This window comes from Roseateles saccharophilus (assembly GCF_004342485.1).
In the GTDB taxonomy this organism is placed as follows: Bacteria; Pseudomonadota; Gammaproteobacteria; order Burkholderiales; family Burkholderiaceae_C; genus Pelomonas; species Pelomonas saccharophila.
In genome coordinates, this window is record NZ_SMBU01000010.1 from 1 (window position 1) to 108,970 (window position 108,970).

Sequence of the window (108,970 nt, forward strand, 5' to 3'; positions counted from 1 at the left end):
CGTCACTCAGGCACCTCACTCAGGGTGTCCGCGATCGCCTGGAACACTGTCCGCGATCAGCCTGGAATGGGTGTCCGCGATCAGTGGAATACGCATGCGCGCCATTGCGCGGAAGCCGTGAGGCGTCATCTCGCCGTTGCCGTAGCCCAGGCGGCGCAGCGCCGTGCGGACGGTGTTCTCGCTCATGCAGCGCTCGCCGGTCAGCAGCGACGGGAAGACGTAGCGGCCATGCCCGGTCAGCGGCTGCAGGTCCTTGAGCGCTTCCACCGCCTGCGTTGCCAGCGGAACGAGGTGCGGCCGGCCGTTGACCTTGCCGTGGACGGTACGCTTCATCTTGGCCGCGGGGATGGTCCACAAGCCGGCCTCCAGGTCGACCTCTGCCCACTCCATCGCGCGGATGTTCCCGGGGCGCTGGAACAACAACGCCGACAGCATTAGCGCCGCCCGGGTCGCCGGCTGGCCCTTGTAGGTGTCCAGGGCCCGCATCAGCTCACCCACCTGGGCTGGCTCCAGGATGGCCGCCATGTGCTTGACGTTGTGGGCGCCGAGGGCGCCACGCAGATCGGCGGCGGGGTTGCCAGCGCAGCGGCCGGTGGCGATGCCGAACTTGAAGACCTGGCCGGCGTAGCCGCGCAGGTCGTGAGCGATCTGTGTCGCGCCGCGGGCCTCGACCCGGCGGATAACCTCCAGCAGCAGCGGTGCCGTCAGTTCCCCCAGGGGAACAGCGCCGATCCGGGGGAACAGGTCCTTCTCGACATTGCGCAGCCAGTGCTTCGCGTGGTTCTCGCTCCAGCCCTTGGCTTGGCTGGCGTGGAACTCCCGGGCGACAGCCTCGAACGTCTGGGCGCCGCTGGCCTGCGCGGCCACACGCTCCACTCGACGGGCCTGGACCGGGTCGGTGCCCGCCTCACGCGTCTTGCGGGCCTTGTCGCGGCCTTCCCGGGCCTCCTTGAGGCTCACGCCGGGGTAGTTCCCCAGGGCCAGGCGCTTCTCCTTGCCGCCGAAGCGGTACTTCACGAACCAGCGCTTCGAGCCCGTCGCCGCCACCTCCAGGTATAGGCCACCGGCATCGGCCAATCGGGCTCGGGCTTTGTCAGGCGGGCAACTCGCGTTGCGGCAGGCGGCGTCAGTGAGCATGGGGGAACACCTTGGGGGAACGATTTACCCCCAGGCGGGGGAATTTCGATTCGTTCCCCCGAATTTTCCCCCTGTTCCCCCGCTCTGTAAAGAGCCCTTGTGAGCGGACGTGACATGAAAAACGCGCCTAAGTCGTTGATCAACCTAGGCGCGTGAGCGGACGTGAGCGGTCCTGATCTTCTAATTTGGTGCCCGGGACGGGACTTGAACCCGTACGCCCCTTTCGAGGCGGCGGATTTTAAGTCCGCTGCGTTTACCGATTTCGCCACCCGGGCGGCGGGCGGATTATCCAGGGCCGCGCAAAAGAAAACGGGAGATCCGATGACTCGAATCTCCCGTGAATTTGGAGCGGGTAACGAGGCTCGAACTCGTGACCTCAACCTTGGCAAGGTTGCGCTCTACCAACTGAGCTACACCCGCGCATTTCGTTTCGCCTTGCGGCCAAACATCGGTGCGACCGATTTTTACTGGAGCGGGTAACGAGGCTCGAACTCGTGACCTCAACCTTGGCAAGGTTGCGCTCTACCAACTGAGCTACACCCGCATGGTGTCTATTTCTGGAGGCGCGATCCGGAGTCGAACCGGACTAACCGGATTTGCAATCCGGGGCATAACCGCTTTGCTATCGCGCCGCCGTAAACCCAATCAAGGCCGTTGGTGCGACCTTGATGAAAAAGGGAAGCCGGGGCTTCCCTTCTCTAAAAACTGGAGCGGGTAACGAGGCTCGAACTCGTGACCTCAACCTTGGCAAGGTTGCGCTCTACCAACTGAGCTACACCCGCATTGCTTTCGCAATTATCACCAGATCGTTTTAGCGATCTAGCGAAGCTGGCATTGTAATCCATTTTTTGCCCGGATGACAAGCCAGCGGCACTTCATCAGTGAGGCACCGCCGCGCTCTTGGCCGCGCCCTCTTCCGGCTTGGCCGCTGCGACGGGGACTTCCTCGTCGGGCAGCGGCGTCGGCACGGCTTCCAGCGCCACTTCGAGCACACGCTCGATCCAGCGCACCGGCACGATCTCGAGCTGGTTCTTCACGTTCTCCGGAATGTCCTGCAGGTCCTTGACGTTCTCTTCCGGGATCATCACGGTCTTGATGCCGCCGCGATGGGCCGCGAGCAGTTTCTCCTTCAGGCCGCCGATGGCCGTGACCTCGCCGCGCAGCGTGATCTCGCCGGTCATCGCGACGTCCGCGCGCACCGGGATGCCGGTCAGCGCCGACACGAAGGCCGTCGTCATCGCCGCACCCGCGCTCGGGCCGTCCTTGGGCGTCGCGCCATCGGGCACGTGAACGTGCACGTCGCGCTTCTCGAACACCTCGTCCTTGATGCCCAGGCGGCGGGCGCGCGAGCGCACCACGGTGCGCGCGGCCTCGACGGACTCCTTCATCACATCGCCCAGCGAGCCGGTGCGGATGATGTTGCCCTTGCCCGGCATCGCGGTGGCCTCGATGGTCAGCAGGTCGCCGCCCACCTCGGTCCATGCCAGGCCGACGACCTGACCGACCTGGTTCTTCTTCTCGGCGCGGCCGAAGTCGTACTTGCGCACGCCGAGGAAGTCGTTGAGGTTGTCTTCGGTGACGACGACCTTGCCCTCGTAGGTCTTGAGCTGGATGCCCTTGACCACCTTGCGGCAGATCTTGGACATCTCGCGCTCGAGCGAACGCACACCGGCCTCACGCGTGTAGTAGCGGATGACGCCGCGGATGGCCGACTCGGTGACTTCCAGTTCCTCGTCTGCCACGCCGTTGTTCTTGCGCTGCTTGGGCAACAGATAGGTCTGGGCGATGTTGACCTTCTCGTCCTCGGTGTAGCCCGACAGGCGGATGACTTCCATGCGGTCCAGCAGGGCCGGCGGAATGTTCATCGAGTTGGACGTGGCGACGAACATCACGTCGGACAGGTCGAAGTCGACCTCGATGTAGTGGTCGCCGAAGGTGTGGTTCTGCTCGGGGTCCAGCACCTCCAGCAGGGCCGAGGACGGGTCGCCGCGGAAGTCCATGCCCAGCTTGTCGATCTCGTCGAGCAGGAACAGTGGGTTGCGCGTACCGACCTTGGTCAGCGACTGCAACACCTTGCCCGGCATGGAGCCGATATAGGTGCGGCGGTGGCCGCGGATCTCGGCCTCGTCGCGCACGCCGCCCAGCGCCATGCGGACGAACTTGCGGCCGGTGGCGCGGGCCACGCTCTGGCCGAGCGAGGTCTTGCCGACGCCCGGAGGGCCGACCAGGCACAGGATGGGCGCCTTGAGCTTGTCGACGCGTTGCTGCACCGCGAGATATTCGAGGATGCGGTCCTTGACCTTCTCGAGGCCGTAGTGGTCTTCGTTCAGCACGTCCTCGGCGTTCTTGAGGTCGTGCTTGATCTTGGTCTTCTTGCTCCAGGGCAGGTTGACCAGGGTGTCGATGTAGTTGCGCACCACCGTCGCCTCGGCGGACATCGGCGACATCAGCTTGAGCTTCTTCAACTCGGCGTCGGCCTTCTTGCGGGCCTCCTTGGGCATCTTGGCGGCGAGGATCTTCTTCTCGAGCTCCTCCATGTCGGCGCCGTCCTCGCCGTCGCCCAGTTCCTTCTGGATGGCCTTGACCTGCTCGTTCAGGTAGTACTCGCGCTGGCTCTTCTCCATCTGACGCTTGACGCGGCCACGGATGCGCTTTTCCACCTGCAGGATGTCGACCTCGTGCTCGAGCAGGTCGAGCAGCTTCTCCAGGCGCTTGGCCACGTCGGCCAGGTCCAGCACGGCCTGCTTGGCGTCGAGCTTGAGCGGCAGGTGGGCGGCGATGGTGTCGGCGAGGCGGCCCGGGTCGTCGATGCCGCCGATGGACGTGAGGATCTCGGGCGGGATCTTCTTGTTGAGCTTGACGTACTGGTCGAACTGCTGCGTGACGGCGCGGCGCAGGGCTTCGACCTCGGGCGCATGCTCGGTCTCGGGCGGGATGGGCGAGACCTCGGCGACGAAGTGCTCGCCGGGCTCGGTGATGGAACTCGTCGTGGCGCGCTGCAGGCCCTCGACGAGCACCTTCACCGTGCCGTCGGGCAGCTTCAGCATCTGCAGGATGCTGGAGACGCAGCCGACCTCGAACATGTCTTCGGGCTTGGGCTCGTCCTTGCCGGCGGCCTTCTGGGCGACCAGCATGATCTGGCGGCCGGCTTCCATCGCCGCTTCCAGAGCCTTGATGGACTTGGGGCGCCCGACGAACAGCGGGATGACCATGTGCGGGAAGACGACGACGTCACGCAGCGGCAGCAGCGGCAGCGTGATCGGATCGGCGGGGAGGATGGGATGTCCGGACATGAAGACCTCTCTTTCTCAGGCCGATATCGGGCCTGAGGGGGCGATTGCAAGTTGAGGGCTCAGAGAGTGCTCAGGCACTCGCCTTGGCTTGCTCGCGGTAGACCAGCAAGGGGCGTGCCGATGCGTCCTCGATGTTGTGCTCGTCCAGCACGACCTTCTCGACGCCGTCCAGCGCGGGCAGGTCGAACATGGTGTCGATCAGCGACTGCTCCATGATGGATCGCAGGCCGCGGGCACCGGTCTTGCGGGCCAGGGCCTTGCGGGCGATGGCGGCCAGAGCCGGCTTGCGGATCTCGAGCTCGACGCCGTCCATCTCGAACAGCTGCTGGTATTGCTTGACCAGCGCGTTCTTGGGCTCGGTCAGGATCTGCACCAGCGCGTCCTCGGTCAGCTCGCCCAGCGTCGCGACGACGGGCAGTCGGCCCACCAGTTCGGGAATGAGGCCGAACTTGATGATGTCCTCGGGTTCGCACTCGCGGAAGACTTCGGAGACGCGCTTCTCGCTCTTGCTCTTCACGGTGGCGCCGAAGCCGATGCCGGACTTCTCGCTGCGGTTCTGGATGACCTTCTCGAGGCCGTCGAAGGCGCCGCCGCAGATGAACAGGATGTTGGTCGTGTCGATCTGCAGGAAGTCCTGGTTGGGGTGCTTGCGCCCCCCCTGCGGCGGCACCGAGGCCATCGTGCCTTCGACCAGTTTCAGCAGGGCCTGCTGCACACCCTCGCCCGACACGTCGCGCGTGATGGACGGGTTGTCGGCCTTGCGCGAGATCTTGTCGATCTCGTCGATGTAGACGATGCCGCGCTGCGCCCGCTCGACGTCGTAATTGCAGTTCTGCAGCAGTTTCTGGATGATGTTCTCGACGTCCTCGCCGACATAGCCGGCCTCGGTCAGCGTGGTCGCGTCGGCGATCACGAAGGGCACGTTCAGCAGGCGCGCCAGCGTCTGCGCCAGCAACGTCTTGCCGGACCCGGTGGGGCCGATCAAGAGGATGTTGCTCTTGGACAGCTCGACCGAGTCCTTGCTCGTCGACATGTGGCGCAGGCGCTTGTAGTGGTTGTAGACCGCCACGGCCAGCGTGCGCTTGGCCACGTCCTGGCCGATGACGTACTGGTCGAGGCTGGCCTTGATCTCGCTGGGCGCGGGCAGGTCGGACTTGGCCGAACGCGCGGCCGGCGCCGGCGCCGGGATCTCGTCACGGACGATGTCGTTGCAAAGCTCGATGCATTCATCGCAGATGAAGACGGACGGGCCGGCGATCAGCTTCTTGACCTCGTGCTGGCTTTTGCCGCAGAAGGAGCAGTACAGAACTTTCTCGCTGGAGGTGCCTTTTTTCTCGGCCATGAAACTGCTCTGTGAGAGGCGGGATGCCTCGAATGATGATAGTTCAAACGATCTCGGGGCCCCCGTGGGGATAAGGGCCCCGATTCCGCTGCGAATCCGGGGCCGCCAGCGGCCCCACGCACCTTACGGCCGGTGTTCCAGCACCTGGTCGACCAGGCCGTAGCCCTGGGCCTCGGCGGCAGACATGAAGTAATCACGCTCGGTGTCGGCCTGGATTTTCTCCAGGCTCTGGCCGGTGCGCTCGGCCAGGATGCGGTTCAAGGCGTCGCGCGTCTTCAGGATTTCACGCGCATGGATCTCGATATCGGTCGCCTGGCCCTGGGCGCCGCCCAGCGGCTGGTGGATCATGACCTTGGCGTTGGGCAGCGAGAAGCGCTTGCCCTTGGCGCCCGCCGCCAGCAGGAAGGCGCCCATGCTGGCCGCCATGCCCATGCACAGCGTGGAAACGTCCGGCTTGATGAACTGCATGGTGTCGTAGATGGACATGCCGGCCGACACGCTGCCCCCGGGGCTGTTGATGTAGAGCGAGATCTCCTTGTCGGGGTTCTCGCTCTCCAGGAAGAGCAGCTGGGCGACGACGAGGTTGGCCACCGCGTCATTGACCGGCCCGACCAGGAAGACGATGCGCTCGCGCAGCAGGCGCGAGTAGATGTCGTAGGCGCGCTCACCGCGACCGGAGGTTTCGATGACCATCGGCACGAGGCCGAGATTGCTGGTGTCGAGGGCGCTCATTCAGATCCTTGAAGACAAAGCGGTAGCAGCTGTTATGGGGGCGGATTATGGCCACGCAAGTAAAAAGGCGCCGGGCCTCACGGCGCGGCGCCTTCGTCAGGCGAAGGGCTCTCAGTTACCCGCGGCCATCAGCTCGTCGAACGGCAGGGCCTTGTCGGTCACCTTGGCCGTGGCCAGCACGAATTCCGTGACGTTGTTCTCGACGACGACGGCCTCGACCTCGGCCATGCGCTCACGGTCGCTCAGGTACCAGCGCATCACTTCGGCAGGCTTCTCGTAGCTCTGCGACAGCTCTTCGATGTGGGCCTGCAGCTGGGCGGGCTTGGCCTGCAGGTTGTTGGCGCGCACCAGTTCGGCGACGACCAGGCCCAGGCGCACGCGGCGCTCGGCCTGCGGCTTGAAGATGTCGGCGGGGATCTCGGCCTTGTCGGCATCCTTGACGCCGCGCTTCTTCAGGTCCTCGCGGGCTCCGGCGACCATGCGCTCGGCCTCGCCCTGCACCAGCGCGTTGGGCACATCCAGCTCGGAGGCGGCGACCAGCGCGTCCATCACGGCACCCTTGTTGCGGGCCAGCACGCGGAACTTCACCTCGCGCTCGAGGTTCTTCTTGATGTCGGCGCGCAGGGCGTCGACGGTGGCGTCCTTGATGCCGAGGGACTTGGCGAAGGCCTCGTTCACTTCGGGCAGGTGCTGGGCCTCGATCTTCTTGACGGTGACCAGGAAGTCGGCTTCCTTGCCGGCCACGTCCTTGCCGTGGTAGTCCTCGGGGAACTGCAGCGGGAAGGTCTTGCTCTCACCGGCCTTCATGCCGCGCACGGCGGCATCGAACTGCTCCAGCATCTGGCCTTCGCCGATCAGGAACTGGAAGCCCTCGGCCTTGCCGCCCTGGAAGGGCTCGCCGTCGATCTTGCCTTCGAAGTCGATGCTGACGCGGTCGCCGGCGGCGGCCACGTCGGCGGCGGCGCGCTGGGCGAAGCTGCGGCGCTGCTTGCGCAGGATCTCGACGGTCTTGTCGATGGCTTCCTCGGTCACGTCGCTGGTGACGCGCTCGACTTCACGGGCGGCCAGGTCGCCGATCTTGACTTCGGGGTAGACCTCGAAGGTGGCGTCGAAGGCCATCTGGCCCTCGGGAGCCTGGTCCTTCTGCTCGATGCGGGGCATGCCGGCCACGCGCAGTTGGGCTTCGTTGGCGGCGTTGTTGAAGGCGGCGCCGAGCTTGTCGTTGACGACCTCGTACTGCACCGAATAGCCGTAGCGCTGGGCGACGACGTTCATCGGCACCTTGCCGGGGCGGAAGCCGTCGGCCTTGACGGTGCGGGCCAGCTTCTTCAGACGGGCTTCGACTTCGCTGTTGATGTCAGCGGCCGCCACGTGCAGGGTGATGCGGCGTTCCAGCTTTTCAAGGGTTTCGACGGTGACGGCCATGATGGACTCGGGAACAGTTGAAGGACAGTGGTGCGCGGGGCCGGACTCGAACCGGCACGCCCGTGAAGGCGTCAGGACCTAAACCTGGTGCGTCTACCAATTTCGCCACCCGCGCAACGGGTTGGTTCTGATGGGGCTGCCTTGCAGGCAGGCCCTTAGAGACGATTCAGGCGATTCGGCAAACCGGCGATTGTAGCGACCCCGCGCGACCTGCCCGCCGCCCCCAGGGCGGGGGCGGCAAAAACCCTGAACGCAGGCTCAGGCCGGGTCGCCGATTTCCGTCGGCAGCTGGCTGTGCAGGCGGCTTTGCTCTTCTTCCTCGGGCCGCTCGACGCGGAACCAGGCCGCATACATGGCGGGCAGGGCCAGCAGCGTCAGCACCGTCGCGACGATGAGGCCGCCCATGATGGCCACGGCCATCGGCCCCCAGAACACGCTGCGCGACAGCGGGATCATGGCCAGCACGGCCGCCGCCGCCGTCAGCACGATGGGGCGGAAGCGCCGCACGGCGGACTCGACGATGGCCGACCAGTCCGGCACGCCGCGGGCCCGGTCCTGCTCGATCTGGTCGATCAGGATGACGGAGTTGCGCATGATCATGCCCATCAACGCGATGACACCCAGCAGCGCGACGAAGCCGAAGGGCCGGTTCAGCACCAGCAGGGCGATCGCGACGCCTGCAATACCCAGCGGACCGGTCAGGAAAACCAGCATCGCGCGGCTGAAGCTCTGCAACTGCAGCATCAGCAGCGTGAAGGTGATGAAGAGCATGACCGGCATGCCGGCGGCGATGGAGCCCTGCCCCTTGCTGCTCTCCTCCACGGCACCGGCAATCTCTATGTGGTAGCCGGTCGGCATCTGCTTCTGCAGTTCATCGAGCCTGGGCCAGACCTCCTGCGTGACCGTCGCGCCTTGCAGGCCTTCGACGACGTCGCCTTGCACCGTGACCGCGTAATTGCGGCCCTCGCGCCACATGACGCCGGGCTCCCAGTCGAAATCGACCTTGGCGACCTGCGCCAGCGGAATGGCACGGCCGGTGCTGGTAGGCACATAGGCACTGCCGAGGTCGGTGATCACGTTGCGCTCGTCGAGCGGCTGGCGCAGCACGATGTCGATGAGCTTGTCGGCTTCCCGGTACTGGCCGATGACGCTGCCCGACAGCAGCGTGTGTGCCGCCTGCGCCAGGCTCTGGCTCGTGACGCCCAACGCCCGGGCCTTGTCCTGGTCGACGTTCAGCCGCAAGACCTTGACGTTCTCGTTCCAGTTGTCGTTGACGCCGCGCATATTGGGGCTGGCGCGCAGGATGTCCTTGGCCTTGTCGGCCCAGTCGCGCACGACCTTGGGGTCGGCGCCCATCACGCGGAACTGCACGGGATACGGGACCGGGGGGCCGTTGGGCAGCAGCTTCACGCGGCCGCGCGCCTCCGGGAATTCCGCGGCCAGCACGGCCGGCAGCCGCTTGCGCAACGCCTCGCGCTCGACCAGGCCCTTGGACAGCAGGATGGACTGCATGACGTTGGTCTGCGGGAATATCTGGTCGAGCGGCAGGTAGAAACGCGGCACACCCGCACCCACCCAGGTCGTCACCGTGGCGACGCCCTGCTCCTTCAGCAGGCGCGCCTCGAAACGCTTGGCCAGGGCCTCGGTTTCCTGGATGGTCGAGCCTTCCGGCAGCCACAGGTCCACCAGCACCTCGGGACGGCTGGAGTCGGGGAAGAACTGCTGCTGCACCCGCGTCATGCCAAGCAACCCAAGCACGAACACCAGCAACGTGATGCCGATGGTCTTCCAGCGGTTCTCCACGCACCAGCGCACCAGGGCGCGGAAACGGTTGTAGAACGGCGTGTCGAAGAGTTCATGCACCTCGCCGCCTGCCGCATGCTTGCTCTTCAGCAGCAGCGCGCCGAGATAGGGCACGAAATAGACCGAGACGCACCAGGAGATGAGCAGGGAAGCCGCCGTCACGGCAAAGATGGCGAAGGTGTATTCGCCCACCGTCGACTTGGCCAGGCCGATGGGCAGGAAGCCCACCGCCGTGATCAACGTGCCGGTCAGCATGGGCATGGCCGTCACGTCGTAGGCGAAGGTGGCGGCGTGCATCTTGTCGTAGCCCTCTTCGAGCTTGCGCACCATCATCTCGACGGCAATGATGGCGTCGTCCACCAGCAGGCCCAGCGCGATGATCAGCGAGCCCAGCGAGATCTTGTGCAGGCCCACGCCCCAATAGAACATCGCGACGAAGGTGATCGCCAGCACCAGCGGGATCGTGATCGCGACGACCAGGCCGGGCCAGATGTCGATGCTGAACTTGTAGCCGGGCCGGATGTGCAGGCCCAGCGAGATGAAGCTGACCGCCAGCACGATGACGACGGCCTCGATCAGCACGTGCACGAACTCACCCACCGAGGTCGCCACGGCCTTGGGCTGGTCCTGGATCTGCTCGAGTTCGATGCCGCGTGGCAGGTCGCGCTCGATGGCCTTGGTCGCCACGCCCAGGGCCTTGCCCATCGCGATGATGTCGCCCCCCTTGGCCATCGACACGCCCAGCGCAAGCACCTCCTTGCCGTTGTGGCGCACCATCGTCGTCGGCGGGTCGACATACTCGCGCTTGATGTCGGCAATGTCTCCCAGACGCAGCTGGCTGGCCACGCCGGTGGCCGGGTTGACCGCGCGGATGGGCACATCGGCCAAGGCCTGCGGCGTCGTGAACTGGCCCTGCACGCGCATCTGGAAATTGGCGCTGCCAGCATTGAGCACCCCCGCGCCCTCGACGGCGTTCTGCGCGCCGATCTGGCCGATGACCTGGTTGAAATCCAGGCCCAGCTGGGCAAGGCGCTTCTGCGAGACCTCGATGAAGAGCTTCTCGGGCTGAATGCCGAAGATCTCGACCTTGGCCACGTCCTTGACCTGCAGCAGCGCCTGGCGCACGCGGTCGGCGTGCTCGCGCAACTCCTCGCGGCTGAAGCCGTCCGCCGACAGCGCATAGATCGAGCCGTAGACGTCGCCGAAGTCGTCGTTGAAGACCGGCCCGAGCACGCCCTGGGGCAGCGTCGAGCGCATGTCGTTGACCTTCTTGCGCACCTGGTAGAACGCGTCGGGCACGTCCTTGGGCGGCGTGTTGTCCTTGAGCTGGAAGAGCGTCAGCGACTCGCCGGGCTTGGTGTAGGAGCGGATCTTGTCCGCGTGGTTGACCTCCTGCAGCGTCTTCTCGATCTTGTCGGTCACCTGGTCGGCCATCTGCTGCGCCGTGGCGCCGGGCCAGAAGGCCTGGACCACCATGATGCGGAAGGTGAACGGCGGGTCCTCGTCCTGGCCGAGCTGGAAATAGGCCGCAAAGCCCATCAGCATCAGCACCACCATCAGATAGCGCGTCAGCGCTGGATGCTCCAGCGCCCAGCGCGAGACATTGAAGCCTTCGGCCACGGCGGCCTTGTTCGGAGGGATGTTCATGCGCGCCCCGACTCAGCGAGAGGCTGCGGGAGCCGCAGGCGCTGCGACGGCGGTCGTGCGCGGCGGCACGTAGCGCTTGACCTTCTGGCCTGGGTTCAGCACATGCACGCCGGCCACGACGACCTCCTGGCCGGCATTCAGGCCGCCGGCGATGACGACCTCGTTGCCATCGGCGCCACCCACCCGCACGGCCACCGGCTTCACCGTCATCGACGCCCCGTCCAGCACCCAGACCGAGGTCTTGCCGGCCTGCTGCATCACGGCCGCCAGCGGCAGCTTGATGATGCCGGCCATTTGCGGCAGGTCCAGCACCACAGTGGCGGACTGGCCCAGCTTCACGTCCAGCTTGCCGGCATCGGCCTTGATGAGAAAGGTGCGCGTGACCGGGTCCGCCGCGGCGGCCACCTCGCGCAGGGTCAGCGGCGCGGTCTTGTCGCTGCCCCACAGGCGCACCTTCAGCGCGCCCGGCTGGCTGGCCGCGGCCCTGACCCGGTTGATCTGGTCCTCGGGCACCGAGAAGACGATGTCGCGCGGGCCGTCCAGCGCCACACGCACGACCGGCGTGCCGGCGGCCAGCACCTGGCCCGGCTCGGCATCGATGCCGGTGACGACGCCGGCGCCATCGGCCAGCAGCTGGGCATAGCCGGCCTGGTTGCCTTGCACGTCGGCCTGGGCCTTGGCCTGTTCGAACTGGGCCTGGGCAGCCTTGAAGGCCGAGTCGCGTCGCTCCAGTTCGGCCACGCTGATGAAGCCCTGACGCTGCAGGTCGATGAAGCGCTTGTAGTCCTGCCCGGCCTGGTCGCGGTTGGTGCGCGCGGCGGCGACGGCGGCGGCGGCGGCGGCCTCGGCCAGCTTCAGGTCCTGGCCGTCGATGCGGGCCAGCAGTTGGCCGGCCTTGACGGTGTCGCCCAGGTTCACCGCGCGGCTCAGCAGCTTGCCGCCGACGCGGAAGGACAGACGCGACTCGATGCGCGGCTTCACCTCGGCCGCATACTCATGGCTGGCGCCGGCCGTGCTGGCGCTGACGAGTTGGGTGCGCACCGCACGCTCCGGCTCGGGGGCGGCAGCCTGCTTGCCGCAGCCCGACATCAGGGCCGAAAGCAGGACCACCGACAACAGGGGCGGCGCGAGACGCAGAAGATGGGGCATGCAGACCTCAACAGGGTAAAACCGCGGGCCCCAAAATTAGTGACCGGCGGGTCAGTAATGTATTCAGACCCCGGGACAGCTGTCAAACCTCGCGGAATTTCGCTGGAATATCACGGCTTTGCAAGCGAAACTTGAGAACGGACTTGAGCGTCGACCACTACGAGAACTTCCCCGTCGCGTCCCTGCTGTGCCCGCCGGCACTGCGGCCGGCGGTCGTCGCGATCTACCACTTCGCCCGCACGGCCGACGACCTGGCCGACGAGGGCGACGCGACCCCGGCGGAGCGCGTGCAGGCCCTGCGCGACTACCGCGCCGACCTGGCCGCCGTCGTCGCGGGCAGCCCCGCCTCTGCGCGCTGGGCGCGCGTCTACACGCCGCTGGCGCGCGAGCTGCACCGGCTGCAGCCCCCGCTGCTGCACGACCTCCTCGACGCCTTCGAGCAGGACCTGGACCCGCCGCGCTACCGCGACCGCGCCCAACTGCTGGACTATTGCCGCCGCTCGGCCAATCCGGTCGGCCGCCTGCTGCTGGGCCTGTACGGCGTGGGCGACGCGGCCTCGCTGGGTCGCTCGGACGCGATCTGCTCGGCGCTGCAGTTGATCAACTTCTGGCAGGACTTCAGCCGCGACGGCCCGAATGGCCGGCTCTACGTGCCGCAGGACGACCTGGAAGGCCACGGCATCAGCGCCGAGGACGTGCTCGCCTGCCGCGACAGCCTTGCGGCACGGGCGCTGATCGCCGACCTCTGCGGCTGGGCGCGCGGGCTGATGCTGGAAGGCGCACCGCTGGCGCACACGCTGCCCGGCCGTGCCGGCTGGGAGCTGCGCTTGGTCGTGCAAGGCGGCCTGGCCATCCTCGACAAGATCGAGACCCGCGGCCACGACAGCCTGCTGCACCGCCCGGCGCTGTCGGCATGGGACTTTCCGCGCCTGCTGTGGCGTGCCCTGACAATGCGCCGCACATCATGAGCCCCGAGCAATACGTCCAGGACAAGGCCGCCGCCAGCGGTTCGAGCTTCTATTACGCCTTCCTCTTCCTGCCGCCGCCCCGGCGCGCGGCCATCACGGCCTTCTACGCCTTCTGCCGCGAGGTGGACGACGTGGTCGACGAGACCCAGGACGCCGGCGTCGCCGCGACCAAGCTGGCCTGGTGGCGCAAGGAAGCCGCCAGCGCCTTCGCCGGCCAGCCCACGCACCCGGTCATGAAGGCGCTGATGCCGCACACGGCCACCTACGGCATCCGGCTGGAGCACCTGAACGCCGTCATCGAAGGCTGCGAGATGGACCTGCAGCAAACGCGCTATCTCGACTTCGCCGGCCTGCAGCGCTATTGCCATCTGGTGGCCGGCATCGTCGGCGAAGTGGCCAGCAGCATCTTCGGCCGCACGCAGCCGCAGACGGTCGAATACGCCCACAAGCTGGGCCTGGCCATGCAGCTGACCAACATCATCCGCGACGTCGGCGACGACGCGCGGCGTGGGCGCATCTACCTGCCGGTGAACGAGCTGCAGCAGTTCGGCGTCAAGGCCAACGAGATCCTGCTGCGCAGCCAGCCCTGGGGTTACAGCGAGCGCTTCACGGCGCTGATGAAGTTCCAGGCCCAGCGCGCGCACAGTCTCTACGACGAGGCCCTGGCCCTGCTACCCGAGGCCGACCGCGCCGCGCAGAAGCCTGGCCTGATGATGGCCAACATCTACCGCGCCCTGCTCGTCGAGATCGAACGCGAGGGCTTCCAGGTGCTGCACCAGCGCATCGCGCTGACGCCGCTGCGCAAGCTGTGGATCGCGATGAAGACCAACTGGCGAGGCCGGTGAAGGTTGCCGTTGTCGGCGGCGGCTGGGCCGGCATCGCGGCAGCCGTTGCGCTGGCGGACGCCGGCCACGACATCGCCGTCCTCGAGATGGCGCCACACATCGGCGGCCGCGCACGCAGCGTCGCGGGGGAGCCGCCCTACGACAACGGCCAGCACATCCTCATCGGCGCCTACCGCGACAGCCTCGCGCTGATGCGGCGCCTGGGCGTCGATCCCGGCACCGTGCTGAAGCGCCTGCCGCTGGCCCTGCCCTACCCCGGCGAGCCTGGCCTGTGCCTGCCGCCCGGCCCGCCGTTGGTCAGCTTCACGCGCGGCGTGCTCGCGCATCACGGCTGGCCGCTCTCCGCGCGCCTGGGCCTGCTCGCCGCGGCCGGTGGTTGGCTGGCACGCGGCTTTCGTTGCGATGAGGCGCTCAGCGTCGCCGAGCTCTGCGCCGGGCTGCCCGCGGCCGCCAGGCGCGACCTCGTCGAGCCCTTGTGCGTCGCCGCGCTGAACACACCCGCCCCGCAGGCCAGCGCCCGGGTCTTCCTGCGCGTGCTGAAGGATGCCCTGTTCAGCGGCGCCGACAGCGCCGACCTGCTGCTGCCGCGGCGGCCGCTGTCCGAACTGCTGGCCGGGCCGGCGACGGCCTGGCTCGGTGAACGCCTGCGTCTGGGCCGGCGCGTCCAGTCCATCACGCCCGGCTGGCGCGTCGATGGCGAGGCCTTCGATGCCGTCGTGCTGGCCTGCAGCAGCGTCGAGGCCGCGCGGCTGGCGGGGCCGCTGGCCCCCGCCTGGGCGGCGACGGCCCAGGCCCTGCGCTTCGAGCCCATCGTCACCGTCTACCTGCACAGCCCCGGCAGCGCCCTGCCCGCGCCGATGCTGGCGCTGCGCGAGGGGCCGCAAGCGCCGGCCCAGTTCGTGTTCGACCATGGCCAGCTCGGCGGTGCGCCGGGTCGCTTTGCCTTCGTCGTCAGTGGCGCGGCGCCCTGGGTCGAGCGGGGCGGCTGCGCCGAGGCCGTGCTGGCCCAGGCGCTGCGCGAGTTGAGCTGGGCCACTCCGCCCGTCATCGACCGGCTGCTCACCGAGAAGCGCGCCACCTTTGCCTGCACGCCGGGCCTGGCTCGGCCGCCGGCCCGCATCGCACCCGGGCTGTACGCGGCCGGCGACTACATCGCCGGGCCCTACCCCGCCACGCTGGAAGGCGCCGTGCGGGCCGGCCTCGCCGCGGCTCAGGGTGCGGCCGCAGACGCCGCCGGTGGCGGCACGGGCGCGAAGGGCGCCGCCAGCGGCTCGCCGACGAAGACGCCCTGAGCCGGCCAGGCGACGCTGTGCCAGTAGGCCTCCAGCGCGCTGACACCCTGGGCATAGGCCTGGATCAGCACCTGCGGATGCGGGAACTTCTGCAGATGGTTGCAGGGCTCGCTGACGGTGCCGTAGCTGGCCGTCGCGCCGGCGTCTATCCAGTCCAGGATGTTCATCTGCCCCTCGCCGGTCGGCCGCTCCAGCTGGCCGCCGAAGGAGGTCAGGTGGTCGGCCAGCGCGCCCGGCAGCCACTCGTGGGCCAGCGGGGCCGGCACGCGCGCCAGGCCGGTCTCGTAGACCAGGGTGCGGCGCAACTGGGGCAATGCATCGCTCTTCACGCGCCCCACATCGAAGCCGGTCACACCCGGCACGGCGCCGGCGGGCGGGAAGAGGCGTTCGCGCACATTGCGGTTGGCGTCCGGCGTCGCGGCCAGCCAGGCCATCGCGGGCTCGGCCGCGCCGGCCGCCAGCGTATGGTCGGACGCGATGCCGCGCTCGATCATCGCCATGGCCGCCGGCACCGAACGCGCCGCCAGCTGCATCGCCGGCCGCAGCCCGAGCACGATCCAGGGCCTGGCACCGAAGTAGCTGGCATAGGGGCTGGCCCGGGTCGGCGCGCAGCTCTGGGCGCAGACATCGGGCTGCAGGCCCATGCCGAGCGCGCTGGTCAGCGAATTGCACTCCACCGCATAGGGCTGGACCCAGGCCAGTGCCAGGCCGTTGACGCTCTCGGGCATCTGGCTGCGGATGGCCTGGTCCAGCGCCGCGAACTCCTCGCGCGTGAGGCTGGCCCGCTGCGGCAGCTGCACGCGCACGACCTGGGCCGGCGCTATGCCGCGGCGCCTGACGTAGTACTCGCCGATGGCGACCGAATAGGGATCGGCCGTATTGATGACGACGCCGAGTTCATTGGCCGTGATGCGCCCATACAGGCGAGGCATGCGGCCCCAGTGCGCGTCGCCGGGCGCTGGTTCGGCGGCCTGGCACACGGCGGCCCAGGCCAGGCAAAGGGCAGCTAGAGCTTGCCACTTAATGAACCCCGCTTTCGCCATACAAAACACCAGCAATCTCCCCCACAATGTCGGCATGAAATCCAAAGAGGCACGGCAGACCCCGGCGATCCAGGTGCTGGAGCGCATGTTCGCCCTGCTGGACGTGCTCGCCAGCCACCAGGACCCGGTGTCGCTGAAGGCCCTGTCCGAGGCGACCGGCCTGCACCCCTCGACGGCCCACCGCATTCTCAATGACCTGACCCTGGGCCGCTTCGTCGACCGCCCCGAGGCCGGCAGTTATCGCCTGGGCATGCGCATGCTGGAGCTGGGCAATCTCGTGAAGGCCCGGCTGGACGTGCGCGACGCGGCCCTGCCGGCCATGCGCGAGCTGCACAAGTTCACCCATCAGCCGGTCAACCTGTCGGTGCGCCAGGGCGACGAGATCGTCTACATCGAGCGCACCTACTCCGAGCGCTCCGGCATGCAGGTCGTGCGTGCCGTCGGTGGCCGCGCGCCGCTGCACCTCACCTCGGTCGGCAAGCTCTTCCTGTCCGGCGACGACAGCTCGCGCGTGCGCGCCTACGCGACGCGCACCGGCCTGTCGGGCCACACGCGCAACAGCCTCACCGACATCGGTGCCCTGGAGCGCGAGCTGGCCACGGTGCGCCAGCGCGGCATCGCCCGTGACGACGAGGAACTGGAGCTGGGCGTGCGCTGCATGGCGGCCGGCATCTACGACGACCAGTCCAAGCTGGTGGCCGGCCTGTCGATCTCGGCGCCAGCCGACCGGCTCGAGGAAAGCTGGGTCGTGCGGCTGAAGGAAACTGCCGCGCAGATCTCGGCGGCCCTGGGCTACCGGGCCTGAAACGCAAACGCGGCGCCGAGGCGCCGCGTTTTGTTTTGAGGCCGGCCGGTCAGAGCTTGGCCGACGGCGCCGCGGCCTCGCCGGGCAGCGTCGATGCGAGCCATTTGCGCATGCGCTCGGCATCGGCAATCCGCGAAGCCCTGCCGCTGGAGTCCAGGAACTCCATGATCAGCTGGCGACCGGCCATGCGGGCCTGCATGACCAGGCACTTGCCGGCCTCGTTGATGAAGCCGGTCTTCTGCAGACCGATGTCCCACAGCGGGTTGGACAGCAGGCCGTTGGTGGAGCGGAACTGCACCAGGCGCCTGCCCAGGGCCACACGGGCCTCGCGCGAGGTGGACAGGTCGCGCAACAGCGGCACCTGGCTGGTCACGTTGACGAGCTTGGCCAGGTCGGACGCGCTGCTCTGGTTGCGGCTGGACAGGCCGGTCGGCTCAACGTAGTGCGTGTCCGCCATGCCCAGGCTCTGCGCCTTGGCGTTCATGGCCGTGACGAAAGCATCCAGACCGCCTGGATAGTTGCGGCCCAGCGCATGGGAGGCGCGGTTCTCGCTGGACATCAGCGCCAGGTGCAGCATGTCGCCGCGCGTCAGCGTCGTGCCGAAGGCCAGGCGCGAGCCGGTACTCTTCTCGGTGTCCCTGTCCTCTTCCGTCACCGTCAGCTTCTCGTCCATCGGCAGGCCGGCCTCAACGACGACGAGGGCCGTCATCAGCTTGGTGATGGAGGCGATGGGCAGCACGGCCTGGGGGTTCTTGGAGAACAGCACCTCGTTGGTGTTCTGGTCCAGCACATAGGCCACGCTGGACTTCAGCGCCAGCGGGTCGTCCACCTCATGCAGGCCGGCGGTCTGCCCGAAGGTGGGCACGGCGGGCACGACGGCCTGCTTGCGCAGCACGACGGACTTGACCTTGCGGGTCGACGAGGCCTTGGCCTTGGACTTGGTGTCGGCGGTGCCTGCCGTGGCCACGCCGGGCAGCGCGGTCAACAGGCTGAGGCTCAAAAGGACGGCGGCAAAAGTCTTCAACGGGATCCCCAACAGCTGGACGGCAGTGTAAGTGACGCCAAAAACACTGACAAGATAAGAACTTAAGTGGAATACCTCAAGTGAACTCTTGCCCTGCTTCAACACGCTGGGCGCCCCGGGGTCTGCCACCGACTCTTTCGCTTTGCAGCAGGCTTCAAACGCCGGCAAGTAGGCCTGAGCTGACAGGACCCTGCCATCGGGTCGGCCCCGAATGCCAAGGATTCCCGCGCCGCGGAGTCCGCACGCTGCCTGCGATTCACCGCTGGGTGCAATTCTGAGGGCGCAGGCTCCCATCCGAGGCCGGAGCAGCCGGCGTTTTCCGCGCCAGATTCCACGGCGCAGGCCGGCCGATGCGGCACCGCCGCATCGGCCGGTCGCCGTCAGCCCTGGGCCGCCACCCGCTCGGTCTTGCTCTGCAGCTTGTTCAAGGCGCTGAGATAGGCCTTGGCCGACGCGACGATGATGTCCGGATCGGCGCCCACGCCGTTGACGATGCGGCCGGCATGCTGCAGCCGCACGGTCACCTCGCCCTGCGACTCCGTGCTGCCGCCGGTGATCGCGTTGACCGAGTACAGCACCATCTCGGCGCCGGACTGCACGACGGATTCAATGGCCTGCAGCGTCGCATCCACCGGGCCGTTGCCGTCGCTCTCGGCGCGATGCTCCTGGTGGCCCACTGCGAAGACGATGGCCGCATGCGGGCGCTCGCCGGTCTCGCTGCGCTGGGCCAGCGACAGTAGGCGGTAGTGCTCGGCGTCGTTGACGACCGATTCGTCCATGACGAGGGCGACGATGTCCTCGTCGAAGATCTCGTTCTTGCGGTCGGCCAGGTCCTTGAAGCGCACGAAGGCGGCGTTGATCTCGGCCTCGCTTTCCAGCTCGATGCCCAGTTCCTGCAGGCGCTGCTTGAAGGCATTGCGACCCGAGAGCTTGCCCAGCACGATCTTGTTGGCGGCCCAGCCCACATCCTCGGCGCGCATGATCTCGTAGGTGTCGCGCGCCTTCAGCACGCCGTCCTGGTGGATGCCGGACGCGTGCGCGAAGGCATTCGCGCCGACGACGGCCTTGTTGGGCTGCACGACGAAGCCGGTCGTCTGCGACACCAGCTTGGAGGCCGGCACGATCTGCGAGGTGTCGATGCCGACATCCAGGCCGAAATAGTCGCGCCGCGTCCTGACGGCCATGACCACCTCCTCGAGCGAGCAGTTGCCGGCGCGTTCGCCCAGGCCGTTGATCGTGCACTCGATCTGGCGCGCGCCGCCGATCTTCACGCCGGCCAGGGAGTTGGCGACAGCCATGCCCAGGTCGTTGTGGCAGTGCACGCTCCAGATGGCCTGGTCGGAGTTGGGCACCTTCTCGCGCAAACGGCGGATGAAGTCGCCGTAGAGCTCGGGAATGGCATAGCCGACCGTGTCGGGGATGTTGATGGTGCTGGCACCCTCCCTGATGACGGCCTCGCAGACGCGGGCCAGGAAGTCGATGTCGGAGCGATAACCGTCCTCGGGCGAGAACTCGATGTCGCCGCAGAGGTTGCGCGCGAAGCGCACGGCCAGCGTCGCCTGCTCCAGCACCTGCTCGCGCGTCATGCGCAGCTTCTTCTCCATGTGGAGTTCACTGGTCGCGATGAAGGTGTGGATGCGCGCGCGGCTGGCGCCGGCCAGAGCCTCGGCGGCGCGGGAGATGTCGCGGTCGTTGGCACGGGCCAGCGAGCAGACCGTGCTGTCCTTCACCGCCGCGGCGATCGCCTTCACCGCCTCGAAGTCGCCGTTGCTGGAAGCCGCGAAGCCGGCCTCGATGACGTCCACGCGCATGCGCTCCAGCTGGCGTGCGATGCGCAGTTTTTCCTCGCGCGTCATCGACGCCCCGGGCGACTGCTCGCCGTCGCGCAGCGTCGTGTCGAAGATGATGAGTCGGTCGGTCATGTCGTTTGCTCCTGGGATGTCGGCATCGCGAAGGCGGGCGTGCGGCTCAGGCCCGACAGGATGGCCTGCATGGACGCGCGCACGATGCTGCCATCGATGCCCACGCCGTAACGCGTCTCGTCGCCGACGCGCAGTTCAAGATAGGCCACCGCGCGCGCATCGGCGCCGCTGCCGATGGCGTGCTCGTGGTAGTCCAGCACCCGCACGGGCAGGCCGGCGCGCGCGCCGAGCGCGTTGACGAAGGCGTCGATGGGGCCGTTGCCCTCGCCCTGCACGCGGCCCATCCAGCCACCCAGCATGACCTCGGCCGAGATGCGCATCGCGCCGCCGCCGACCTCGTTCATCTGCGGCTGCAGCACCGCGGTGCCGGCATCGCCGATCGCGTACTCGCGCTCGAAGATGGCGTAGATGTCGGCCGCGCTGAGCTCCTTGCCCATGTCGTCCATCACGCGCTGCACGACCTGGCTGAACTCGATCTGCAGGCGGCGCGGCAGCTCCAGGCCGTACTCGTTCTCGAGCAGGTAGGCGATGCCGCCCTTGCCGGACTGGCTGTTCACGCGGATGACCGCGTCATAGCTGCGGCCCAGGTCCTTGGGGTCGATGGGGAGGTAGGGCATGTCCCAAATCTCCCCCTCCTGGCGGGCCGCGAAGGCCTTCTTGATCGCGTCCTGGTGCGAGCCGGAGAAGGACGTGTAGACCAGGTCGCCGACATAGGGGTGGCGCGGATGCACAGCGATCTGCGTGCAGTGCTCGACGCAGCGGCGCACCTCGTCGATGTCGGAGAAGTCGAGCTGCGGGTCCACGCCCTGGGTGTAGAGGTTGAGTGCGATGTTGACGAGGTCGACATTGCCGGTGCGCTCGCCGTTGCCGAACAGGCAGCCCTCGACGCGGTCGGCGCCGGCCATCAGCGCGAACTCGCCGGCAGCCGTGCCGGTGCCGCGGTCGTTGTGCGGGTGCACGGACAGCACGATGCTGTCGCGGCGCTCGAGATGGCGGTGCATCCACTCGATCATGTCGGCAAAGATGTTGGGCGTGCTGTGCTCGACGGTGGACGGCAGGTTGATGATGCACTTGCGCTCGGGCGTGGGCTCCCACACGGCCGTCACCGCGTCGACGACGCGCTTGCTGAAGGCCAGCTCGGTGCCGGAGAACATCTCGGGCGAGTACTCGAAGCGCCAGTCCGTGCCCGGGCGTGCGGCGGCCAGTGCCTTGATCTGGCGGGCGTGCGAGCTGGCCAGCTCGACGATGCCGTCCTCGTCCTGGCCCAGCACGACGCGGCGCATGATGGGCGCGACGGCGTTGTAGACATGCACGATGACGCGCCGGGCGCCGTCCAGCGACTCGAACGTGCGCTCGATCAGATGGGCGCGCGCCTGCGTCAGCACCTGGATGCTGACGTCGTCGGGGATGTGACCGCCCTCGATCAGCAGGCGCACGAAGTCGAACTCGGTCTGCGACGCGGACGGGAAGCCGACCTCGATCTCCTTGAAGCCGATCTTCACCAACTGCTGGAACATGCGCAGCTTGCGCTCGATGTCCATCGGCTCGATCAGCGCCTGGTTGCCATCGCGCAGGTCGGTGCTCAGCCAGATCGGTGCGCAGGTCAGCACGGCGTCGGGCCAGCGACGGTCGGGCAAGGCGACGGGAGCGAAGGGGCGGTACTTTTGCTGCGGTTGCTTCAACATGGTTTCCATCCGGGATGGGTGGGTGGCACAACCGACAGCCTTTGAAAACACGAACGGCCCGCTGCGGTTGCAAACGGGCCGTTGGGGTCAGGATGAGCGTATAGGCGTGACTGACTAGCGAACCCGTGGTTCCTCTAGGGCTAGTAGCAGGCTAATTCGCGTGGCGCGGCTCATGGGTCGGGAATCTAGCACGAAAGCCTATTGATGCAAGCCGCGTTCATCGGGCTCGTCGGTGCTCGTGGAGATGACGCTGACCGGCCTGCCCTTGGCCTTGCGCCAGCCGTAGATCGCATAGCCCGAAAGGCCGTAAACGCAGAAGGCACCGAAGAGAACACGGGCCGGGTCGAGGGCCGCGAGGCCAATGCCAAGCATGATGATGACGAGCACGATGAAGGGCACCGAGCGCCGCCGGTCGAAGACTTTGAAGCTGTAGAAGGGCGCATTCGTGACCATCGAAAGCCCGGCGAACAGCGTGATGCCGTAGGCGGCCCAGGCCTCCCAGCTGCCGGGCTTGACGCCCGCATAGTCCGGGCGGTCCACGGCGGCCCAGATCAGCCCGATGACCAGGGCCGCGGCGGCCGGGCTGGGCAGGCCCTGGAAGTAGCGCTTGTCGACGACGCCGATGTTGACGTTGAAGCGTGCCAGGCGCAGCGCGGCGCCGGCGATGTAGACGAAGGCCGGGATCCAGCCCGGCTTGCCCATGTCCTTCAGCGCCCACATGTAGACGATCAGCGCCGGCGCGGCGCCGAAGGCGACCATGTCGGAGAGGCTGTCCATCTGCTCGCCGAAGGCGGACTGGGTGTTGGTCATGCGCGCGACGCGACCGTCCAGGCTGTCGAGGATGGCGGCGGCAAAGATGGCCACGCAGGCCACCTCGAAGCGGCCGTTCATGGCCATGACGATGGCGTAGAAGGCGCTGAAGAGCGCGCCCAGCGTGATCGCGTTGGGCAGCGCGTAAATGCCTTTGCGGCGCGGACGGACGGCCGTGCTCGGCTCGTCGTCTTCGATGGGGTCGGGAGTCATAGTCCGTCAGGATAGCTGACAGATCCCGGCAAATGGCGCTCCTAGCATCGCGGCCAACGACAGGAGACCGCCGTGAAGCTCATCGAAGTTCGCACCTACCGGCTCAAGCCGGACTGCGCGGAGCGCTTCGTCGCCGCCGTGCGCGAGGCCCTGCCGCTGGTGCGCGCCAGCGGCATGGATGTCGTCGCCTTTGGCCGCTCCGACCACGAGGAGGAGAGCTTCTTCCTGGTCCGTGCCTACGCCGACCGCGCGCAGCTCGTCGCCCAGCAGGACGCCTTCTACGGCTCGGCCATCTGGCGCGAAGGCCCGAGGCAGGCCCTGGTCGACTGCCTGGACAGCTATCTGAACACGCTGCTGTGGCTGCCCGACGAGGCCGTCGAAGCGCTGCGCGCCAACCACCAGCCCTGACCCACAGGCCGCACAATGACAGAGGCCGGCGCCTTGCGGCACCGGCCTTTGCGATCACGCCGCAGCGGCGATCAGTTCTTGGCCTTGTCGACCAGCTTGTTGGCCTTGATCCAGGGCATCATTTCGCGCAGCTTCTCGCCGACCTGCTCGATGGGATGCTCGGCGGTCAGGCGGCGGCGGCTGATCAGCGTCGGGGCGCCGGCCTTGTTCTCGAGGATGAAGGACTTGGCGTATTCGCCGGTCTGGATGTCCTTCAGGCACTGGCGCATCGCGTTCTTCGTCGCCTCGGTGACGACGCGCGGGCCGGTCACGTACTCGCCGTACTCGGCGTTGTTCGAGATCGAGTAGTTCATGTTCGCGATGCCGCCTTCGTAGATCAGGTCCACGATGAGCTTGAGCTCGTGCAGGCACTCGAAGTAGGCCATCTCGGGCGCGTAACCGGCTTCCGTCAGCGTCTCGAAGCCGGCCTTGATCAGCTCGACGGCGCCGCCGCACAGCACGGCCTGCTCGCCGAACAGGTCGGTCTCGGTCTCCTCGCGGAACGAGGTCTGGATGATGCCGGCCTTGCCGCCGCCGTTGGCCGCGGCGTAGGACAGCGCCAGGTCACGCGCCTTGCCGGTCTTGTCGGCGTAGACGGCGATCAGGTGGGGCACGCCGCCACCCTGCTTGTAGGTGTTGCGCACCGTGTGGCCGGGGGCCTTGGGGGCGACCATCCAGACGTCCAGGTCCTGGCGCGGCTGCACCTGGCCGTAGTGCACGTTGAAGCCGTGCGCGAAGGCCAGCGAGGCGCCCTGCTTGATGTTGGGCTCGACTTCCTTCTTGTAGACGTCGGCGATCTGCTCGTCGGGCAGCAGGATCATGACGACGTCGGCCGACTTCACGGCTTCGGCGATCTCGGCGACCTTCAGGCCCGCGCCCTCGGCCTTGCTCCAGGAGGCGCCACCGCGGCGCAGCGCGACGGTGACCTTGCAGCCGCTGTCGTTCAGGTTCTGCGCGTGGGCGTGGCCTTGTGAGCCGTAGCCGATGATGGTGACGTTCTTGCCCTTGATGAGGCTCAGATCGGCGTCTTTGTCGTAGTAAACGTTCATGGTTCGCTCCAGGGGAAGAAGGTCCGGTCAGACCCGAAGAATGCGTTCGCCGCGGCCGATGCCCGAGGCACCGGTGCGGACGGTTTCAAGGATGGACGCGCGGTCGATCGCGTCGATGAAGGCGTCGAGCTTGCTCGCGTCGCCGGTCAGCTCGATGGTGTAGGTCTTCTCGGTCACGTCGATGATGCGGCCGCGGAAGATGTCGGCGGTGCGCTTGATCTCCTCGCGCTCCTTGCCGACTGCGCGCACCTTGATGAGCATCAGCTCGCGCTCGGTGTAGTTGCCCTCGGTGAGGTCGACGACCTTGACGACCTCGATGAGGCGGTTGAGGTGCTTGGTGATCTGCTCGATGACCTCGTCGCTGCCGGTGGTCACGATGGTCATGCGCGACAGCGAGGCATCCTCGGTCGGCGCGACGGTGAGGCTCTCGATGTTGTAGCCACGGGCCGAGAACAGCGCCACGACGCGCGACAGCGCACCCGGCTCGTTCTCGATGAGCAAAGCAATGATGTGTTTCATGAGGGATGTCGTCCTTCGCGCTCTTCAGTGCCGGCGGCGGTAACCGCCGAACCTTGGCCGCGGGTTCGAATCGTTAAAGGGACTGCCTCGTCGGCTGTTCGCGTCATCCGCCACCGGCCTCAGCACGCGCGGTAACGCGCGCCAGGACCCGCGGCTTCAGCCGTTCACAGGTCTTCCGAGCCCAGCAGCATCTCCGAAATGCCCTTGCCCGCCTTGACCATGGGCCAGACGTTCTCGGTCGGATCGGTGCGGATGTCGAGGAAGACCGTGCGGTCCTTCAGGCGCATCGCTTCCTTCAGCGCGCCTTCGACGTCGCTCGGCTTCTCGACCAGGATGCCGACGTGGCCATAGGCCTCGGCCAGCTTCACGAAGTCGGGCAGCGCGTCCATGTAGCTGTGCGAGTAGCGGCCCTCGTAGTCGAGCTGCTGCCACTGGCGCACCATGCCCAGGTAGCGGTTGTTCAGCGAGACGATCTTGACCGGCGTCTTGTACTGGAAGCAGGTCGACAGCTCCTGGATGCACATCTGGATGCTGCCTTCGCCGGTGATGCAGAACACATCCGACTCGGGCCGGGCCAGCTTGATGCCCATCGCATAGGGCAGGCCGACGCCCATCGTGCCCAGGCCACCGGAGTTGATCCAGCGGCGCGGCTGGTCGAACTTGTAGAACTGCGCGGCCCACATCTGGTGCTGGCCGACGTCCGAGGTGATGTAGGTGTCGCGGTCGCGGGTCAGCTTCCACAGCGTGTCGACGACGAACTGCGGCTTGATGACCTCGTCCGAACCCTTGTAGGCCAGGCAGTCGCGGCGGCGCCAGTCGTTGATCTGGCTCCACCAGGCGTTGACGGCGTTCGCGTCCGGCTTGGCCTGGGCCTCCTTGATCTGCGCGATCAGCTCCTGCAGCACGTCCTTGACGTCACCCACGATGGGGATGTCGACGCGCACGCGCTTGGAGATCGACGAAGGGTCGATGTCCACATGGATGATCTTGCGCTCGACCGAACCGAAGTGCTTGGGGTTGCCGATCACGCGGTCGTCGAAGCGCGCGCCCACGGCCAGCAGCACGTCGCAGTGCTGCATGGTCATGTTGGCCTCGTAGGTGCCGTGCATGCCCAGCATGCCCAGGAAGCGCGGGTCGGTACCGGGCATGGCGCCCAGGCCCATCAGCGTGTTCGTGCAGGGGAAGCCCAGCAGGTCGACCAACTGGCGCAACTCGGCCGTGGCTTCGCCGAGGATGACGCCGCCACCGGTGTAGATATAAGGTCGCTTGGCCTGCAGCAGCAGCTGCACGGCCTTGCGGATCTGGCCGCTGTGGCCCTTCTTGACCGGGTTGTAGGACCGCATCTCGACGCGGTCCGGGTAGTGGAAGCTGGTCTTGGCCAGCGACACATCCTTGGGGATGTCCACCACCACCGGGCCAGGACGGCCGGTGCGCGCGATGTGGAAGGCCTTCTTCAGCGTCAGCGCCAGGTCGCGCACGTCCTTCACGAGGAAGTTGTGCTTGACGATGGGGCGCGTGATGCCGACGGTGTCGCACTCCTGGAAGGCATCCAGGCCGATCGCCGGCGTGGGGACCTGGCCCGTGATGATGACCATCGGGATCGAGTCCATATAGGCCGTGGCGATGCCGGTGACGGCATTCGTCACGCCCGGACCCGAGGTCACCAGGGCCACGCCCACCTCGCCGGTCGCACGGGCGAAGCCGTCGGCGGCATGGACGGCGGCCTGCTCGTGGCGCACCAGCACATGCTGGATGCTGTCCTGCTTGTAGAGGGCGTCGTAGATGTAGAGCACCGCGCCACCGGGGTAACCCCAGAGATGGCGCACCCCTTCGGCCTGCAGGCAGCGAACGAGGATCTCGGAGCCGTTGAGCTCCGCGGTGGAGGAATTGGGGGAGGAGGAAGTCGGCTGCGCCAGGGCGGCGCGCTTCAGTTCCGCGGCAGACATATCCATTTTTAGAACCTCTGTGATTTTCTCTAACGAAAAACCATTGGTGCCCCTCCTCTCGTCCTCGTGAGACGGACTCGGAACCTGCGCGTCAACAGATGGGGCCCCAGTCGGGCGACCACTGAGAGACCATGACTCTTTGTGCGAAGCAACATTATGCCGAGCAAAAACGTTTGAGCCTTCGTATGAAACGAATGCAGTAGCCAATGCGATAATTCGCTTTGCTGCCCGGATAGCCTCCAAGCCTTGGCCACCGACAAAGAACTCAACGATTTCCTGCGTAACGTGGATCGCCGCGCCTTCAAGCGCACGGCCTACCTCGTCCGCGACGACGATGCCGCCCTCGACATCGTGCAGGACGCCATGATCAAGCTGGCCGAGAACTATTTCGACCGCCCCGCGGCCGAACTGCCTCTGCTGTTCCAGCGCATCCTGTCGAACGCGACGATGGACTACTTCCGTCGCCAGAAGGTGCGCAACGCGGTCATGACGAATATGTCCGACTTCGAGGGCGGCGATGCCGACGGCGACTTCGACCTGCTGGAGATCCTGGAAACCCGGGATGGCGCCATGGGCGCCCAGAGCGCGGCGGACGAGGTCAGCCGGGCGCAGATCTTGCAATCCATCGAGGCGGAAGTGGAACAGCTGCCGGCGCGTCAACGCGAAGCCTTCCTGCTGCGTTACTGGGAGGAACTGGATGTTGCAGAGACCGCCTCTGTGATGGGTTGCTCGGAAGGCAGTGTCAAGACGCACTGCTCACGCGCGGTCCACGCGCTGGCCAAGTCCCTCAAGGCCAAGGGGATCACGCTATGAAGTCGCCAAATCTTTCCACCCGCACTGCCGATCTGGACGCCCGCCTTGACGCGAGCGTCAAGCGCTTCGGGCTGCGCGTCGCCGCCAGCCTGAACGAGCGCAATGCCGAGCTGCCGCACGACGTGACCGAGCGCCTGCGCTTTGCCCGCGAGCAGGCCCTGGCCCGTGCCGCCCAAGCGCGCGCAGCCAGCACCGCGGTGAGCGCAGCCAGCCCCGCCGTGGTGCAGATGGGCGCCACGCTGGCCCTGGGCGGCGGCCCGCGCCGTGCGGGCAGCGACAACGGCCTCTGGGCCAAGCTCGTCTCGGCCCTGCCGCTGCTGGCGTTGGTGGCCGGCCTGCTGCTGATGCATCGTGGCCAGATCCACCAGCAGATCGTCGCCGCAGCCGAGGTCGATACCGCCTTGCTCAGCGACAACCTGCCGCCGGCAGCCTTCAGCGACCCCGGCTTCGCGGAATTCCTGAGAGATGGTCAAGAATGACCGGATGCGCATGACCCGAGCTGCGACGCCGCCGCCCGCCCAGCTACCCCGCCTGCTGATAGCCCTGCTGCTCGGCGCGGCGGGGCTTTCTGCTTTTGCGCAGGCGCCCGAGGCCGCGTCAGCCCCCGAGGCGGCGAGCGCCGTGCCCCCTGCTGCTGCCGCATCGGTCGCGCGCGCTGTCGCCCCGACCACGCCGGTTGCGCCGGCCGTCTCCGCCCTTGCCGCCGCGCCCAACTGGCAGTCCCTGACGCCCGCGCAGCAAGCCCTCCTGGCACCGCTTGAGCATGACTGGGCCAAGCTCGGCGCCACGCAGCGCAGCAAATGGGTGAACGCCACGCCCATGCTGGCCTCGCTGCCAGCGCCCGAACTGGCCCGCCTGCACGAGCGCATGCGCGACTGGGCCCACCTGACGCCGGCCGAGCGCCGTGACGCGCGGGTCGGCTTCCAGGTCGCCAAGCAGATCGACGCCGAGCAGCGCCAGGCCAAATGGGAGGCCTACCAGGCCCTGCCGCCCGAGAAGCGCCGGGAGCTGGCCGAGAAGGCCGCGGCGCGCCGCAAGGCCCAGGCGGCGGCGCCCGGCCACACGGCCAAGCCGTTGGCCGCCACGCCCAAGTCCAACATCGTGCCGGCTGCGCCCAAGCTGGTGACGCCGACGCCGGTTACCGGCAGCCTGATCCAGGCCAAGCCGGGCGCCACCACGGTACTGATCACCCATGCACGTGTGATGCCCAGCCACCATGCCGTGGGCGAGGCCAAGGTCGTCGCAGACCCGGCCCTGGTCGACCCCAAGACCCTGCTGCCCAAGTCGCTGCAGGCACCCTCGGCGGCCGCTTCGCGCCCATGACGGCAACGGCCGACCTGGGCGCCCCGCCCCCGGGCCTGGCGCGCCGGCTCGCTGCCTTCCTCTACGAAGGCGTGCTGCTGTTCGGCGTGACCTTCTTCGCCGGCTTCCTCTACTCGGTGCTGACGCGCCAGCAGCATGCGATGCAGGGGCGCACCGGCCTCGGCGTCTTCCTCTTCTTCGTGCTGGGCCTGTATTTCGTCGGCTTCTGGACCCGCTCGGGCCAGACGCTGGCGATGAAGACCTGGCATCTGCGGGTGGTCGACACCGCGGGCCGCCCGCTGGGCTGGGGCCGCGCCCTGCTGCGCTACTGCCTCGGCTGGCTGTGGTTCCTGCCTGCGCTGCTCAGCGTCTGGGCGCTGGGCCTGCATGGCGGCGTCGCCATCTTCGGCAGCCTTGCCGCGGGTGTGCTGGCCTATCTGCTGATCGCCAGGCTGCACCCGCAGCGGCAATTCCTGCACGATACGATCTGCGGCTCGCGCGTCGTCACCCAGCTTCCGCAGCGCCGATGAGCAGCCCGCAAGACAACCCCCACAAGGGCCGCACCGGCCTGGACCGCATCATCCACGCCGCCGGCTACTCCTGGGCCGGGCTCAAGGCCGCCTACTCCGGCGAAAGCGCCTTCCGCCAGGAGACCTGGCTGTGCATCCTGGCTGCGCCGCTGGCCTTCTGGCTGGCCAAGACCTGGGAGCAGGCCGCACTGCTGCTGGGCTCGCTGCTGGTCGTCATCATCGTGGAACTGCTGAACTCCGCCATCGAGGCCGTCGTCGACCGCGTGTCCTTCGAGCGGCACGAGCTGTCCAAGCGCGCCAAGGACATCGCCAGTGCCGCCGTGCTGATGGCGCTGCTGCTGGCCGCCGGCGTCTGGGGCGCCGCCATCTGGCAGCACCTGCGCTGAGGATGCAACACTGCGGGCCATGCGCAGGGCCCGAAGCTTCCAACTGCTGCACTCCGGCATGGCCGGCGTGCAGGCCGTCGCTGCCGACTCCGCGCATGCCTTCGGCCGCCACACGCATGAGGAATTCGGCATCGGCCTGATCGAGCGCGGCGCACAGAAGTCGGCCAGCGGGCGCGGCGTCGTCGAGGCCGGCGCGGGCGACCTGATCACCGTCAACCCGGGTGAGGTGCACGACGGCAAGCCCTTCGACGCCTCGGGGCGACGCTGGCGCATGCTCTATGTCGAGCCGGCCCGCCTGATGGAAGCCGCGGCCGACGTCATGCCGGGCGGCCAATTCGAGTTCAGCGCACCGGTCATCCGCGACGCAACACTGGTCGCGCGCTTTGCCACGTTGTTCCAGGCGGCCACGGCGGCGCAAGGCGAGGGCTTGCACGCGGAGACCGCCCTGCTGGCCTTCATCGCCGGCCTGCTGCAGCATGCGCCGCGCGAGCGCCCTGCCCTCGTCGCCGGCGTCCACGCGGCCCGCGAGCGCATGGATGACGACCCCATGGCCACGTCGACGCTCGCCACCATGGCCGCTACGGCCGGCCTGAGCCGCCACCAGTTCCTGCGGGCCTTCACCCGCCTGACCGGCCTGCCTCCGCATGCCTATCTGCTGCAGCGTCGCGTGCAACAGGCGCGCCGGCTCATCCTTTCCGGCCTGCCGCTGGCCGAGGCCGCCGGGGCCAGCGGCTTCGCCGACCAGAGCCATATGACGCGCTGCTTCGTGCGCAGCTTCGGCCTCACGCCGGGCGCGCTGGCGCCGGCCTGAAATTTCGTTCAAGACGGCGCCCTCGCGGCGCCGCAGCATGGCCCTCCCCTGAAGGAGCGCCTGCATGAACATCGAATTCCTGACCGTCTCGCTGCTCGTCGTCGCCTCGCCCGGCACGGGCGCGGCGGTGACCATCGCCACCGGCCTGTCGCGCGGCACGCGCACGGCACTGGTGGCGGCCCTCGGCTGCACGCTGGGCATCGTGCCGCACATGCTGGCGGCCGTGACCGGCCTGGCGGCGCTGCTGCACGCCAGCGCGCCGGCCTTCGAGGCGGTCAAGTTCGCCGGCGCGGCCTATCTGCTCCTTCTCGCATGGATGACCTGGCGGGAGCGGGGCGTGCTGGAGCTGAAGGCCGACGACGCCGAACGCTCGGACTGGCAGGTCGTCCGGCACGCCGTGATGGTGAACCTGCTCAACCCCAAGCTGTCGATGTTCTTCGTGGCCTTCCTGCCGCAGTTCATCGCCCGGGACGAGGCTGCGCCGACGCTGGCGATGCTGGAACTCTCGGCCATCTTCATGGCGATGACCTTTGCGGTCTTCGCCGTCTACGGCACCTTCGCGGCGCGCATGCGCGAACGGGTGCTGGGCAGCCCGGCCGTGATGGCCTGGCTCAGGCGCAGCTTTGCGGCGACCTTCGTGGCGCTGGGCGCCAAGCTGGCCCTGACACAGCGATAGTGCGTATTTGGGGCCGAGCGCCGGGCCGCCCCAAGCCGGCCCGTCGGGCGATGTGCGAGCGGCTCGAAGCCGCGAGCGTCGCCGTCCCCTCGGGGGCTGAGGCCGGACACAAGGCGCCCTGTGGGCGGCTTGTGCCTGCCGAAGAGCTGCGGCGCAAGTCGCAGCGCGGTCTGCAAGACCGATTGGGCTCGCACGCGTTCAGCGGCGAGACCAGGCGAGGGGCTCGTTCAGACCGCCGCTTCGTCCGTCTCGCCGGTGCGGATGCGCACGACCTGCTCGACGGGCAGCACGAAGATCTTGCCGTCGCCGATCTTGCCGGTCTTGGCGGCCTTCAGGATGGCGTCGATGCAGCGCTCGACCTCGTCGTCCTTCACGACGACCTCGACCTTGACCTTGGGCAGGAAGTCGACGACGTATTCGGCGCCGCGGTAGAGCTCGGTGTGGCCCTTCTGGCGCCCGAAGCCCTTGACCTCGGTGACCGTCAGGCCCGAGGCACCCACCTCGGCCAGCGCCTCGCGGACCTCGTCGAGCTTGAAGGGTTTGATGATGGCGGTGATCTGCTTCATTGCATGCGCTCCAGGTTGGCGAGGTTCACCCAAGTTTACGCACGGAAGCGCGAGGTGATGGGATATCGCCAATCGCGGCCGAAGCCGCGGTGGGTGATGCGTATGCCCACCGGGGCCTGGCGGCGCTTGTATTCGTTGATCTTGATCAGCCTTGTCACGCGCTCCACGTCCTCGGGCCTGAAGCCGGCGGCAACGATGTCGGCGATGGACTGGTCCTGTTCCATGTAGCGCGCCAGGATGGCGTCCAGCACCGCATAGGGCGGCAGGCTGTCCTCGTCCTTCTGGTCGGGGCGCAGCTCGGCCGAGGGCGGGCGGGTGAGGATGCGGTCCGGGATGATCTCGGCCCCCTGCGCATTGCGCCAGCGCGCGAGCCGGAAGACCAGGGTCTTGGCCACGTCCTTGATGACGGCGAAACCGCCGGCCATGTCGCCGTAGAGCGTGCAATAGCCGGTGGCCATCTCGCTCTTGTTGCCGGTCGTCAGCACGATGCTGCCGAACTTGTTGGACAGGGCCATCAGCAGCGTGCCGCGGATGCGGGCCTGGATGTTCTCCTCGGTCGCATCCGCGGCCAAGCCCTTGAACTCGCCGGCCAACGTCGCGTTGAAGGCATCGAACATCGGCACGATGCTCATCTCGTCGTAGCGCACGCCCAGGCGCTCGGCCATGTCGCGCGCGTCGATCCAGGAGATGTCGGCCGTGTAGGGCGAGGGCATCATGACCGCCCTCACCTTGTCGGCGCCCAGCGCGTCCACGGCGATGGCCAGCACCAGGGCCGAGTCGATGCCGCCCGACAGGCCGATGAGCGCGCCGGGGAAGCCGTTCTTGCCGAGGTAGTCGCGCACGCCCACCACCAGCGCCTGCCAGACCTGAGCCTCGAATTCGGGCACCGGCACGACGGCGCCGCCGAGCCGGCCGGCAGCGAAGTCGACGACGGCCAGCGCCTCCTCGAACATGGCCGCGCGCATCGCCAACTGGCCATCGGCCTGCACGGCGAACGACGCGCCGTCGAAGACCATTTCGTCCTGGCCGCCAACGAGGTGGGCGTAGAGCAAAGGCAACCCGGTCGCGCGGGCGCGCTCGGCCATGCGCTGCTCGCGCTCCTCGACCTTGCCGACATGGAAGGGCGAGGCATTGATGACGCAGAGCAGCTCCGCGCCGGCGGCCTTCGCGGCGGCGGCGGGCTCGTCGAACCAGGCGTCTTCGCAGATCAGCAGGCCGAGCTTCGTGCCCTTCACGTCGACGACGACGGCGCCCAGGCCGGCGTCGCGGCCCGAGCAGAAATAGCGGCGCTCGTCGAAGACCTGGTAGTTGGGCAGCTCGCGCTTGGCATAGGTCGCGACGATGCGACCGCCGGCCAGCACCGAGGCCGCATTCAGGCAGGGCGGCAGCGACCAACTGCGCCCGCGCGCCGCGCCGCCTTCGCGCTCCCGCGGATGGCCGACGACGACATGCAGGCCCGGCAGGCCCGACAGCTCGGCGGCGACACGCCGCAACTGCTCGTCGCAGCCGGCCAGGAAGGCCGGGCGCAGCAGCAGATCCTCGGGCGGGTAGCCGCACAGCGCCAGTTCGGGCGTGACCAGCAGATCAACCCCAGCCGCGTGCGCCGCGCGCGCCTGGGCAATGATGCGGTCCGCATTGCCTGCCAGGTCGCCGACGACGACATTGATCTGGGCCAGGGCGATCTTCAAGGGCGAGGACATGGGGAACAGCAAATCAGCGAACGAGACCGGCATTGTCATTCGGGTCGACGAATCGCCCGAGGCCTTGCCGCAAGACCGTTGGGACGCCCTGCTTTCCACCCAGGCGCGGCCGACGCCCTTCATGCGCCTGGCCTATCTGCGCGCGCTGCATGCCAGCGGCAGCGCCGTGAGCAAGACCGGCTGGCGGCCGCAGTTCGTGTCGCTGTGGCGCGGAGATGAGCTGATCGCCGCCTGCCCGGCCTGGCTGAAGACCCACAGCTACGGCGAATACGTGTTCGACTGGGCCTGGGCCGACGCCTACCATCGCCATGGCCTGAGCTACTACCCCAAGCTGCTGGTGGCCGTGCCCTTCACGCCCGTGCCGGGCAGCCGGCTGCTGGCCGTAGACGACGCGGCCCGCACGCTGCTGGCCCAGGCGCTGCGCGCGCTGGCCAAGGAAACCGAGGCCTCGTCGCTGCATGTGCTGTTCGGCGACGAGGCCGACCAGGCCGCGCTGGCCGCCGCCGGCTGCACCGCGCGGGCCGGCGTGCAGTTTCACTGGACCACCCAGGGTGACGCCGACTTCGCCGCCTTCCTCGCGAGCCTGCAGCGCGACAAGCGCAAGAAGATCCAGCAGGAGCAGCGCCGCGTGCGCGAGGCCGGCGTCACGTTCGAGGCCCGCGAGGGCGCGGCCATCACGCCCGAGGACTGGGACTACTTCTACCGCTGCTACCAGCTCACCTACCAGGCCCACCACAGCAAGCCCTATCTGAGCCGCGACTTCTTCGCCCGCATGGCGGCCGACATGCCCGAGCACTGGCTGCTGTTCACGGCCCGCCGTGCGGGCGAGCGCGTGGCGGCCTCGCTGATCGCGCTGGACCCCGCGCGCCGCGCCGCCTTCGGCCGCTACTGGGGCGCGACCGAGCACGTCCCCTGCCTGCACTTCGACGCCTGCTACTACCAGCCGCTGGCCTGGTGCATCGCCCAGGGCTACGAGCGCTTCGAGGGTGGCGCCCAGGGCGAACACAAGATGGCGCGCGGCCTGCTGCCCACGCCGACCGCCTCCAGCCACTGGCTGGCCCACCCGGCCTTCGCCGACGCGGTCAACGACTTCCTGGCCCGCGAGGGCGCGGCCATGGCCGGCTACATCGACGAGCTGAACGAACACGCGCCCTACAAGACCGCGTAAGCGGGCTCGTCAAAGCAAAAGGCGCCGCAGATGCGGCGCCTTGAGCGGGGCGGCAAGGCCGATCAGGCCTTGTTGTAGTTCACCATGCCTTCGGTGATCTCGCGCTTGGCGGAGTCCGGGCCTTCCCAGCCCTTGACCTTGACCCACTTGCCCTTCTCCAGATCCTTGTAGTGCTCGAAAAAGTGCTGGATGGCCTGCAGGCGCATCGGGTTCACGTCCTCGATCTTTTCCCAGTGGCTGTACATCGGCAGGATCTTGTTGGTCGGCACGGCCAGCAGCTTGGCGTCGCCACCAGCCTCGTCGTCCATCATCAGCACGCCGAGCGGCCGGCAGGTCACCACGACGCCGGGCGACAGCGCGAACGGGGTGATGACCAGCACGTCCACCGGGTCGCCGTCGTCCGCCAGCGTCTTGGGGATGTAGCCGTAGTTGCACGGGTAATACATCGGCGTGGTCAGGAAGCGGTCGACGAACAGAGCGCCGGTTTCCTTGTCGACCTCGTACTTGATCGGGTCGGCATTCATCGGGATTTCGATGATGACGTTGAACTCGTCGGGCGCCTTGGCGCCGGGGGACACGTTGTGCAGGCTCATGGTCGTCGTTGTAGTGCTAAGGAAAACCCGGATTCTAGTTTTATGGGTAAACGCTCCCCTTACACGCCCGACCCGGCCCTTAAGCTCCGCCGCGCAAGCCCCTGCAGACCGCTTGGGGCCATAGATCACACGCACCTGAGGAGACTTGTTCATGTCGACGGAGATGGCGCTGTATTTCGCGCTGGCCTGCGGCCTCGCGGCCGTTCTTTATGGTTTCATTCAACGCAGCTGGATCCTGAGCCAGGACGCCGGCAATGCCCGCATGCAGGAGATCGCCACGGCGATCCAGCAGGGTGCCGCCGCCTACCTGGGACGGCAGTACCGCACCATCGGCATGGTGGGCGTCGTGCTCGCCATCGCGATCGCGGTGTCGGGCCTGGGCAAGACGACGGCCATCGGCTTCGTCATCGGCGCGGTGCTGTCGGGCATCTGCGGCTTCATCGGCATGAACATCTCGGTGCGCGCCAACGTGCGCACCGCGCAGGCCGCCTCCAAGGGCATAGGCGCTGCGCTTGACGTCGCCTTCAAGGGCGGCGCCATCACCGGCATGCTGGTCGTGGGCCTGGGCCTGCTGGGCGTGGGCGGCTTCTACATGGCCATCGGCGGCGGGCATGACAGCCAGGCGCTCAAGCCCATGCTGGGCCTGGCCTTCGGCTCGTCCCTCATCTCCATCTTCGCCCGACTGGGCGGCGGCATCTTCACCAAGGGCGCCGACGTGGGTGCCGACCTGGTCGGCAAGGTCGAGGCCGGCATCCCCGAGGACGACCCGCGCAACCCGGCCGTCATCGCCGACAACGTGGGCGACAACGTCGGCGACTGCGCCGGCATGGCCGCCGACCTGTTCGAGACCTACGCCGTCACGCTGATCGCCGCGATGGCGCTGGGTGCGCTGATGGTGACGGGCTCGAGCGCCCTGGCCGGCGTGGTCTACCCGCTGGCCCTGGGCGGCGTGTCCATCATCGCCTCCATCATCGGCTGCTACTTCGTCAAGGCCAGCGACGGCATGAAGAACGTGATGCCGGCGCTGTACAAGGGCCTGATCGTGGCCGGTGTGCTGAGCCTGATCGCCTTCTTCTTCGTCACCAAGGCGATGTTCCCCGGCAGCATCGAGCTGACCGGCGGTGGCACGACCAACGCGATGGCCCTGTTCGGCGCCTGCGCCGTGGGCCTGGTGCTGACGGCCGCGATGGTCTGGATCACCGAGTACTACACCGGCACGCAATACCACCCGGTGCAGCACGTCGCCCAGGCCTCCACCACCGGCCACGGCACCAACGTCATCGCCGGCCTGGGCGTGTCGATGAAGTCCACCGCCTTCCCGGTGCTCTTCGTCTGCGCCGCCATCTACTCGGCCTATATGCTGGCCGGCCTCTACGGCATCGCCGTGGCCGCCACCTCCATGCTGAGCATGGCCGGCATCATCGTCGCGCTGGACGCCTACGGCCCCATCACCGACAACGCCGGCGGCATCGCCGAGATGGCCGAACTGCCCGCCGCTGTGCGCGACATCACCGACCCGCTGGACGCCGTGGGCAACACCACCAAGGCCGTCACCAAGGGCTATGCCATCGGCTCGGCCGGCCTCGCAGCCCTGGTGCTGTTCGCCGACTACACGCATGCGCTGGAAGCACGCGGCATGCATGTCAGCTTCGACCTGAGCGACCACAAGGTCATCCTCGGCCTCTTCATCGGCGGCCTGATCCCCTATCTGTTCGGCGCGATGGCGATGGAAGCGGTGGGCCGTGCGGCCGGTGCGGTCGTCGTCGAGGTGCGCAAGCAGTTCGCCGACGGCGCCATCATGGCCGGCCAGCGCAAGCCCGAGTACGGCGCCGCGGTCGACATGCTGACCACGGCGGCGATCAAGGAAATGATCGTGCCCTCGCTGCTGCCGGTGGCCGCACCCATCATCGTCGGCCTCGTCCTCGGCCCGGCGGCCCTCGGCGGCCTGCTGATGGGCACCATCGTGACGGGCCTGTTCGTCGGCATCTCCATGTGCACCGGCGGCGGCGCCTGGGACAACGCCAAGAAGCTGATCGAGGAAGGCTTCACCGACGACAAGGGCGTGCTGCACAAGAAGGGCAGTGAGGCGCACAAGGCCGCCGTCACCGGCGACACCGTGGGCGACCCCTACAAGGACACCGCCGGCCCGGCCGTGAACCCGCTGATCAAGATCATCAACATCGTCGCCCTGCTCATCGTGCCGCTGCTGCCGATGACGGCCGGCAGCAAGGCGCCCGAGCCCATGCCGGTGCCGGTGCCGGTCGCCGCCGTGGCGGCCAGCGAGCCTGCTCCCGCGGCCAGCATGGCCGAGCTGCCCGCCTCGGCGGCCTCGCAGTGAAGCCCAGGTAAGTCCCGACTCAACGGCCCCTTCGCGGGCCGTTTTTCATGGTGGCCCCAGGGCAGAATCGCAGTTCATGGCGAGCACGGCGATCACGAGGCACGAACTGACGCGGCGACGCGAGCAATTGCAGGATCTGCGGCGCTACCTCGCCGTGCTGGAAGCCGACCACGACGGCGCCCGCGCCAAGCTGCTGGGCTTTCAGCTGCGCTACCTGGAGGCCCTGGGCCCGCTGATGCGCGAGCTCGACGAACTCGAGGCCCAGCTCCACCAGGCCACCGCCCTGCTGTCGGATGCGCTGAAGCGCCAGGGCGTGGACGCCCCCGTGCCGGCCACGCAGCGTGCCAAGGCCTGGCCCGACATCCCCGCCCTGCCCGAGGCCGTGCCCCTGCCGCCCGAGCCCACCGGCCCGCTGACCGACCTGCCGCCGCCCAGCCTGAAGACGCTGTACCGGCGCGCGGCCATGCGCTTCCACCCCGACCTGGCGCCCTCGGGCCCCGAGCGTGAGGTCTGCGAGCAGCGCATGATGGTCGTCAACGAGGCCTATGCCAGCGGCGACCGCAGCCGGCTCGAAACCCTGCTGCTGGCCGCCGGCGAGCTGCCCGAGAAGGTCATCGGCGGCCCGGCCGACGCGGTGCGTGCCTGGCTGGGCCTGTGCGAGCACATGGTGCAGGGCCGCATCCGCATCGTGCAGGCGCAGACCCTGGTGCTGCAGAACCTGCAGATGCACCAGCTGCGCATCGCCATAGAGCGCGCCGAAACCGGCGGCATGCGCCCGCTGGACATCATGGCCGCGCGGCTGCGCGCGCAGATCACGGAGCGCCGCCAGGAGCTCTACATCGGCGAACGCCTGGGCGGCGATGCGAGACTGGCGGCGGATTTTTTGCGCAAGCGCTATCAGCGATTGACGGGCTTGGGGCTGGGCTGAGCGCTTCGGCCTGCCCAGCCACCGAGGTCGGCCTCCGGCTTGTTCGATCAGCCGTCGTTCTCGGTCGTCGGGTCCGGTGTAGGCACCAGCTTGACGACATTACCAGCCGCGTCCAGCTGCACGAAGATGAGCACCGTACCGCGCCAGGTTCCCAAGTTCACCGTGATCGCCACGGAACCGCCCAATGCCAGCAGCAGATTGTCACCCTGCGGAACGGGTGAGCTGTTGTCGAGGGTGTGGGTGACCGCAGCCCAGAGGCGCAGTTGCGTGGCGTCGCCGGTCTGGGTGAAGCGGATGCTGTCATACGACGGCTTGGCAGCGGGAATGACCAGCGGCGAGCTCATAGGCTTGCCCTGCGGGTCGAAGTAGAGAAAGTAGGGCTGGTTGTTACCGTCAAAACCGGCAGTCAGGGTGACCGGGTAGGGGTTCTTGGTGGTCCCGAGCGATGTGTCAGTAGACATCGGCGATCCTTTGAGAAAGCACAGCGGCGCATTAGTGGCAGTCCCTGAGCTGGCGCCACAGCTCAGGAACGGGGCTTGCGATACCCGCACGGACCACGGGCTCCCAATAGGCGATGGCCTTGCGGCAGGCTCCGGCCTGGATGGGCAGTTCATGCAAGTGCACCAGGTGCCAACGCTCAAGTTCCAGAGCTGCACGCGTGCGCAGTTCGCTGTAACGCGGGCGCTGGCTGGCTGGGTTCCAGGTGGGCGGCAAGGCCAGGGCCTCGTCGATGCGAGCTATCGCGAGACCCGGAGCTAGTTGGCGCGACTCCCAAAGGGCCAGCACGTTCTTGCTGATCACGGAGGAGGTCTTCATGGAGGCCAGTACACCCTGCAGCGCCCGAGCCTTCGCCTGCAGAACCGGGATCGATGCCACGTTCGCCTGCAGTGAAGACAGCAGCACCAACGCCTCCCGGTCCAGCAGCAACCGGCGCCAGCGCTGGTTGCTCGGGTCGCCGGCAACGGCATCTCCCAAAGCGGCCTGAGCACGCGCATCGGCGGCCTCAGCCTCCTGGGATTTGCCCAGCTCTGCGAGCGCCCGTGCCCGCCAACCCAGGGCGATCGCCAGGTCCACTTTGGGCAGGAGATCCTGCGGACGGGCCGCCATCCGCCGGCCAAGCAGGGCAAGCACCTCGTCACTGAATCCGAGCGCTTCGGAGGGCCGACCGCCAGCCACGGCAGTTTCCAGCGCCCAGACAAGATCGTTGTGGAGCTTCTTCTGATACTCCTCCACGTCGGGATGCTTTGCTTGCAGGCTCCGGGAGAATTCCAGCGCCAGATTGAATTGCCGCCTCGCTTCGTCCAAGGACAGCGACCTCAGGGCCAGGGTTCCCAAATTGCTTCGAGCATGGGACAACTCCAGCAGCGGTTCGTCAGCGTTCGGCGCCTTGCCGACCCACTGCAGGGCGATATCTTGGTAACGCGTCCAATGCTGCAATGCCTGGCCGACCTGCCCCTGCCGCGAAGCCAGCTCCCCCAGCCAGAACTCCAGTTGCGTCCCCTGACGCAGCACGGTCTCATCCTCAGGCGACTGCCTCTGGGCCTGCTGGAACCACCGCTCGGCCGCAGCCAGCGCATCCGACGCCACGTCGAAGCGTTCCTTCTGCAGATTGACCTCAGCCAGCATCAGCAGCGCCTTCACACGCTTGAGCAGGTCTTCGGTCGACACCGCCTCGGAAGGGTCCGGGCTGCCCAACACCTGTAAGGCCTGCTGGCCGATGCCCTCCAGCAGCGACAGCCGCCCCACCGGCCGCAGCTGGCTGGCCACCTCTCCGAGCAGATAGGACAGCAGGTGTTCGGCCTGCTGTCGCCGCGCCTGGGCCTGGCGCTCGGCCATCTCGGCACGTCGCGCCTGCAGCAGGCTCACCGTCGTCAGCGCCAGCAGCGCGCAGACGGCCAGGCCGCCCGCCGCCACCGCCACGCGATGCCGCCGCACGAAGCGACCCAGCACATAGAGGCGGCTGTCCGGCCGCGCGCTGATGGGCTCGTGGGCCAGCCAGCGGCCCAGGTCATCGGCGAGCGCCTGAGCGTTGGCATAACGCTCGGCCGGCTTCTTCTTCAGCGCCTTGGCGACGATGGTGTCCAGGTCGCCCTTGAGCAGCCGTGCCTGGCGCGCCAGCGCGGGGTCGGCGGCCTCGGCCGCGGCGCTGGAGAGGCGCCGCGGCCGCGTCTCGACGACGGCCTTCAAGTGGTCGAGCTGTGTCTGCGTCGCCCCGGCCGTCGGGTGGCGGCCGCCGAGCAGCAGATAGAGCAGCACGCCCAGCGCATAGACGTCGGTGGCCGTCGTCACGTCGGCCTGCTGCACCTGCTCGGGCGCGGCGAACTGCGGCGTGTAGGCGCTGCCGGCGCGCTGGGTGATCTCGGTGGCGGCGGCGCCGTCCTGGCCCTGGGCCGCATCGTCCAGCAGCTTGGCGATGCCGAAGTCCAGCAGCTTGACCTGGCCGTCTGCGCTCACCAGGATGTTGCTGGGCTTGAGGTCGCGGTGCAGGATGAGGCGCGAATGCGCATGGGCCACGGCCGCCAGCACGTCGAGGAAGAGGCGGATGCGGGCCGTGACGTCCAGCGCCTTTTGCTGGCAGTGCTGGTCGATGGGCAGGCCCTCGACATACTCCAGCACGAGATAGGGCTGGCTGCCGTCGTGCATGCCGGCATCCAGCAACCGCGCGATATGCGGGTGCGAAAGCCGGCCGAGGATCTGGCCCTCGCGGGCGAAGCGGGCCGCGCCACCGCTGCCGAACACGCCGGCGCTGAGGAACTTGATCGCAACGTCGCCCTCGAAGCGGCCGTCGGCCCGGCGCGCCAGCCAAACCGTGCCCATGCCGCCCCGGCCCAGTTCGCGCTGCAGCACATAGGGCCCGATGTGCAGGCCGGTCAGGTCGGGCGGCTCATCGGGTGCCGCCAGCGTGTCGATGACGGCGCGTGCCGCCGGCGTGTCCAGGAAGCCCTGCATGTCCAGCGCCGCATCGTGGGCCAGCAGGGCCTGGAGCCGGTCGGCCAGCGCGCCATCCTGCGCGCGCAGGGCCGCCAGGCGCTCGCCGCGCTCGGGCTCGGCCAGGTCCAGCAGCTCGTCGAGCAGGGGGCTCAGCACGGCCCACTGTTGCTTGTCGATGGCGGTCATCGCTGCGTGCCGCCTCAACCGCGCAGGCTTGTGGCCAGGAAGAGCCGCGCCTTCTGCCAGTCGCGCTGCACCGTGCGCTCGGTGACGCCCAGTGCATCGGCGATGTCGCGCTCGGGCAGGCCGGCGAAATAGCGCATCTCGACGACCTGGGCCAGGCGCGGCTCGGCCTGGGCCAGCTCGCCCAGCGCCTCGTGGACCTTCAGCACGTCGTCCTCGGTCTGCGGGGTCTGCTCGGCCACGGCGGTGTTCAGCGTCAGCAGCGCCTGGCCGCCGCCGCGCCGCTCGGCCTGACGGGCGCGGACGAGGTCGACGACGACGCTGCGCATCGCGCAGGCTGCATAGGCCAGGAAATGCCGGCGGTCCGGGTAGTCGCGGCCCTGCAGGTCGGCCAGGCGCAGCCAGACCTCGTGCACCAGGGCCGTCGCGTCCAGCAGCGTCACGCCGCCGGACTGGCGCAGATGGCGCCGCGCCTGCCGGCGCAGGTCGTCGTACAGCGCCGCCACCACCTGGTCGCCCGCGGCCCGGTCGCCCTGCGACGCGGCCTTCAGCATCTGGGTGATGTCTTGCATGGCGCGGACTCTAGCCGCTGATCGCGCCTGCCTAACCCGCCAGGCCCAGGGAAACCCCTGAAACGCCAGCCGCTCGCCAACATTTTTTTGCGGCGCGTGTCGGGTTTTGCGTCGCCGCCGCGTTTTTCAACTGTGAGGGTCCAGTCCGCTGCGCGCCAGGGAGGCCGGCAAGGATCGGAGGCAACTGGCGGATGCGGCCCTCACCCCGTCACAACCCCTGCCCGCCATGTCCCTGGTCAGCCCCTCCGACAGCCCCCTGCCAGCCCCCCGGACGGCGCCCACGCCGCCCCGGCGCGTCGAAACCACGGTCGAACTCGAGATCGAGCTCATCCGCCATCTGGCCCGCAGCCGCCGCCAGGGCGACCAGATGGCCTTGCTGTGGATCGAGGTCGAGCTGCTGAGCCTCGTCGGGCAGGCCTCGGCCGACGGCCTTCGCGAAACCGTGGCCCAGGCCCTGGGCGCGCGGCTGCTTTATCGCGTGCGCCGCACCGACTTCGTCTTCCAGGTGGGCGACACCGGTTTTGCCGTGCTGCTGGACACCGACAAGGCCGGCGCAGAACTGGTGGAGCGCCGCCTGTTCGAGCAGCTGCGCGGCCCCTATGGCCTGGAGAAGAACCTGGCCCAGGTCCAGATCAGCGTCGGCCTGGCCGTTTCCTCCGAGGCCCACCGGCATGGCAGCGGCCTGCTGCAATGCGCGATCGACGACATCTACGCCCGCCCGCAGCCTGCCGCGGCAGCACTGCCGGCTTCGAGCGTGGCCAACAGCATCTAGACCTCCAGCCACTCCTTGCGGATGTAGGCATTGCCGCGCAGCTCGGCGGGGCTGCCCTCGAAGACGATGCGGCCGTGGCCCATCACATAGCAGCGCTCGGAGATCTCCAGCGCGATGGCGAGCTTCTGCTCCACGAGCAGCACGCCCAGGCCGCGCTTCTTGAGCTCCTTCAGGTACTCGGCCACCAGCTCGACGATCTTGGGCGCCAGGCCCTCGGTGGGCTCGTCGATCATGATGAGGTCGGGGTCGCCCATCAGCGTGCGGCACAGCGTCAGCATCTGTTGCTCGCCGCCCGAGAGCACGCCGGCCTCGGTGTGCTGGCGCTCCCGCAGCCGCGGGAACATGCGGTACATGTCGTCGAAGTTCCAGCGCGCATTCTTGGCGCCGGACTTCTGGCCGAGCAGCAGGTTCTGGTGCACCGTGAGCTTGGGAAAGATGTCGCGGTTCTCGGGCACATAGCCCAGGCCCAGGTGGGCGATCTCGTAGGCCTTGCGGCCGATGAGCTCGGCGCCGCCGAACTGCACCGATCCCTTGGCATCGACCTGGCCCATGATGGTCTTGACCGTCGTCGAGCGCCCGGCGCCGTTGCGGCCCAGCAGGCTGACGATCTCGCCCGGACGCACCTCCATGCTGACGCCGTGCAGCACATGGCTCTTGCCGTAGAAGGCGTGGACATTGTCGAGTTTGAGGGTGCGCGCTTCGCTCATGCCGCCGCCTGTGTTTCTGCCAGCACCGAGCCCAGATAGGCCTCCTGCACCCGCGCATTCGCGCGCACCGCGTCCGGCGTGTCGAAGGCGATGACCTCGCCGTAGACCAGCACGGCGATCTTGTCGGCCAGGCCGAAGACGACACCCATGTCGTGCTCCACGGTCAGCAGGGTCTTGCCCTCCGTCACCTCGCGGATCAGCTGGATGAAACGCTTGGTCTCGCTCTTGCTCATGCCGGCCGTGGGCTCGTCAAGCAGGATGACGCTGGAGCCGCCCGCGATGGTGATGCCGATCTCCAGCGCCCGCGCCTCGGCGTAGGTGAGGTTCATGGCCAGCACGTCGCGTTTCTTGTCGAGCTTGATCATCTCGAGGATCTGCTCGGTGCGATCGTTGGCGTCGTCCAGGTCGGCGAGGAACTTCCAGAACGCGTAGCGGTGGCTCAGGCTCCACAGCACGGCGCAGCGGATGTTCTCGAACACCGACAGCCGCGTGAACAGGTTGGAGACCTGGAAGCTGCGGGACAGGCCCTGGCGGTTGATCTCATAGGGCTTGCGGCCGTCGATGCGGCGGCCGTGCAGCTGGATCTCGCCAGAAGTGGGCGCAAAGCGCCCGCTGATCAGGTTGAAAAGCGTGCTCTTGCCCGCGCCGTTGGGGCCGATGATGGCGACGCGTTCGCCGGCCTGCACGGCCAGGTTGGCGCCGCGGATGATCTCGCTCTTGCCGAAGCTCTTGCGCACGTCGCGCAGTTCGAGGGCGTAAGTCAAAGCGCCTCCCTGCGTTTGATTTCCTTCTCGATGTCTTCCTGGATCTCGCCCCATTCGTGCACATAGTGGCGCCGCACCAGCTCGAACAGAGCCGCGCCGACGACGAGCAGCAAGCCCGCGCCGAACCAGGCATCGACACCCGCGCTGTTCAGCGTCGCGCCCATGAAGCGCAGCTCCGGGCCCAGGGCCTCGTTGAGCTGGCGGTGGTAGACCATCTCGATCATTGCTGCCGCGCCCACCAGGGCCGCCAGTGCGGTGCCGGCAAGCGCCAGGTAGGACGTCCACAGCTTCTTCAACTTGCCGAAGGCCGCGACGCGCAGGTTCATCAGGATCAGGCTGGCGAAGCCGCCCGGCGCATACATGACCATGAACAGGAAGATCAGGCCCAGGTAGAGCAGCCAGGCCTTCGTCAGCTCCGACAGCAGCACGCCGCAGATGACCATCAGCACCGCGCCGATGATGGGCCCGAAGAAGACCGTCGCGCCGCCCAGGAAGGTGAACAGCAGGTAGGCGCCGGAGCGCGTCGCATGCAGCACCTCGCCGTTGACGATCTCGGTGTTGATGGCGCCCAGCCCCCCGGCGATGCCGGCGAAGAAGCCCGAGATCGTGAAGGCCATGAAGCGCACCCAGTGCGTGTCGTAGCCGACGAACTCGACGCGCTCGGGGTTGTCGCGCACCGCGTTGAGCATGCGGCCGAGCGGCGTGCGCGTCAGCGCGAACATCGCTGCCGTGCAGACGAAGCAATAGACGGCCACGAGGTAATAGACCTGGATCTGCGGGCCGAACGTGATGCCCAGCACCGCGTTGCCGATGACGCGGTTGCTGGAGATGCCGCCCTCGCCGCCCGAGAACTCCGGCAGCATCAGCGCCAGCGCGAAGACCAGCTCGCCCACGCCCAGCGTGATCATCGCGAAGGGCGTGCCGGCCTTTTTCGTCGACACATAGCCCAGCAGGGCCGCGCAGACCAGGCCGGCCAGGCCGCCGACGAGCGGGATCAGGCTGACCGGCAGGCCCAGCGTGCCGGCGCCGGCCATGTTCAGCGCATGGATGGCCAGGAAGGCGCCCATGCCGCTGTAGACCGCATGGCCGAAGCTCAGCATGCCGCCCTGGCCGAGCAGCATGTTGTAGGCCAGGCAGGCGATGACGCCGATGCCCATCTGCGTGAGCATGGTCTGCGCGAGGCCGCTGGTCCAGATGCGCGGCGCGACGAAGAGCGCCAGCGCGAACAGGCTCCAGATGACCCAGCGCCCGACGTTATAGGGCTTGAAGTGGAATTCGCGGCGCTTGGCCATCAATCCTCCCGCGTGCCGAGCAGGCCCTTGGGCCGGAAGATCAGGATCAGCACCATCAGCAGATAGGGCAGGATCTGGGCCACGTCCTTCAGCGCCAGGCGCAGCACGGGATAGGCGGGCGTGTCGGGCGTGATCGTCAGGCCCAGCGATGTCAGCGCCGAGGCCAGCGACGCGTCCACCGTCAGCGGCAGCGTCTGCAGCAGGCCGATGACGAGCGAGCCGACGAAGGCCCCCGCCAGCGAGCCGATGCCGCCCACGACGACGACGACGAAGATGATGGAGCCGACGATGACCGCCATATTGGGCTCGGTCACGAAGGTGATGCCGCCGATGACGCCGGCCAGCGCCGCCAGCGCGCAGCCGCTGCCGAACACCAGCATCAGCACGCGCGGCACGTTGTGGCCCAGGGCCTCGACCATCTCGGGGTGGGTCAGCGAGGCCTGGATGACGAGGCCGACGCGGGTGCGCGTCAGCAGCAGCCACAGGCCCAGCAGCATCAGCAGCGCCACCAGCATCATGAAGGCGCGCGTCAGCGGGAAGGTGGAGCACAGCGCCGCGGTGCAGAGCTCGGGCGCGGCCTTGCCGAGCGCGAAGGACATGCCCTGGCCCGGCGCGGAGATGAGGGTGAAGGCCGAGCCCTGCAGCTCGGGCGGCGGCGTGAAGGGCACGGCAGTGCGCCCCCAGACCAGCTGCACCAGCTCCAGGATGACGTAGGACAGGCCAAAGGTGATCAGCAGCTCGGGCACATGGCCGAACTTGTGCACCCGCCGCAGCGCCAGCCGCTCGAAGGCCGCGCCCATCGCGCCGACGATGAGGGGCGCCAGCAGCAGGGCCGGCCAGAAACCGATGACGCCGACCAGCGAGTAGGCGACATAGGCGCCCACCATGTAGAAGCTGGCGTGCGCGAAGTTCAGCACGCCCATCATGCTGAAGATCAGCGTGAGGCCCGAGCTGAGCATGAACAGCAGCAGGCCGGACGACAGGCCGTTCAGCAGGTTGATGAAGACTTGATCCAAGGCGGAGGCCGGCAAGGTCAGGGGATCGCGCCGCCGCTCGGCGGCGGCGCGGCCGGGTCAGGCAACCAGGCGGTCAGCCGGGCCTTTTCATCTGGCAGGAAGTGGGCGTCGAGGACACATAGCTCTCGAACTGCTTCACCGGCGCCAGTGTCATGCCCGTGTTCTCGGGGCTGTACGGGTACTTCGCATCGGCCTTTTGCCAGACCGAGATGTAGAGGGCCTGCTGCAGCTGGTGATCGGCCTTGCGCATCGTCACGTCGCCGTTGAAGCTCTTGACCGTCAGGCCTTCCAGCGTCTTCGCAACCTTGACCGGGTCGGTCGACTTGGCGGCAGCCATGGCCTGGCTCAGCATCAGGAAGATGTGGTCCACACTGAGCGTGTACATGTCGTCGTTGAACTTGGCCTTGAACTCGTTGGCCAGCTTCTGCGTCTCGCCGCCCATGTTGTAGTGGCTGTAGGCGACCTGGTAGACACGGCCGGCGCCGCCCTGGCCCAGGGCCGTCGGCGTGCCGGTGACGCCGGTGTAGTAGGTGAAGAACTTGCCGTTGTAGCCGGCCTCGTTGGCGGCCTTCACGAGCAGGGCCAGGTCGGAGCCCCAGTTGCCGGTGATGACGGTGTCGGCGCCGCTGGCCTTGATCTTGGCGACATAGGGCGCGAAGTCGCGCACCTGGGCCAGCGGGTGCAGGTCCTCGCCGACGATCTGGATGTCGGGGCGCTTGCGCGCCAGCATCTCCTTGGCGTACTTGGCGACCTGGTGGCCATGGGCGTAATTCTGGTTCAGCAGGAAGACCTTCTTGACGTCGGGCTGGTCCTTCATGAAGGTGGTCAGCGCCTCCATCTTCATCGAGGTGTCGGCGTCGAAGCGGAAGTGCCAGTAGCTGCACTTGCTGTTGGTCAGGTCGGGGTCCACCGCCGAGTAGTTCAGGTAGACGACTTCCTTGCCCGGGTTGCGCTCGTTGTACTTGCTGACCGCGTCGCTCAGCGCCAGCGCGACGCTGGAGCCGTTGCCCTGCATCACGTAGCGGATGCCCTGGTCGGTGGCGGCCTTCAGCAGGTTCAGCGTCTCGGCGGGGCTGAGCTTGTTGTCGAAGGTGACGATCTCGAACTTCACGCCGGCCGGGTTGCTCTTGTTGAACTTCTCGGCGAGGAACTGGAAGGTCTTGACCTGGTTCTGGCCGACCGGGCCCATCAGGCCGGACAGCGCGTCGATGTAGGCCAGCTTGACCGTCTCGCCCTTCTGCGCCTGCGCGGCGCCGGCGCTCAGCGCGAGGGCCGCGGCGGCCGTCAGCATGCGCAAGGGAAAGCGGGTCGAAGTGATGTCGAACATGCCTGTCTCCTGTTATGGCTCTGGATGTGAACGAAAGTTAATCCCGCCGGGCTGCGGCGCAGTCCCGGGCTTACCCGACGCGGCGCTCAGGCGGTCGGCAGCCTGTGATCCTTGAACTGGTCGCGCAGCTTGAGCTTCTGCAGCTTGCCGGTGGCCGTGTGCGGCAACTCGGCGACGAAGACGACGTCGTCGGGGATCTGCCACTTGGCGATGCGGCCGTCGTAGAAGGCCAGCAGCTCTTCGCGCGTGAGCTCGGCGCCCGGCTTCTTCACGACGACCAGCAGCGGGCGCTCATCCCATTTGGGATGCCTGGCCGCGATGACCGCCGCCTCGTGCACGGCCGGGTGGGCCATCGCGATGTTCTCGAGGTCGATGGAGCTGATCCACTCGCCGCCGGACTTGATGACGTCCTTGCTGCGATCGGTGATCTGCATGAAGCCGTCGGCATCGATGGTGGCCACGTCGCCGGTCGGGAACCAGCCGGGCTCGCCGTCGACACTGACCAGCGGAGAGGCATCGTTCTTGAAATAGTGCGAGATGACCCAGTGGCCGCGCACGACGAGGTTGCCCGAGCTCTGCCCGTCCCAGGGCAGGGAACGGCCCTCGTCGTCGATGACGGCCATGTCCACGCCATAGATGGCCCGGCCCTGCTTCTCCAGCAGGCGCTGCTGGGCCTCGGCCGGCAGCGACAGCTGGCGCGTCGTCAGCTTGGACAGCGTGCCCAGCGGCGACATCTCCGTCATGCCCCAGGCGTGGATGACCTCGATGCCGTAGTCCTGCTGCAGCGACTTCATCATCGCCGGCGGGCAGGCCGAGCCGCCGATGACGGTGCGCTTGAAGCTGGAGAACTTCAGCCCATTGGCCTTGACGTAGTTCAGCAGGCCCAGCCAGACGGTGGGCACGCCGGCGCTGAAGTTGACCTGCTCGGCCTCGAAGAGTTCGTACAGGCTCTTGCCGTCCAGGTGCGGCCCGGGCATGACCAGCTTGCAGCCCACGATGGCCGCGCTGTAGGGCAGGCCCCAGGCGTTGACGTGGAACATCGGCACGACGGGCAGGATGACGTCGCGGCTGGAGCAGTCCATCGCATCCGGCAGTGCGGCGCCGTAGGCGTGCAGCACGGTGGACCGGTGGCTGTAGACGGCGCCCTTGGGGTTGCCCGTGGTGCCCGAGGTGTAGCAGATGCTGGAGGCGGTGTTCTCGTCGAAGCGGGGCCAGGCGTAGTCGCCGGTTTCGGCCTCCAGCAGTTCGTCGAAGCACAGCAGATCGGGGATGGCCGTGCTCGCCGGCATGTGGGCGCGCGAGGTCATCATCACGAAGTGCTGCACCGTCTTCAGCAGCGGCGCGATCTTCTCGACCAGGGGCAGGAAGGTCGCGTCGAAACAGAGGAAGCGGTCCTCGGCGTCGCTGGCGATCCAGACGATCTGCTCGGGGAAGAGGCGCGGGTTGATCGTGTGGCAGACCAGGCCCGAGCCCGAGCTGCCGTAGTAGATCTCGACATGGCGGTGGCCGTTCCAGGCCAGCGTACCGACGCGGTCGCCGGGCTGGCAGCCCAGCCGCGCAAAGGCCTGCGCAGCCTGGCGCGAACGCCGCGCGACCTCGCGCCAGTTGCTCCGGTGCAGGTCGCCCTCGACCCGCTTGCTGACGATCTCGGTGTCCCCCGAATGCCGCTCCGCGTGCTTCAGCAGCGACGAGATCAGCAAGGGCTCCGACATCATCCGGCCCATCAATGTCATGCTTGTCTCCTGCCGGTCTTATCGATCCAGTCTAGCCCGCGTGCCCGTGGCTGGCGCGTCACAACCGCGACCCTTCGCCCCCGGGGAAACACCCAGGCGAGCAGGGTGCAAGACCCCGTCACTAAACTGGTGCGATGAATGCGCTCGACGGCCTCGCCTGGACCAACCGCTTCGCGTCGCTGGGGCCGGACTTCTTCACCGAACTGCCCGCCCAGGGCCTGCCCGACCCGTACTGGGTCGCGCACAGCCCCGCCTGTGCCGAGGTGCTGGGCTGGCCGGCCGACTGGACGCAGCGGCCAGGCGCCCTGGCCGCCTTTGCCGGCAACACCAGCTGGCCCGGCATGCGGCCGCTGGCCTCGGTCTACAGCGGCCACCAGTTCGGCGTCTGGGCCGGCCAGCTCGGCGACGGCCGCGCGCTGTGGCTGGGCGAAGTGGACACGCCGGCCGGCCCGCAGGAACTGCAGCTCAAGGGCGGCGGCCTGACGCCCTACTCCCGCCGCGGCGACGGCCGCGCGGTGCTGCGCTCGTCCATCCGCGAGTTCCTGTGCTCGGAGGCGATGGCGGCACTCGGCGTGCCGACGACGCGGGCGCTTTGCATCACCGGCTCGCGCCTGCCCGTCATCCGCGAAAGCGTCGAGACGGCCGCCATCGTCACGCGCGTCGCGCCCAGCTTCGTGCGCTTCGGCCACTTCGAGCATTTCGCCCACCACCAGCAGCTGGACGCGCTGCGCCGCCTGGCCGACTGGTTCATCGCCCACCACGCGCCGGAATGCGCCGACGCACCCGAGCCGGCCGTGGCGCTGCTGCGCAAGGTGGCGCTGCAGACGGCCGACCTGATGGCCCACTGGCAGTCCATCGGCTTCTGCCACGGCGTCATGAACACCGACAACATGTCCATGCTCGGCCTGACGCTGGACTATGGCCCCTTCGGCTTCATGGACGGTTTCGACCCCGGCCATGTCTGCAACCACAGTGACGACCGCGGCCGCTATGCCTACGCCCGCCAGCCGGCCGTCGCCTTCTGGAACCTGCATGCGCTGGCTCAGGGCCTGCTGCCGCTGCTGCCCATCGACCGCGAGAAAGACGCGGAGGCCTCGACCGAGAGGCTGCTGGAGGCCGTCGAGGGCTATCGCGAGCGCTTCGCGAGCCAGATGCTGGCCCGCATGCGCGCCAAGCTCGGCCTCGCCGGCGAGCAGGACGGCGACCAGGCCCTGGCGGACGACTTCCTGAAGCTGATGGCCGCCTCGCGCGCCGACTTCACGATCAGCTTCCGCCGTCTGTCGCGAGCGCTGTCGACACCTGAGCCGCTGCGCGACCTCTTCATCGACCGCGAGGCGCTGGACGCCTGGCTGGCCCGCTGGCGTGCGCGCACGGCGGCCGACGCCGAGGCGCGCATGCTGGCCGTCAACCCGGCCGTCGTGCTGCGCAACCACCTCGCCGAGGGCGCCATCCGTGCCGCCCAGCAGAACGATTTCACGGAGATCGAACGGCTGCTGAAAGTTCTGGGCCGCCCGTTCGACGAACCGGCTCTCCCCAGCGACGCGGCCCTGCCGCCCGACTGGGCCCAAGGCCTCGAAGTGTCCTGTTCATCATGAGCCACGATTCCAGCAAGACCTACCCCGTCCAGAAGACCGACGCCGAATGGCGCGAGCAGCTCGACGCCATGCAATACCAGGTCGCCCGCCACGCGGCGACCGAACGCGCCTTCACCGGCAAATACTGGGACCATTTCAAGGACGGCCACTACAACTGCGTCGGCTGCGGCACGCCGCTGTTCGAGTCCGGCACCAAGTTCGACGCCGGCTGCGGCTGGCCGAGCTACTGGGCGCCGGTCAACAGCGAAGTCATCGAGCGCATCGTCGACCGCAGCCATGGCATGGTGCGCATCGAGGTGCGCTGCAACCACTGCGGCTCGCATCTGGGCCATGTCTTCCCCGACGGCCCCGAGCCGACTGGCGACCGCTACTGCATCAACTCGGCCGCCATCGATTTCGTGAAAGACAATCCTTGAACTCGGGGACAGACCGCCCGAGCGGAGCGCGTCGCTCCGTCTTCGACTGATTTCACATGAAGTTCCTGCTCGATTTCCTGCCGCTGATCCTCTTCTTCATCGTCTTCAAGGGCGCCGAAGGCCATGCCGATGCCGCTGCGGCCTTCGCGACCGAGCACTTCGGCTTCATGGTCTCGGGCGGCGTCGTCGGCGCCCAGGAGGCACCGGTGCTGCTGGCGACCCTGGTCGTCATGGTCGCCACGCTCGCCCAGGCCGCCCTGCTGAAACTGCGCGGCCGCAAGATCGACCTGATGCTGTGGATCAGCCTCGTGCTCGTCGTCACGCTGGGCGCGGCCACGGTCTGGTTCCACAACGAGACCTTCATCAAGTGGAAGCCCACCGGCCTGTACTGGGCGATGGCGCTGGCGCTGTGGATCTCGCAGGCCGGCTTCGGCAAGAACCTGATCCAGTCCATGCTGGGCGCCGAGCTGCAGCTGCCCGATGCCGTCTGGCTGCGCCTGAACCGCGCCTGGGTGCTGTTCTTCGCGGCCATGGGCGTGCTCAACCTTTATGTGGCCTATCACTTCTCCACCTCGGCCTGGGCCAACTTCAAGGTCTTCGGCGTGACCGGCCTCATCGTGCTGTTCACGCTGGCGCAGGGGCTCTACCTGAGCAAGCATCTGCCCGAGTCCGACGAGAGCGGCAAGCAGCAGCCATGATCGCCACCGAAATCGAGGCACGGCTGCGCGCCGAACTGGCGCCGCTGGCCTTCAGCCTGCGCGACGACAGCGCCCAGCACGCCGGCCACGCCGGGGCCCGCGAGGGCGGCCACTTTCATGTGACCGTCGTGTCAGAACGCTTTACGGGACTGCAACGCCTGGCGCGTCACCGCCTCGTTTATCATTGTCTGTCCGACCTGATGCAGCGCGGCATTCATGCGCTGACGATCGACGCCCGAGCCCCGGGCGATCCCTGAAGGTCGAGCGTGATCGAACCGCGCGCCCAATCCGGGCGCGATTTTTTTAGCCAGATTCACACCCCTCCATCCATGAAGAAGTTTGCGCTCGCCGCCGTCGTCGCGGCCACCATCACGGCCCTGCTGCCGGCTGCCGCAACTGCGCAGAACATCGCCACCGTCAACGGCAAGCCCGTGCCCAAGGCGCGCGTCGAGACGCTGATCCAGCAGGTCACCAAGAGCGGCCAGCAGGTGCGCTCGCCCGAACTGGAAGCCCAGGTCAAGGACGAAGTCGTCCGCCGCGAGATCTTCATGCAGGCCGCCGAACAGCGCGGCGTGCCCCAGACCGCCGACTTCAAGGCCCAGATGGACCTGGCCCGCCAGATGCTGCTGATCCGCGGCCTGATGGAAGACTTCCGCACCAAGAACCCCGTCTCCGACGCCGACGCCCAGGCCGAGTACGACAAGTTCAAGGCCACCAATAGCGGCCAGGAATACCGTGCCCGCCACATCCTGGTCGAGAAGGAAGAAGACGCCAAGGCCCTGATCGCCCAGATCAAGGCCGGCGCCAGCTTCGAGGAACTGGCCAAGAAGAACTCCAAGGACACCGGCTCTGCGCAGAACGGCGGCGACCTGGACTTCGCCAACCCGAACAACTTCGTGCCCGAGTTCAGCAAGGCCATGACCGCGCTGCAAAAGGGCGAGATGACCCAGGAGCCGGTGAAGAGCCAGTTCGGCTACCACATCATCAAGCTCGAAGACGTCCGCCCGGCCACCTTCCCGGCCTTCGACGACGTCAAGGCCCAGATCAAGCAGCGCATCGAGCAGCAGAAGATGGCCGAGTTCCAGGACAGCCTGATCAAGAAGGCCAAGACCGACTACACCTTCACTAAATAAGCCCACCCCCGAGGCGCGTAGCGCCTCCCCCTCAAGGGGGCGCCGTCAGTGGCCCGGCAAAGCCGGTTCCACGACGGCCGCTGGAAGGGCGGCGGCTGCCTGCGGCAGCGCCTATCAAAAGCCCGCTGATTCTCGTCGGCGGGCTTTTTGCTTTTTCATGCAGCCAGGTGGCCCGCCTCGATGCGCAGCTGCCGCTCGCAGCGCGCCGCGATCTCGCGATCGTGAGTGACCAGCACCAGCGTCGTGCCGGCCTCGCGGTTGAGCTCGAACATCAGCTCCATCACCGCGGCGCCGGTCGCGAAGTCCAGGCTGCCGGTGGGCTCGTCGGCCAGCAGCAGGGCCGGGCGCAGCACGAAGGCGCGGGCCAGGGCCACGCGCTGCTGCTCGCCGCCGGACAGCACGCGCGGGTAATGGCCCAGGCGCTCGCCCAGGCCCACGCGGACCAGCATGGCCGTGGCCTGCTCGCGCGCATCGCGGGTGCCGCGCAGCTCCAGCGGCAGCATCACGTTCTCCAGCGCCGTCAAGTTGGGCAGCAACTGGAAGCTCTGGAACACGAAGCCCAGCTCGCGCGCCCGTACCGCCGCGCGCTCGTCCTCGTCGAGCGCGAACAGGTCCTGGCCGCGCAGCCTGACCGTGCCTTCGCTCGGCGTGTCCAGGCCGGCCAGGATGGCCAGCAGCGTGCTCTTGCCCGAACCCGAGGCGCCGACGACGGCGACCGACTCGCGTGCGGTCAGCTCGAAGCTGATGTCATGCAGAATCGTCAGCTCCCCGGTGGCGTCGCGGACGCGCTTGGTGATCTGATCAACTTGGACAAGGGCTTCGGGCATGTGGGGACTGCGGCGGCGGGCGTGGGTGGCGCACTTTAGCCTGGGGGTGCTGGCCGGCTGGACGTCAGGGATTGCGGCCGCGGCGGCCGAGGCGCCCGTCATCCTCGTCGTCGGCGACAGCCTGTCGGCCGAATACGGGCTGAAGCCCGGGGACGGCTGGGTGGCCCTGCTGCAGAAGCGCCTGGCCGAGCAGAAGAAGCCGCAGCGCGTCGTCAACGCCAGCATCAGCGGCGACACGACGGCCGGTGGCCGCAGCCGGCTGCCCGCGGCGCTACGCACGCACAAGCCGGCCATCGTCGTCATCGAGCTCGGCGGCAACGACGCGCTGCGCGGCCTGCCGCTGTCCAGCACGCGCGACAACCTGACGGCGATGACCAAGGCCGCCCGCGAGGCCGGCGCAAAGCTCATCGTCGTCGGCATGCAGGTGCCGCCCAACTATGGCGCGGCCTACGGCAAGGAGTTCGCCGGCCTGTTCGAGCAGGTGGCCCGGGAGGCTCACGCCGGCCTGGTGCCCTTCCTGCTGAAGGGCGTGGCTGAGCGCCCTGACGTGGCGGACTGGTTTCAGCCCGACCGCATCCACCCGCTGGCCAAGGCGCATCCGCTGATGCTGGACAACGTCTGGCAGGCGCTCAAGCCGCTGCTCTAGGTTCAGCGCTCGTTCTGCTTCGGCGGTTCGCTGCCGCGCCGATCCTCACGCTTGTCCTCGCGCCGGCCGTCAGGGCGGCCACGCTGCGGGCCGTCGTCGCGCGGCTGGATGCGCTGCTGCGGGACGAATTGCGGCTGGGGCTGGGGCTGGGGTTGCGGCATGGGCTGCGCACGCGGCGGCTCGGGCATGCGCTGGGGCTCGGCCTGCGGCACGCGGCGCTGCATTTCGTCCCGGCGCATCTGCTCCTCGCGGCGTTGCTGCAACTGCTGGGCCTCGTCGCGACGCTGCTGTTCCTCGCGCTGCTGCTGGGCGCGCCAGGGCTGGTTGTCGCCGCGCTGAGGCTGCTCAATGGCCTGGTGGGGCTGCGGGATGGGCTGCTGAGGCTGGGCGACGGCGGGCATCGCCGGCTGGGGCGCCGGCACGGCCGGCCTGGCATCGCGGCGCGGCAGCTGGGCCTCGCCACGCCAGCCCGCGCCGACGTCGCGCCCGCCACGATCCCGCGGGCGCTCGACCTCGGCCGGGCGGGTCGGCGCCGCCGGCAGCACGGCGGCCAGCTCGCCGCGGCCGGGAGCCGAGGGCAGCGGGCGGGCCCAGCCGGGCTCGGCGTTGCGGTCGGGGCCGCGCACGGGCATGGGCTGGATGGCCGCGCCCGGCGCCGGCAGCATGCTGACGGCCGCCGGCACGTCGCGGTAGCGGTTGGGGCGCTGCACGGTGACGGGGTCGCGCAGGTCGCGCGGATCGTTGATGCGGTTCACATAGCGCGGGCTGTGGTGGTAGCCCGGCATATAGACCTCGCGCGGCGCCAGCGGATACCAGCCATAGCTCGGCGGCGCCGCTCGGCTGCCGATGCTGATGCCGACGCTGACGCTCGGCCCGCCCACCCAGCCGACCAGGGCCGGTGCGTAGACGGGGCGGTGCACATAGGGCCCGGGGGCCCAGCACCAGCGCCCGCCCCAGCTGACCCAGCGGCCGTAGTGGAAGGGCGCGAAGCCCCAGGGCGCGTCGTCCACCCAGGTCCAGCCCCAGTGGCGTGACCAGGCCCAATGGCCGTAGCGGTAGGGCGCCCAGTCGGCCACGACGATGGCGGTCGGGATCCAGACGCTGCCGTAATCGGGCGAGCTCTCCCAGCGGCCGTAGCGGTCCAGGTCTTCGGCGCCGGTCATCTCGGGCGAGACATAACGCGCCACAGGGCGGTCGCCCTCCTCGCGGTTCTCGGCCAGCACCCAGTCGCCGAAGGCGTCGCTGTACAAAGGCCCGCGCTCCGCGCGCGGACCGTCGGGCCACCAGAACTCGATCTGCTCGCCGGTGCCCACCCAGACCGGCTCGGCACCGCGCGCCCAGTCGAAGCGCAGGCGCCCCTGCCACACGTAGACCTTGCTGCCGCTGTCGAGCTGCTCCACGCGGTACAAGCCCTCGCGCTCGGGCTGCACCGTGCCCTCGCGGGTACGCAGCCGCGTCTCCATCGCGTTCTCGACGCTGCGCAGCCGCACGGCGACGTCGCCGCGGTCGATGTCCAGCAGGGTCTGGCCCTCGTCGAGCTGGCTCAGCTCCAGGTCGCTGCGCTCGTCGACCCAGATCGTCGTCGAGCCGACGCGCAGGCTGACGCGGCCCCGGTCGTCGGTGCGCACCCGGTCGCCCTCGCCCACCGTCTGGTTGCGGCTCAGCCGCATCCACTCGCGGTTCTCGTGGTCGAACAGCCAGGCATCGCCGACGACGTCGACGACACGGGCGGCCCGCGTGGGCGGGTCCCGGTCGGCGTCCTGGGCCTCGGCGGCCGGCGCGATGGCGAACAGCAGGGCCAGCGCCAGCACGCGCCAGTGGCGGCGGGTCAGCACGAGCTTGGATTCGATGGGCGTGTTCATGAGCCGATGCTCCTTTACCGCACGCTAACGCGTGGTGCGTCCGCCTGGTGGACGGCGCTTACAAAGTTTCAACCTAGATCCGGCAGTTGGGCGCGTCCGAGGGGCTGGCGAGGCGGCCGGCTGGCAAGGCGCGCCGACGAAGTGGGTTCCTGCCCACGAGGACAAGCAACGTCGCCAGCGGGCCGAAGCGCCAGCCCAGCGGGCGTGCAGCGCTGCTCATCGAAGTGGTGATCGTCGCCGCAGCGCCAAGACCTTAATCGGCCGAGCCTTTCGATGAGTAGCAAGCGGTCAACTGCCGGATCTAGGTTCAGTCATCGGCGGCCGGGTCGAGCTCGGGGAAGAGCACCGAGGTGAAACCGAACCGCCTGAAGTCCCTGACCCGCATCGGATAGAGGATGCCGTCGAGGTGGTCGCACTCGTGCTGCACGACGCGGGCGTGGAAGCCCTCGGCGACGCGGTCGATGGAAGCGCCGTCGGCATCGAAGCCGGTGTAGCGGATGCGCTCGTCGCGCTCGACGACGCCGCGCAGCCCCGGCACGGACAGGCAGCCCTCCCAGCCCTCGCTGCGGCCGCCGTCCAGCACCTCGATGACCGGATTGATCAGCACGGTCGGCGGCACCGGCGGCGCATCCGGATAGCGCGGGTTCTTCGTGTAGCCGAAGATGACCAGGCGCAGGTCCACGCCGATCTGTGGCGCCGCCAGGCCCGCGCCGCTGGCGGCAGCCATGGTCTCGAACATGTCGGCGATCAGGGCCTTCAGCTCGGGCGTGCCGAACTCGGCGACCGGCCGGGCGACGCGCAGCAGGCGTGGGTCGCCCATCTTCAGAATCTCGTGAACGGCCAAGCGGGCCTCCTTCGGCTATCGTGCCGGGCGATTCTAGAAACCCGCCCCATGCTGCCCGAATTCATCGACGACCTTGGCCACGGCATCTACGCCATCGACACCGGCTTCCAGCGCCCCCGCTTCGACGCCGCCTTCCTGATCGTCGAAAACTGCCGCGCGGCCTTCATCGACACCGGCACCAACCATGCCGTGCCGCGCCTGCTGGCCGCGCTGACCGCGCTGGGCCTCACGCCCGAGGCGGTGGACTGGGTCATCCCCACCCATGTGCACCTGGACCATGCCGGCGGCGTCGGGCTGCTGATGCAGTCCCTGCCCAATGCCCGCGCCCTGGTGCACCCGCGCGGCCTGCGCCATATGGTGGACCCCAAGGCGCTGTGGCTGGGCGCGCTGGCAGTCTACGGCGACGCGGAGATGCAGCGCAGCTACGGCCGGCTGGTGCCGGTGCCGGCCGAGCGCGCCGAGGCCAGCCACGACGGCCAGGTCATCACGCTGGCCGGCCGGCCGCTGCTGCTCATCGACGCGCCCGGCCACGCCCGGCACCACCACGTCATCTGGGACCCCCTCAGCCGCGGCTGGTTCACCGGCGACAGCTTCGGCCTGTCCTACCGCGAGTTCGACGTCGACGGCCGGCCCTGGGTGCTGCCGACGACGACGCCGGTGCAGTTCGAGCCCGAGGCGCTGAAGGCCACCGTCATGCGCATGCTGGGCTACGAGCCGCTGCGCATGTATCTCACGCACTACGCCGCCATTGGCGGCTCCGAGGACGAGGTGCGCCGCCACGCCGGCGAGCTGCTGCTGCAGGTCGAAGAGGTGACGGCTCTCGCCACCTCGCTGCGCGACGCGCCCGACCGCCACGAGCGGCTCAAGGCCGGGCTGATGGCGAGCTATCTCGCCGGCCTGGCGCGGCGCGGCTGGGCCGGCGACCCGGCCCAGGCGCGCGAATGGCTGGCCACGGACGCCGAACTGAACGCCCAGGGCCTGGAAGTCTGGCTGGACCGCCCGGCCCGCTGACGGGGCGGCGCGCCCCGCCCCGGTGCGTCCGATCGCACCGCAGCAGTGCTGAACGACACCCATGCCCCGGTCCGCACCGGGGCATGGCGCTGGCACGCCTCTTGCGCTGACCTGGACGGGCGACGAGCGTGAGCCGCCGCCCATCGGACTCCATCGCCAACGACGGCGACCCAGCGCAACGGCGCGACTCCTCTCAGGCCCCGGTCGAGCAGACAGCTGCTGACGGGGCCTTCCTACTGGTGGCTGCGGCCACGGCCTGCTTGCGAAGAACAGACCATGCACATCGTCCTCATCGGCCACGGAATGGTGGGCCAGAAATTTCTCGAATCCCTCGCGGAAGGCAGCGCCTCCCGCGACGTGCAGGTGACCGTGCTGTGCGAGGAGCCGCGCGCGGCCTATGACCGCGTGCACCTGTCCGAGTTCTTCGCGGGCAAGTCGGCCGAGGACCTGTCGCTGGTGGCGCCGGGCTTCTTCGAGAAGACCGGCTTCAAGCTGCGGCTCGCGACGAAGGCCATCGCCATCGAGCGCCGCGAGAACACCGTGACGACGGCCGACGGCGAGGTCATCCAATACGACAAGCTGGTGCTGGCCACCGGCTCCTACCCCTTCGTGCCGGCCGTGCCGGGGCGCGAGCGCCCGCACTGCCATGTCTACCGCACCATCGAGGATCTGGAGGGCATGAAGGCCAGCGGCGCCGTGTCCAAGAGCGGCGTCGTCATCGGCGGCGGCCTGCTCGGCCTGGAATGCGCCAAGGCGCTGCGCGACATGGGCCTGCAGACGCATGTCGTCGAGTTCGCGCCGCGGCTGATGGCGGTGCAGATCGACGAGACCGGCGGGCGCGTGCTGCGCGAGAAGATCGAGGCCCTGGGCGTCACGGTGCACACCAACCGCAACACGGTCGAGATCACCGACGGCGCCGCGGCCCGCCACCGCCTCGTCTTCACCGACGGCAGCTGGCTGGAGACCGACATGCTGGTCTTCTCCGCCGGCATCCGACCGCGCGACGAGATCGCCCGCCAATGCGTGCTGGCCATAGGCCCACGCGGCGGCGCCGTCATCGACGACCACTGCCGCACCAGCGACCGCAACGTCTACGCCATCGGCGAATGCGCGTCCTGGAACGAGCAGACCTATGGCCTGGTCGCGCCCGGCTACGAGATGGCCCGCGTGGCCGCGCGCCACATCGCCGGCGACGCCGAAGCCGCCTTCCCTGGCGCCGACCTCAGCACCAAGCTCAAGCTGATGGGCGTGGACGTGGCCAGCATCGGCGACGCCCATGGCAAGACGGCCAAGTGCCGCAGCTACCAGTACGTGGACGAGCGCAAGCAGGTCTACAAGAAGATCGTCGTCAGCGAGGACGGCCAGTTCCTGCTCGGCGCCGTGCTGGTGGGCGATGCGGCCGAGTACGGCACGCTGCAGCAGATGGCGCTGAACGGCATCAAGCTGCCGGTCGACCCCGAGTTCCTGATCCTGCCCAGCAGCGACGGCAAGGCCAAGGCCGGCCTCGGCGCGGACGCCCTGCCCGACAGCGCCCAGCTCTGCTCCTGCAACAGCGTCAGCAAGGGCCAGATCTGCGCGGCCGTGGGCGAAGGCGCAACCAGCATCGGCGAGATCAAGGCCTGCACGAAGGCCGGCGCCACCTGCGGCGGCTGCGTGCCCCTGGTCACCCAGGTCATGAAGTTCGAGATGGCCCGGCGCGGCATGGCCGTCAACAACCACCTCTGCGAGCATTTCCCGCATTCGCGCCAGGAGCTGTACCACCTGGTGCGCGTCGGCGGCATCAAGACCTTCAGCGACCTGTTGGCCAAGCACGGCAAAGGCCTGGGCTGCGACATTTGCAAGCCCGCGGCGGCGAGCATCTTCGCGTCCTGCTGGAACGCCTTCGTGCTGGAGCCCGAACTGGCCAGCCTGCAGGACAGCAACGACTACTACCTCGGCAACATCCAGAAGGACGGCAGCTACTCCGTCGTGCCGCGCATGCCCGGCGGCGAGGTCACGCCCGAGGGCCTGATCGCGGTCGGCCTGGTGGCGAAGAAATACGGCCTCTACACCAAGATCACCGGCGGCCAGCGCGTGGACCTGTTCGGCGCGCGCGTCGAGCAGCTGCCGCTGATCTGGGAGGAGCTGATCGCGGCCGGCTTCGAGAGCGGCCATGCCTACGGCAAGTCGCTGCGCACCGTGAAGAGCTGCGTGGGCAGCACCTGGTGCCGCTATGGCGTTGACGACTCGGTGGGCCTGGCCGTGGAGCTGGAGAACCGCTACAAGGGCCTGCGCGCGCCTCACAAGATCAAGTTCGGCGTCTCCGGCTGCACGCGGGAATGCGCCGAGGCCCAGGGCAAGGACGTGGGCATCATCGCCACCGACAAGGGCTGGAACCTCTACGTCTGCGGCAACGGCGGCATGAAGCCGCGCCACGCCGAGCTGATCGCCAGCGACCTGACCAAGCCGCAGCTCATCCAGTACATCGACCGCTTCCTGATGTTCTATGTGCGCACGGCCGACCGCCTGCAGCGCACCAGCACCTGGCGCGACAACCTCGAAGGCGGGCTCGACTACCTGAAGGACGTGCTCATCAACGACAGCCTGGGCCTGGGCGCCGAGCTGGAGGCGCAGATGCAGGCCGTCGTCGACAGCTACCAGTGCGAGTGGAAGACGGCCGTCACGACGCCCGAAGTGCGCCAGCGCTTCCGCTCCTTCGTCAACAGCGAGCAGCCCGACGAACAGATCGTCTTCGTGCAGGAGCGCGGCCAGATCCGGCCCGCGCGTGCCGAGGAACGCGACGAAGCGACCGCCTGATCAACGCCGAGGAAACGACATGACCTACACCCCCATCTGCCGCATCGACGACATCCTGCCCGACACCGGCGTCGCCGCCCGCGTGGGCGACCGCCATGTGGCCGTGTTCCGCATCGGCGCCGAGCGCTTCCATGCCATCGACAACATCGACCCGCGCTCCGGCGCCAGCGTGCTGGCCCGCGGCCTGGTGGGCAACATCGGCGAGCGCGTCGTCGTCGCGTCGCCGCTCTACAAGAACCATTTCGACCTGAGCACCGGCGAGTGCCTGGAGGCGCCCGAGCAGTCGGTGCGCGCCCATGCCGTGTGCGTGCAGGACGGCCGCGTGCTGGTGGCACTGAACTGAAGCAAGAGGAGCAAACCATGGCCTACGTCGTCCCCACCGAATTCGTCACCAAGATGGTGGACGCGGGTGAATCCAAGCTGCTGATGTCGACCCGCGACACGCTGATCCGCGCCTACATGGCCGGCGCCATCCTGGCCCTGGCCGCCGCCTTCGCGGTGTCGGTCAACGTCAACTCCGGCAACCCGCTGCTCGGCGCCCTGCTCTTCCCGGTCGGCTTCATCCTGCTCTACCTGATGGGCTTCGACCTGCTGACCGGCGTGTTCACGCTGGTGCCGCTGGCCGTGCTGGACAAGCGCCCCGGCGCCACCTGGGCCGGCGTGCTGCGCAACTGGGGGTTGGTGTTCTGCGGCAACTTCGCCGGCGCGCTGACCGTGGCGGTCTTCATGGCCGTCATCTTCACCTTCGGCTTCAGCGAGGCGCCCAACGCCATCGGCCTGAAGATCGGCACCATCGGCGAGAGCCGCACGGTGGGCTATGCGGCCCACGGCGCCGCCGGCATGCTGACCCTCTTCATCCGCGGCGTGATGTGCAACTGGATGGTCTCGACCGGTGTCGTCGCGGCCATGATGTCGACCTCGGTGTCGGGCAAGGCCATCGGCATGTGGATGCCGGTGATGGTGTTCTTCTACATGGGCTTCGAGCACAGCATCGTCAACATGTTCCTGTTCCCGTCGGGCCTGATGCTGGGCGGCAAGTTCACGATCGCGGACTACATGATCTGGAACGAGATCCCCACCGTGCTCGGCAACCTCGTCGGCGGCATCACCTTCGTCGGGCTGACGCTGTACTCGACGCACTACAAGACAGCCCCGAAGCGAGTCCTCGGCTGATGACGTTGCGCCTGTCGGTCGGCCAGCATTCGGAGGCCGGCCGCAAGCCGCTGAATCAGGACTTCCACGGCGTCGCGCAGCCCACCGATGCGCAGCGCCGCTCCCGCGGCATCGCGCTGGCCATCGCCGACGGCATCAGCAGCAGCGCGGTCAGCCAGGTGGCCAGCGCGGCGGCCGTGCGCGGCTTCCTGGAGGACTACTACGGCACCTCGGAGGCCTGGACCGTGGGCCGCGCGGCCCAGTGCGTGCTGGCCGCCACCAATGCCTGGCTGCATGCCCAGACCCAGCGCGGCGACGGCCGCTTCGACAAGGACCGCGGCCACGTCTGCAGCTTCAGCGCCCTCGTCTTCAAGGGCCGTGAGGTGCATCTGCTGCATGTCGGCGATACGCGCGCCTACCGCCTGCACCCCGGCGCGCTGGAGCAACTGAGCCAGGACCACCGCGTGCGCGTGGACGGCCAGACCTATCTCGGCCGCGCCTTGGGCGTGAGCCCGCATCTGGAGATCGACCACGCCTGCTGGCCCGCCGAGGTCGGCGAGACCTTTGTGCTCGCCACCGACGGCGCCTACGAGCATCTGGACGCGGCCCGGGTGCACGAGGTGCTGGCCGGCAGCGGCGCGGACCTGCAGGCCGCCTCCGAGGCCCTCGTCGCCGCGGCCCTGGCGGCCGGCAGCCCGGACAACGCGACGGTGATGCTGGCTCGCGTCGAGGCCCTGCCCGCCGCGCTGGCACCCGCCGTCAACCGCGACGGCCTGCGCCTGCCACCGCGCCTGGCCCCGCGCCAGGACTTCGAGGGCTATCGCGTCGTGCGCGAGCTGCACACCAGCGCGCGCAGCCAGGTCGTGCTGGCCGTGGACGCGGGCGGGCGCGAATGGGCGCTCAAGCTGCCTTCGGCCGAGCTCGCCACCAGCACGCGCGAGCTGGACCGCTTCGCCATCGAGGAATGGGTGGCCCGGCGCATCGACAGCCCCCACGTCATCAAGGCCGCGCCGGCCGACGCCAGGCGCGAGCACCTGTTCAGCGCGATGGAGTTCGTGCAGGGCCAGACGTTGGCCCAGTGGATGACCGACCACCCCGCGCCCGGCCTGGACGAGGTGCGCGAGATCATCGGCCAGATCGCCCGCGGCCTGCAGGCCCTGCATCGCAAGGAGATGCTGCACCAGGACCTGCGGCCCGAGAACCTCATCATCGACCGCCAGAGCACCGTCGTCCTCATCGACCTGGCCTCGGCCCATGTGGCCGGCCTGAGCGAAGGCATGGGCGGGGGCCTGGGCGATGCCAAGCCGCGCGACATCGCCGGCACGCTGCAGTACACCGCTCCCGAATACTTCAGCGGCGACGGCGGCACGCCGCTGTCCGAGCTGTTCTCGCTGGCCGTGCTGGCCTACCAGATGCTGACCGGCGCCCTGCCCTACGGCCTGGAGGTGACGCAGGTGCGCGGCCCGCGCGACCTGCACAAGCTTCACTATGTGCCGCTGCGCACGCGCCGGCCGGATCTGCCGGAATGGCTGGACCGCGTGCTGCGCAAGGCGCTGCAGCCGCAGCCCGTGCGGCGTCAGCAGGCGCTGTCGGAGTTCGTACACGACCTGCATGCACCGGGGCCGGAGTTCACGACACGTGACCGCACACCGCTGCAGCAGCGGCATCCGCTGTTGTTCTGGCGCGGGTTGACGTTGGTGTTCGGGTTGGCGACGGTGGTGCTGCTGGGGTTGCGGGCTAGCGGGCGTTGAAGGGTTCTGCGCCTGGCGAGTAGTGCCCCGCTCGGCCGTCGACCAAGACCACGATAGGCTCGTTCATCATGAACGACTTCGACGCACTGCCGTACGACCTGCACAGCGGCCGGGAGCTGGAACTCATGCTCCTCGGCGTCAAGCCGCTGGCATCGTTCACGGATGAATATCCTGCAGATCCGTGTGAAGAGATCATCCCGGAGGCGGCCTTCAGACCGCACGTTCAGAGCGGAAAGCTGGAGCAGCGGGAGTACGTGGAACTTCTTGTCGGTACACCGCCGCAGAGTCGCCCCGATCTGAAGGGATTCCGCTGCATGCTCTATTCGCTACCGGGCGAAAGCTGGCGGATGGACGCCTACATCGAAATGAAGGCGCGAGCGAGAGTTTCCGGGTGGAGCGAAGAGCTCGAACGCCTTGAAGGGAGTCTGCTCGGATACGAGGACTGGCAAACGGACGCGTGGATCGACATGCTGCTCGCCAGGCCGCAAGCTAAACATGTGCCCTGGCTTGCGCGGTTAGCCCGTAGGTTGGGGTGAACAGCGTGAACCCCAACGCCTCCAGTGAATCGGATGCATCACCCGCTTCATTGTCCCGCCGCGATGTTGGGGTTCGCTGCGCTCACCCCAACTTACGGCATGCAGCCCGGCTCGAACCTCAGACGTCCAACCCCAGCTCCTGAATCTTCCGCGTGATCGTGTTGCGCCCGATGCCGAGCTTCTGCGCGGCCTCGATGCGGCGGCCGCGGGTGATGTCCAGCGCGGTCAGGATCAATTGGGCCTCGAAGCGCTTGGTCAGCGCGTCCCACACGTCGGGCTCGCCGGCGGCCAGGCGGGCGCGGGCGTCGGCGGCCATGTCGGCCAGCCAGCCTTCGCCGCTGCTGGTGCTGGCCGGCGCCGCCGGCGCCGCGGCCGGCGCGGCGACCGGGCCGGGCTGAGGCAGTTGGGCCTGGGCCGTAACCAGCGGCGCGGCGACATAGCCGGGCTGCAGTTCGTCCGGCAGGTCCTTGGGCTCGACGACCTGGCTGGGCGCCATCACGCTGAGCCAGTGGCAGATGTTCTCGAGCTGCCGGACGTTGCCGGGGAAGTCGAAGTGGGTCAGCACCGTCAGCGCCGCGTCGCTCAGGCGCTTGGGCTCCACGCCCAGCTCGGTGGCGCTGCGCTGCAGGAAGTGGCGGGCCAGGGCCGGGATGTCCTCGCGGCGCTCGCGCAGCGGCGGCAGGCGCAGGCGGATGACGTTGAGGCGGTGAAACAAGTCCTCGCGGAACACGCCCTGGCGCACGCGCTCTTCCAGGTTCTGGTGGGTGGCGGCGATGACGCGCACATTGCTGCGCATCGGGCTGTGGCCGCCGACGCGGTAGAACTGGCCGTCGGACAGCACGCGCAAGAGGCGCGTCTGCAGCTCGAAGGGCATGTCGCCGATTTCGTCGAGGAAGAGGGTGCCGCCGTCGGCCTGCTCGAAGCGGCCGCGCCTTGAGGCCTGGGCGCCGGTGAAGGCGCCGCGCTCGTGGCCGAAGAGCTCGCTCTCCAGCAGGTCCTTCGGAATCGCCGCGGTGTTGATGGCCACGAAGGGGCCTTCGCCGCGCGGGCTGTGCTTGTGCAGAGCGCGGGCCACCAGCTCCTTGCCGGAGCCGCTCTCGCCCGTGATCATCACGGTGACATTGCTCTGAGATAACCGACCGATCGCACGAAACACGTCCTGCATGGCCGGCGCCTGGCCGAGCATCTCGGGCACCTGGGCGGCGGCCTCTTGCTCGCCGGCCTCGCGCTGGCTTTCCTCCTGCGCGCGGCGGATGAGCTCGACGGCACGCGGCAGGTCGAAGGGCTTGGGCAGGTACTCGAAGGCGCCGCCCTGGAAGGCGGACACGGCGCTGTCGAGGTCGGAGTAGGCCGTCATGATGATGACGGGCAGGGCCGGCAGGCGGGCCTTGACCTTGGCCAGCAGTTCCAGGCCCGAGCCACCCGGCATGCGGATATCGGAGACCAGCACCTGCGGCGCGTCGTCGTCCAGCGCGGCGAGCATGTCGCGCGCATTGCTGAAACTGCGCACCGGCAGGCCCTCGCGGGCCAGGGCCTTCTCGAGCACGAAGCGGATCGAGTGGTCGTCGTCAACAACCCAGATGGATTTCATTCGGTTCCTCAACCGCGCCGGCGGGCTCGTGACCTCAGGGCAGCGGAATCGTGATTCGGAAGTTCGTCAGGCCCGGCTCGCTCTCGCAATCGATCATGCCCTGGTGCTGTTGGGCGATCGTCTGCGCGAGCGTGAGTCCGAGGCCCGAGCCGCCCTCCCGCCCCGAGACCAGGGGGAAGAAGATGCGATCCCGGATCTCGGCGGGGACGCCGGGACCGTTGTCCTCAATATGCAATTCCAATGCCAAGCGCCAGCGCTGCTTACCAATGGTCACCTGCCGGGCGACGCGGGTGCGCAGCGTGATCCGGGCGTCGCCGGCCGCGATGCGCGAACCGAGCGCCTGAGCGGCGTTCTGCACGATGTTGAGCACCATCTGGATCAACTGCTCGCGGTCGCCGCGGAAGTCGGGCAGCGAGGTGTCGTAATCGCGCTGGATGCGCAGGCCCCCGTTCGAGTTCTGATGCTCGATGAGCACGAGCGAGCGCACGCGCTCGCAGATCTCGTGGATGTTGACGTCGCCGACGACCTGGGCCTTGCGGTGCGGCGCGAGCAGCCGGTCCACCAGGCTCTGCAGGCGGTCCACCTCGTGGACGATGACCTGGGTGTATTCGTTCAGCTCGGGGTTGCCGTCCTGCAGTTCCAGCGCCAGCAACTGGGCCGCGCCACGGATGCCGCCGAGCGGGTTCTTGATCTCGTGGGCGAGGTTGCGCGTGAGCTCCTTGGTGGCCTGGACCTGGTCGAGGCTGCGCTCGTCGCGGTCCTGGCGGGCCTGCTGGGCGATCTCGATGAGCTCGACGAGCACGCGCGGCTCGCCGTCCTCGCCCGCGTCCATCTGCGACACGATGACATGCACCGGCAGGCCGTCCTCGTGCGCCCAGGCGCCGCGGCGCAGCAACGCATCGAAGCGGCTGCTGGAGTAGTGGTTGGCGGCCACGCCGGCCAGGGTCTCGGTGAGGCGCTGGGCGTCGTCGAACCAGTCGGGCAGTTGGGCCTTCTGCACCGTGCGGCGCGACAGCCGCATGCCGTTCTCGAAGGCCGCGTTGGCAAACAGGCATTCGCCGTCGGCACGGGCGACGACGACCATCGTCGCCAGCAGGTCCAGGCCGGCGAACTCGGCCGGCAACAGATGCGCATCAGACATCGCTGCACTCGCAATGGGTAGTGCCCTGCCGAGTGGCCAGCGCGGTGCCGGCTCTGCCAGGCCGCTGCTGGCACCCCCTCGAGGGGGCCGGGTCAGGAGGGCAGTTTGGCGATTTCGCGCTTGAGGGCCTGCACGTCGGCCTCGTAGCGGGAGATGTTGTCCTTGAGCTCGGCCATGCGGTCGAGGTACTTCTGATAGTTGCGCTCGTCGCCGCGGCGCTCGCCCTGGCCGTTGTTGAATTCCTTCTGCGCAGTGGCCAGGCGCTCCTCGGCCGAACGCAGCTCGGTCTGCAGCACGCGGCGGCGCTCGTCGTCGCGCGTGCGCTGCTGCTGGGCATCGACGCGGCCCTCAGCACCACGGCCCTCCGCGGACGGCGCCGGCGCGCTGCCGGCACGTGGCTTGGCCATCTGCATGACCGTGATGGGCGTGCCCTCGATGGTGCGGCAGCCCCTCTCGCTGGCTTCCTTGGCGCTCAGGGCGTCGGTGTAGAGCACCGGCGGGCCGGGGCAACGGTAGACCGTGCCCTCGGCTTGCGCGCCCAGAGCCACCAGTACGAGCAGGGCGGCAGGAAGTCGGTTCGGCATGCCGGCATTGTGTACGAAGGGCCGCAACAAAAAAGGGGCCGCGTGTGCGGCCCCCTTGCGTGGGGATGGCAACGGCAGCGAAGTTGCTGCCCATGGCCATCACAGCGCGTAGTACATGTCGAACTCGACCGGGTGGGTCGCCATGCGGAAGCGGGTCACTTCCTGCATCTTCAGCTCGATGTAGGCATCGATGTAGCTGTCGGTGAACACGCCGCCCTTGGTCAGGAAGGCACGGTCCTTGTCCAGGTAGTCCAGCGCTTGGTCGAGGCTGTGGCAGACGGTCGGGATCTTCGCGTCTTCCTCGGGCGGCAGGTGGTACAGGTCCTTGGTGGCGGCTTCGCCCGGGTGGATCTTGTTCTCCACGCCGTCCAGGCCGGCCATCAGCAGCGCGGCAAAGGCCAGGTAGGGGTTGGCGGAGGGGTCCGGGAAGCGGGCTTCGATACGGCGGCCCTTGGGGTTGCCGACGTAGGGGATGCGGATCGAGGCCGAGCGGTTCTTGGCCGAGTAGGCCAGCTTCACCGGGGCTTCGAAGCCGGGCACCAGGCGCTTGTACGAGTTCGTGCCGGGGTTGGTGATGGCGTTCAGCGCACGGGCGTGCTTGATGATGCCGCCGATGTAGTACAGCGCGAAGTCGGACAGGCCTGCATAGCCGTCACCGGCGAACAGGTTCTTGCCATCCTTCCACACGGACTGGTGCACGTGCATGCCGGAGCCGTTGTCGCCAACGAGGGGCTTGGGCATGAAGGTCGCGGTCTTGCCATAGGCGTGGGCGACGTTGGTGATGATGTACTTCTGCAGTTGCAGCCAGTCGGCGCGCTCGACGAGGGAGCTGAACTTGGTGCCGATTTCCATCTGGCCGGCGTTCGCCACTTCGTGGTGGTGCACTTCGACCGGGATGCCCATCTGCTCGAGGATCAGGCACATTTCCGAGCGCATGTCCTGGCCGCTGTCGACCGGGGGCACGGGGAAGTAGCCGCCCTTGACCGTGGGACGGTAGCCGCTGTTGCCGTGCTCGTACTCCTTGGCGGAGTTCCAGGCGCCTTCCTCGGACTCGATCTTGAAGAACGAGCCGGACATCTCATTGCCCCAGCGCACGCTGTCGAAGATGAAGAACTCGGGCTCAGGGCCGAAGAAGGCGGTGTCGCCCAGGCCGGAAGCCTTCAGATAGGCCTCGGCGCGCTTGGCCAGCGAACGCGGGTCGCGCTCGTAGGCCTTGCCGTCGGCGGGGTCGACCACGTCACAGGTCAGGATCAGCGTCGGCTCTTCGAAGAAGGGGTCGACGTTGGCCGTGTTGGGATCGGGCATGAGCAGCATGTCCGAGGCCTCGATGCCCTTCCAGCCGGCGATCGAGGAGCCGTCGAAGGCGTGGCCCGACGTGAACTTGTCTTCATCGAAATGGGAGACCGGCACGGTGACGTGCTGCTCCTTGCCACGGGTGTCGGTGAAGCGGAAGTCGACGAACTTGACTTCGTTCTCCTTCACCATGTTCATCACATCGGCGACGGTCTTGGCCATCAAAAGCTCCTAGCGGGATCGAGAGGGGTGGGTTGCTGCCGCTGGCGCACACGCGCCAACGGCCACGGAGGAAATCAAAGCAGGTTGCATGCCAGAGTGCACCGACATGGGTTGTCGCCAGGCTGCGCGGGGCATTATGTGACTCCGCCGGTTACAGCGCGAGGACTATCGCACCAGCTCGGTGCCGATGAGCGCACCAAACTGGATCACGCCCTGTTTGAGGGCATCGTAGGCCGGCAAGAGGCGTTGGGCATCACCCTTGACGCCGAGCTCGATGCAGCGGCCCCATTGCGGGTGGTCGACGCTGGGCAGGCTGAAAACCTTGATGCCGTCGAAGCCGGCCTCGATGGCCTCCATCAACGGCGTCAAGCTGGCCTCCATGGCGCCCTGCACGATCAGCGAGCGCTCGGTGACGCCAACCTCGCGATGCAGTTGCGGATAGCGGTCCAGCACCCAGGCCATCATCGGGTGGGCCATCACCGGGAAGCCGGGCACGAAGTGCAGGTTGCCGACGAAGAAGCCGGGGATCTTGTTGAAGGGGTTGGGGATGATGCCGGCGCCTTCGGGGAAGACGCCCATCTCGAAGCGGCGCAGGCTGTCTGGTTCGTCGGCCCTGACGGTCTTGCCCTGCTCCTCGGCCATCTTCCGGATGCGCTGCCAGATCAGCTCGCGCGCCTCGGGATGCAGGGCCAGCGGGCGGCCGAGCGCGGCGGCGGCGGCCTGGCGGGTGTGGTCGTCGGGCGTGGCGCCGATGCCGCCGCAGCTGACCACCAGATCGCCGCTCGCGAAGACTTCGCGCAGTCGCGCCGTCAGTAGCTCGCGGTCGTCGCCCAGGTATTGCGCCCAGGACAGCTGCATGCCGCGCTGGGCCAGCAGCTCGATGAACTTGGCCAGATGCGCGTCCTGGCGCTTGCCGGACAGGATCTCGTCGCCAATGATGAGCAGGCCGATCTGCATGTTTTCAGGCTTCCAGAAGGATGGCGGATTCGGCCACCGGCTCCGCCGCGCGCCGCGCCTGCAGGGCCGCGAGCGCGTAGTGCGCGAACCAGGCCGTGGAGAAGGCGAACACCAGCGTGTAGAGCCAGATCGCCAGCAGCACGAGGAAGGGCGCGAAGACGATAGCCATCGCGCCAAAGGCCCAGATCAGCGACGGCGCCGCCCCGAGATAGCCGCAGACGACGCCCATGACCAGCATCGGGATGCGGTGCTCGCGCAGCAGCGCACGGCGCTCCTCGACCGAGGCATGCTCGGCCAGCACGTCGAAGCCGAACACGCGGTAGGTCAGCCAGCCCCAGATCAGCGGCGGCAGCACCATGACCAGGGGCGGGATCAGCCACAGCGGAATGGACAGCACGATCAGCACGAGGGCCACCAGCGTGGCGCCCAGCGAGGCGGCCACGCTCTGCAGCAGCGTGCCGCCGCGCTTCTTCTCGAGCAGCGGGAAGCGCCGCTCGGCCACCAGGCGCACGATGGCCGGCGTCATGCACAGCGCGACGAGCAGCAGACTCAGCAGCAGCACGACGGGCACCACGCCCGCCAGCACGACGACGGCGGCCAGCGCACTGCGCAGCGACTGCAGGCCCCAGGCGTCCAGCCACTGCAGCAGGCTTTCGACGAGGCGCCAGCTCTCCAGCGTCGCGCGCACGCCGGCGATGGCGTCTTCCCAGAAGAAATACATGAAACCGAACACCAGCACGCCGGAGATGAACAGCGGCAGCAGCGACAGCGCGATGACCCGCGGATGCAGGCAATAGGCCGCGGCGCGCCAGAAGGAATCGGCGAGGCCTTGCATCAGGCGGTCTTTCCGAACGTGGCGAAGAGCCGGGTCAGGCCCAGCCACTGCTGGCGCCAGAAGCCGCGGCCGTAGTCGCGGCCGCCCTCTTCCGGCAGCTGGTCGCGCACGCCGGTGGCGTCGAAGCGGCGCTCGAAGTCCGCGGTGCGGAAGAGCATGTCCCACCAGGGCAGCAGCACGCCGAAGTTGTGGCCGCCCAGCGTGCCGCGGCCGGAACCCTCGTGGCCGATGCCGATGCTGTGATGGCGGCGGTGAAAGCGCGGGCTGATCAGCAGCCGCTCGCCCAGGGCACCGAAGCTGATGCGCGCGTTGGCATGCTGCAGGCTCTGCAGCAGCTGGGTCACGACGGTGATGGCGACGAACTGCCCCGGCTCGACGCCGATCAGGCGGGCCAGCAGCGCGAAGGCGGTGGCGACGAGGACGTCGTCGAGCAGGTGGTTGCGGTCGTCGCACCACATCGTCATCTGGCGCTGGCTGTGGTGCAGGCTGTGCAAGGCCCACCACCAATGGAACTGGTGCTGCCAGCGGTGCAGCCAGTAGCCGACGAAGTCGAAGACGACGAGGTAGAGCGCGAGGCTGACCCAGGCGATGTCGGTCACGCCCGGCCACAGCGCGTCGAGCTGCCAGGTGGGCAGGCCGGCCAGGCGGAGCTGGCCGGCCAGGCGGAGCTGGCCGGCGACCGCGTCCCAGGCCGGCTGCACGGCGAAGAACAACGCCAGGCGCACGAGGCCGAGACGGTGGATCAGCGTGTAGACGACGTCGGTGCGCACGCTGGCGCGGTCCGTCACCGGCTCGACCGGCCAGAACCGCTCCAGCAGGCCGATGCCGAGCAACAGCACGGCCACCTGGATCAGGCCCCAGAGCAGCCAGCCGGTGGCGTCGAAGGCGTCCTCCAGCAGGTTGCCGAAACCCAGCCCGAAGACGATGGGTTGCACGACGGACTCGTACAGCGCGAGCTGCACGGCATCGAAGGCGTTGCTGATCCAGTCGATCACGGTTTCTTGGGTTCGGCGGTCTTGAAGAGGGCGGCGTAGCGCGGATGCTCGTGCAGCGGCGCGAAGCATAGGCCCCGCTGCTCCAGGCCGGTCATCAGCGGCTCCAGCACCGCAGGCGCCCAGGGGTCTTGGCGCTGCCAGATGCCGAGATGGGCGATCAGGATGTCGCCGGGCCTGATGTCGCGCAGCGCCTTCTCCAGCAGCTGGGCGTTGGGAGAAGTCTGGCTCGGCAGCTCGTCGCCGAGAAAGCCCGCGCGGCTCCAGCCCACATGGGTGAAGCCGCAGGCCCTGGCCGCGTTCAGCAACGCCGGGGAGGTGCGCCCGGCCGGCGCGCGAAAGATGGGGCTGAGCTTCTGTCCCGTCATCGCGGCGAAGCGCTCGCCGACCTTCTTCAGGCTCTCGCAGTACTGCTCGGGCGTCAGCTCGCGCACGACCGGCGGGCTGATGCCGGCCTGGGTGCGCACCTTGAAGCGCACCACCTTGCCGTCGGCGTCGGGCACGTCCTCCAGGAAGACGTCATGGTCCCAGGTGTGGGAGCCGAAGTCATGGCCCTCGGCCACACGCTCGCGCCACCAGGGCGCCCAGATCTCGTCCAGCGTCGTGCCGCCGGTCAGCGTGGGCTCGCTGGCGAGGAAGAAGGTCGCCTTCGCGTTGTGCTTCTTCAGCGTCTCGGCGATCAGCGGCGCGACACCCATGTGGCCGGTGTCGAAGGTGAGATAGACCGGCTTGTCGCAGGCCGGCTGCGCCGCGGCCGTGCCGACCGCGAGCGCCAGGAGCAGAGCCTTCATTGCCGGGGCTGATGATCCAGCGTCCAGATGCCGTGCGGCGACTTGCCGACCTTGACCTGGCGCACGACCCGGTGCGTCGTCGTGTCGATCTCGGTCAGCTTGCCGGCCCAGCGCGAGGTGACGAGCAGGGTCTTGCCGTCGCCCAGCACCTCCATGTCGTCCGGGCCCGCCGGGCCGGGGAACTGGTCGACGACGGTGAAGTTCGTGTAGTCGATCTTGCTGATGGTGTTGCCGGCGCGGTTGCTGAGGAGGACGTGGCGCTTGTCGCCCCAGCCGCGGAAGGAGTGGGCGCCGTCGCCGGTGGGGATGCGCTTGACGAGCTGGGGGGCCTTGCCCGACACGTCCCAGACCTCGACGAAGCGGTCGCCGGTCAGCGCGACGAGCAGGAACTTGTCGTCCGGCGTCAGGAAGATGTCGGCCGGCAGCTTGCCCACCGGCTGCTTCCAGCGCACGGTCTGCGTGGCCAGGTCGATGGCCAGCAACTCACTGCTGTCCTGCAGGCTGGCGTAGAGCACGGTGCTCTTGCTGTCGATGTTCAGGTGGCTGGGCGTCTTGGGCGCCGGGATCTGCTTGACCAGCTGCAGCGGCTCCTTGGCCTCGCTGCCCTGCCAGCGGTAGAGGCTGACGTAGTCCAGCCGGTTGGACGCGGTGACGAACCACTTCATGTCCGGCGAGAAGCGCAGGTGGTAGGGGTCGGAGACGCCGCGCACGATGCGCTGCACCTCGGCCGTGCGCGGATTCAGGAAGGTCAGCGAGTCGCCCAGCGCGTTGGCGACGATGAGGCTCTTCTCGTCGGGCGACAGGTAGAGATGGTGGGGTTCCTTGCCCGTCGGGATGCGCTTGATGACCTGGAAGCTCGCCGGGTCGACGACGGAGATGTCGGCGTCCAGCGAGTTCAGCACGAAGACCGGCGGGCGCCCCGGCTGGGCCTGGGCCCCGAACGCCACCACCAAACCCAAGGCCAATGCCCAGCTGCGCAACATCCCGATCACTCCAAAGCAAAGGGCGGCACGCCGCCGCCCTGTACATCGAGTTTACCCGGGGGTGTTCCCTGGGCTCTGACCTGCATCAAGCCAGTTCACTCGCTCCCCTTGCAGGGCGCGCCGTCGCGGAGCTCCGGCCACTCGTGAGGCGTCACCGAGTCCGCAGGGACTCGGCTCGGCCCTCACTCCTCATCGCCCCCAAGGATGCCGCCGAGCAGCCCGCCGGCGCCGAAGCCGCCCAGCACCGAGCCCTCCTCCTTGTGGCCGCCGTTCTGCGGCGCCGCCGCGAAGATGCGCGAGGCCAGGCGCGAGAAAGGCAGGCTTTGCAGCCAGACCTCGCCGGGACCGGTCAGCTTGGCCAGGAACAGGCCTTCGCCGCCGAACAGCGCCGTCTTGATCTTGCCGACGTACTGGATCTCGAAGTTCACGCTCGGCGTGTAGGCCACCACGCAGCCCGTGTCGACCAGCAGCGTCTGCCCCGGCTGCAGGCTGCGCTTGACGATGGTGCCGCCCGCATGCACGAAGGCCAGGCCATCGCCGTCCAGGCGCTCCATGATGAAGCCCTCGCCGCCGAAGAAGCCGGTGGACAGCTTCTGCTGGAAGGCGATGCCGAGAGACACGCCGCGCGCCGCGCACAGGAAGGCATCCTTCTGGCAGATCAGTGTGCCGCCGAGCTTTGCCAGGTCCATCGCGACGATCTTGCCCGGATAGGGCGCCGCGAAGGCCACGCGCTGCTTGCCCGTGCCGTGGTTGGTGTAGATGGTCGTGAACAGCGACTCACCCGTCAGCAGCCGCTTGCCGGCACCCAGCAGCTTGCCGAAGAAGCCGCCCTGGCCCGCCGAGCCATCGCCGAAGACGGCATCCATGCCGATGGCCGAGTCCATGAAGAACATCGAGCCGGCCTCGCCGATGGCCGCCTCGCCGGGGTCGAGTTCGATCTCGACGAACTGCATCTCGGCGCCCTTGATCTCGTAGTCCACCACATCCATGGCCATGTGGCTCTCCTGCTCAAAAAAGGGGTCGCATGATAGCCACAGCCGTTGGCATGGGAAGTTATTTCTCTGTTGACAGAAATTTCAGACGGCGTACGCTCGCGGCCATGGAACTCACCGACATCGCCCGCCGCTTCGTCGTCCACTGGGGCGAAATGGGCTCGAACTGGGGCGTCAACCGCAGCGTCGCCCAGATCCACGCGCTGCTCTTCGTGCATGGCCGGCCGCTGCATGCCGAGGACATCGCCGACACCCTCGCGCTGGCCCGCTCCAATGTCAGCAACAGCCTGAAGGAGTTGCAGAACTGGCGGCTGATCCGCGTGACCCATGAACTCGGCGACCGGCGCGATTACTACGAGACCTCGGGCGACGTCTGGGAGCTGTTCCGCACCATCGTGCGCGAGCGCAAGGAGCGCGAGTTCGACCCCACGGTGCGCCTGCTGCGCGAGCTGTCGGCCGACCCGGCGCTGGCCCAGGAGTCACCGGCGCTGCAAGACCGGCTGCGCAGCACGATGGAGTTCATGCAGACCCTGGGCAGCTGGAGCGACGAGATGCTGCGGCTGAGCCCGGCAACGCTGGAGAAGATCCTGCGCCTGGGTGCCCAAGTGCAGCGCTTCGTGCGGCCGGCCGAGTCCAACCCGCCCTCCGCAGGCCCCGCCACCGCCGATGTCGCTCCCGCCTTCCCGGCCGTCCCGCCCTTCCCTCCCATGGCTTGAGCCTTCGGAGACCTAGGTCTCTTTTTTTGATCACAAATTTCTCTTTCAACAGAAATAACCGCCATGACTGCAAACAACCACAGCCACACGGTCTACTACGACGGCGCCTGTCCGCTGTGCCGCAGCGAGATGGGCGTGCTGATGCGCGACAACTGCGCCGGCCGGCTGAGCTTCGTCGACATCTCGCAGCCAGACTTCGACGCCGCGGCACTCGGTGTGACCCGGGCCGCACTGATGGCGCGGCTGCACCTGCAAGCCCGTGACGGCAGCTGGCTGATCGGCGTCCCAGCCGTGCAGGCGGCCTACGCCGCGACCGGCCACGACCGTGTCGCCCGCGCGCTGACCCATCCCGCCGTGACGCGGCTGGCGCGGCCAGCCTACGACTGGCTGGCGGCCCATCGCTACCGCCTGCCGCGCTGGCTGCTGAAGCTCGTGCACCTGCACGCCGGCCGCTGCGCGCCCGAAGGCGCCTGCCGCGCCCACTGATTTCAACCCAAGGAGAGCACCATGTCCGAGCTGAACTTTTTCGTGACCCTCTTCATCGCCGTCCTCGGCCCCGTCCTCGCCATCCGCTATCTGCAGCCCATCCTGCTCGTAGTGCTGGATGCACTGTGCGTGGAGCCGCTACCCGGCAAGGTCGGCGCGCATTTCTGGGTGCGCAGCGCCTATGTGCTGGCCATCGCCGGCACACTGGTGCTGGCGCTGAGCTTCGGCGAGTTCCACGCCAGCCTGCTGGACGCCGTGCACCGCGCACTGTGGCTGGCCTCGACGGGCAGCTTCGTCAGCATCGCCATCATCACGCGCCGTGTCTGGGCGCCGGTGCAGGGTCGATTGGCGAATCGTGTCGCACTGTCGGCCGCCCACGGCCATGCGGCGGCAGTCGTGACGGATCGCTGAGCCATGAATATCCTCGTCATCGGCGCCGGCGGCTTCATCGGCCGCCACCTCTGCGCCGCGCTCGCCGCCGCCGGCCACCAGGCCCGGCGCGCCGAGCTGCGGCCTGCCACCACCTGGGACCGCCCCGAAGCCTGGCAGCCCCTGCTGCAGGGCATGGACGGCGTCATCTATGCCGCCGGCTGCCTGCGCGATCAGGCCGGCGGCGTAGACGACCTGCTCGACCTGCTACACCACCGCGCGCCAGCCGCTCTGGCCGACGCCTGCGAGGCGGCGGGCGTCGGCCGCCTCGTGCATGTATCTGCGCTGTGTGGCGGCGTCAGCACCTACACGCGCAGCAAGCACGCTGGCGAGGTCGCGCTGGCCGGCCGGGCCTGCATCGTGCGGCCCAGCCTTGTCGTCGGGGTGGGCGGCGTCAGCAGCCGCATGCTGGACCTGCTGGCCCGCCTGCCCTGGCTGCCACTACCGGCCGAAGTCGCGCGCTGCCGCGTGCAGCCGATCCGCGTCGAGGACCTGGCCGCAGGCATCGTCGCAGCGCTGGCCGCACCACAGCCGGCAGCGTCGTGGACCGCCGTCGGCCCGGAAGCAGCGACGGTGGCCGAGTGGATCGCCCGGCGCCGCGCCGCCCGCGGCCAGGCGCCGGCCCGGCACATCGTGCTGCCGCAGGCGCTGACGCGCGCCTCGGCCCGCCTGGGCGATCTGATCGCGTTGGGTCCCTGGTGCAGCACGGCGCTCGAGCTGCTGGCCCATGACAGCGCCGAGCCACCATCGGCCTCGCCGCTGGCGCGGCCGCTGCGCAGCGCGATGGAAGGCGCCTGGGCATGACGCCGCGTCAACACCTGCTCGCACGCGGCTCGTTGGTGCTGCTGTGGTGGGGCACGGTCGCGGCCAGCCTGCACGACGGCGGCGCTGCTGGCATCGCGCTGCTGCGCAACGCCACGGGCATGAGTGCCGGCCCGGCGCTCGGCCTGGTGCTGCTCGGCTGCATCTGGGATGCAGTCACAGGTTTGTGGCTGCTGCTGCGCCCCGGCGCCCTCGCCTGCCGCGTCGCCGCCGCCGGCGTCGTCGGCATGACGGGGCTGGCCAGCCTGCTCGTCCCCGCACTCTGGCTGGACCCCTTCGGCGCCTTGCTGAAGAACCTGCCGGTGTTGGTGCTCCTCGCTCTTCTGGCCCGGGAGGCCCGCCCCGAATGAACACCTACCTGCTCGTCAAATGCCTGCACATCGTCAGCAGCGTGCTGCTCGTGGGCACAGGCTTCGGCTCGGCCTTCTACCTCTTCTTTGCCAACCGCAGTGCCAGCCTGGAGGCCCGCACCGTCGTCGCCCGGCTGGTCGTCAGGGCCGACCTGTGGTTCACGACACCGGCCGTCATCGTGCAGCCCCTCAGCGGCCTCTGGCTGGCCCATGGCGGCGGCTGGCCGCTGGCGACGCCGTGGCTGCTGGCTTCGATCACTCTGTACGCACTGGCCGGCGCCTGCTGGCTGCCGGTGCTGTGGCTGCAGCTGAAGATGGCGCGGGAGGTGCAAGCGGCGCTGGAGCAGCGCCGGCCGCTGACGCCGTCCTACCGGCGCTGGCAACTTGCCTGGGAGTGGCTGGGCTACCCCGCCTTCGCGGCCATGATGGCCGTCTTCTTCCTGATGGTGAACAAGCCTGCGCTGTGGGGCTGATCAGATCGGCAGCTCGCGCCGGGCCATCGCGACGGCCCGAGCGCGGCCCTCGGCGCCTAGCCTGGCCAGCGTAGCCGGCACATGGTGCTCCACGGTGCGATGGCCCAGCTGCGATAGGCAGCGCCGGAGCCGCCGACACGATGTCGCGGCCGCTTCTTCAGCGCTCCGTCTTCAGCGCGGCCAGCAGCGGCGAGCTGGCGTCCAGGGCCACGGGCTGGGGCTGGCCTTCGCCCTCGGGCAGCACGCGGATGACGAAGGCGATGCTGGTTGGCCTGTCCATCATCGCGGCCGCTAACCTGCCACATCGCACGCCGGATCGTCCGCTGCCGGTCGTAGGGCGTCTGGCGAAAGGCGACCCGCGTGATGGCACCGTCGTGCAGTCGGAAATGCACCAGCAGATCAATGGGCGAATCCACCGCCGGCAGGCTGAGGTTGTCGCGCAGCGTGTCGCCGTAGCCCGCGCAGACCTGCGACACGTCGACGCGCGGCGCCCGGCGTGGCGACAAGGCCGGTGGCGAGCAGCTTGAGCTTGAGTTGCTGGAACATGGTGACCTCCTTAGGTTGCATCCTTGGAGCGCAGCCATCGCGCTCGGAGCAAACTTGGTGGTCACCGCCGCAACGGCCCATGGCGATGATGAAAAAGCTAGTCAGCACTGCCTAGCCAAAGCTGCGGTGCCGACACGCCGCCCAATGGAAACGGCCGCCTCGCGGCGGCCGTTCAAGCGCGGGCGAGGCGCTCGCTCAGCCCATGTGCAGGCCGCCGTTGCAGGAGAAGTCCGCACCGGTCGTGAAGCCGCTGTCCTCACCGGCCAGCCAGGTCACGACGGAGCCGATTTCCTCGGGCGTGCCCAGGCGCTTGACGGGAATGGTCGCGACGATCTTCTCCAGCACCTCGGGCTTGATCGCCTTGACCATGTCGGTGCCGATATAGCCGGGGCTGACGGTGTTGACCGTCACGCCCTTGGCCGCCAGTTCCTGGGCCAGGGCCATCGTGAAGCCGTGCATGCCGGCCTTGGCGGCCGAGTAGTTGGTCTGGCCGGCCTGGCCCTTCTCGCCGTTGACCGACGAGATCTGGATGATGCGGCCCCAGCCCTTCTCGACCATGCCCGGCACGACCTGCTTGGTCACGTTGAACATGGAGTTCAGGTTGGTGTCGATGACGGCCTTCCAGTCTTCGGGCGTCATCTTCAGGAACATGCGGTCGCGCGTGATGCCGGCGTTGTTGACGAGGACGTCGATGGCGCCGTGTTCGCTGATGGCTTTGGTGAAGGCCTCGACCGTCGAGTCCCAGTCGGCCACGTTGCCGACCGAGGCATGGAAGGCGAAGCCCAGGGCCTTCTGCTCGTCCAGCCACTTCTGATAGTCGCGGCTGGGGCCGCAACCGGCGATGACCTTGAAGCCCGCCTTGGCCAGCTTCTGGCAGATGGCGGTGCCGATGCCGCCCATGCCGCCGGTGACGTAGGCAATCTTTTGGCTCATTGGATGTCTCCTAGTGGTTGGAGTGGGGGAAAGAAAATTTTCAGCGCTCGACGGTCAGGGCCACGCCCATGCCGCCGCCGATGCACAGCGATGCGATGCCCTTCTTCGCGTCGCGCCGCTGCATCTCGTGCAGCAGCGTCACGAGGATGCGGCAGCCGCTGGCGCCGATGGGGTGGCCCAGCGCGATCGCGCCGCCGTTGACGTTGACCTTGCTGGTGTCCCAGCCCATCTCGTTGTGCACGGCACAGGCCTGGGCCGCGAAGGCCTCGTTGATCTCGAGCAGGTCCAGGTCGGCCGGCTTCCAGCCGGCCCGCTCCAGGGCCCTGCGGGCGGCAGGCACCGGGCCCATGCCCATGTAGGCGGGGTCCAGGCCGGCCGAGGCATAGGAGGCGATGCGGGCCAGCGGCTTCAGGCCCAGGGCCGCGGCCTTGGCGGCGGTCATGACGACCACGCCGGCCGCGCCGTCGTTCAGGCCCGAGGCATTGCCGGCCGTCACGCTGCCGGCCTTGTCGAAGGCGGGCCGCAGGCCGGCCAGAACGTCGGCACTGGACTTGCGGTTGATGAACTCGTCGGCGGCGAAGACGACGGGGTCGCCCTTCTTCTGCGCGATGCTGAAGGGCACGATCTCGTCCTTGAAGCGGCCGGCGTCCTGGGCCGCGGCGGCCTTCTGCTGCGAGGCCAGCGCCAGCGCGTCCTGCTGTTCGCGGCTGATGCCGTACTTCTTCGCGACGTTCTCGGCGGTGATGCCCATGTGGTACTGGTTGTACACGTCCCACAGGCCGTCGTTGATCATGGTGTCCACCATCTTCCAGTCGCCCATGCGCTGGCCGTCGCGCGAGCCGTTGAGCACGTGGGGGCTCAGGCTCATGCTCTCCTGGCCGCCGGCGATGACGATGTCGCTGTCGCCGTCGCGGATGGCTTGGGCGGCCAGCATCACGGCCTTCAGGCCCGAGCCGCAGACCTTGTTGATGGTCATGGCCGGCACGGCTTGGGGCAGGCCGGACTTGATGACGGACTGGCGCGCCGGGTTCTGGCCAACGCCGGCCGTCAGCACCTGGCCGAGGATGACCTCGTTGATCTGGTCGCCGGCCAGGCCGGTGCGGCGCAGCAGGTCCTGGATGACGGCGGCGCCAAGCTCGCTGGCGGGGGTCTTGGCGAGCGTGCCGCCGAACTTGCCGATGGCGGTGCGCGCGGCAGCGACGATGACGATGTCTTCCTTGCTCATGGTTCAGCTTCCTTATCAGTGATCAGTGACAGCGCGCCTGCAGCGCGCACGAGGGATTCTTCGGACCGAGCGCCGGGCCGCTCCCAAGCCGGTCCGGCGGGCGATGTGCTTGCGGCTCAATGCCGCAAGCATCGCCGCCCCCTCGGGGGGCGGACCGGCGTACTCGCTGGGCCAGGGGTTTCATCTCAGGCTTTGACCTTGACGTACCGGCCCGGCGCCGGCTCGATGGATTTGTATTTGCGGTTGCCCGGCGCCTTGGGCGCGGGCTTGGGCGCGCCGGCATGCGAGGCCAGCCAGGCGGACCAGTCCGGCCACCAGCTGCCGGCATGCTCGGTGGCACCCTTGAACCAGGCCTCGGGGTCGGCCGGCAACGTGGCCCCCTTGGCGATCCAGTGGCTGCGCCTGGGCGGCTTGCCGGGCTTGGGCGGCGGATTGATGACGCCGGCGATATGGCCCGAGGCGCCCATCACGAAGCGCTTCTTGCCGGCCAGGATCTGTGTGCTGCGGTAGGCGCTGGTCCAGGGCACGATGTGGTCCTCGCGCGAGCCGTAGATGTAGACCGGAGCCTCGATGGCGCCGAGGTCCAGCTTCTCGCCGCAGACGGTCAGCTTGCCCGGCTGCTTCAGCTCGTTCTGCAGATAGGTGTGGCGCAGATACCAGCAGTACATCGGGCCCGGCAGGTTGGTCGAGTCGCCGTTCCAGTACAGCAGGTCGAAGGGCGGCGGCGCCTCGCCCTTCAGGTAGTTGCCGACGACATAGTTCCAGACCAGGTCGTTGGGGCGCAGGAAGCTGAAGGTCGTCGCCAGTTCCTGGCCGTGCAGCAGCTGCGGGCCCTTGGGCGAGTCGGGGCCGAGGGTGGCCTCGCGCAGGCGCACGCTGGCCTCGTCGACGAAGATGTCCAGGATGCCGTTGTCGCTGAAGTCCAGCAGCGTGGTCAGCAGCGTGACGCTGGCGGCCGGCTGTTCGCCGCGTGCGGCCAGCACGCCCAGCGCGGTGGCGAGGATGGTGCCGCCGACGCAGAAGCCCAGCGTGTTGATCTGGTCCTGACCCGAGATCTCCTGCGCGACGCGGATGGCTTGGATGGCGCCGCTCTCGATGTAGTCGTCCCAGCTCAGGTGCCGGACCGACTCGTCCGGGTTGCGCCAGCTGACGACGAAGACACGGTTGCCCTCGGCCACCGCGTAGCGGATCAGCGAGTTGTCGGGCTGCAGGTCGAGGATGTAGAACTTGTTGATGCAGGGCGGCACCATCAGCAGCGGCCGCGCCTTGATCTCGGCCGTCAGCGGCGCGTACTCGATGAGCTGGAAAAGCTCGTTCTCGTAGACGATGTTGCCGGCCGTCGTGGCCACGTTGCGGCCGACCTCGAAGGCGCTCTCGTCCGTCTGCGACACATGGCCGCGCTGCACGTCGCCCCACAGGTTCTGCAGTCCGCGCGACAGCGTCTCGCCGCTGCTGTCCAGCGCCAGTTTCTGGGCCTCGGGATTCAGCGCCAGGAAGTTGCTCGGCGAGGCCGCGTCGACGAACTGCTGCACGGCGAAGCGGATGCGTGCCTTGGTCTTGCCGTCGGCCTCGACCGCCGCGGCCATCTGCGACAGCGTGCGGCCGTTGAGCAGGTAGAGCTGGGTCAGGAAGCTGGCGGCCGGGTTGGAACGCCATTCGGGCGCCGCGAAGCGCCGGTCGCTGACGGTCGGAGCCTCGCTCTGGCCGAGCGACAAATTCCACAGCGCCGTGGCCTGCTGCAGATAGTCGGCTTGGAGTTCGGCCAGCGTGGCCGCTGAGATCTGCGGCAGATGCGCCATCTGCTGCATCAGCTCCGCAAAGGCCTGCCCCTCCGTCGGGGGCGGGGCGTCGTTCTTCTTGCGAGTGGCCATGTGTTCCTCAGGTCTCAGTCATCGCCGCAGCGGTCATTTATGGGGCCAGTGCAATAAGCTTGCCACATCTTGCCGACATGGCTTTGTAACTTTGGGCGCTGACGCGCTCATGACACACCCGTCTCATTCATGTATCTCGTCGCCATCGCCTGGGCCTACGTCGCGCTGACGATGGCCGCAGCGGAAGCGCTCAGCCCGCAGGGCACCCTGCTCGGCGCCTTCATCACGCTGCTGCTCTACGGCGTGCTGCCGCTGGGCCTGCTGCTCTACATCCTCGGCACGCCGGGCCGCAAACGGCGCCGGCGCGCGGCCGAATCACTGGCCGAGGGCGATGCAAGCGGCCATGCGGCCGCGGGGCCGGCCGAGGGCCTCGCCGCGGAACGAGAAGAAGCGTGACTCGTCGGTCAGCGTGCACCAGCCGCCGCCGCTGACCTCGGTGACGCCGGCCGCCTGCAGGCGCTCGCGCGCCAGCAGGGCCAGGTCCGCACGCCAGCGCGGTTCGGGGTTGGGGCGATAGAGGAAGCCGGGCTGGTCGCGCGCCAGCGGCTCACGGCCGAAGGCCTGCACGACCTCCGGCCCGACCTCGAAGGCCTCGGGGCCGATGCAGGCGCCGAGCCAGGCCCCGACCTCACCGGGCTCGCAGCCCACCGCGCCGCACAGCTCGGCCACCGTGTTCTCCAGCACGCCCGCGGCCAGGCCGCGCCAGCCCGCATGGGCGCCGGCCACGCCCCCGGGCACAGCGAACAGCACCGGCAGGCAGTCGGCCACGAGGATGGCCACGGCCAGATCGGGATCGGTGGACACGGCGGCATCGGCCTGGGGCGCGTTGCCGTCGTGCCAGTCGGCGCGCAGGCGCACGACGCCGGCGCCATGCACCTGATCCAGGAAGACGGGCCGTGCGCCGAGCAACTCGGCCAGGCCGGCGCGATTGGCGCGCACCTCGTCGGGGTCGCCCGCCTTGCGCCCGAAATTCGGCCCGCGCGTCGTCATGAAGGCGGTCACGCCAGGCCAGTCCGGCTTCAGCCAGTTCGCGTCAGGCCGCATCGGGGCAGACGCTGGGATGGGTGTTCGCGAAGGCCGGCAGGGCCAGGCAGGCGGCGTTGACGCGCATGACCGTCGGATAGGCCTCCAGCGGACAGTCGAAGCGCTGTGCGTTGTAGACCTGGGGCACCAGCAGGCAGTCGGCCAGGCCCGGCGTATCGCCGAAGCCGAACTGCCCCGCCGTGCCGGCCAGACGCTGTTCGACGATGGCCAGGCCGGTCGCCACCCAGTGGCGGTACCAGCGGTCCACCTCGTCCTGCGGATGGCCGAGGTCGTTCTTCAGATAGCGCAGCACACGCAGGTTGTTGACCGGATGGATGTCGCAGCCGATGTCCTGAGCCAGCGCCCTCACCTGCGCCCGCGCGACGGGGTCGCGCGGCAGCAGCGGCGGCTCGGGATGGGTCTCGTCCAGGTATTCGAGGATGGCCATGGACTGGCTCAGCCAGCGGCCGTCGTCCAGCACCAGGGCCGGCACGAGGTGCGACACCTGCTGGTTCGCGAAGGGCTCGGCGAACTGCTCGTTCTTCGCGAGATGGATCGGTATGTAGTCGTAGTCCAGGCCCTTCATCGCGAGGCCGATGCGCACGCGCCAGGAGGCCGAGGAGCGGAAGTAGTTGTAGAGCTTCATGCCCTTAATTTAGCGCCTCTAAACTCGGCCGCATGCCCATCCCCAGCCGCTTCAAGCATTGCCCCAACTGCGGCACCGTGGTGGACTACCGCGTGCCGGCCGACGACAACCGCGAACGCGCCGTCTGCCCGGCCTGCCACGCCATCCACTACCAGAACCCGCTGAACGTCGTCGGCACGCTGCCGGTCTGGGAGGCCGATGGCCGCGTGCTGCTGTGCCGCCGCGCGATCGAGCCGCGCCACGGCCTGTGGACGCTGCCGGCCGGGTTCATGGAGCTGGGCGAGACGACGGCCGAGGGCGCGCTGCGCGAGACCCAGGAGGAGGCCGGCGCCGACGTGGAGATGGGGCCGCTTTACACGGTGCTCAACGTCGTGCGGGTGGGCCAGGTCCACCTGTTCTACCGCGCGCGGCTGCGCTCGCCGGAGTTCAACCCGGGGCCGGAGTCGCTGGAGGCGCGCCTGTTCGCCGAGAGCGAGATCCCCTGGGACGACATCGCCTTCAAGACGACGCGCGAGACGCTGCGCTGCTTCTTCGAGGACCGCCGCCGCGGCAGCAGCTACGGCTTGCACGACATCGACATCGCTTGATCGGGCCCCGCGGCGCGCGCATCATCACCAGCACCCAAACGACAGAGGCTGGTCATGTCGACGCGGCGCATGTGGTGCAAGGCGGGCCTGGGCTGGATGGGCGCCCTGGCACTGGCCCGGACAGCCCGCGCAACACAGCTACGCGCCGTCGGCTCGCAGTTCGCGCGCATCTTCGAAGGCAGCGAAGGACTGCCGCCCCGGGGCCTGGCCGTGGACCTGCTGGGCCAGCTCTTCGGCGACGGCCTACGCTGCGAATGGCTGCCCTGGTCGCGCGCCCAGCTGATGTTGGAGCAGGGCGAGGCCGACATCCTCATCGGCCCCTACCGCACGCCAGAGCGCGAGACGCGCATGCTGTTCAGCGTGCGCTCCTTCTATTCCGACGCGATGGTCTGGTATGCCCGCCGCGGCGAGGAGGCACGCTGGACGGGTGAGTTCGCCGAGGTCGCGCAGACGTCGGTGGCGGCCGTGCGCGGCTGGGCCTATGGCAGCCGCTTCGAGCGCATGAGGACATCCCTGGCCCAGCTGACCTGGGTGCAGAACGTGGACGCGGGGCTGCAGATGCTGATGAAGCACCGCGTCGAGCTGTTCGCGGCCAACGACCGCAACTGCCAGCCGGTGCTGCAGAGGCTGAACCTGGCGGACGCCGTCGCGCGCTGCTCGCCGCCTCTGGACGTGCTGCACGGCCATATGGCCTTCGCGCGCAGCGCCGCCGGCGAGGCGCTATCGCAGCGCTATGACCAGGCCTTCGAGCAGTGGCTGCGCACCGGCTCGGCGGCCGAGCTGTACCGCCGCTGGGGCGTGGACAGGCCGGTCACCGCGCTCTAGCGCCGCCCGCTGCCGAGCACCCGCGCCGGCAGCATGACGATGGCGCGCAGCAGCTCGAAGGCGCCCTCGACCGCAATGCCCAGCAGCCTGAAGGGCAGCGTGATCAGCCAGACCACGGGCCACAGCAGCAGGGCCAGCAGCGCCAGCGGCCAGCAGACCACGAAGAGCACGCACCAGAGCAGGAAGCTGAACATCGCGATCTCCTTCGATCAAGGTTTGAGGTATTTGTCGAGGAACTCGACCATGCGCCGGTTGGCCTCGATCTGGTTCTTCTTCTTCGAGAAGCCATGGCCCTCGTCGTCGAACACGAGATAGTCCACGGGCACGCCGTTCTTCTTGACCGCAGCGACGATGTCATCGCTCTCGGGCTTGATCACGCGCGGGTCGTTGGCGCCCTGCACGACCATCAACGGCTTCCTGATCTCGCCGGCATGGAAGAGCGGCGACGTGGCCATCAGGCGCTCGCGGTCCTTCACCGGGTCCCCGATCTCCTGATAGAGCGCCTGGCGGAAGCTCTCCCAGTAGGGTGGGATGGACTCCAGCGTGCGGATCCAGTTGGCGACGCCGAAGATGTCGATGCCGACCTTGAAGGCCTCGGGTCGGAAAGCCAGGGCCGACAGCACCATGTAGCCGCCGTAGCTGCCGCCGACGATGCCGATGCGCTCGGGGTCGATGACGCCGGTGCCGGCCAGGAAGGTCTTGGCCTCGACGCAGTCCCACAGCGGCTCGCGGCCATGCCTGCCGTCGTCGGCCGTGTTGAAGCTCTTGCCATAGCCCGAACTGCCGCGGTTGTTGATGCCCAGCACCGCATAGCCGTTGTTGACGAAGTACTGCATCAGCGCCGAGTAGCCGCGCATCGTTTCGCCGCCGGGGCCGCCGTGCACCCAGACGATGGCCGGCACCTTGTGCGTGGGCGACGCCTCCTTGGGAACCATGTAGACCGACGGGATGACCATGCCGTCGAAGCTCCTGAAGCGGGCGATGGACGCATCCACCAGCTCGTTCGGGTCGATGTCCTTGGACAGGCTCTGCGTCAGCTGCCGGGGCGCCGCGCTGGAACCGACGTCGGCGACGAAGAGGTTGTTGGGCGAGCGGTCGCCATTGACGTAGAAGGCCATGCGCTTGCCGCTGCGCGAGAAGGCCACGCCGCGCACCTCGCCGCCGGGCAGCTTGGGCAGGGCGACGGGCTTGCCGTCGCTGTACAGGCGCAGCGCGATGCTGGCATCGACGTTGATGCCGGTGACGCGGTGGCGGCCATCCTTGGAGAAGCTGGTGTACTCCACGTCCCAGTCGGCCCGCTCGACGTCGCGCGTCTTGCCGGTGGCCAGGTCGTAGGCGACGACGCGGGCGAACTCGCCACCGTCGTTGCTCGTCATCAGCAGCTCGCGGTTGTCGGGCGTGAAGTCCTGCGGCGCGTACTGGGCCACGCCCTGGTGGGGCGTGATGTGCTTGATCTCGCCGCTCTTCAGGTCGGCGAGGTGCACATCGGAGTCGGCCGTCGTGTTGACCTTGGCCAGGGCCAGCCAGCGGCCGTCGCGGCTGACCTCGGCGACCTCCCAGCCGGCCTCGTTCTTGAAAACCAGCGTGCGGGCATAGGTCTTGGCGTCATAGCGGTAGAGGTCGAAGAAGCGCTCGTCGCGCTCGTTGGTGCCGACGTAGAAAGCCGTGTCGTCGCCCGACCAGCCGGCAAACCGCGCCTTGAGCTTGTCGCCGGGCGTCAGGTCGCGCTCGCTGCCGCCCGGTTCGCGCACATAGAGGTGGTTGAGCTCGTTGCCGCCCTTGTCGCGGGTGTAGAGGAAGCGGTCATCGCCGGGGAAGAAGCCGACGGCATAGTGGCTGTCGGTCTTGGAGTCCGTCAGCTGCTGAGGCTTGCCGCCGCCCACGGGCATCGCATAGACGTTGTAGATGCCGGTCTCGTTGCTGTGGAAGAGGATGCGGCTCTCGTCCGCCGAGAAACTGGCGCCGCCGATGTTCACGGTCGCCATGAACTGCTCGATGGTGTAGCGCTTGGCCGGCTTGAGCGCGGCAAGCACGGGCTTGTCGGCGGCGGTGGCCGCGTCGGGTGCGGCGACCAGCAGGGCCAGCGTGGCGGCCAGGGTCAGCAGAGGTCGGCTCATGGAGTCTCCGTGTGAATGTGTAGGCAGACTCTAGCCAGCCGCAGGCCCCTCCCCCATCGGGGTTGTGACGAAGCGGCGGATTCGCGGGATGGCCGGCTCAAACCCGGCGCTGGCCGGCGACATAGCAGGCCGCCAGGTTGCGCTCGTCCGCCTGCGTCATCCACGCGAAGACCCGCTCGTGCAGCTCGCGGGCGGCCGCGTCGCGCGCCTCGGCCACCGGTCCCCTGGCCCAGTCCCAGACGCAGAGGTCGGCCGCCTGGCCGGCCGACAGGCCGCCGACCTCGCCGCCCAGGCGCAGCGCCTCCGCCGCACCGCGGGTGGCGGCATGCAGGGCCGCCCAGGCCGTCAGCCGCGCGCCCCGCAGGGCCTGGATCTTGTAGGCATCGAGCAGGTTGCGTGGCAGGCTCAGCGAGGTACCACCGCCGACGTCGGAGGCGAGGCTGACGTTGAACTCTGCGCCCGGCCAGTCGAACAGCCCGCTGCCGAGGAAGAGGTTGCTCGACGGGCAATGCGCCACCTGGGCGCCGCGCTCGGCCAGCAGGCGCTTGTCGGCGGCGTCCAGCCAGATGCCGTGCGCCAGCACGGCGCGCTCGTGCACCAGGCCGACGCACTCGTAGACATCCAGATAGCTGCGCGCCTGCGGGAACAGCTGCGCCACCCAGGCGACCTCGGCGCGGTTCTCGGCGACATGGGTCTGCATGTAGAGGCTGGCGTCGGCGCGGCACAGCGCGCCGGCCATCGCGAGCTGCTCCGGGGTGCTGGTCGGCGCGAAGCGCACCGTGACCGCATAGGCCAGGCGCTCCCGGCCATGGAAGCGGTCTATCAGGTCGACGCAGTCACGCTCGGCCTGCTCGACGTCGTCCCTGAGCCCGTCAGGCGCATGCCGATCCATCAGCACCTTGCCGGTGACGAGGCGCATGCCGCGCGCCGCCGCGCCCTCGAACAGCGCCTCGGCCGAAACCTTGTGCACGGTGGGGAAGACGACGGCCGAGGTCGTGCCGCTGGCCAGCAGCGCGTCCAGGAAGACCTCGGCCCCGGCGCGGCTGCGGGCCGGGTCGGCAAAGGCGCGCTCGGCCGGGAAGGTGTAGCGCTGCAGCCAGTCCAGCAGCTCGGTGCCATAGGAGCCGATGACCTCCAGCTGCGGGCAGTGCACATGGGTGTCGATGAAGCCCGGCAGCACCAGCTGGCCGGCATGGTCCTTGCGCGCCCAGCTGGCGTCAGGCTCGGCGGCCTGGCGGCCGACGATGCGGCCGTCCTCGATCAGCAGCCAATGGTCGCGGTCGAAACGCACCGCCGGCGACTCGGTATCGCCCCAGGCCGGTGCGGCCGTGAAGTCCAGCAGATCGCCGCGCAAGGCCCATCTCCGCGGGGCGATCGAGGATTTTTCCTGGTTAGTAAAACTCATATGGCAATTCTGAGGCAAGCTCGGACAATCGAGGCCAGCATGAATACCCGCCCAAACCTTCGCCCTGTGCGCTTTTTCCATCGCGGCGCGGTCGTCGAGGTGGCCGGCCTGCCCCCGACGACGACGGTCCTGCAATATCTGCGCGAGCATGCCGGCTGCACCGGCACCAAGGAAGGCTGCGCCGAGGGCGACTGTGGCGCCTGCACCGTCATCCAGGGCGAGCTGGACGAGGCCGGCGAACTGCAGCTGCGCAATGTCAACGCCTGCACCCAGTTCCTGCCGACGCTGGACGGCCGCGCGCTGCTGACCGTGGAAGACCTCGGCGGCCCCGGGCAACCCAACCCGGCCCAGCAGGCCCTGGTGGATTGCCATGGCTCGCAGTGCGGCTTCTGCACGCCGGGCTTCGTCATGACGATGACGGCTTGCTACGAGGCCCACCAGGCCGCCGGCACGCGGCCCGACCGCCAACAGCTGGCCGACGCACTGGCCGGCAACCTGTGCCGCTGCACCGGCTACCGGCCCATCCTGGACGCCGGCGAGCAGATGTTCGATGCGCCGGCCCGGCGCATCGCGCGCGCGCCCATCGCCGCGGCGCTGCGCACGCTGGCCGCCGACGCGCCGCTGGACTACGGCCACGCCGGTGCCCTCTTCCACGCGCCGCAGACCCTGGCCGAGCTGGCTCTGCTGCGCGAGACCTATCCCGAGGCGACGCTGCTGGCCGGCTCCACCGACATCGGCCTGTGGGTGAACAAGCAGTTCCGCGCGCTGCCGCAGCTGATCTACACCGGCCGCGTGGCCGCTCTGCGCGAAATCCGCGCCGAGGACTTCCACGGCCAGCCCGGGCTGTGGATAGGCGCGGCCGCGCCGCTGGAGGAGGCCTGGACGGCGCTGGCCGAGCTGGCGCCCGCGCTGGCCGAACTGTGGCGGCGCTTTGCATCGCCGCCGGTGCGCCATGCGGGGACCCTCGGCGGCAACATCGCCAACGGTTCGCCCATCGGCGACGGCTCGCCGGCCCTGATCGCTCTGGGCGCCGAGGTCGTGCTGCGCCGCGGCACCCGGCAGCGCCGCCTGCCGCTGCAGGACTTCTACCTCGACTACATGAAGAAGGACCTGCAGCCGGGCGAGTTCGTCGAGGCGCTGCACCTGCCCCGGCCCGACACCGGCTGGGCCATCTCGGCACACAAGATCTGCAAGCGCCACGACAGCGACATCTCGGCCGTCTGCGCCGTGCTGGCCCTGCAGCTGCGCAACGGCACGGTACAGCAGGCACGCTTCGTGTTCGGCGGCATGGCGGCCATCGTGAAACGCGCGGCGCATGCCGAGGCTGCCGTCGTCGGCCAGCCCTGGGTCGAGGCTACCGCCGAGGCCGCGGCCGCCGCGCTGGCCGGCGACTTCAAGCCCATGACCGACATGCGCGCCTCCGACGCCTATCGCATGAAGGTCGCGCAGAACCTGCTGCGCAAGCTCTGGCTGGAGACGCTGGAGCGCCGCACGATCGGCGTCTGGCGCGCCGGGAGGCTGGCCGCATGAACAAGCCCGAAGCCCTGGTACTGAACGAACCGGTCGTCGGCAGCTCCCGCCCGCACGAGTCGGCGCATCTGCACGTCCGCGGCGCCGCGCCTTACACCGACGACCTGCCCGAGCCCGCCGGCACGCTGCATGCGGCCCTGGGCCTGTCGCCCATCGCGCACGGCAAGTTGCTCGGCATCGACCTGGAGCGCATCCGCCGCATGCCCGGCGTTGTCGCCGTACTGAGCGCGGCCGACATCCCCGCCGAGAACAACTGCGGCCCGCTGCTGCACGACGACCCCATCCTCGCCGCGGGCGAGCTGCGCTATGTCGGCCAGCCGGTCTTCGCCGTCATCGCGACGGACCGCGAGCTGGCGCGACGCGCGGCGGCGCTGGCGAACCAGGTCATCCAAGCCGAGCCCCTGCCGGCCGTGCTGACGGCGCTCGACGCCCACGCCGCCGGCCAATATGTGCTGCCGCCCATGCACCTGACGCGCGGCACGCCGGCCGCACAGCTCGCCGCCGCGCCACAGCGGCTGGCCGGTATGTGGAGCCTGGGCGGCCAGGAACAGTTCTATCTGGAAGGCCAGATCAGCCTGGCCGTCCCGCAGGAAGGCGGCGAGGGCCTGCTTGTGCACTGCTCGACCCAACACCCGAGCGAGATGCAGCAGCTCGTGGCCCATGCGCTGGGCTGGCAGGCCCACCGCGTCGCCGTGCAATGCCGGCGCATGGGCGGCGGCTTCGGCGGCAAGGAGTCGCAATCCGCCCTCTTCGCCTGCGTCGCGTCCATTGCCGCGCTGAGACTGGGCAAACCCGTCAAGCTGCGCGTGGACCGCGACGACGACTTCCTGATCACCGGCCGCCGCCACGGCTTCGACTACCGCTGGGACGTGGGCTTCGATGCCGACGGCCGCGTCCTCGCCGTCGATATCGACCTGATCGCCAACGCCGGCCACAGCGCCGACCTGTCAGCGCCGGTCATGGCCCGCGCGCTCTGCCACTTCGACAACGCCTACTGGCTGCCCCATGTGGCCATGAACGGCTATTGCGCGAGGACCAACACGCAGAGCAACACCGCCTTCCGCGGCTTCGGCGGCCCGCAGGGCGCCATCGCCATCGAGATGATCCTGGACGGCGTCGCGCGCCGGCTGCGGCTGGACCCGGCCGAGGTGCGCCGGCGCAACTTCTATGCCGCCGGCCGGGACATCACGCCCTATGGCCAGCAGGTCGAGGAGCTGCACGCCCAGACGCTGACCGCGCAGTTGCTCGCCAGCAGCCGCTACGAGGAACGCCGCCTGGAAATCGCCGCCTTCAACGCCACCAGCCCGGTGCTGAAGAAGGGCCTGGCCTTCACGCCGGTCAAGTTCGGCATCTCCTTCAACGTCGCCCACCTGAACCAGGCCGGCGCGCTGGTGCATGTCTACACCGACGGCTCGGTGCTCGTGAACCATGGTGGCACCGAGATGGGCCAGGGGCTCAACACCAAGGTGGCCCAGGTCGTCGCGCACGAACTCGGCCTGCCGCTGGCTGCCGTGCGCTGCTCGGCCACCGACACGAGCAAGGTCGCCAACACCTCGGCCACCGCCGCCTCGACCGGCAGCGACCTGAACGGCAAGGCCGCGCAGGATGCCGCGCGCAAGATCAGGGCGCGGCTGGCGGCCCTGGCGGCCGAGCGCTTCGGCTGCGCGGCGGAACTCGTCGCCTTCGAGAATGGCCAGGTCAGCGGCGGCGGACACGGCCTGCCCTTCCGGGATCTCGTCGCCGCGGCGTATCTGCAGCGCGTCCAGCTCTGGAGCGACGGCTTCTACGCCACGCCCGGCCTGCACTGGGACAAGACCAGGCTGCAGGGCCACCCCTTCTACTACTACGCCTGGGGCGGCGCCGTCTGCGAGGCGCTGGTCGACACGCTGACCGGCGAAAGCCGCATCACGCGGGCCGACCTGCTGCACGACGTAGGCCAGAGCCTGAACCCGGCCATCGACATCGGCCAGATCGAGGGCGGCTTCATCCAGGGCATGGGCTGGCTGACGATGGAAGAACTCGTCTGGCATCCCGTCACGGGACTGCTGACGACCCACGCACCCAGCACCTACAAGATCCCGACGGCCAACGACTGCCCGACCGAGTTCCGCACCGAGCTCTTCGGCATCGCCAACGCCAGCGAGACCATCCACCGCAGCAAGGCCGTGGGCGAGCCGCCGCTGCTGCTGGGCTTCGCGGCCCTGCTGGCCATCAAGGAGGCTTGCGCGGCCGCCGGCCCCGAGGGCTGCGACCCGCCGCTGCGTGCGCCGGCGACGGCCGAGGCGGTGCTGGACGCGATCGACGCGGTGCGCTGATCAGGATCTGTTTTTCTGCGTCGCGGCGACGACGGCCTGGGTGCGCGAGCTGACTCCCAGCGCCTTCAGCACCGCGGCGACATGGTCCTTGACGGTCTCGACGCTGACGCCGAGTTCGCGCGCAATCAGCTTGTTGGACAGTCCCTGCGTCAACAGGTGCAGCACATGCTTCTGGCGTGGCGTCAGCGGCAGCTCGGCCCAGTCGGGCACCGGCGTGGCTGCGACGGGCGGTGCGGGCGTGTCGTCGGCGCGAGGCTTCAGCGGCGGTACATAGGTGCCGCCGGCCAGCACGAGATGCAGGGCCTGCACCAGCGTGTGCAGGTCGCTGCGCTCGGGCACATAGCCCATCGCACCGGCGCCCAGGGCCCGCAATGCATCCTCGGTTTCGTCGCTGCCGGAAACCACCACCACCGGCAGCATCAGGTGCTCGCGGTGAATCTGCTGCAGCAGTTCGAAGCCCCCCTCCACCCTCAGGTCCAGCAGCACGAGGCGGGGCAGGCCCTGGGCCAGCGCGGCGCGGGCGGCCTCGACCGTGTCGACACCCTGCACCTGGGTATCGGCGAAATGCTGCTCGATCAGGCCGGTGAGCGCGGCGCGCACCATCGGGAAAGCATCGACCAGCAAGATCCTCATCACAACCCAAGCCTGTTCATTGGGCGACGATGATAGTCAACGCAGGGCCGCAGCCAGCACGGGCTTGGCCCAGGCGGGCACGCTGCGCAGCGGCGCGTGCGCGACGACACGCCCGGCCTGCATCTGCAGTAGCAGCACGGGCTGGGGTTTGCGGCCGGCGCGCGGGTCGGCCTCGAAGCTGTTGTCGTAGACACGCAGGCTGGCGAGCTGCGGCATCAGCTTGACGAGGTTGGCCCGGCTGGCGTCGAAGCGCTCACGCACCTTGGCCTCGGGGATGTCGTGGCCGCCGGCCGTCACGCGCGCCTGGATGCGGCGCAGATGCAGCTCGGGCGTGGCCAGGCCGGCGAACCAGACATGGACCTCGGCGCCGGCGCGTGCGCCGTCCAGCAGCAGCCTGGCAATGCTGTGGCCGCCCAGTGTCGTCTCGAAGGCATAGGTCAGGCCTTCGGCCAGTGCGCGCTCCAGGCCGCGCCGGCCCAGCGTCCAGGCCAGACCGTTGGCCTGTTCGGCGGACAGGCCCGGCTGCTGCTCGCGCAGCCGCGCGGCGATCGCGTCGGGGTTGAAGAACTCGGCGCCGCTGGCCTGGATGGCCGCGCCGCCCAGCGAACTCTTGCCGGCGCCGTTGACGCCGGCCAGCACGAAAAGCCTGGCGGGCAAGCTCAGGCGGCCTTGCGACGAGAAGGCTTGGCGGCCTTGGCTGCCGCGGCGCCGATGGCGTCGGGCGCCATCGCGAAGGCGTCCGCCAGCGCGTCGCCCTGGCCCTGCATGCGCGCCAGCATCGCGTCGAATTCGCCGCCCAGAGCGCCCAGGTCGGGCTCGGCGGCGCGCTGCAACTCGCGGTAGCGCTCGACCGACATCAGCACGAAGGCCGGCTGGTCATGCTTGGTGATCAGCACCGCGCCATGCGCGGCCACCGCGCGACCGACCTTCTGGATGCCGGCCACGAGCTCAGTCGCGGTGACGCTGGGCAATGGGTCGGCAATCAGCGGCTCAAGGACGGCGGACATGCTGGACTCCGGATATAGGCATTACGCATATTTTCCCCATTTTATGAAAAATAGGAAATCAATGCGCTTCTTCCCAGTTGCTGCCCACGCCCACCTCGGCCAGCAGCGGCACCTTGAGCTCGGCCACGCCGGCCATCAGCCGCGGCACCTCGGTGCGCACCCAGTCCAGCTCGGCCTCGGGCACCTCGAAGACCAGTTCGTCATGCACCTGCATGACGATGGCCGTCTGCTTGGCCGAGCGGTCCAGCTCGGCCTGCACAGCCAGCATCGCCAGCTTGATGAGGTCGGCCGCCGTGCCCTGCATGGGCGCATTGATGGCCTGGCGCTCGGCGCCGGCGCGGCGCGGGCCGTTGCCGCCGCGGATCTCGGGCAGGTAGATGCGCCGGCCGAACAGGGTCTCGACATAGCCGCGTTCGGCGGCGCGCGCCTTGGTCTCGTCCATATAGCGCTTCACGCCGGCGAAGCGGGTGAAGTAGCGCTCGATGTAGTCCTTGGCGGCCTTCTGCTCGATGCCCAGTGCGGCGGCCAGGCCGAAGGCACCCATGCCGTAGATCAGGCCGAAGTTGATGGTCTTGGCATAGCGGCGCTGCTCGCTGGACACCTCGCCCAGCGGCACGCCGAAGACCTCGCTGGCGGTGGCCCGGTGCACGTCCTGGCCTTCCTGGAAAGCCTTCAGCAGGCCCGGGTCCTCGCTGATGTGGGCCATGATGCGCAGCTCGATCTGGGAGTAGTCGGCGCTGACGATGCTGCAGCCCGCAGGGGCGACGAAGGCCTCGCGCACGCGCCGGCCCTCGGCCGTGCGGATGGGGATGTTCTGCAGATTGGGCTCGTTGCTGGACAGCCGCCCCGTCACGGCCACGGCCTGGGCGTAGTTGGTGTGCACGCGGCCGGTGTGGGCGTTGATCTGCAGCGGCAGCTTGTCGGTGTAGGTGCTCTTGAGCTTGGCGAGACCACGGTATTCGAGGATGCGGGCCGGCAGCGGGAAGTCGGCAGCCAGCTCGGTCAGCACCTCCTCGTCGGTGGAGGGCGCGCCGGTGGCGGTCTTCTTGACGACGGGCAGGCCGAGCTTGCCGAACAGGATGTCGCCGATCTGCTTGGGCGAGCCGATGTTGAAGGGCTGGCCGGCGATCTCGTAGCACTGCTGCTCCAGCGCGATCAGGCGCTGGCCGATCTCGTGGCTCTGGGCCTGCAGCCTGGCCGCGTCAATCAGCACGCCGTGGCGTTCGATACGGGCCAGCAGCGCGGCCGTGGGCATCTCGATGTCGCGGTAGATGCGGGTCAGCCCCGGCTCTAGCTCGATCTGCGGCCACAGCACCTGGTTCAGGTGCAGGCACATCTCGGAGTCCTCGCCCGAATAGGTCGTGGCCCGGGCCACGTCCACCTGGGCGAAGGGGATCTGGTGGGCGCCCTTGCCGCACAGATCCTCGTAGGACAGGCCCTTGCGGCCCAGGTGGCGCTCGGCCAGGGCCTCGAGGTTGTGCGTCTTGTGGGCCTCCAGCACATAGCTCTGCAGCAGGGTGTCGTGCTGCACGCCGGCCAGCGCGATGCCGGCGTTGGCCAGCACATGCCGGTCGTACTTGAGGTTCTGGCCGATCTTCTTGGCCGACTCGTCCTCCAGCCAGGGCTTGAGGCGGGCCAGCACTTCGTCGAAGGGCAGTTGCTCGGGCGCGTCCGGGCCGCTGTGGTGCAGCGGGATGTAGGCTGCCTCGCCGGGCTTGTCGGCGAAGGAGATGCCGACGATCTGCGCGGCCATCGGGTCCAGCGAATCGGTCTCGGTGTCCAGCGCGCACAGCGGCGCGGCGCGCAACCGGGCGATCCAGGCCTCGAGCTGCTCGAAGCTGAGGATGGTGTCGTAGCGGCGGGCCAGATCGACACCATCGGCGGCGGCCCCGGCGGGCGGCGCGGGCTCGTCGAACAGGCCCGGATTGGCCGCCACCGCCTTGGGCTTGGGGGCCGGGGCTTCGCCGGTCAGTTCCTTCAGCCAGGTCTTGAAGCCGTTGCGCGCGTAGAACTCGGCGAGCAGCGCCTTGTCCGCCTCGCGCAGGGCCAGCGGCTCCAATGTCGGCCAGCCGGCGATGTGGCTGCCGAGGTCGCAGTCCAGCTTCACGGTGACCAGCCTGCGGCCCATCGGCAGCCAGTCCAGCGCCGCGCGCAGGTTCTCGCCAGCCTTGCCCTTGACCGTGGGCGCCGCGGCGATGACGCCGTCCAGCGAGCCGTACTCGGCCACCCACTTGGCGGCGGTCTTCGGGCCGACGCCGGTCACGCCCGGCACGTTGTCCACGGTGTCGCCCATCAGCGTCAGGTAGTCGATGATGCGGTCCGGCGCCACGCCGAACTTGGCGACGACGCCGGCCTCGTCCAGGCGCTCGTTGCTCATCGTGTTGATCAGCTCCACGTCGGCGTTGACGAGCTGGGCCAGGTCCTTGTCGCCGGTGGAGACGATGACGCGATGGCCCTGCTCCACAGCGACGCGGCTGAGCGTGCCGATGGCGTCGTCGGCCTCGATGCCGGGCACCGTCAGTACCGGCCAGCCCAGCAGCTTGACGACCTCGTGGATGGGCTCGATCTGTGCGCGCAGCTCCGGCGGCATGGGCGCGCGCTGGGCCTTGTACTCGGGGTACCACTCGTCGCGGAAGGTCGGGCCGGAGGCGTCGAAGACACAGACCGCGTGCTCGGCACCGACGTCGCTGCGCAGGCGCTGAAGCATCGCCACCATGCCATGCACGGCGCCGGTGGGCTGGCCCTCGGGGCCGCGCAGGTCGGGCATGGCATGGAAGGCACGGTAGAGGTAGCTGGAGCCGTCGACCAGCAGCAGGATGGGTTTACTCATGGAGAGGGATTCTCGGACAGACGCCCGCCTAGAATCGACAGCATGCGTCGCCCCACCGCCCTCCTGCTGCTCGCAGTCTGCTGCACGAGCGCACTCGCCGAACCGCCGCCCGAGCCCAAGGTCGAGCGCACCGTGACCGAGGACGACCAGGTCCGCATCGAGGAGCTCAAGGTGCGCGGCGAGACCAAGAAGGTCACGGTCAAGAACAAGAAGACCCGGGCCCCCGACTACGAGATCGTCGTCAACGACGCCGGCCACGAGTCGGCCGGCGGCAGCGGCAAGAGCGGCTCGGGCACACGGGTCTGGCGAATCCTCAATTTCTGATCGCGCGCGGCCCTCGGCCGTTTCAGTCGCTTTTTTCCGACCCATGGCCGTTTTCACCGAAGTCAGCCCGGCGCAGGCACAAGCCCTGCTGGACCACCTCCAACTCGGGACCCTGAGCTCGCTGCGCGGCATCGGCGCCGGCATCGAGAACACCAACTACTTCGTCGACTGCACCCGCGGCGACGGCCATCTGCACCGCTATGTGCTGACGCTGTTCGAGCGCCTGACAGCCGAGCAGTTGCCGTTCTACCTGCGCCTGATGCAGCACCTCGCCCAGCGCGGCGTGCCGGTGCCCGAACCGCACGCCGATGCCACCGGCGAGATCCTGTTCGAGGTGGCGGGCAAGCCGGCCGCCATCGTCGATCGCCTGCATGGCGGCCACCAGCTCGCGCCCGACGCCTTCCACTGCCAGCAGGTGGGCGCGACGCTGGCGCGCATGCACCTGGCCGGGCGCGACTTCGGCATGCACCAGCCCAATCTGCGCGGCCTGGCCTGGTGGCGCGAGGTCGTGCCGCAGATCCTGCCCTTCCTCGAGGCCGACCAGGCCGGACTGCTGAAGAGCGAGCTGACCTACCAGGAACAGCTGGCCGCGTCGGCCGAGTTCGCGCAACTGCAGCAACACCACTCAGGCCCCATCCACGCCGACCTGTTCCGCGACAACGTGATGTTCGAGCCCGGCGAGGGCCCGGGCCGCGAGCGCCTGACCGGTTTCTTCGACTTCTATTTCGCGGGCTGCGACACCTGGCTGTTCGACCTCGCCGTCTGCCTGAACGACTGGTGCATCGACCTGACGACCGGCGTCCTCATCGAGGAGCGCGCCGCGGTCTTCGTCTCGTCTTACGAGAGCGTGCGCCCGCTGTCCGGCGCCGAGCACCGCCTGCTGCCCGCGCTGCTGCGGGCCGCGGCGCTGCGCTTCTGGGTGTCGCGCCTCTATGACCTGCACCTGCCGCGCGAGGCCAGCCTGCTCAAGCCCCACGACCCGCGCCACTTCGAGCGCGTGCTGCGCGAGCGCATCGCCAAACCCTGGCATGCCTTGCACGACGGGGCCAAGGCATGACGATGCAGTTGCATCTGCAACAGGTGCCGGCCCGCAACGGCCGGCTGTGGATTCGCCACGGCTTCAAGGTCTTCCAGCGCCAGCCCCTGGCCCTGTCCAGCCTGTTCGGGCTCTTCCTCTTCCTGGGCTTCGTCGCGATGCTGCTGCCGGGCGTCGGCCTGCTGCTGACCTTCGGCTCGCTGCCGCTGCTGTCGCTGGGCTTCATGCTGGCCACCCATCTGGTGCTGCAGAAGAAGACGCCGACGGCCAGCGTCTTCGTCGCGCCGCTGAAGCTCACGCCCGAGCGCCGCCGCAGCCAGATCGCGCTGTGCTTCAGCTATGCGCTGGCCATGCTGGCGATCGGCCTGCTGGCCGACTGGGTGGACGGCGGCAGCACCGCCGACCTGCAGAAGCTGATCGCCGACAACGCCGACAGCGAGGCCATCGCACAGGCTGCCACCGACCCTCGCCTGCTGTGGGGCATGTTCACGCGCCTGGGCCTGGTGACCCTGCTGTCCGTGCCCTACTGGCACGCCCCTGCCCTGGTGCACTGGGGCGGCCAGGGCATGGCGCAGGCCCTCTTCTCCAGTTCGCTGGCGCTATGGCGCAACAAGGCGGCGTTCGGGCTGAACGCCCTGCTCTGGGCCGGCCTGCTGATGGCCGTGGCCAGCATCGTCAGCCTGGCCTTCGGCCTGCTGGGCCTGACGCAGTTCGCCCCCATGGTGCTGATGGCCACCGGCCTGGTGCTGTCGACGGTGTTCTACGCGTCGCTGTATTTCAGCTTCGTCGACTGCTTCATGTTCGGCGCGCCGAGCGACGTGCTCAGCGACTGACGCTTTGACGGCCTAACGCTTCGGCGGAACGGCATAGGTGCCGGTCGCATGCGCCACCGGCTCGTCCTCGCCCTCCGAAAAGATCCACACCTCGCCCACCGCCAGGCTCTTGCCCAGCTTCATCAGCCGGCAGCGCGCGATGACGCGCCGGTCGGCGCGTGGCTTACGCAGGAAGTTGATGGAGAGATTGGTCGTCACCGCCAGCGGCACGATGCCGATGCGCGCCAGGATGGCGATGTAGAGGGCCACGTCGGCCAGCGTCATCATGACCGGTCCCGACACCGTGCCGCCCGGCCTCAGCTCGCTCTCGCCCACCGGGTGGGCCACGACGACGCTGCCATCCGCGTCCAGCTCCTCCAGCGTGCAGCGGTTCTGCGGAAACTCGGCCTGCAGGAAGGCAGCCAGCTCGGCCTGTGAGGGGCGGTGTTCGGTCATGGGGAATTGCAAGGAATTGCGTTGCGAGCGGCGGCGAGCCTAGCACCGCGCCGGCAACAAGCTCAGAATCGGCCCATGGAACTCGCCGACCGGGGCTTCACGGGCTCCATCCCCCAGCTCTACGAGCGCTACATGGTGCCGCTGATCTTCGAGCCGTACGCGGTCGATCTGGCGGCGCGTGCCGCCGCGCTGCAGCCCAACCAGGTGCTGGAGATCGCGGCAGGCACCGGCGTGCTGACCCGACGCCTGGTGGCCGAACTGCCGCCGCAGGCCCGCATCATCGCCAGCGACCTGAACGCCACGATGCTGGACATGGCCGCAACGCTGGGCACCACGCGGCCGGTGGAGTGGCGTCTGGCCGACGCGATGGACCTGCCCTTTGCCGATGCGAGCTTCGACCTCGTGGCCTGCCAGTTCGGCGCGATGTTCTTCCCGGACAGGCCACATGCCTATGCGGAGATCCGCCGCGTGCTCAAGCCCGGCGGCTTCTTCGTCTTCAATGTCTGGGACCACATCGACAGCAACGAGCTGGCCGACACCGTCACCACTGCGCTGGCCGAGGCCTTCCCGGACGACCCGCCGCGCTTCATGGCCCGCACGCCGCATGGCTATCACGACGTCGACCGTCTGCGCACCGACCTGGCGCAAGGCGGCTTCGAGCACGAGGCCGACATCGTCACGCTGTCGCTGCGCGCTCGTGCCGAATCGCCGTCCGGCCCGGCCCTGGGCTACTGCCAGGGCACGCCGCTGCGCAACGAGATCGAGGCCCGCGCGCCCGGGCGGCTGCCGGAGCTGACGGCCCGGGTCGCGCAGGCCATCGGTGATCGCTTCGGCGTCGGTGCCATCGACACCTTGATCCAGGCCCACGTGGTGATCGTCGGGCGTTAGCGCCTGGTGAGCACCATGCGGCTTGTGGCAAGCTGTCGGCCTGCAAGCCTTGGAACCGCCATGGACACCTCCTTTGAAACGCTGGAAGCCGAGGTGCTGAAGCTGCCGCCCGCACAACGCGCCAAACTACTGGACCGCGTGGTGGCCAGCCTCGACACCGATGCCGCACGCGACGCGGCCTGGGAAGCCGTTGCGGCGCAGCGGGACGCCGAATCGGCACAATTCGAACCCCTGGACGAGGTGCTGGCGAAGTTGCGCGACGAACCGGCACGAGCCGCTCCATCCACCGGCTGGCAGCCGAAGAACTGACGGAGGCTTTCCGCTTCTACCGACGAGAGGCCGGCCTGCGAATGGCTCAGCGCTTTCTTGACGAGTTCGAACACATCGCGCGGTTGGTGGAGCGCCAGCCCGAACTCGGCACGCCGGCAGGCGCTGATCGCCGCAGCTATCCACTGCATGACTTCCCCTATTCGCTGATCTACACGACGGACGAGCGCGGCCTCCGGGTGCTCGTCGTCAGACACCAGCACCGCGATCCAACGCATGGCGAAGGCCGGCGCTGATCAATCGATAGGCGTCAGCTTCGCCACCGACAACGCCAGCCACTTGGTGCCATGGCGGCCGAAATTGACCTGGGCGCGCGCATCCGTGCCCGAGCCCTCCAGCGTCAGCAGCACGCCTTCGCCGAACTTGGTGTGGAAGACGCCCTTGCCCACGCGCAGGCCGCCATGCTCGTTGGAGACCTTCTGCTTCATGCTGGCCGGCACAGGTGGCTCGACCCAGGCCGCCCTCTCGACGCGGCCCGCGCCCACCATGCCCTTGAGCCCGCTGCCACGCTCCCAGGCCTGCTGGTACTCGCGCGCAAAGCCCGAGCCGAAGCCCTGGTTGCGCGGCGTCAGCCACTTCAGCGCGCCCTCGGGCAGCTCGTCGAAGAAGCGGCTCTTCACGTTGTAGCGGGTCTGGCCGTGCAGCATGCGGGTCTGGCAGAAGCTGAGTGAGAGCTTCTTGCGCGCCCGCGTGATGGCCACATACATCAGCCGGCGTTCCTCCTCCAGCCCGTCATGGTCGGACATCGCGTTCTCGTGCGGGAACAGCCCCTCTTCCAGGCCGGTGATGAAAACCGCGTCGAACTCCAGGCCCTTGGCCGAGTGAACCGTCATCAACTGCACGGCATCCTGGCCCGCCTGGGCCTGGTTGTCGCCGGCCTCCAGCGACGCATGCGTCAGGAAGGCCACCAGCGGCGACATGATCTCGCCCGTCTCGGCGTCGGGCACGGCACCCGGCGTACCGGCTTCGGCCACCTCGTCCACCGGCAGGCCCACCGCGTTCTTGCCGAAGCCCTCCTGCATGACGAAGGCCTCGGCCGCGTTGATCAGTTCGTCCAGGTTCTCCAGCCGCTCGGCGCCGTCCTTGTCGGTGCGGTAGAAGTCCAGCAGGCCCGAGGTTTCCAGCACCTGCTCGATGATTTCGCGCAGCGTCATGCCCTGCGTGAGGTTGCGCGTCGAGTCGATCAGGTTGGTGAAGGCCACGAGGTTGGCGCCCCCCTTGCCTTGAATGGCCCCCACGCTCTGGTAGAGGCTGCGGCCCGTGGCCTTGGCCGCGTCCTGCAGGTTCTCCAGCGTCTTGGCGCCGATGCCGCGGGTCGGGAAGTTCACGACGCGCAAAAAGCTGGTGTCGTCGTTGGCGTTCTCCAGCAGGCGCAGATAGGCCAGCGCATGCTTCACCTCGGCGCGCTCGAAGAAGCGTAGGCCGCCGTAGACGCGATAAGGAATGCCCGAGTTGAACAGCGCCGACTCGATGACCCGCGACTGCGCATTGCTGCGGTAGAGCACGGCGATCTCCTGCCGGTCCAGCCCGCCGCGATGCAGCTGCTGGATCTCCTCAATCAGCCACTGCGCCTCGGCGAAGTCGCTCGGCGCCTCCTGCACGCGGATGGGGTCGCCCAGGCCGGCGTCGGTGCGCAGCGTCTTGCCCAGGCGCTGGCTGTTGCGGCTGATCAGCTCGTTGGCCGCGTCGAGGATGTGGCCGAAGCTGCGGTAGTTCTGCTCCAGCTTGATGACGCGCTTGACGCGGTACTCGCGCTCGAAGTCGGCCATGTTGCCGACGCGCGCGCCACGGAACGCGTAGATGCTCTGGTCGTCGTCGCCCACGGCCAGCAGGCTCTGGCCGTTGCCGGCACCCGGCGGCGCGAACATCTTCAGCCAGGCGTATTGCAGCTTGTTCGTGTCCTGAAACTCGTCGACGAGGATGTGGCGGAAGCGATTTTGATAGTGCTCGCGCACGGCCGGGTTGTCGCGCAGCAGCTCATAGCTGCGCAGCATCAGCTCGGCAAAGTCGACCACGCCCTCGCGCTGGCACTGGTCCTCGTAGTTGGCGTAGATCTCGACGAGCTTCCTCGTCTGCTCGTCGCGCGCGTCCACGTCGCCAGGGCGCTGGCCGTCCTCCTTGCAGCCGGCGATGAACCAGCCGACCTGCTTGGGCACGAAGCGCTCCTCGTCGAGGTTCATCGCCCTGATCACACGCTTGATGGCCGAGGTCGTGTCGCTCGCGTCCAGGATCTGGAAGGCCTGGGGCAGGTGGGCCAGCTTCCAGTGCGCGCGCAGGAAACGGTTGCACAGGCCGTGGAAGGTGCCGATCCACATGCCGCGCACGTTGAAGGGCAGCATCGTGGACAGGCGCGTCAGCATCTCCTTGGCAGCCTTGTTCGTGAAGGTCACGGCCATCACGCCACCGGGGCTGACCTGGCCCGTCTGCAGCAGCCAGGCAATGCGCGTCGTCAGCACGCGGGTCTTGCCCGAACCGGCACCCGCCAGGATCAGCGCCGGCTCCGGCGCGGCGGTGACGGCGGCAAGCTGCTCGGGATTGAGGTTCTTGAGGAGGGGACTGTGCTGAGCAGCGTCTGAGACCGGATTCATCGACGCATTTTAGGGAGGCGGTGATTCAGCGCCTCCCTGGGCTACCGCCGCCTCGCCCTGCCGGCCCGCCCGGCCTTGGACCACTCATAGGCCTCGCCGTCCGGCGTTTTGCCGCCCTCCACCGCCGCGACGCCGGCGCGACCGACGTGGTCGTCCAGCTCCGAGGAGATGCTGACGTGGCGGTGGCCCTGCCTGCGCCTGTCCTCGGCGCAGGCCAGGGCCTGGGTCAGTTCAGCGCTGCCGAAGCTCTGGCAGGCAGGCGCCGCCTCTTCGCCTTCCAGCCAGTACACGACGATGCCCATCACTGCGCCCTTCCCTTGTCGCGCTGCGTCTCGATCCACCGCCCCACCTCGCGCTCCAGCAGGTCCAGCGGCATCGGCCCGCCGCGCAGCACCACGTCGTGGAACTCGCGCAGGTCGAAGCGCCCGCCCAGCTCGCGCTCGGCCCGCTCGCGCAGCGCGCGGATGCGCAGCTCCCCGAGCTTGTAGCCCAGCGCCTGGGCCGGCCAGCCGATGTAGCGGTCCACCTCGGCCTCGATGAAGCCGGCGCCCAGCGCGGTGTGCTCGCGCAGATAGGCCACCGCCTGCTCGCGCGTCCAGCCCTGCGCATGCAGGCCGGTGTCGACGACAAGGCGGCAGGCGCGCCAGATCTCGAAGGACAGCCGCCCGAAGTGCTCGTAGGCGTCGCGGTACAGGCCCATCTCCACGCCCAGGTGCTCGGCGTACAGCGCCCAGCCTTCGACATAGGCGTTCTGGTCGTCGATGCGGCGGAAGGCCGGCAGGTCGTCGCGCTCCTGCGCCAATGCGATCTGCAGGTGGTGGCCGGGCACGCCCTCGTGCAGCGTCCAGGCCGTGAGGCCGTAGAGCGGGTTGTCGGTCACGGCCTCACGGCCGACCAGCACCGTGCCGGCCACACCCTGCTTCAGGCTGCCGGGGTTGTAGCCCGAGGACGATGCCTTCATCTCCGGCGCCACCGCGCGCAGGCCATAGCTCAGCTGCGGCAGACGGCGGAAGTAGGCGGGCAGCAGGGCGTCGGCGCGCTTGGCGACGTCGCGCGCACGGGTCACATAGTCGTCCAGGCTGGCAGCGCGAAAGCGCGGGTCATCGCGCAGCTGTGCCGAGAACTCGGCGACGCTGCCGGTGAAGCCGGTACCGGCCATCACCTGCCGCATTTCGGCCTCGATGCGCGCCACCTCGCGCAGCCCGAGGGCATGGATGTCTTCGGGCGACATCCGCGTGGACGCCTGCTGGCGGATCAGGTAGGTGTAATAGTCCGCACCGCCCGGCAGCGCCGAGATGCCCAGGGCCGAACTGGCCGCCGGCACCACGACACGCTCGAACAGCTCGGCCATCTCGCGCTCGGCCGGCTTCACCGCCTGCTGCACGTGGGCCAGGCCCTCGGCCTGCAGCTGCGCGCGCAGCAGCGGTGGCATGGACGCCGGCAGCTCGGCCAGCGGCTTCAGCAACGCGTGAGCTTCGGCGGGCTGGTCGGCGCGGGAGCGCAAGGCCGCAGCCGCGCCCTCGGCGATGAAGCGCGGCCGCACGAAGCCGGTCGCCGCGCCGCGCCTCAGGTTGTCGGCCTGCACCTTGTAGAAGGCCGGCAACGCGGCGATCTTGTCCAGCCAGGCACGGGCCTGCGCCTCGTCGCGCAGCACGACGCCATCGGCCGCGTAGTTGGGCAGCGTGTAGAACCCGTCGCCCGAGATATAGGGCAGGCGCGCCACGTCGAAGGCCAGTCCTTGCAGCTCGAGTTCGACACGCTCGGCCAGCAGATCGCGGCTCAGCGCGTCCTCGGCCGGCAGGCCGGCCCGCTCGAGCAACGCCAATCGCGCCTGCAGGCGCTGCAACCACAGCCGCCGCTGCTGCAGGGCCGGCGCGCTTTCGTCCGGCCAGCGGGCCAGCGCGCCCATGTCGCCCAGCAGCACCGCCCGCAGCGGGTCGGCGGCGCGCAGATGCTGGTCGTAGTCCGCCAGCACCGCCTGCCAGGCCTGCACCACGCGCGTGGGCGGCGCCGCCACGGCCAGCGGTGCGACCGCCAGCAGCGGCGCGAGGGCAAGGCAGAAGGATCGAAGCATGCGCGGCTCCCGGTTTGACGCCCGGGCATCATGGCACGCCGCCCGGCCCCGTCGGCAAGATGATTGCCAAAGGCAAGCATCTCGATGATGATGCCGGTATGGAAACCGCTGCCGAGGCGCTCTGCGTTCGCGCCTTCAACCGCTTCTACACGCGCCGCATCGGCGTGCTCGCCCCCACGCTGGCCGGCAGCGACTTCACGCTGCCCGAGGCCCGCGTGCTGTGGGAGCTGGCCCACCATGCGCCGCTCAGCGCGGCGGCGCTCGGCAAGGGCCTGCAACTCGATGCCGGCTACCTGAGCCGGTTGCTGCGCGGTCTGAAAAGCCGCGGCCTGCTGACGAGCCAGGCCCATCCGAGCGATGGCCGCCAGACCCTGCTCAAGCTCAGCCCCGCCGGCAGGCGCGCTTTCGCGCCGCTGGACCGCGGCAGCCAGGCCGAGGCCGAAGCGCTGCTGGCGCCGCTTTCGGCGCCGCAACGTCAGGCCCTGGCCGGCGCGATGACATGCATACAGGCCGTTTTGGAGCCCGAAGCCGCGCCGGCGGTCGAACTCCGCACCCAGCAGCCCGGCGACCTCGGGTGGATCATCGAGCGCCACGGCGCCGTCTACGCGGCCGAGTACGGCCTCGACGCCCGCTTCGAGGCCCTGGTGGCGCGCATCTGCGCCGACTTCGTCGACCGCCTCAAGCCGCAGCGCGAGGCCTGCTGGATCGCCGCGCGCGGGCCTCAGCGCCTGGGCAGCGTGATGCTGGTACAGCCCCGCGACGACGACACCGGCCGCGTGCGCCCGGGTGTCGCGCAGTTGCGCCTGCTGCTGCTCGAGCCGCATGCGCGCGGCCTGGGGCTGGGCAAGCGGCTGGTGCGCCAGTGCAGCGAGTTCGCGCGTGCGGCCGGCTACCGACGCATCGTGCTGTGGACGCAGAGCGCGCTGACGGCGGCAAGGGCGATCTATGCCGCCGAGGGCTACCGGCTCGTGCACAGCGAGCCGATGAACAGCTTCGGCCAGACCGTCGTCAGCGAGCGCTGGGAGCTGGCGCTCTGACGCGCGGACAGGCTGCGTTCAGTCGATGCGCAGGCTGCGCGCCCCCTGGGCCTGCGGCTTCTTGGGCAAGGTCAGCGTCAGCACGCCGTTGTCGTACTTCGCGGCAGCACGCGACTCGTCGACATCGCCCGGCAGCCTGATGCTGCGCGACACGGCACCGTAGTAACGCTCGCTGCGCAGCACCCGCTCCTCGTCCTTCTTCTGGTCGTGCTGCTTGATCTCGGCGCTGAGCGAGACGACGTCGCCGTCGATGGACACCCGGATGTCGTCCCGCGCCACGCCGGGCAACTCGGCATGCACGACGTAGTTGCCGTCATCCTCCTTGACGTCCAGCCTGATCTGGCGGGGGAGTGCATCGCCGTGCAGGGGCCGCACCACATAGCCGGGTGCGAAGTCGCGGAACAGGTCGTCGAACAGGCTGCCGGAAACTGAAGGCAGATAGCTCATGGTGATCTCCAATGAAAGGCAGGAACGGAACTCGGCCGTGCCGCGCCTGCGGACCCATGTTTGCGGGGGAACGGCCGAGCCCCCACCGATGTCACTGCGTCAACACCCAACGGGCCAGCAGCCTGGCCTCGGCTTCGCTGACGAGCGGCCGTTCGGCCTGGTCGGGCATCCTGGCCTTGGCCCAGTGAGGACCGCCGGTGGCCACACTGCCCTGCTGGATGGTCCGCATCAGGCTGGCCTCGGCGTCCTGGCGCCCCTTCCAGAACGCCGCGATCTTCTTGAACGACGGTGCCGCACCATCCTTCTTGATGTCGTGGCAGCCCATGCACTGCTTTTCCTGGGCGAGCTTCTCGCTCGCCA

General features: G+C 68.6%; 106 protein-coding genes and 6 tRNA genes (1 of these 112 cut by a window edge). 46 read left to right on the forward strand and 66 right to left on the reverse strand.

The window, feature by feature from the left end:
• Positions 1 to 15: 15 nt before the first annotated feature.
• The 13 genes from EV671_RS10400 to EV671_RS10460 form a co-directional block, all read right to left on the reverse strand.
• Positions 16 to 1,137, reverse strand: a complete 1,122-nt coding sequence (locus tag EV671_RS10400) for a tyrosine-type recombinase/integrase (RefSeq protein ID WP_132571249.1) — start codon at positions 1,135 to 1,137, stop codon at positions 16 to 18.
• A gap of 186 nt (positions 1,138 to 1,323) precedes the next feature.
• Positions 1,324 to 1,412, reverse strand: a tRNA-Leu gene (locus EV671_RS10405).
• A gap of 69 nt (positions 1,413 to 1,481) precedes the next feature.
• Positions 1,482 to 1,557 (reverse strand) — tRNA-Gly (locus EV671_RS10410).
• A 48-nt stretch (positions 1,558 to 1,605) separates the two neighbouring features.
• Positions 1,606 to 1,681: transfer RNA gene (locus EV671_RS10415), tRNA-Gly, on the reverse strand.
• Positions 1,682 to 1,695: 14 nt separating this feature from the next.
• Positions 1,696 to 1,769: transfer RNA gene (locus tag EV671_RS10420), tRNA-Cys, on the reverse strand.
• Positions 1,770 to 1,843: 74 nt separating this feature from the next.
• A tRNA-Gly gene (locus tag EV671_RS10425) sits at positions 1,844 to 1,919 on the reverse strand.
• Between the two features lie 96 nt (positions 1,920 to 2,015).
• A complete protein-coding gene (gene lon / locus EV671_RS10430) occupies positions 2,016 to 4,430 on the reverse strand; it encodes an endopeptidase La (RefSeq protein WP_132571250.1) in 2,415 nt (804 codons plus the stop codon).
• Between the two features lie 70 nt (positions 4,431 to 4,500).
• Positions 4,501 to 5,772 (reverse strand): ATP-dependent Clp protease ATP-binding subunit ClpX, encoded by a 1,272-nt coding sequence (clpX, locus tag EV671_RS10435; protein WP_132571251.1) that lies wholly within the window; start codon positions 5,770 to 5,772, stop codon positions 4,501 to 4,503.
• Between the two features lie 123 nt (positions 5,773 to 5,895).
• Positions 5,896 to 6,504, reverse strand: coding sequence for an ATP-dependent Clp endopeptidase proteolytic subunit ClpP (clpP, locus tag EV671_RS10440; protein WP_132571252.1), 609 nt, complete (start codon positions 6,502 to 6,504; stop codon positions 5,896 to 5,898).
• Positions 6,505 to 6,615: 111 nt separating this feature from the next.
• A complete protein-coding gene (gene tig, locus EV671_RS10445) occupies positions 6,616 to 7,929 on the reverse strand; it encodes a trigger factor (protein ID WP_132571253.1) in 1,314 nt (437 codons plus the stop codon).
• A gap of 28 nt (positions 7,930 to 7,957) precedes the next feature.
• Positions 7,958 to 8,044, reverse strand: a tRNA-Leu gene (locus EV671_RS10450).
• 143 nt (positions 8,045 to 8,187) lie between these two features.
• Positions 8,188 to 11,379 (reverse strand): efflux RND transporter permease subunit, encoded by a 3,192-nt coding sequence (locus tag EV671_RS10455; protein WP_132571254.1) that lies wholly within the window; start codon positions 11,377 to 11,379, stop codon positions 8,188 to 8,190.
• A 12-nt stretch (positions 11,380 to 11,391) separates the two neighbouring features.
• Positions 11,392 to 12,528 (reverse strand): efflux RND transporter periplasmic adaptor subunit, encoded by a 1,137-nt coding sequence (locus EV671_RS10460; RefSeq protein WP_132571255.1) that lies wholly within the window; start codon positions 12,526 to 12,528, stop codon positions 11,392 to 11,394.
• Positions 12,529 to 12,671: 143 nt separating this feature from the next.
• On the opposite strand from EV671_RS10460, the gene hpnC reads away from it, so the two are divergent.
• Genes hpnC through hpnE form a run of 3 tightly spaced genes read left to right on the forward strand, consistent with a single transcriptional unit; the run spans position 12,672 to position 15,633 of the window.
• Entirely contained in the window at positions 12,672 to 13,496 is an 825-nt protein-coding gene (hpnC, locus tag EV671_RS10465) for a squalene synthase HpnC (RefSeq protein ID WP_132571256.1), read from the forward strand.
• On the forward strand, positions 13,493 to 14,341 hold the full coding sequence (gene hpnD / locus EV671_RS10470; protein WP_132571257.1) for a presqualene diphosphate synthase HpnD: 849 nt from the start codon (positions 13,493 to 13,495) through the stop codon (positions 14,339 to 14,341). Before hpnC ends, hpnD begins: the two co-directional genes overlap by 4 nt.
• Positions 14,338 to 15,633, forward strand: coding sequence for a hydroxysqualene dehydroxylase HpnE (gene hpnE, locus EV671_RS10475; RefSeq protein WP_132571258.1), 1,296 nt, complete (start codon positions 14,338 to 14,340; stop codon positions 15,631 to 15,633). The genes hpnD and hpnE overlap by 4 nt, the downstream gene beginning before the upstream one ends.
• On the opposite strand, the gene EV671_RS10480 is transcribed toward hpnE, so the two are convergent.
• On the reverse strand, positions 15,552 to 16,565 hold the full coding sequence (locus EV671_RS10480) for a TIGR03790 family protein (protein WP_243655676.1): 1,014 nt from the start codon (positions 16,563 to 16,565) through the stop codon (positions 15,552 to 15,554). The two genes, hpnE and EV671_RS10480, sit on opposite strands and share 82 nt — an antisense overlap.
• Before the next feature lie 145 nt (positions 16,566 to 16,710).
• Here EV671_RS10480 and EV671_RS10485 point away from each other — a divergent pair, with 145 nt between their 5' ends.
• On the forward strand, positions 16,711 to 17,481 hold the full coding sequence (locus EV671_RS10485) for an IclR family transcriptional regulator (protein ID WP_132571260.1): 771 nt from the start codon (positions 16,711 to 16,713) through the stop codon (positions 17,479 to 17,481).
• Positions 17,482 to 17,530: 49 nt separating this feature from the next.
• On the opposite strand, the gene pbpG is transcribed toward EV671_RS10485, so the two are convergent.
• From pbpG to pssA, 4 genes are all read right to left on the reverse strand, one after another.
• Positions 17,531 to 18,505, reverse strand: coding sequence for a D-alanyl-D-alanine endopeptidase (gene pbpG / locus EV671_RS10490; protein WP_415840507.1), 975 nt, complete (start codon positions 18,503 to 18,505; stop codon positions 17,531 to 17,533).
• A gap of 380 nt (positions 18,506 to 18,885) precedes the next feature.
• Positions 18,886 to 20,427, reverse strand: a complete 1,542-nt coding sequence (locus EV671_RS10495; protein ID WP_132571262.1) for a 2-isopropylmalate synthase — start codon at positions 20,425 to 20,427, stop codon at positions 18,886 to 18,888.
• Positions 20,424 to 22,112 carry a 2-isopropylmalate synthase gene (gene leuA, locus EV671_RS10500; protein WP_132571263.1) on the reverse strand — a complete coding sequence of 563 codons (1,689 nt, stop codon included), beginning with the start codon at positions 22,110 to 22,112 and terminating at the stop codon, positions 20,424 to 20,426. The genes EV671_RS10495 and leuA overlap by 4 nt, the downstream gene beginning before the upstream one ends.
• A gap of 198 nt (positions 22,113 to 22,310) precedes the next feature.
• On the reverse strand, positions 22,311 to 23,135 hold the full coding sequence (gene pssA, locus EV671_RS10505; protein WP_132571264.1) for a CDP-diacylglycerol--serine O-phosphatidyltransferase: 825 nt from the start codon (positions 23,133 to 23,135) through the stop codon (positions 22,311 to 22,313).
• Between the two features lie 72 nt (positions 23,136 to 23,207).
• Between pssA and EV671_RS10510 the strand changes: the two genes are divergently transcribed.
• On the forward strand, positions 23,208 to 23,543 hold the full coding sequence (locus EV671_RS10510) for an antibiotic biosynthesis monooxygenase (protein WP_132571265.1): 336 nt from the start codon (positions 23,208 to 23,210) through the stop codon (positions 23,541 to 23,543).
• A 71-nt stretch (positions 23,544 to 23,614) separates the two neighbouring features.
• Here EV671_RS10510 and ilvC read toward each other — a convergent pair whose 3' ends face one another.
• From ilvC to EV671_RS10525, 3 genes are all read right to left on the reverse strand, one after another.
• Positions 23,615 to 24,631 carry a ketol-acid reductoisomerase gene (ilvC, locus tag EV671_RS10515; protein ID WP_132571266.1) on the reverse strand — a complete coding sequence of 339 codons (1,017 nt, stop codon included), beginning with the start codon at positions 24,629 to 24,631 and terminating at the stop codon, positions 23,615 to 23,617.
• Positions 24,632 to 24,658: 27 nt separating this feature from the next.
• A complete protein-coding gene (gene ilvN, locus EV671_RS10520) occupies positions 24,659 to 25,150 on the reverse strand; it encodes an acetolactate synthase small subunit (RefSeq protein WP_132571267.1) in 492 nt (163 codons plus the stop codon).
• Between the two features lie 164 nt (positions 25,151 to 25,314).
• The gene (locus tag EV671_RS10525; RefSeq protein ID WP_132571268.1) at positions 25,315 to 27,102 is read right to left on the reverse strand and encodes an acetolactate synthase 3 catalytic subunit; all 1,788 of its coding nucleotides are present in this window, start codon (positions 27,100 to 27,102) and stop codon (positions 25,315 to 25,317) included.
• A gap of 240 nt (positions 27,103 to 27,342) precedes the next feature.
• On the opposite strand from EV671_RS10525, the gene EV671_RS10530 reads away from it, so the two are divergent.
• The 7 genes from EV671_RS10530 to EV671_RS10560 all read left to right on the forward strand — a co-directional run bounded on the left by EV671_RS10530 (position 27,343) and on the right by EV671_RS10560 (position 31,614).
• Positions 27,343 to 27,909, forward strand: coding sequence for an RNA polymerase sigma factor (locus tag EV671_RS10530; RefSeq protein ID WP_132571269.1), 567 nt, complete (start codon positions 27,343 to 27,345; stop codon positions 27,907 to 27,909).
• Entirely contained in the window at positions 27,906 to 28,388 is a 483-nt protein-coding gene (locus tag EV671_RS10535; RefSeq protein WP_132571270.1) for a DUF3619 family protein, read from the forward strand. Before EV671_RS10530 ends, EV671_RS10535 begins: the two co-directional genes overlap by 4 nt.
• A 10-nt stretch (positions 28,389 to 28,398) precedes the next feature.
• The gene (locus tag EV671_RS10540; protein WP_207911133.1) at positions 28,399 to 29,232 is read left to right on the forward strand and encodes a DUF3106 domain-containing protein; all 834 of its coding nucleotides are present in this window, start codon (positions 28,399 to 28,401) and stop codon (positions 29,230 to 29,232) included.
• Positions 29,229 to 29,741 (forward strand): RDD family protein, encoded by a 513-nt coding sequence (locus EV671_RS10545; RefSeq protein WP_132571272.1) that lies wholly within the window; start codon positions 29,229 to 29,231, stop codon positions 29,739 to 29,741. Before EV671_RS10540 ends, EV671_RS10545 begins: the two co-directional genes overlap by 4 nt.
• Complete coding sequence (locus EV671_RS10550) at positions 29,738 to 30,127, forward strand: diacylglycerol kinase (RefSeq protein ID WP_132571273.1); 390 nt, start codon at positions 29,738 to 29,740, stop codon at positions 30,125 to 30,127. Before EV671_RS10545 ends, EV671_RS10550 begins: the two co-directional genes overlap by 4 nt.
• Before the next feature lie 19 nt (positions 30,128 to 30,146).
• Positions 30,147 to 30,938, forward strand: coding sequence for an AraC family transcriptional regulator (locus EV671_RS10555; protein ID WP_132571274.1), 792 nt, complete (start codon positions 30,147 to 30,149; stop codon positions 30,936 to 30,938).
• 64 nt (positions 30,939 to 31,002) lie between these two features.
• A complete protein-coding gene (locus EV671_RS10560) occupies positions 31,003 to 31,614 on the forward strand; it encodes a LysE family translocator (RefSeq protein ID WP_132571275.1) in 612 nt (203 codons plus the stop codon).
• Between the two features lie 227 nt (positions 31,615 to 31,841).
• Here EV671_RS10560 and EV671_RS10565 read toward each other — a convergent pair whose 3' ends face one another.
• Both EV671_RS10565 and EV671_RS10570 read right to left on the reverse strand, forming a co-directional pair.
• Positions 31,842 to 32,180: a P-II family nitrogen regulator gene (locus tag EV671_RS10565; RefSeq protein WP_132571276.1), complete on the reverse strand. Its 339-nt coding sequence runs from the start codon at positions 32,178 to 32,180 to the stop codon at positions 31,842 to 31,844.
• A 35-nt stretch (positions 32,181 to 32,215) separates the two neighbouring features.
• Positions 32,216 to 33,880, reverse strand: coding sequence for an NAD+ synthase (locus EV671_RS10570; protein ID WP_132571277.1), 1,665 nt, complete (start codon positions 33,878 to 33,880; stop codon positions 32,216 to 32,218).
• On the opposite strand from EV671_RS10570, the gene EV671_RS10575 reads away from it, so the two are divergent.
• Entirely contained in the window at positions 33,879 to 35,048 is a 1,170-nt protein-coding gene (locus EV671_RS10575) for a GNAT family N-acetyltransferase (RefSeq protein ID WP_132571278.1), read from the forward strand. The genes EV671_RS10570 and EV671_RS10575 overlap by 2 nt on opposite strands.
• Before the next feature lie 62 nt (positions 35,049 to 35,110).
• On the opposite strand, the gene ppa is transcribed toward EV671_RS10575, so the two are convergent.
• Positions 35,111 to 35,641, reverse strand: coding sequence for an inorganic diphosphatase (ppa, locus tag EV671_RS10580; protein WP_132571279.1), 531 nt, complete (start codon positions 35,639 to 35,641; stop codon positions 35,111 to 35,113).
• A gap of 151 nt (positions 35,642 to 35,792) precedes the next feature.
• Here ppa and EV671_RS10585 point away from each other — a divergent pair, with 151 nt between their 5' ends.
• Positions 35,793 to 37,979 carry a sodium-translocating pyrophosphatase gene (locus EV671_RS10585; protein WP_132571280.1) on the forward strand — a complete coding sequence of 729 codons (2,187 nt, stop codon included), beginning with the start codon at positions 35,793 to 35,795 and terminating at the stop codon, positions 37,977 to 37,979.
• A gap of 76 nt (positions 37,980 to 38,055) precedes the next feature.
• On the forward strand, positions 38,056 to 38,907 hold the full coding sequence (locus tag EV671_RS10590; protein WP_132571281.1) for a J domain-containing protein: 852 nt from the start codon (positions 38,056 to 38,058) through the stop codon (positions 38,905 to 38,907).
• A gap of 47 nt (positions 38,908 to 38,954) precedes the next feature.
• Here the strand turns inward: EV671_RS10590 and EV671_RS10595 are convergent, their stop codons facing one another.
• From EV671_RS10595 to EV671_RS10605, 3 genes are read right to left on the reverse strand one after another with little or no spacing between them, the layout of a single operon-like run.
• Complete coding sequence (locus EV671_RS10595; protein WP_132571282.1) at positions 38,955 to 39,368, reverse strand: hypothetical protein; 414 nt, start codon at positions 39,366 to 39,368, stop codon at positions 38,955 to 38,957.
• 31 nt (positions 39,369 to 39,399) lie between these two features.
• Positions 39,400 to 42,024, reverse strand: a complete 2,625-nt coding sequence (locus EV671_RS10600) for a serine/threonine-protein kinase (protein WP_132571283.1) — start codon at positions 42,022 to 42,024, stop codon at positions 39,400 to 39,402.
• Positions 42,025 to 42,038: 14 nt separating this feature from the next.
• Positions 42,039 to 42,593 (reverse strand): ECF-type sigma factor, encoded by a 555-nt coding sequence (locus tag EV671_RS10605; RefSeq protein ID WP_132571284.1) that lies wholly within the window; start codon positions 42,591 to 42,593, stop codon positions 42,039 to 42,041.
• A gap of 226 nt (positions 42,594 to 42,819) precedes the next feature.
• Between EV671_RS10605 and EV671_RS10610 the strand changes: the two genes are divergently transcribed.
• Complete coding sequence (locus EV671_RS10610; protein ID WP_132571285.1) at positions 42,820 to 43,365, forward strand: diguanylate cyclase domain-containing protein; 546 nt, start codon at positions 42,820 to 42,822, stop codon at positions 43,363 to 43,365.
• On the opposite strand, the gene EV671_RS10615 is transcribed toward EV671_RS10610, so the two are convergent.
• The 6 genes from EV671_RS10615 to EV671_RS10640 form a co-directional block, all read right to left on the reverse strand.
• Positions 43,362 to 44,072, reverse strand: coding sequence for an ABC transporter ATP-binding protein (locus tag EV671_RS10615; protein WP_132571286.1), 711 nt, complete (start codon positions 44,070 to 44,072; stop codon positions 43,362 to 43,364). The two genes, EV671_RS10610 and EV671_RS10615, sit on opposite strands and share 4 nt — an antisense overlap.
• Positions 44,069 to 44,890, reverse strand: a complete 822-nt coding sequence (locus EV671_RS10620) for an ABC transporter ATP-binding protein (protein WP_132571287.1) — start codon at positions 44,888 to 44,890, stop codon at positions 44,069 to 44,071. The genes EV671_RS10615 and EV671_RS10620 overlap by 4 nt, the downstream gene beginning before the upstream one ends.
• Positions 44,833 to 46,128, reverse strand: coding sequence for a branched-chain amino acid ABC transporter permease (locus EV671_RS10625; protein ID WP_132571288.1), 1,296 nt, complete (start codon positions 46,126 to 46,128; stop codon positions 44,833 to 44,835). Before EV671_RS10625 ends, EV671_RS10620 begins: the two co-directional genes overlap by 58 nt.
• The gene (locus tag EV671_RS10630) at positions 46,128 to 47,087 is read right to left on the reverse strand and encodes a branched-chain amino acid ABC transporter permease (protein ID WP_243655683.1); all 960 of its coding nucleotides are present in this window, start codon (positions 47,085 to 47,087) and stop codon (positions 46,128 to 46,130) included. Before EV671_RS10630 ends, EV671_RS10625 begins: the two co-directional genes overlap by 1 nt.
• Positions 47,088 to 47,217: 130 nt before the next feature.
• Positions 47,218 to 48,471, reverse strand: a complete 1,254-nt coding sequence (locus EV671_RS10635; protein ID WP_132571290.1) for a branched-chain amino acid ABC transporter substrate-binding protein — start codon at positions 48,469 to 48,471, stop codon at positions 47,218 to 47,220.
• 86 nt (positions 48,472 to 48,557) lie between these two features.
• Entirely contained in the window at positions 48,558 to 50,204 is a 1,647-nt protein-coding gene (locus EV671_RS10640; protein ID WP_132571291.1) for a 3-(methylthio)propionyl-CoA ligase, read from the reverse strand.
• Between the two features lie 134 nt (positions 50,205 to 50,338).
• Here EV671_RS10640 and EV671_RS10645 point away from each other — a divergent pair, with 134 nt between their 5' ends.
• The 5 genes from EV671_RS10645 to EV671_RS10665 all read left to right on the forward strand — a co-directional run bounded on the left by EV671_RS10645 (position 50,339) and on the right by EV671_RS10665 (position 54,046).
• On the forward strand, positions 50,339 to 51,799 hold the full coding sequence (locus EV671_RS10645) for a protein adenylyltransferase SelO (protein ID WP_132571292.1): 1,461 nt from the start codon (positions 50,339 to 50,341) through the stop codon (positions 51,797 to 51,799).
• Positions 51,796 to 52,215: a peptide-methionine (R)-S-oxide reductase MsrB gene (gene msrB, locus EV671_RS10650; RefSeq protein WP_132571293.1), complete on the forward strand. Its 420-nt coding sequence runs from the start codon at positions 51,796 to 51,798 to the stop codon at positions 52,213 to 52,215. Before EV671_RS10645 ends, msrB begins: the two co-directional genes overlap by 4 nt.
• Positions 52,216 to 52,271: 56 nt before the next feature.
• Complete coding sequence (locus tag EV671_RS10655; RefSeq protein WP_132571294.1) at positions 52,272 to 52,913, forward strand: septation protein A; 642 nt, start codon at positions 52,272 to 52,274, stop codon at positions 52,911 to 52,913.
• Entirely contained in the window at positions 52,910 to 53,170 is a 261-nt protein-coding gene (locus EV671_RS10660; protein WP_132571295.1) for a BolA family protein, read from the forward strand. The genes EV671_RS10655 and EV671_RS10660 overlap by 4 nt, the downstream gene beginning before the upstream one ends.
• A 72-nt stretch (positions 53,171 to 53,242) precedes the next feature.
• Positions 53,243 to 54,046, forward strand: a complete 804-nt coding sequence (locus EV671_RS10665) for a peptidylprolyl isomerase (protein WP_132571296.1) — start codon at positions 53,243 to 53,245, stop codon at positions 54,044 to 54,046.
• Positions 54,047 to 54,201: 155 nt separating this feature from the next.
• On the opposite strand, the gene EV671_RS10670 is transcribed toward EV671_RS10665, so the two are convergent.
• Positions 54,202 to 54,873 (reverse strand): ABC transporter ATP-binding protein, encoded by a 672-nt coding sequence (locus tag EV671_RS10670; RefSeq protein ID WP_132571297.1) that lies wholly within the window; start codon positions 54,871 to 54,873, stop codon positions 54,202 to 54,204.
• Here EV671_RS10670 and EV671_RS10675 point away from each other — a divergent pair.
• Positions 54,872 to 55,519, forward strand: a complete 648-nt coding sequence (locus tag EV671_RS10675; RefSeq protein WP_132571298.1) for an arylesterase — start codon at positions 54,872 to 54,874, stop codon at positions 55,517 to 55,519. The genes EV671_RS10670 and EV671_RS10675 overlap by 2 nt on opposite strands.
• Positions 55,520 to 55,521: 2 nt before the next feature.
• Here EV671_RS10675 and EV671_RS10680 read toward each other — a convergent pair whose 3' ends face one another.
• Both EV671_RS10680 and def read right to left on the reverse strand, forming a co-directional pair.
• Positions 55,522 to 57,381 (reverse strand): DUF6600 domain-containing protein, encoded by a 1,860-nt coding sequence (locus EV671_RS10680; RefSeq protein ID WP_132571299.1) that lies wholly within the window; start codon positions 57,379 to 57,381, stop codon positions 55,522 to 55,524.
• Between the two features lie 307 nt (positions 57,382 to 57,688).
• A complete protein-coding gene (def, locus tag EV671_RS10685; RefSeq protein ID WP_132571300.1) occupies positions 57,689 to 58,225 on the reverse strand; it encodes a peptide deformylase in 537 nt (178 codons plus the stop codon).
• Between the two features lie 48 nt (positions 58,226 to 58,273).
• Here def and EV671_RS10690 point away from each other — a divergent pair, with 48 nt between their 5' ends.
• The 6 genes from EV671_RS10690 to EV671_RS10715 all read left to right on the forward strand — a co-directional run bounded on the left by EV671_RS10690 (position 58,274) and on the right by EV671_RS10715 (position 65,471).
• On the forward strand, positions 58,274 to 59,236 hold the full coding sequence (locus EV671_RS10690; RefSeq protein ID WP_132571301.1) for an MBL fold metallo-hydrolase: 963 nt from the start codon (positions 58,274 to 58,276) through the stop codon (positions 59,234 to 59,236).
• 276 nt (positions 59,237 to 59,512) lie between these two features.
• Complete coding sequence (gene nirB / locus EV671_RS10695) at positions 59,513 to 62,032, forward strand: nitrite reductase large subunit NirB (RefSeq protein ID WP_132571302.1); 2,520 nt, start codon at positions 59,513 to 59,515, stop codon at positions 62,030 to 62,032.
• A gap of 19 nt (positions 62,033 to 62,051) precedes the next feature.
• Positions 62,052 to 62,375, forward strand: coding sequence for a nitrite reductase small subunit NirD (nirD, locus tag EV671_RS10700; protein ID WP_132571303.1), 324 nt, complete (start codon positions 62,052 to 62,054; stop codon positions 62,373 to 62,375).
• A 17-nt stretch (positions 62,376 to 62,392) separates the two neighbouring features.
• Positions 62,393 to 63,205: a formate/nitrite transporter family protein gene (locus EV671_RS10705; protein WP_132571304.1), complete on the forward strand. Its 813-nt coding sequence runs from the start codon at positions 62,393 to 62,395 to the stop codon at positions 63,203 to 63,205.
• Positions 63,205 to 64,935 (forward strand): bifunctional protein-serine/threonine kinase/phosphatase, encoded by a 1,731-nt coding sequence (locus EV671_RS10710; RefSeq protein ID WP_132571305.1) that lies wholly within the window; start codon positions 63,205 to 63,207, stop codon positions 64,933 to 64,935. The genes EV671_RS10705 and EV671_RS10710 overlap by 1 nt, the downstream gene beginning before the upstream one ends.
• A gap of 68 nt (positions 64,936 to 65,003) precedes the next feature.
• Complete coding sequence (locus EV671_RS10715; protein WP_132571306.1) at positions 65,004 to 65,471, forward strand: hypothetical protein; 468 nt, start codon at positions 65,004 to 65,006, stop codon at positions 65,469 to 65,471.
• Between the two features lie 118 nt (positions 65,472 to 65,589).
• On the opposite strand, the gene ntrC is transcribed toward EV671_RS10715, so the two are convergent.
• From ntrC to EV671_RS10765, 10 genes are all read right to left on the reverse strand, one after another.
• Positions 65,590 to 67,062 (reverse strand): nitrogen regulation protein NR(I), encoded by a 1,473-nt coding sequence (gene ntrC / locus EV671_RS10720; RefSeq protein WP_132571307.1) that lies wholly within the window; start codon positions 67,060 to 67,062, stop codon positions 65,590 to 65,592.
• A 34-nt stretch (positions 67,063 to 67,096) separates the two neighbouring features.
• Complete coding sequence (gene glnL, locus EV671_RS10725) at positions 67,097 to 68,203, reverse strand: nitrogen regulation protein NR(II) (RefSeq protein ID WP_132571308.1); 1,107 nt, start codon at positions 68,201 to 68,203, stop codon at positions 67,097 to 67,099.
• Positions 68,204 to 68,295: 92 nt separating this feature from the next.
• Positions 68,296 to 68,787, reverse strand: a complete 492-nt coding sequence (locus EV671_RS10730; RefSeq protein WP_243655678.1) for a hypothetical protein — start codon at positions 68,785 to 68,787, stop codon at positions 68,296 to 68,298.
• Between the two features lie 99 nt (positions 68,788 to 68,886).
• The gene (glnA, locus tag EV671_RS10735; protein WP_132571309.1) at positions 68,887 to 70,302 is read right to left on the reverse strand and encodes a type I glutamate--ammonia ligase; all 1,416 of its coding nucleotides are present in this window, start codon (positions 70,300 to 70,302) and stop codon (positions 68,887 to 68,889) included.
• A 165-nt stretch (positions 70,303 to 70,467) separates the two neighbouring features.
• Positions 70,468 to 71,259 (reverse strand): competence/damage-inducible protein A, encoded by a 792-nt coding sequence (locus tag EV671_RS10740; protein ID WP_132571310.1) that lies wholly within the window; start codon positions 71,257 to 71,259, stop codon positions 70,468 to 70,470.
• Between the two features lie 4 nt (positions 71,260 to 71,263).
• Complete coding sequence (locus EV671_RS10745; protein ID WP_132571311.1) at positions 71,264 to 72,094, reverse strand: EI24 domain-containing protein; 831 nt, start codon at positions 72,092 to 72,094, stop codon at positions 71,264 to 71,266.
• Complete coding sequence (locus EV671_RS10750) at positions 72,094 to 73,089, reverse strand: sterol desaturase family protein (protein ID WP_132571312.1); 996 nt, start codon at positions 73,087 to 73,089, stop codon at positions 72,094 to 72,096. Before EV671_RS10750 ends, EV671_RS10745 begins: the two co-directional genes overlap by 1 nt.
• Entirely contained in the window at positions 73,086 to 73,877 is a 792-nt protein-coding gene (locus EV671_RS10755; RefSeq protein ID WP_132571313.1) for a polysaccharide deacetylase family protein, read from the reverse strand. The genes EV671_RS10750 and EV671_RS10755 overlap by 4 nt, the downstream gene beginning before the upstream one ends.
• Complete coding sequence (locus EV671_RS10760; RefSeq protein WP_165917525.1) at positions 73,874 to 74,860, reverse strand: YncE family protein; 987 nt, start codon at positions 74,858 to 74,860, stop codon at positions 73,874 to 73,876. The genes EV671_RS10755 and EV671_RS10760 overlap by 4 nt, the downstream gene beginning before the upstream one ends.
• Before the next feature lie 182 nt (positions 74,861 to 75,042).
• A complete protein-coding gene (locus EV671_RS10765; RefSeq protein ID WP_132571314.1) occupies positions 75,043 to 75,855 on the reverse strand; it encodes a TIGR00266 family protein in 813 nt (270 codons plus the stop codon).
• A 104-nt stretch (positions 75,856 to 75,959) separates the two neighbouring features.
• Here EV671_RS10765 and EV671_RS10770 point away from each other — a divergent pair, with 104 nt between their 5' ends.
• From EV671_RS10770 to EV671_RS10795, 6 genes are all read left to right on the forward strand, one after another.
• Positions 75,960 to 76,568: a GbsR/MarR family transcriptional regulator gene (locus tag EV671_RS10770; protein ID WP_132571315.1), complete on the forward strand. Its 609-nt coding sequence runs from the start codon at positions 75,960 to 75,962 to the stop codon at positions 76,566 to 76,568.
• Positions 76,569 to 76,631: 63 nt separating this feature from the next.
• Positions 76,632 to 77,054: a thiol-disulfide oxidoreductase DCC family protein gene (locus EV671_RS10775; protein WP_132571316.1), complete on the forward strand. Its 423-nt coding sequence runs from the start codon at positions 76,632 to 76,634 to the stop codon at positions 77,052 to 77,054.
• A 21-nt stretch (positions 77,055 to 77,075) separates the two neighbouring features.
• The gene (locus EV671_RS10780) at positions 77,076 to 77,465 is read left to right on the forward strand and encodes a hypothetical protein (protein ID WP_132571317.1); all 390 of its coding nucleotides are present in this window, start codon (positions 77,076 to 77,078) and stop codon (positions 77,463 to 77,465) included.
• Positions 77,466 to 77,468: 3 nt separating this feature from the next.
• On the forward strand, positions 77,469 to 78,287 hold the full coding sequence (locus EV671_RS10785; protein WP_132571318.1) for an NAD-dependent epimerase/dehydratase family protein: 819 nt from the start codon (positions 77,469 to 77,471) through the stop codon (positions 78,285 to 78,287).
• Positions 78,284 to 78,655, forward strand: a complete 372-nt coding sequence (locus EV671_RS10790; protein WP_132571319.1) for a DoxX-like family protein — start codon at positions 78,284 to 78,286, stop codon at positions 78,653 to 78,655. The genes EV671_RS10785 and EV671_RS10790 overlap by 4 nt, the downstream gene beginning before the upstream one ends.
• Positions 78,652 to 79,128 carry a DUF2269 family protein gene (locus EV671_RS10795; RefSeq protein WP_132571320.1) on the forward strand — a complete coding sequence of 159 codons (477 nt, stop codon included), beginning with the start codon at positions 78,652 to 78,654 and terminating at the stop codon, positions 79,126 to 79,128. Before EV671_RS10790 ends, EV671_RS10795 begins: the two co-directional genes overlap by 4 nt.
• A 157-nt stretch (positions 79,129 to 79,285) precedes the next feature.
• Here EV671_RS10795 and EV671_RS27740 read toward each other — a convergent pair whose 3' ends face one another.
• The 5 genes from EV671_RS27740 to phaC form a co-directional block, all read right to left on the reverse strand.
• Positions 79,286 to 79,408, reverse strand: coding sequence for a hypothetical protein (locus tag EV671_RS27740; RefSeq protein WP_277592358.1), 123 nt, complete (start codon positions 79,406 to 79,408; stop codon positions 79,286 to 79,288).
• Between the two features lie 119 nt (positions 79,409 to 79,527).
• Positions 79,528 to 79,674: a hypothetical protein gene (locus EV671_RS26710; RefSeq protein ID WP_165917526.1), complete on the reverse strand. Its 147-nt coding sequence runs from the start codon at positions 79,672 to 79,674 to the stop codon at positions 79,528 to 79,530.
• A gap of 195 nt (positions 79,675 to 79,869) precedes the next feature.
• Entirely contained in the window at positions 79,870 to 80,607 is a 738-nt protein-coding gene (gene phbB / locus EV671_RS10800) for an acetoacetyl-CoA reductase (protein ID WP_132571321.1), read from the reverse strand.
• A 40-nt stretch (positions 80,608 to 80,647) separates the two neighbouring features.
• Positions 80,648 to 81,832: an acetyl-CoA C-acetyltransferase gene (locus tag EV671_RS10805; RefSeq protein ID WP_132571322.1), complete on the reverse strand. Its 1,185-nt coding sequence runs from the start codon at positions 81,830 to 81,832 to the stop codon at positions 80,648 to 80,650.
• Positions 81,833 to 82,017: 185 nt separating this feature from the next.
• Positions 82,018 to 83,640 (reverse strand): class I poly(R)-hydroxyalkanoic acid synthase, encoded by a 1,623-nt coding sequence (gene phaC, locus EV671_RS10810; protein ID WP_243655684.1) that lies wholly within the window; start codon positions 83,638 to 83,640, stop codon positions 82,018 to 82,020.
• A gap of 192 nt (positions 83,641 to 83,832) precedes the next feature.
• Here phaC and EV671_RS10815 point away from each other — a divergent pair, with 192 nt between their 5' ends.
• Positions 83,833 to 84,099 carry a hypothetical protein gene (locus EV671_RS10815; protein WP_132571324.1) on the forward strand — a complete coding sequence of 89 codons (267 nt, stop codon included), beginning with the start codon at positions 83,833 to 83,835 and terminating at the stop codon, positions 84,097 to 84,099.
• Here the strand turns inward: EV671_RS10815 and EV671_RS10820 are convergent.
• Positions 84,019 to 84,747 carry a purine nucleoside phosphorylase YfiH/LACC1 family protein gene (locus EV671_RS10820; protein ID WP_132571325.1) on the reverse strand — a complete coding sequence of 243 codons (729 nt, stop codon included), beginning with the start codon at positions 84,745 to 84,747 and terminating at the stop codon, positions 84,019 to 84,021. The two genes, EV671_RS10815 and EV671_RS10820, sit on opposite strands and share 81 nt — an antisense overlap.
• The gene (gene maiA, locus EV671_RS10825) at positions 84,737 to 85,372 is read right to left on the reverse strand and encodes a maleylacetoacetate isomerase (protein WP_132571326.1); all 636 of its coding nucleotides are present in this window, start codon (positions 85,370 to 85,372) and stop codon (positions 84,737 to 84,739) included. Before maiA ends, EV671_RS10820 begins: the two co-directional genes overlap by 11 nt.
• A 32-nt stretch (positions 85,373 to 85,404) precedes the next feature.
• Between maiA and EV671_RS10830 the strand changes: the two genes are divergently transcribed.
• Together EV671_RS10830 and EV671_RS10835 are read left to right on the forward strand one after the other, a co-directional pair.
• Positions 85,405 to 85,959, forward strand: a complete 555-nt coding sequence (locus EV671_RS10830) for an NUDIX hydrolase (protein ID WP_132571327.1) — start codon at positions 85,405 to 85,407, stop codon at positions 85,957 to 85,959.
• A gap of 54 nt (positions 85,960 to 86,013) precedes the next feature.
• Positions 86,014 to 86,784 carry a substrate-binding periplasmic protein gene (locus EV671_RS10835; RefSeq protein WP_132571328.1) on the forward strand — a complete coding sequence of 257 codons (771 nt, stop codon included), beginning with the start codon at positions 86,014 to 86,016 and terminating at the stop codon, positions 86,782 to 86,784.
• Here the strand turns inward: EV671_RS10835 and EV671_RS10840 are convergent.
• The 3 genes from EV671_RS10840 to guaD all read right to left on the reverse strand — a co-directional run bounded on the left by EV671_RS10840 (position 86,781) and on the right by guaD (position 90,306).
• Positions 86,781 to 86,978, reverse strand: a complete 198-nt coding sequence (locus EV671_RS10840; protein ID WP_132571329.1) for a hypothetical protein — start codon at positions 86,976 to 86,978, stop codon at positions 86,781 to 86,783. The genes EV671_RS10835 and EV671_RS10840 overlap by 4 nt on opposite strands.
• A 15-nt stretch (positions 86,979 to 86,993) precedes the next feature.
• Positions 86,994 to 88,901, reverse strand: a complete 1,908-nt coding sequence (locus EV671_RS27745) for a S9 family peptidase (protein ID WP_132571330.1) — start codon at positions 88,899 to 88,901, stop codon at positions 86,994 to 86,996.
• Between the two features lie 97 nt (positions 88,902 to 88,998).
• Positions 88,999 to 90,306 carry a guanine deaminase gene (guaD, locus tag EV671_RS10850; RefSeq protein ID WP_132571331.1) on the reverse strand — a complete coding sequence of 436 codons (1,308 nt, stop codon included), beginning with the start codon at positions 90,304 to 90,306 and terminating at the stop codon, positions 88,999 to 89,001.
• A gap of 39 nt (positions 90,307 to 90,345) precedes the next feature.
• Between guaD and xdhA the strand changes: the two genes are divergently transcribed.
• On the forward strand, positions 90,346 to 91,836 hold the full coding sequence (xdhA, locus tag EV671_RS10855) for a xanthine dehydrogenase small subunit (protein ID WP_132571332.1): 1,491 nt from the start codon (positions 90,346 to 90,348) through the stop codon (positions 91,834 to 91,836).
• Positions 91,833 to 94,151: a xanthine dehydrogenase molybdopterin binding subunit gene (gene xdhB, locus EV671_RS10860; protein WP_132571333.1), complete on the forward strand. Its 2,319-nt coding sequence runs from the start codon at positions 91,833 to 91,835 to the stop codon at positions 94,149 to 94,151. The genes xdhA and xdhB overlap by 4 nt, the downstream gene beginning before the upstream one ends.
• Here the strand turns inward: xdhB and EV671_RS10865 are convergent, their stop codons facing one another.
• From EV671_RS10865 to polA, 4 genes are read right to left on the reverse strand one after another with little or no spacing between them, the layout of a single operon-like run.
• Positions 94,152 to 94,784, reverse strand: a complete 633-nt coding sequence (locus EV671_RS10865; RefSeq protein ID WP_132571334.1) for a LuxR C-terminal-related transcriptional regulator — start codon at positions 94,782 to 94,784, stop codon at positions 94,152 to 94,154.
• A gap of 36 nt (positions 94,785 to 94,820) precedes the next feature.
• A complete protein-coding gene (locus tag EV671_RS10870; protein WP_243655679.1) occupies positions 94,821 to 95,441 on the reverse strand; it encodes an ATPase in 621 nt (206 codons plus the stop codon).
• A gap of 2 nt (positions 95,442 to 95,443) precedes the next feature.
• Positions 95,444 to 95,791 carry a type II toxin-antitoxin system prevent-host-death family antitoxin gene (locus tag EV671_RS10875; RefSeq protein WP_132571336.1) on the reverse strand — a complete coding sequence of 116 codons (348 nt, stop codon included), beginning with the start codon at positions 95,789 to 95,791 and terminating at the stop codon, positions 95,444 to 95,446.
• A gap of 58 nt (positions 95,792 to 95,849) precedes the next feature.
• Entirely contained in the window at positions 95,850 to 98,621 is a 2,772-nt protein-coding gene (polA, locus tag EV671_RS10880; protein WP_132571337.1) for a DNA polymerase I, read from the reverse strand.
• A gap of 42 nt (positions 98,622 to 98,663) precedes the next feature.
• On the opposite strand from polA, the gene EV671_RS10885 reads away from it, so the two are divergent.
• Genes EV671_RS10885 through EV671_RS10895 form a run of 3 tightly spaced genes read left to right on the forward strand, consistent with a single transcriptional unit; the run spans position 98,664 to position 100,814 of the window.
• A complete protein-coding gene (locus EV671_RS10885) occupies positions 98,664 to 98,945 on the forward strand; it encodes a hypothetical protein (protein ID WP_132571338.1) in 282 nt (93 codons plus the stop codon).
• A 43-nt stretch (positions 98,946 to 98,988) separates the two neighbouring features.
• Entirely contained in the window at positions 98,989 to 100,002 is a 1,014-nt protein-coding gene (locus tag EV671_RS10890; RefSeq protein WP_132571339.1) for a homoserine kinase, read from the forward strand.
• Entirely contained in the window at positions 99,999 to 100,814 is an 816-nt protein-coding gene (locus EV671_RS10895; RefSeq protein WP_132571340.1) for a BPSS1780 family membrane protein, read from the forward strand. Before EV671_RS10890 ends, EV671_RS10895 begins: the two co-directional genes overlap by 4 nt.
• A 12-nt stretch (positions 100,815 to 100,826) precedes the next feature.
• Here the strand turns inward: EV671_RS10895 and EV671_RS10900 are convergent, their stop codons facing one another.
• Complete coding sequence (locus EV671_RS10900) at positions 100,827 to 101,249, reverse strand: PaaI family thioesterase (RefSeq protein ID WP_132571341.1); 423 nt, start codon at positions 101,247 to 101,249, stop codon at positions 100,827 to 100,829.
• A gap of 75 nt (positions 101,250 to 101,324) precedes the next feature.
• On the opposite strand from EV671_RS10900, the gene EV671_RS10905 reads away from it, so the two are divergent.
• The 3 genes from EV671_RS10905 to EV671_RS26990 are packed head-to-tail and all read left to right on the forward strand — an operon-like array spanning position 101,325 to position 102,700.
• Positions 101,325 to 102,137, forward strand: coding sequence for a class I SAM-dependent methyltransferase (locus EV671_RS10905; protein WP_132571342.1), 813 nt, complete (start codon positions 101,325 to 101,327; stop codon positions 102,135 to 102,137).
• A 60-nt stretch (positions 102,138 to 102,197) separates the two neighbouring features.
• Positions 102,198 to 102,446 (forward strand): hypothetical protein, encoded by a 249-nt coding sequence (locus tag EV671_RS10910; RefSeq protein ID WP_132571343.1) that lies wholly within the window; start codon positions 102,198 to 102,200, stop codon positions 102,444 to 102,446.
• Positions 102,443 to 102,700: a type II toxin-antitoxin system RelE/ParE family toxin gene (locus EV671_RS26990; RefSeq protein ID WP_243655686.1), complete on the forward strand. Its 258-nt coding sequence runs from the start codon at positions 102,443 to 102,445 to the stop codon at positions 102,698 to 102,700. The genes EV671_RS10910 and EV671_RS26990 overlap by 4 nt, the downstream gene beginning before the upstream one ends.
• Here EV671_RS26990 and EV671_RS10920 read toward each other — a convergent pair whose 3' ends face one another.
• Genes EV671_RS10920 through EV671_RS10930 form a run of 3 tightly spaced genes read right to left on the reverse strand, consistent with a single transcriptional unit; the run spans position 102,701 to position 107,126 of the window.
• Complete coding sequence (locus EV671_RS10920) at positions 102,701 to 105,052, reverse strand: UvrD-helicase domain-containing protein (RefSeq protein ID WP_132571345.1); 2,352 nt, start codon at positions 105,050 to 105,052, stop codon at positions 102,701 to 102,703. It abuts the gene before it with no gap.
• Between the two features lie 41 nt (positions 105,053 to 105,093).
• Positions 105,094 to 105,354 carry a hypothetical protein gene (locus EV671_RS10925; protein WP_132571346.1) on the reverse strand — a complete coding sequence of 87 codons (261 nt, stop codon included), beginning with the start codon at positions 105,352 to 105,354 and terminating at the stop codon, positions 105,094 to 105,096.
• Positions 105,354 to 107,126: a DUF885 domain-containing protein gene (locus tag EV671_RS10930; protein ID WP_132571347.1), complete on the reverse strand. Its 1,773-nt coding sequence runs from the start codon at positions 107,124 to 107,126 to the stop codon at positions 105,354 to 105,356. The genes EV671_RS10925 and EV671_RS10930 overlap by 1 nt, the downstream gene beginning before the upstream one ends.
• A 98-nt stretch (positions 107,127 to 107,224) precedes the next feature.
• Here EV671_RS10930 and EV671_RS10935 point away from each other — a divergent pair, with 98 nt between their 5' ends.
• Complete coding sequence (locus EV671_RS10935; protein WP_132571348.1) at positions 107,225 to 108,163, forward strand: bifunctional helix-turn-helix transcriptional regulator/GNAT family N-acetyltransferase; 939 nt, start codon at positions 107,225 to 107,227, stop codon at positions 108,161 to 108,163.
• Between the two features lie 18 nt (positions 108,164 to 108,181).
• Here the strand turns inward: EV671_RS10935 and EV671_RS10940 are convergent, their stop codons facing one another.
• Positions 108,182 to 108,610 (reverse strand): Hsp20/alpha crystallin family protein, encoded by a 429-nt coding sequence (locus EV671_RS10940; protein ID WP_132571349.1) that lies wholly within the window; start codon positions 108,608 to 108,610, stop codon positions 108,182 to 108,184.
• Between the two features lie 91 nt (positions 108,611 to 108,701).
• Positions 108,702 to 108,970, reverse strand: the 3' portion of a protein-coding gene (locus EV671_RS10945; RefSeq protein WP_132571350.1) for a c-type cytochrome. It continues 67 nt past the right edge of the window; 269 of the gene's 336 nt are visible here — the last part of the coding sequence; the start codon falls outside the window, past its right edge; it ends in the stop codon at positions 108,702 to 108,704.

Bases quoted from the DNA above. Each gene is read 5' to 3' on its own strand.
- EV671_RS10560 (WP_132571275.1), top strand. From the start codon at position 31,003: ATGAACATCGAATTCCTGACCGTCTCGCTGCTCGTCGTCGCCTCGCCC.
- EV671_RS10610 (WP_132571285.1), top strand. From the start codon at position 42,820: ATGTCCCTGGTCAGCCCCTCCGACAGCCCCCTGCCAGCCCCCCGGACG.
- lon (WP_132571250.1), bottom strand. From the start codon at position 4,430: ATGTCCGGACATCCCATCCTCCCCGCCGATCCGATCACGCTGCCGCTG.
- EV671_RS10765 (WP_132571314.1), bottom strand. From the start codon at position 75,855: ATGGCCATGGATGTGGTGGACTACGAGATCAAGGGCGCCGAGATGCAG.
- nirB (WP_132571302.1), top strand. From the start codon at position 59,513: ATGCACATCGTCCTCATCGGCCACGGAATGGTGGGCCAGAAATTTCTC.
- EV671_RS10680 (WP_132571299.1), bottom strand. From the start codon at position 57,381: ATGAACACGCCCATCGAATCCAAGCTCGTGCTGACCCGCCGCCACTGG.
- EV671_RS10575 (WP_132571278.1), top strand. From the start codon at position 33,879: ATGGGGAACAGCAAATCAGCGAACGAGACCGGCATTGTCATTCGGGTC.
- EV671_RS10740 (WP_132571310.1), bottom strand. From the start codon at position 71,259: ATGCAGATCGGCCTGCTCATCATTGGCGACGAGATCCTGTCCGGCAAG.
- EV671_RS10495 (WP_132571262.1), bottom strand. From the start codon at position 20,427: ATGACCGACCGACTCATCATCTTCGACACGACGCTGCGCGACGGCGAG.
- EV671_RS10570 (WP_132571277.1), bottom strand. From the start codon at position 33,880: ATGTCCTCGCCCTTGAAGATCGCCCTGGCCCAGATCAATGTCGTCGTC.
- EV671_RS10540 (WP_207911133.1), top strand. From the start codon at position 28,399: ATGACCCGAGCTGCGACGCCGCCGCCCGCCCAGCTACCCCGCCTGCTG.
- EV671_RS10770 (WP_132571315.1), top strand. From the start codon at position 75,960: ATGGAACTCACCGACATCGCCCGCCGCTTCGTCGTCCACTGGGGCGAA.
- EV671_RS10930 (WP_132571347.1), bottom strand. From the start codon at position 107,126: ATGCTTCGATCCTTCTGCCTTGCCCTCGCGCCGCTGCTGGCGGTCGCA.
- tig (WP_132571253.1), bottom strand. From the start codon at position 7,929: ATGGCCGTCACCGTCGAAACCCTTGAAAAGCTGGAACGCCGCATCACC.
- glnL (WP_132571308.1), bottom strand. From the start codon at position 68,203: ATGTCTGATGCGCATCTGTTGCCGGCCGAGTTCGCCGGCCTGGACCTG.
- EV671_RS10455 (WP_132571254.1), bottom strand. From the start codon at position 11,379: ATGAACATCCCTCCGAACAAGGCCGCCGTGGCCGAAGGCTTCAATGTC.
- EV671_RS10885 (WP_132571338.1), top strand. From the start codon at position 98,664: ATGCGTCGCCCCACCGCCCTCCTGCTGCTCGCAGTCTGCTGCACGAGC.
- EV671_RS10890 (WP_132571339.1), top strand. From the start codon at position 98,989: ATGGCCGTTTTCACCGAAGTCAGCCCGGCGCAGGCACAAGCCCTGCTG.
- EV671_RS10760 (WP_165917525.1), bottom strand. From the start codon at position 74,860: ATGTTGCGCAGCTGGGCATTGGCCTTGGGTTTGGTGGTGGCGTTCGGG.
- EV671_RS10485 (WP_132571260.1), top strand. From the start codon at position 16,711: ATGAAATCCAAAGAGGCACGGCAGACCCCGGCGATCCAGGTGCTGGAG.
- EV671_RS10790 (WP_132571319.1), top strand. From the start codon at position 78,284: ATGACGCCGCGTCAACACCTGCTCGCACGCGGCTCGTTGGTGCTGCTG.
- EV671_RS10710 (WP_132571305.1), top strand. From the start codon at position 63,205: ATGACGTTGCGCCTGTCGGTCGGCCAGCATTCGGAGGCCGGCCGCAAG.
- EV671_RS10590 (WP_132571281.1), top strand. From the start codon at position 38,056: ATGGCGAGCACGGCGATCACGAGGCACGAACTGACGCGGCGACGCGAG.
- EV671_RS10635 (WP_132571290.1), bottom strand. From the start codon at position 48,471: ATGTTCGACATCACTTCGACCCGCTTTCCCTTGCGCATGCTGACGGCC.
- xdhB (WP_132571333.1), top strand. From the start codon at position 91,833: ATGAACAAGCCCGAAGCCCTGGTACTGAACGAACCGGTCGTCGGCAGC.
- EV671_RS10780 (WP_132571317.1), top strand. From the start codon at position 77,076: ATGTCCGAGCTGAACTTTTTCGTGACCCTCTTCATCGCCGTCCTCGGC.
- ppa (WP_132571279.1), bottom strand. From the start codon at position 35,641: ATGAGCCTGCACAACGTGTCCCCCGGCGCCAAGGCGCCCGACGAGTTC.
- EV671_RS10545 (WP_132571272.1), top strand. From the start codon at position 29,229: ATGACGGCAACGGCCGACCTGGGCGCCCCGCCCCCGGGCCTGGCGCGC.
- EV671_RS10715 (WP_132571306.1), top strand. From the start codon at position 65,004: ATGAACGACTTCGACGCACTGCCGTACGACCTGCACAGCGGCCGGGAG.
- clpX (WP_132571251.1), bottom strand. From the start codon at position 5,772: ATGGCCGAGAAAAAAGGCACCTCCAGCGAGAAAGTTCTGTACTGCTCC.
- guaD (WP_132571331.1), bottom strand. From the start codon at position 90,306: ATGAGTTTTACTAACCAGGAAAAATCCTCGATCGCCCCGCGGAGATGG.
- EV671_RS10775 (WP_132571316.1), top strand. From the start codon at position 76,632: ATGACTGCAAACAACCACAGCCACACGGTCTACTACGACGGCGCCTGT.
- EV671_RS10920 (WP_132571345.1), bottom strand. From the start codon at position 105,052: ATGAATCCGGTCTCAGACGCTGCTCAGCACAGTCCCCTCCTCAAGAAC.
- EV671_RS10865 (WP_132571334.1), bottom strand. From the start codon at position 94,784: ATGAGGATCTTGCTGGTCGATGCTTTCCCGATGGTGCGCGCCGCGCTC.
- EV671_RS10625 (WP_132571288.1), bottom strand. From the start codon at position 46,128: ATGGCCAAGCGCCGCGAATTCCACTTCAAGCCCTATAACGTCGGGCGC.
- glnA (WP_132571309.1), bottom strand. From the start codon at position 70,302: ATGGCCAAGACCGTCGCCGATGTGATGAACATGGTGAAGGAGAACGAA.
- EV671_RS10605 (WP_132571284.1), bottom strand. From the start codon at position 42,593: ATGCAAGACATCACCCAGATGCTGAAGGCCGCGTCGCAGGGCGACCGG.
- EV671_RS10480 (WP_243655676.1), bottom strand. From the start codon at position 16,565: ATGCCTCGCCTGTATGGGCGCATCACGGCCAATGAACTCGGCGTCGTC.
- EV671_RS10840 (WP_132571329.1), bottom strand. From the start codon at position 86,978: ATGTTCAGCTTCCTGCTCTGGTGCGTGCTCTTCGTGGTCTGCTGGCCG.
- EV671_RS10730 (WP_243655678.1), bottom strand. From the start codon at position 68,787: ATGCCGAACCGACTTCCTGCCGCCCTGCTCGTACTGGTGGCTCTGGGC.
- EV671_RS10645 (WP_132571292.1), top strand. From the start codon at position 50,339: ATGAATGCGCTCGACGGCCTCGCCTGGACCAACCGCTTCGCGTCGCTG.
- EV671_RS10905 (WP_132571342.1), top strand. From the start codon at position 101,325: ATGGAACTCGCCGACCGGGGCTTCACGGGCTCCATCCCCCAGCTCTAC.
- EV671_RS10675 (WP_132571298.1), top strand. From the start codon at position 54,872: ATGTGGGGACTGCGGCGGCGGGCGTGGGTGGCGCACTTTAGCCTGGGG.
- EV671_RS27740 (WP_277592358.1), bottom strand. From the start codon at position 79,408: ATGGACAGGCCAACCAGCATCGCCTTCGTCATCCGCGTGCTGCCCGAG.
- clpP (WP_132571252.1), bottom strand. From the start codon at position 6,504: ATGAGCGCCCTCGACACCAGCAATCTCGGCCTCGTGCCGATGGTCATC.
- EV671_RS10705 (WP_132571304.1), top strand. From the start codon at position 62,393: ATGGCCTACGTCGTCCCCACCGAATTCGTCACCAAGATGGTGGACGCG.
- ntrC (WP_132571307.1), bottom strand. From the start codon at position 67,062: ATGAAATCCATCTGGGTTGTTGACGACGACCACTCGATCCGCTTCGTG.
- phbB (WP_132571321.1), bottom strand. From the start codon at position 80,607: ATGAGCCAAAAGATTGCCTACGTCACCGGCGGCATGGGCGGCATCGGC.
- EV671_RS10660 (WP_132571295.1), top strand. From the start codon at position 52,910: ATGATCGCCACCGAAATCGAGGCACGGCTGCGCGCCGAACTGGCGCCG.
- EV671_RS10815 (WP_132571324.1), top strand. From the start codon at position 83,833: ATGTATCTCGTCGCCATCGCCTGGGCCTACGTCGCGCTGACGATGGCC.
- EV671_RS10400 (WP_132571249.1), bottom strand. From the start codon at position 1,137: ATGCTCACTGACGCCGCCTGCCGCAACGCGAGTTGCCCGCCTGACAAA.
- EV671_RS10895 (WP_132571340.1), top strand. From the start codon at position 99,999: ATGACGATGCAGTTGCATCTGCAACAGGTGCCGGCCCGCAACGGCCGG.
- msrB (WP_132571293.1), top strand. From the start codon at position 51,796: ATGAGCCACGATTCCAGCAAGACCTACCCCGTCCAGAAGACCGACGCC.
- EV671_RS27745 (WP_132571330.1), bottom strand. From the start codon at position 88,901: ATGAGCCGACCTCTGCTGACCCTGGCCGCCACGCTGGCCCTGCTGGTC.
- EV671_RS10875 (WP_132571336.1), bottom strand. From the start codon at position 95,791: ATGTCCGCCGTCCTTGAGCCGCTGATTGCCGACCCATTGCCCAGCGTC.
- EV671_RS10935 (WP_132571348.1), top strand. From the start codon at position 107,225: ATGGAAACCGCTGCCGAGGCGCTCTGCGTTCGCGCCTTCAACCGCTTC.
- EV671_RS10655 (WP_132571294.1), top strand. From the start codon at position 52,272: ATGAAGTTCCTGCTCGATTTCCTGCCGCTGATCCTCTTCTTCATCGTC.
- EV671_RS10900 (WP_132571341.1), bottom strand. From the start codon at position 101,249: ATGACCGAACACCGCCCCTCACAGGCCGAGCTGGCTGCCTTCCTGCAG.
- hpnD (WP_132571257.1), top strand. From the start codon at position 13,493: ATGAGCCCCGAGCAATACGTCCAGGACAAGGCCGCCGCCAGCGGTTCG.
- EV671_RS10690 (WP_132571301.1), top strand. From the start codon at position 58,274: ATGCTGCCCGAATTCATCGACGACCTTGGCCACGGCATCTACGCCATC.
- EV671_RS10805 (WP_132571322.1), bottom strand. From the start codon at position 81,832: ATGAGCAAGGAAGACATCGTCATCGTCGCTGCCGCGCGCACCGCCATC.
- EV671_RS10555 (WP_132571274.1), top strand. From the start codon at position 30,147: ATGCGCAGGGCCCGAAGCTTCCAACTGCTGCACTCCGGCATGGCCGGC.
- EV671_RS10910 (WP_132571343.1), top strand. From the start codon at position 102,198: ATGGACACCTCCTTTGAAACGCTGGAAGCCGAGGTGCTGAAGCTGCCG.
- EV671_RS10795 (WP_132571320.1), top strand. From the start codon at position 78,652: ATGAACACCTACCTGCTCGTCAAATGCCTGCACATCGTCAGCAGCGTG.
- EV671_RS10665 (WP_132571296.1), top strand. From the start codon at position 53,243: ATGAAGAAGTTTGCGCTCGCCGCCGTCGTCGCGGCCACCATCACGGCC.
- EV671_RS10460 (WP_132571255.1), bottom strand. From the start codon at position 12,528: ATGCCCCATCTTCTGCGTCTCGCGCCGCCCCTGTTGTCGGTGGTCCTG.
- EV671_RS10745 (WP_132571311.1), bottom strand. From the start codon at position 72,094: ATGCAAGGCCTCGCCGATTCCTTCTGGCGCGCCGCGGCCTATTGCCTG.
- EV671_RS10565 (WP_132571276.1), bottom strand. From the start codon at position 32,180: ATGAAGCAGATCACCGCCATCATCAAACCCTTCAAGCTCGACGAGGTC.
- EV671_RS10525 (WP_132571268.1), bottom strand. From the start codon at position 27,102: ATGGATATGTCTGCCGCGGAACTGAAGCGCGCCGCCCTGGCGCAGCCG.
- EV671_RS26710 (WP_165917526.1), bottom strand. From the start codon at position 79,674: ATGTTCCAGCAACTCAAGCTCAAGCTGCTCGCCACCGGCCTTGTCGCC.
- ilvN (WP_132571267.1), bottom strand. From the start codon at position 25,150: ATGAAACACATCATTGCTTTGCTCATCGAGAACGAGCCGGGTGCGCTG.
- polA (WP_132571337.1), bottom strand. From the start codon at position 98,621: ATGAGTAAACCCATCCTGCTGCTGGTCGACGGCTCCAGCTACCTCTAC.
- EV671_RS10585 (WP_132571280.1), top strand. From the start codon at position 35,793: ATGTCGACGGAGATGGCGCTGTATTTCGCGCTGGCCTGCGGCCTCGCG.
- EV671_RS10835 (WP_132571328.1), top strand. From the start codon at position 86,014: ATGTCGACGCGGCGCATGTGGTGCAAGGCGGGCCTGGGCTGGATGGGC.
- EV671_RS10630 (WP_243655683.1), bottom strand. From the start codon at position 47,087: ATGCTCAGCTCGGGCCTCACGCTGATCTTCAGCATGATGGGCGTGCTG.
- EV671_RS10785 (WP_132571318.1), top strand. From the start codon at position 77,469: ATGAATATCCTCGTCATCGGCGCCGGCGGCTTCATCGGCCGCCACCTC.
- EV671_RS10615 (WP_132571286.1), bottom strand. From the start codon at position 44,072: ATGAGCGAAGCGCGCACCCTCAAACTCGACAATGTCCACGCCTTCTAC.
- EV671_RS10940 (WP_132571349.1), bottom strand. From the start codon at position 108,610: ATGAGCTATCTGCCTTCAGTTTCCGGCAGCCTGTTCGACGACCTGTTC.
- xdhA (WP_132571332.1), top strand. From the start codon at position 90,346: ATGAATACCCGCCCAAACCTTCGCCCTGTGCGCTTTTTCCATCGCGGC.
- EV671_RS10670 (WP_132571297.1), bottom strand. From the start codon at position 54,873: ATGCCCGAAGCCCTTGTCCAAGTTGATCAGATCACCAAGCGCGTCCGC.
- nirD (WP_132571303.1), top strand. From the start codon at position 62,052: ATGACCTACACCCCCATCTGCCGCATCGACGACATCCTGCCCGACACC.
- EV671_RS10755 (WP_132571313.1), bottom strand. From the start codon at position 73,877: ATGAAGGCTCTGCTCCTGGCGCTCGCGGTCGGCACGGCCGCGGCGCAG.
- EV671_RS10595 (WP_132571282.1), bottom strand. From the start codon at position 39,368: ATGTCTACTGACACATCGCTCGGGACCACCAAGAACCCCTACCCGGTC.
- phaC (WP_243655684.1), bottom strand. From the start codon at position 83,640: ATGCAGCAGATGGCGCATCTGCCGCAGATCTCAGCGGCCACGCTGGCC.
- EV671_RS10620 (WP_132571287.1), bottom strand. From the start codon at position 44,890: ATGGGGCGAGATCCAGGAAGACATCGAGAAGGAAATCAAACGCAGGGA.
- EV671_RS10535 (WP_132571270.1), top strand. From the start codon at position 27,906: ATGAAGTCGCCAAATCTTTCCACCCGCACTGCCGATCTGGACGCCCGC.
- EV671_RS10830 (WP_132571327.1), top strand. From the start codon at position 85,405: ATGCCCATCCCCAGCCGCTTCAAGCATTGCCCCAACTGCGGCACCGTG.
- EV671_RS10600 (WP_132571283.1), bottom strand. From the start codon at position 42,024: ATGACCGCCATCGACAAGCAACAGTGGGCCGTGCTGAGCCCCCTGCTC.
- EV671_RS10640 (WP_132571291.1), bottom strand. From the start codon at position 50,204: ATGACATTGATGGGCCGGATGATGTCGGAGCCCTTGCTGATCTCGTCG.
- EV671_RS10925 (WP_132571346.1), bottom strand. From the start codon at position 105,354: ATGGGCATCGTCGTGTACTGGCTGGAAGGCGAAGAGGCGGCGCCTGCC.
- EV671_RS10550 (WP_132571273.1), top strand. From the start codon at position 29,738: ATGAGCAGCCCGCAAGACAACCCCCACAAGGGCCGCACCGGCCTGGAC.
- leuA (WP_132571263.1), bottom strand. From the start codon at position 22,112: ATGTTGAAGCAACCGCAGCAAAAGTACCGCCCCTTCGCTCCCGTCGCC.
- EV671_RS10820 (WP_132571325.1), bottom strand. From the start codon at position 84,747: ATGCGGCCTGACGCGAACTGGCTGAAGCCGGACTGGCCTGGCGTGACC.
- ilvC (WP_132571266.1), bottom strand. From the start codon at position 24,631: ATGAACGTTTACTACGACAAAGACGCCGATCTGAGCCTCATCAAGGGC.
- maiA (WP_132571326.1), bottom strand. From the start codon at position 85,372: ATGAAGCTCTACAACTACTTCCGCTCCTCGGCCTCCTGGCGCGTGCGC.
- pssA (WP_132571264.1), bottom strand. From the start codon at position 23,135: ATGACTCCCGACCCCATCGAAGACGACGAGCCGAGCACGGCCGTCCGT.